Origin of the sequence: Flavobacterium sp. (assembly GCF_027484205.1) — a bacterium.
Taxonomy (GTDB): domain Bacteria; phylum Bacteroidota; class Bacteroidia; order Flavobacteriales; family Flavobacteriaceae; genus Flavobacterium.
Map to the genome: position 1 here is coordinate 461,371 of NZ_JAIXUB010000015.1, position 113,538 is coordinate 574,908.

The following is a 113,538-nucleotide window of genomic DNA, read 5'->3' on the forward strand; positions in this document are numbered from 1 at the left end:
TTGCGTTTGTATGAAATGTTTTTAGGACCATTGGAACAAGCAAAACCTTGGAATACTGCTGGAATTACAGGAGTTTCTGGTTTCTTGAAAAAATTATGGCGTTTGTATTTTGATGATAATGGTTTGATTGTAACTAACGACGAACCAACTCCAGAAATGTACAAATCGTTACACAAAACCATCAAAAAAGTTACTGAAGATATCGAGAATTTCTCATTCAATACTTCGGTTTCACAGTTTATGATTTGTGTAAATGAATTGGCTCAATTAAAATGTCATCATAGAGCGATTTTAGAACCATTAGCAATTTTGGTTTCGCCTTATGCGCCACATATTGCAGAAGAATTATGGTCGCAATTAGGTCATGAGGGTTCGATTTCAACTGTAGATTTTCCAATATTTGAAGCTAAATATTTAGTAGAATCTGAAAAAGAATATCCAGTTTCGTTTAACGGTAAAATGCGTTTTACGATTAAATTACCTTTAGATTTGACCGCAGCGCAAATAGAGGAAATTGTAATGGCTGACGAAAGAACGCAAGCACAATTGCAAGGAAGAACACCTAACAAAGTGATTATCGTTCCAGGAAAAATCATCAATTTAGTAGGATAATTTTAAAGTATAAGTTTAGCCACAAATTCAAAGATTAATTTTAAATCATTGAATTTGTGGCTTTTTTATTAAATTCTTGTATAAAACAAACGTTAGATGATTTATAATTTAAAGTTAAAAATGAACTAGACAAAAATTCGATTTGTAGCTTTGAATAAAATAACATTAATCTAAGTAAACATGAGAAATTTAAACGTTTTAATCGCATTATTTTTTGTCAGTTGGTCTTTTGCGCAAGAGACAGAAACAAGTTCAACTAAAGAAAAACCAAAATTTTACTTTACTTATGGTATCAATGCACAAGTTCAAGATGAGCTTAATATTGATAAAAAACTCCAAAATGCAGGTTTGCCAACAGTTAAAAGTTTTACACCGGAATTGTTTGTTGGGATGACTTTTTTTGATAAAAAGTTTTCAGGAGATTTAGATTTTGGATTTTTGAATTCTAAAAATGATCGTGGAAGTAATGAAAACAGGTACATTGGTTTTACAACAAGATTGCGCGTGCATTATAACGTAATTAATAAAACAAAAGTTGCTTTGACAACTGGATTAAATTTGTCAAATACCATAGGAGAACTTATACTTTTTACAAAAAATAATTCGATTGATCTTAATGATTTAACTCCTATAAATAACGTTGGCAATCTTTCTATTAAAAATAATATGTTTTATGCTGGTCCATCGGCATCGTTATATTTATTTAATGATAAATCAACAAAATTACGTCTGAATGTTGGTTATGAGTTTGCCTTCACAAACGGTAAATGGAAATCTGATTATGCTGATGTAGATAATACAGTAAAGGAACAAGGTAATAATCGATTTGTTTTTGGATTTACAATATTGTAGTTTTTTGTAACATTTTTCATTTTTTACGTATAAGTAAGAAACAAATACAATGAAAAAACACGAAGTACATATTCTAAAGAAATCAGCTGGTTTTGGTGGAATGAAAGAAGAATTAGCTAAAGAAGTAGAACATTTTCTTGATGAAAAAGTGAATCAAGGATATGAAATTGTCAATATTTCTTTCACTTATTATGAAGCAAGTGAGTTAATCGCTTTTATAACTATTTGCAGATAGAAATTGACAATCTGTCATTATAAATATTTGGCGTACAATTTGATATTCATTTTATAACTTTAATTTTAAAAATATAATTATGGGATTTTCATATATGATAATTATTGGTGTAATCGCACTATTTAGTTGGATGGTAAGTTCTAAACTTAAAAGCAAATTCGAACAATACTCAAAAATCAGTTTACGAAACGGAATGTCAGGTGCAGAAATTGCTGAAAAAATGCTTGCTGATAATGGGATTAGAGATGTAAAAGTGATTTCAACTCCAGGACAATTAACAGATCATTACAATCCAGTTAATAAAACAGTTAATTTAAGTGAAGCAGTTTACAATCAAAGAAATGCTGCTGCGGCTGCGGTTGCTGCTCACGAATGTGGTCATGCGGTGCAACATGCTCAAGCGTATTCTTGGTTGACTATGCGTTCGCAAATGGTTCCTGTTGTAAACATTTCATCAAGTTTATCGCAATGGTTAATTATGGGTGGATTGATTCTTGGAATTGCTTCAAAAGGAACTTCTATCGGACTTTATGTTGCAGTAGCAGGTTTGATTTTAATGGCAATTGCAACAGCATTTAGTTTTATAACTTTACCTGTAGAATATGACGCGAGTAATAGAGCTTTAGCTTGGTTGAAAAATAAAAACATGCTTGGTCAAGAAGAATACGCTGGCGCAGAAGATGCTTTAAAATGGGCAGCAAGAACTTATGTAGTTGCGGCACTTGGAGCTTTAGCATCACTATTGTATTGGGCTTTTCAAGTTTTAGGTAGAAGAGAATAAGCTTAGATTAAATAAAATATAAAGGATTTTAAGACAACTGTTTTAAAGTCCTTTTTTTTATTTTTGTCACACAGAGCGCAGTCGAAGTGGCATCTTCCATCTTCACACTATTGCTTCAAATTTGTTAAAAAAGTAACTATTGAAAACCAAGCAACGGTATGAATTAGCAAACATTTGAAGTAGCTTTTATCGGAATTAAAATGTTTATAAATTTGAACGCAAGCATAAGCGAAAGCAATTGGTACAAGCAAAAACATCATCAATTTTCCAAAGTTTGGTGTTTTAGCATCACCAGGAAAAAGTAAGTAAAACAGATAACTTATTGCAATATAAACAACATAAAAAACTATAGTCAGGGTTTCTTTTGAAAATTTGTTGAGGTTCATATTTTTGTTTTTTTGTCACACTGAGCTTGTCGAAGTGCTATAATTGTATTTGTCTTTCTATTTGTTGTTCTAATGAAATAAAAGTTTCTGTTCGAGAAACACCATCAATGGGTTGGATTTTTTTATTCAAAAGTTGCATTAAATGTTCGTTATCTCTACAGATAATTTTGATTAAAATACTCCAATTTCCTGTGGTATAATGACATTCTAAAACTTCAGGAATTTTTTTTAATTCTTTTACAGCTTCAGCATTGGAAGCCGCTTTTTCTAGGTAAACACCAATAAAAGCCATGGTTTTATAACCCAATACTTTGTTGTTTACAATAAATTTAGAACCCGAAATCACACCAGCATCTTCTAATTTTTTCAATCGTTGGTGAATTGCTGCTCCTGAAATTCCAATTTTATTTGCGATTTGCAGTATAGGTTTTCGAGCATCTTCCATTAAGAAACGAAGAATTTCTTTATCGATTCCGTCAATTTCAATTTGAAGCTGATTGATTTTCATTAGTTATAATTTTAAAGCAAAAATAGAGATTTTGTTTTAAAACTAAATATAATTTAAACAGAAACGACTAATTTATCAGGATTATATCCAATGTAAGGCATAACCGTTTCTTTGAAAATCACTCCAAATTCTTCTAATTCTTTCAAAATAGGTTCGTAAACTTCTTTTCTAATTGGTAATTGAACTCCAGGTGTTTTTATGTTTCCGTTTAAGATTTGTAATGTCGCCATTGCTACAGGTAAACCAACAGTTTTAGCCATGGCAGTGTAGGTTTGATCGTCTCCAATGCAAACCATTTTAGAGTCAATTTGTTGTTGTTTTCCATCCAATTCGTAACCAAATTTATGGTACATTACAATCATGTCTTTATCATTAGGTTGTAAAGTCCAACTGTCATTTAAAATGCGTTCAAGAATTTGTGCAGGAGAAGCATTTTTTAGACCTACAATTTTATTTGGGTTGAATAAATCCAATTCTAATAATTTATCCCACATGATGTCATCTTGCTCAATATTTAAAGCCAAACGCATTTTAATTTCAACAGAATCCGTTGGATGATAAGGTAAAAATGAATTGGTAAACTCACGGAAACTCATCGTTTCAGAATTTTCCATTACGTAAGTATCATCGGTCATTCCTAGTTGGACAAACATATTCCAAGCTTTAGAAAAACCAACTCTTCTAATGGTTCCACGATATAAAGTTAACACATCGTCTAATCCATAAACGCTTCTGTATTTTAGAGAATCTCTGTTGGCATAACCTTCAAATTTTCCGTAACCTTCAACTAATAAAAACTCAGTTCTACGAAACAATTTATTATACGGAATGTATTTGTATTTTCCTTCTTGAATGAATTTTGCAGCGCCACCTTGACCTGCTAAAACTACGTTTCTTGGTGCCCAAGTGAATTTGTAATTCCAAAGATTATTGTCGCTTTCTGGAGCAACTAATCCGCCACAGAACGATTCGAACAAAATCATTTTTCCACCTTTTTCACGAATTTCATCAATAACTTTCATAGCACTCATGTGATCAATTCCTGGGTCAAGCCCAATTTCATTCATGAAAATTAATCCGTTTTCTTTTGCAGCAGCATCTAAACCTTGCATAGCATCAGAAACATAAGAAGCGGTAACCATGTGTTTTTTGAAAGTAATACAATCTTTAGCAACTTCAATATGCATGTGAGCTGGCAACATCGAAATTACAATATCCGCTTTTTGAATTTCTGCATGACGTTGAGTTTCATTGTTGATGTCAAGCTGAATTGCTGTTGCATTAGGATGGTTGTTAGTTTTTCTTTGAGCCAATTCTAAAGATAAATCACCAATAGTAATATGAAGATTTTGTTCAACAGATTTGTTTAAAAGGTATTGAATTAAAGAAGAAGCCGAACGACCTGCGCCAATGATTAGTATGTTTCTCATGGTTTGTTTGTAATTGGATGCAAAGCTAAACAAATTCCAAATAGCAAAAAACAAATAGCAAAAATCAAATAGCAAAAAACAAATCCCAAATAAATTCCAAAAATCAAATTTGAAAATTTCAAATGCTCAGGTTTTGAAAATTGAATTTTTGAAAATTGAATTTTATTTGGGATTTGTTATTTTGTTCCGAAGCATCGGAATTGAAATTTCTCCTTTTATTCCAAACCTTCAAGATCTTTTATTGCTTCTTTATTCTCATTTATTTTTTTCTGTTCAAATTGTTGATCTTTTTCAACTTCGTCTTTTATTAAATATGTTTTTCCCAAAACAAAAATGGCACATATATATGCGATGGCAAATAACCATTTGGTAAGCTTTCTTTGATTTGTATCTGACTTTTTAAAAGTAAGAAATATTAAAACTAATGCAATTCCAATAGGTAAAAGAGCTAAAGTATCTAAAGGTAATATTGAGAAAATTACACTCAATACAACAAATATAAATGATAAAATTAATAATGTCTTCCTCATGTTTATGATGAATTTGTTTCAGTAATTATATACCAGTTGCTGATGCTAAAACTAATTGACCAGTTCCAACAGGAATGCTAAATTTCATCAGCGCAGGAACTTTTTTAGAATCGGCTGTGAGCCAAATTAAGTTTTTGTCTGTTCCTTTTAAAACATTTGTTTTTGCTCCAATGGAAAGTTTGTAACATACTTTTTCACCAAGATTTCCTGCATTTACTTTTTCATTTCCCATATATTTCAAGGTTACAGGAATTTGTTTTTCATCAAAAACTATAGTAAATGATTTTGTGTCACCTGATTTCATTTTAGAAAAATCTAAAGTTCTAACTTTATATAAAAGAGAAACTACATCTTGAGTTGATCCACCAATTGTAAATGTTTTTGAGGTTTCTGCTTGATTTCTTTTTTTTACAACACTTGTAACTTGTGTTCCTTTAAAAGTATATTTTTCTTTTTTGGTATAACCACCTTCATCAATACTTCGTTTGTACAAACTTGGTTTTAAAGTAGATGGATTTACATAGGATTCATAAATATCACGAATTTTGAAAAACTTGTCCCACTTACTAAATGTAGCTAACTCACAATTCAAATGTAAATACGTGTTTTTTGCGGTGCTAACAGTTTCTGTTGACATAGTTACTTGAGCTAATTGTGTCATTAATCCACTCATGTTATAAGAACCAGAATAAACTAATTTTTCCCCAGATGGAACAACAACTACCTTGGTTTCTGTTGTAAAAGAGCAGAAAATTAAAAGAGTCGCAATGATAAATGTTATTTTTTTCATGTCTTAAGTTTATGATGCAAATATAAAATTTTAAAATTGTTAAAATCTAAAGGAAAACATAAAAATCCTTTACGGTTCAATATATAACTGATATTTTTGTTTAAAATTATATACAATCATAATTATGGATAAAAAAATATTTGGAGCAGCAAGTTTTTTTGGAATGACAGCTATAATTCTTGGAGCTTTTGGAGCACATGCTTTGAAAAAAGTTTTAACGGTTGATCAATTAGTAACATTTGAAACAGGAGTAAAGTATCAAATGTATCATGCTTTATTTTTACTCTTTTTAGGATTGAATAATCATTTGAATTATAAAATCAAAAAAACCATTTTAATATTGACTATTTTAGGAATAATTTTCTTTTCAGGTTCTATTTATTTATTGGCTACAGATAGTTTGAATGACTTTAATTTTAAGATAATTGGTTTTATTACACCTATAGGAGGATTACTGTTAATAGTATCATGGGCTATTTTAATGATACATTTTTTAAAGAAAAAATCATAAATTTTTAATAAACTACAACGTTGTAATAATTAATTTTTACCTTTGCAGTCAATTTAATAATTGCAACACAATACAATTTTATGGAGAATACTGCCCAATCTACGAAATCGATTTCGCTAGAACAATATGGAATCAAAAATGTCCAAGAAATTATATACAATCCATCTTTTGAATTTTTATATAATGAAGAATTAAGTCCAAGTTTACAAGGTTTTGAAAAAGGCCAACTTACAGAACTTGGTGCTGTGAATGTAATGACTGGAGAGTTTACTGGTCGTTCACCTAAAGATAAATACATAGTTAAAGACGCTATAACTGAAAATACAATTTGGTGGAATTCTGAAAAAGCAGTAAATGATAACAAACCAATTTCTCAAACAACTTGGAATGCTTTAAAAGAAACAACGGTAAATCAGCTTTCTGGGAAAAGATTATTTGTGGTTGATGCTTTTTGTGGCGCTAATGAAAATACTCGTTTAAAAGTACGTTTCATAATGGAAGTTGCTTGGCAAGCACATTTTGTAAAAAATATGTTCATTCGTCCAACAGATGCTGAATTAGAAAATTTTGGCGAACCCGATTTTATTGTAATGAATGGTTCAAAAACTAGTTTCAAAGATTATGCTTCACATGGATTAAATTCTGAAGTTTATGTAGCTTTCAATCTAACGGAGAAAATTCAATTAATTGGCGGAACTTGGTATGGTGGTGAAATGAAAAAAGGGTTATTCTCTATGATGAACTACTATTTGCCGTTACAAGGAATTGCTTCAATGCACTGTTCTGCAAATAAAGGAAAAGATGGTGATGTAGCTGTTTTCTTTGGATTGTCTGGAACAGGAAAAACAACTTTATCTACAGATCCAAAACGTGAATTAATTGGTGATGACGAACACGGTTGGGATAACGATGGTGTATTTAATTTTGAAGGTGGATGTTATGCAAAAACCATTGATTTAAGTGCTGAAAACGAGCCAGATATTTTTGGAGCTATCAAAAAAGATGCTTTGTTAGAAAACGTAACTGTTGATGCAAACGGAAAAATTGATTTTAAAGATGGTTCTGTAACTCAAAACACACGTGTTTCTTATCCAATTAATCATATTCATAATATAGTAAAACCAGTGTCTAAAGCGGGTCATGCTACAAAGGTTATTTTCTTAACGGCAGATGCTTTTGGAGTAATGCCACCGGTTTCTAAACTAACACCAGAACAAACAAAATATTACTTTTTATCAGGTTTTACAGCTAAATTAGCAGGAACTGAAAGAGGAGTTACTGAACCACAACCAACTTTCTCAGCTTGTTTTGGAAAAGCATTTTTATCATTACATCCTACAAAATATGGCGAGGAATTAGTGAAAAAAATGGAGCAACATAACGCAACAGCTTATATGGTAAATACAGGTTGGAACGGAACAGGAAAACGTATTTCTATAAAAGATACACGAGCTATAATTGATGCTATTCTTGATGGTTCAATTGAAAAAGCGGATACAAAAACAATTCCAGTATTTAATTTTGTGGTTCCAACATCGTTACATGATGTGAATTCTTCAATTTTAGATCCAAGAGATACTTACGCTGATGTTTCTGAATGGGAAACTAAAGCAACCGATTTAGCGGAAAGATTTATTAAAAACTTCATCCAATATACGGATAACGCAGAAGGACAGAATCTAGTTAATGCTGGTCCACAATTATAAAACAACAAACAAACTATAACCTAAACAAACGAAAAAATCCAACAGCAATGTTGGATTTTTTATTTTTTAAAATTTTAAATTAATCTTCATCTAAAATTAATTCTTTGAAATCTATTTCATTAAATGTTTTTGGATCTTTAATGCTAATTCGAGCCATGTTAGTTGAGTCGCTTCTTGAGAAAAGAAAAGTTTTAACAAAATTATTTTTAACTCCTTCAGGGTATTTACTGTATTCTGTAAATAGAGAATCGATGTCATCAATTCTATTTTTTGTATCTTCACAATAAATCATCATGTTGTAAAGCTTATAATAATTTTCAAAAGACTTTTTCAATGTATCTTCAAACCATTTTTGATTTAATTTATTATCTTTGATAATACTTGCAACTTCAGTTTTATATTCTAAAAGATTTTTTTCTTTTTTAGATACTAATGATTCAAGGTCGAGAACAATAATTTTAATGTCGTTTTTTGAATATATGGTTTTATTAATTTTCTCTAAAACACGATCAACTTCTATTATTGTTTCTGCCTCTTTTGAAATAGTGAAAAAGCGTACTTTGCCATTTATTGAACTTAATTTTTTAGATTTTTTATTTTGTTCAAAAGTTATCCAAAACTCTCTGTTGGCTTGAGTTAAAAAATATTCAGGTGTAATTTTTTGATTGTTCACGTCAGTTGCAAAAGCATTAATGAGTTCGCATCTATTTTTATCACTTGGGAAATTTACAACTCTCAGCTTTACAGTTTGTTGGATAACATCACTTGTATCCATGTCAGTTCTATCGTATTCAATTTTTACTTCTTGACTTTGTGCAAGAAAAGCAGTTAGTATAAAAAGGATTATAAGCTTAATTGGAGTTTTTTTCATGGATTCAAATTAAAATGATATCATTTTAAACTATTTATTTCCCCATTTTTTGCCACATATTTTCATATCCTAAATTTATTTCTGGATACACTTTTTTTACAAACTCTAAAACCTTATTTCTATCAATTTCAGAAGCTTCAAATAAAGATGGGAAAGCATCTATCTCTTCTTTAAATAAGCTCGTTTTTGATCCTTTTTCTTCAAAAGCATAAGAGTAGTTGTTCATCATGTATTTAGTTCTCTCTCTTACAACGTAAAATTTCCCCATTTTACTTAAATCAATACTTTCGGATTTGTTGAATATCTTTCCTGATTCATTTTTATTGAAAAAAACTATTGTTTTTCCATCAGATTCAACTATAAGTTTTACTTGATTGCTTGTGAAATAAGTAAATAATTTTGAACCAATAAAGATGGCACCAAAAACAAAAATTGACCCTATTATACCTGTCCACCAAGAAAAACCGTCTCTTATTAAATTTGCACCAAAACTAATAACCCCAAAGGTGCAAAATAGACCTGCTAAGATGTATAAAATGAGTTTGTTATTTCTTTTTACTAATGTTATTTCTAAATTTTCCATAATTTTATTTTTAAGGATTGAGTTAACTTATTTTCCCTTTATTTAATTTTATACTTTTAAAAAATCCCAAACTCAAAAGTGGGTTTATAATTCTATTTTATATATTAAATATATTAATAGAAATAATAAATCCAATTACACCAGCGATTAGCCATGCTGCTTTGTGACTTTTCGGTGCCTCATTAATCCAAACTTTCGGATCTTTTGTTTTGTTTTTACTTTCTGTTGTTGTAATATCTCCTCCAGGGAAAAATAGCATGGCAAGTCCAATTAAAGTAAAAACTGGAGCAGCTAGAAAAAATTTCACAACAGATCCAGTTGTTTCCATCATTCCATATCCAATATATGTAAATATTCCTCCCGCAACTAAGGCAAGAAACCCGAATAATCTTCCTAATTTCATATTTATTTAGTTTTAATTATAATTATTTTATTGATTAATAAGTTTTTAAAAAATCCCAAACTCAAAAGCAGGTTTGGGATTTTAAAATTATTGTTTTATGCTTTTTATAAATGTTTGCATATTAGTATCAATAGCTTGTGCGGTTTCAGTACCTCTTCCAATTTCATTGCAAATCATTAATATTAAATCTGGGTTTGTAGGATGGTTAAGGATATAAATTCTGAATTGCCCAACATCTTTATGGATTTTTCCATCTTGTCTTCCTATGTTGTATAGACTAGATTGAAATGTGTATCCTTTCATATTTCCAAATTCTACTTTTTCATATAAACTCATCAAATCTTTAGATTTTACGTCTTTGGTTATAACATAATCTACATTTTGTATTTGTTCATCTCGAAAAAGTACACAGATATGATACCAAGGTAAATTATATTTTTTGAAATCATATTCATGGATTTTTTTTACTTTATCGTTATTTGAATGATAGGTAACTCTATGAATGAAATCTTTAGCTAATTCATCAACCGTCAAACCTGAGTGTGAAGATTTTTCGAAGGCATAAATTTTATAAGTTTCTTGATTTTTATTTATTTGATAGCCTACCTCTGTATCACTCTTGTCTGTGCTTCCTGTCTGGCTCGTATTAATATCTTCCTTTATATTAGTTTTATCAATACTTAAATCAAGATATGGTAAATATAGATTTTTTGATTCCCATATGGGTACATTAAAGTAGATAGGTTCTAATAATTGTACTTGCGGACCATATTCTCTATATCCTGTTTCTTGAACTACATAAAATCCTACTTTTAATTGTATTGTTTTTTGATCTTCACTACCATTAGCTCCATTTAAAATCCAATCTAAAGTGTTTCCTCTTTGTGGAAAATCTCCTTCTCCAAATACTTTAAACTTTTTTTGAGCGGAAGTTTTTAAGAAATCTTCAATTGCGATATAACCTTCTTTTTGCAAAAACCATTGTTGTATTGACTTCTTTTTAGCATCGAGAAGGTCAACATATAAAACACTTGCGCCCGAAATAATAGTAATTTTTTTAGGGTTTTTATAGCTTATCTGAAGTGATGCTAAATCTTTTTTTGAAATTGTAGCGCCAGACTTTACTTCCTTGCCATTAATAAAAGCAGATAATTGTGCTTGAGAAAAAGCAAAGGAAAGTAACGAAACTACTAATAGTAAACGATTAATTTTCATAGGTAAATATTGAATATTGAATTTTGATTCTTAAGATTAATTAAGATATTGCTTGCGATTTTTTCAAATATAATTTGTAACTCATAAAAGCGCAACCTGATGCTATAAGTAAACCAACTAATGCTATTGTTGCAATTGATTTAGGATTTGCACCAGAGAATGTTCCAGCTTCAATGTCTGGAGTAATAATCCAAAGAAGAATTGCTAAACCAGCAACTAATAGACTTAATTTTGTTACAAGCTCTTTTTTCATAAAAGCAAAAATTACCATAACAAATGCAAGTAATGATAAAACCATACCTACAATTCCAGCACTAGAAACTTTCCATTTTGCAGGAGCTTTTTCTAAAATCTCTAAATTTTCTTTAATTTGAGGATCTTCAATTTTAGTAATATCTACGCCTTCTTTCTTTAAATCGTCAATTTCTTTTTGTATCTTTTCTAAAAGACTGTAATCAAGACCTTCTGTGCGTGAATCGATGTTTACCTTAAGTAAACCTGCACAACCTCCGCCTACTAAAAAGGCTAATACCATAAAAATTAAAGCTACTACTCTCATAAATTTGTTTATTTAAATTAAAAAATTGGTTACTAAAAAAAGATTAAAATTAAGATTTGTGAAACGAAATTAAATTTTGTGAAACGTTTAATCTTTACTTTTAAATTTTAATCGATTTACAAACATACACTTTTTTATTTTGTATCAAAATAAAGAGTGAATTAATTAAAAATCAAAAATATATAAAATAGAAAAATGTATTTCAATCAATGAACATTCGTTAAGGATTAATGGAAATTCGATTGTTTTTTAATGAAATTCGTTCTTGGCAAGACATTTAGGCGCTTTAAACACAAATAAAAAATCCCAAGTTTTTTAAAACTTGGGATTTAATAATTTATTCCTTTTATAATTTTTGTAGCATTAGTATTCTACAACTTCGATAGAAGTTACTTTTCCATTTTCCCAATACGATGTTACTTTTGAAGTACCACCTAAAACATCAGTAATTTTAAAAACATATTTTTTTCCATCTTCGGTAAAGTAACTAACTTCTGCTTTATTACTCATAATATTACTTGCAATGATTTGTCCTTCTTGTTTAGCAATATCAAAAACATTTTTACCATCTTTAACAAAAGGAGCAAAACCTTGTAACAAACCAATTGCTTTTGTTGTAGTGTATGAATCAACCACTTTTTGTACTTCTTCCGTAACAGAAGATTTACTTTTTGTAGCAACAGGTTTTAAAACAGTATATTCTGTATCAGAAGGAGTTGAAATTATAATTTTATCAATAGTTGCATTTTCATCTACTAAATAGTAATTATCTTCAAATCCAGTGTCAACATCATGCGTGTAATCATAAAGGTTTTCTTCTGCTTTTAGTTCGTTTTCACCTATAAATGCTTTTAGGAAAATCATTTCTTTATTAGGGTTTTTAACTTCAAAGTAAACGTATTTTTTGCCTTTTGGAGCCATTTGTATCGCTTCATCTTTGTCAGCACGTAAGACTTTTGTCTCTTCTAATTTTAAAATGGTAATAGGATTTGCATCTATTTTAAATTCTTTTCCTATTTCTACAGTTACATTATCTTCTCCGCAAGAAGTAAAAATAAGCATTAAGGAAAAAAGTGAAATTAAAAAAACGGATTGTTTTTTCATAATTTAATGATTTTTAATTAATTAATTTTTTGTTTTTTTAAAAAAATTCTTTCTTTTAGAAAGATATATGATGCGAATGTATATAAAAAAAACATCAGTTTAGAATAAATGAACATTCGTATAGTAATGTCGGTTATTCGTTACGTTATGAAGGAAATTCGTTTTAGTATTTATAAATTATTGATTGTCTAACAAAGTTAAAAACTCTTCTTTTTTACGAACCGAAAGCGGAATTGTTGCTTTGTTTTTCATCACTATTGTATTTCCTCCATCAGTTTTGATAAAATGATCAAAATAAGCCATGTTGATTAGATGTGATTGATGGGTTCTAAAGAAATTAAATGGTGTCAGTAACGACTCATATTCTTTAAGATTTGTTGATACAACTAGCTTAGGAGCATTTATAAAATTAAAAGTAGTATAATTTTTTTCTGATTCGCAATTTACAATGTCTTGAATATTAACAGAATATATTTTTTCTGCTGTTTTTAAGATTAGTTTTTGAAGATTTTTTGGACGTTCAAGATTGGCAAATAAATTATTGAGCTTCATGTCAAATACTTCTTTACTCATCGAATCTTCAGCTTTTTTAACAGCTTCAATTAATTCATTTGAATCTAAAGGTTTAAGTAAATAATCAATCGCAGAAAAACGAAATGCTTTTATAGCAAAATCTTCAAAGCCTGTAATGAAAATAACTTTAAAATTAAACGGTTTAAGTTTTTGAAGCAAATCAAATCCTGTACCATCTGGCATCTCAACATCAAGAAACACAACGTCAGGTGATAGTTGTTTTATGATTTTAATTCCTGATTCAACAGAGTCAGCTTGACCAATAATATAAATATTTGGACAACTAGATTTAATTAAAGCACTATTTTTTTTTCTAATAGTTTCAATATCATCAATAACAATGGCTCTCAACATAAATATTTATTTTTCGTAAATGTAAGGTATTTCAAAAACAACTTGGGCGCCAACTACATTCATGTTTTTATCCATGATGTTATTGGTTTTCATTTCAAAATTCTGATTTTTTGTATAGTAAACTAATCGTTCTTTTGTAATTGTCATGGCTAACGATTTATGATTAGTTGTGTTTTTATTTTGGTCAAAACCTTTTCCGTTATCAGCAACTTCGAAAAATAATTTTGTGTCTTTTAAGTAAAAATTAATTGTAATAACGCCTTTATCCGATGTTGAACTTAAACCATGTTTAATTGCGTTTTCAATAAAAGGTTGAGTTAACATTGGCGGTAATAAAATAGATTCAGTTTCAATAGATTTTTCTACCGAAATGGTGTAATCAAATTTTCCATTATATAAAAGTTGTTGTAACGCTATATAATTTTCAATCATTTCAACTTCTTCTTCTAAAGTGATGTAGTTTTCGTTAGAGTTTTCAAGTATTTGACGGGTTAACTTTGAAAATTTTGTCAAATAACTAATGGCGTCTTTATCTTGGTTATTGTAAATTAAACCTTGGATATTATCGATAGAATTAAATATAAAATGCGGATTCATTTGGGTTACAAGCAATTTTTGCTCTAATAATAATTGTTGGTTTTGCATTTTTACTTTACGTATTTTTAGTAAAGCAATTACAAAACCTAAAAGAACAAATAAACCTAAAAGAACAACAATTAACCATTTTGTTCTTTGTTGCGATGCTTCTAATTTTGTATCGATTGTTTTTACCGCTTTTTTCAAGGTATTTACACTTTTATTAGCAGAGTTTAGCGTGTCTTTATAAGCGTACTTGTATTTTATTTGAGAAATACTATCAAAATTTTCTATATTGAAAATACTATCATTTAATTTTTTGTGAATTAATCGATTCTCATAGGCTAATTTATAATTCTTGTTTTCATAGTTTAATTCAGAAATTAATAGCGATAAATCTCTTTGGAATTCAATATGGTTTAATTCTTTCGCAATTTCCATAGCTTGATTTGCATAATTTAATGCTTTATCATATTCTTTTTTTGCTTGATAGACTTTTCCTATTTTTAAATAACAATAAGTTAAGTCTCTTTTAAGATTAAGTTGCTTATTAATATTTATTGCTCTTTCAAAACAATCAAGGGCTACGTCATATTTTTTGTTTAATAATTCAACGGTTCCAATATTCGCTAAACAATTTGAAATGCTATTTTTGTCTTTTATTTCTGTACTGATTACCAATGCTTTTTTAAATAGTTCCATCGCTTTAGCTTCGCCATTGTGATTCATATAAACCGTTCCAATGTTAATCAAACTCGCCAAAATTGATTTTGGGTTTTTCAATTTTTCATTAATGGCTAATGATCTTTTGTAATATTCTAAAGCCTCTTTGTCTTTGTCTAATGAAACATATAAATTCCCAATATTCTCAAGATTTGTTGCAATTCCTACTTGATCGCCTAATTTTTCTTTAATTTCTAAAGATTTGTTATAATTTTCTAATGCTAGAGTAAATTTTCCTTGATGTTTAAGCAAATTACCTATAGCTAATAAGTCACTTGCGACACCATTTTTATTATTTAATTTTTCATTGATTTGTAAAGCTTTTTTATGACATTTCAAACTTTCGTCATAGTTACCTTGTTTTGAGTAAATAACTCCCATTGCGGCAAGAGTTTTTGTAGTTCTGTTTAAATCGCCAGTTTCTTCACAAATTGATATCGTTTCTTTAAAGTATTTTAACGCTTTGTCATATTCTCCCAAAAAAAAGTTTGACCGACCAAAATTGAATGATGAGTTTGCTATTCCTTTTTTATCTTTTAGCTCTTTGTAAAGGTCTAATGATTTTTGAAAATAATGTAGTGCGTTTGTATATTCCGCTTTATTTAATAGAGTATTTCCTGAAAAGAGAAGGCTGTAGGCTTTGCCTTTTTTATAATTTAATTCACTTGATAAAGTTTCGGAATCTTTAAGAATTGTTAATGCTTTTTCAGTATCAGTAATATAAATTTTAGTAGCTAAAGAATTCAGAAGATTGACTCTAACAGTGTCTCTTTTAGTATAATTATTTAAAACATTTTGTAAACTATCTATTGTTTTTTCTTGGGCAAATGAACTTGATATTATAATAAAAAATAATAGAGAATATAATAATTTTGACATGTGAAATGTTTTATTGTTGCAAAATTTAAAAAGCAAAAATAGGTAAATAAAAAATGATTTTTTTGCAAACAAAAATCCCAAACTCTTTTGGAATTTGGGATTTTGAATATTTTAAAATCTGAATTTTATTTTCCTTTATTAGCTTCGGCTACATATTTTTCTAATGCCATAGTCATGGAAGGAGTTTCAGGTGTTGGAGCAAGAATATCAATTCTTAAACCATGTTCTAAAGCTTCTTTTTGAGTAGTACTTCCAAAAACAGCAATTCTAGTATTATTTTGTTTGAAATCAGGGAAATTTTTAAATAATGATTTAATTCCAGTTGGACTGAAAAACGCTAAAACATCATAGTAAACATCAGCTAAATCAGACAAATCACTCATTACAGTTTTGTAGAAAACAGCTTGAGTCCAATTGATTTTTAAATTATTTAAAGTTATTGGAGCATCAGCATTCAACTGATCTGAAGCTGGAAGTAAAAACTTCTCTTCTTTATATTTTTTAAACAAAGATGTCATGTCAGCAAAGTCTTTTTGACCAACATAAATTTTACGTTTTCTGTAAACAACATACTTCTGCAAATAGAAAGCAATGGCTTCCGATTGACAAAAATATCGTAAATCTTCAGGAACTTTATAACGCATTTCTTCAGCAACTCTAAAAAAATGATCCACAGCATTTCTGCTGGTTAGAATGATTGCTGTAAAATTATTTAAGTCAATTTTTTGTGCTCTAATGTCTTTTGCACTAACGCCTTCTACATGAATAAAAGAACGAAAATCAATTTTTACCTTGTGCTTTTGTTGTAAATCAAAATAAGGCGAATTCTCCACTTTTGGCTCTGGCTGTGACACCAAAATCGTTCTCACTTTCAAATTTGACATATGTAAACTCTAATTTTTTGTAATCAAATAATATATGAAATAATAGGGCGCTATTTCAAGTGCGCAAAGATACAAAATAAAATAAAACAACTTACCAAATATTAAATTTTGATAATTCTTCAAAGAAATAAGATAAGTCAATATATTTATTATTAATAATATTCCAATAATTGTAAAAATTAGAGAATTTGATGAATAATTGCTATAAAATAGAAATACAGACACAGGCAATAATAGTAATCCTATGTAAGTTCTGAAGGTAACTTTCTGTAAATTAAATTGCTCAATGATTTCTTCAATACCAAAAGTAGTTGCAATTATCTTTTCGATTAAAAATTTTGATAAAATAAAAACGGTCAATAAAGTAAAAATTCTAACAAATAATATCCAATCTAATTTTTCTCCATACCCAAAATGAGACAATGTTAATTGTATGAAAAAAGAAAAAGAAATTAAGTTTACAACAAACAATAAAACATTAAATCCACTCATTAAATGAGAACTTTCTCTGTAAATTTTAGTATATTTATCAGAAACTAATAATCTTGCAAAATCATAAAATCGATTTTCAAACGCGGACTTTGCAATAACAATAAACACTAAGGATAAAACAAAAATTAGGGTTGCCCAATCTTTGTTTTCAATAATTCTAGGGTGTAATTCAAGTGCTATCATCGGGTGCAAAATTACTAAATTTTATTTGTTGATTAGTATTATAATATTATTAAGATTATAAACACTTAAAATGAGTATTTTTGCACAAACTTTTATTGATTGATATGAATTGCGGCATTGTAATTATTCCTACTTATAACGAAATTGAAAATATTGAAAGTATTGTGAGAGCAGTATTTTCATTACATAAACCGTTTCATATTCTTATTGTAGATGACAATTCGCCCGATAAAACGGCTGATAAAGTTAGAGAATTACAAGAGGAGTTTCAAAATCGTCTTTTTTTAGAAGTTAGAACTAAAAAAGCTGGATTAGGAACGGCTTACGTTCATGGATTCAAATGGGCATTAGCGCATGATTATGAGTTTATTTTTGAAATGGATGCCGATTTTTCACACAATCCTCATGATTTAGAGAAGTTGTATGATGCTTGTCATTTTGGTGGTGCCGATTTAGCTATTGGTTCACGATACGTTACTGGAGTTAATGTTGTAAATTGGCCTTTAAGTAGAGTTTTACTTTCCTATTTTGCATCGGTTTACGTAAGAATGATTACTGGAATGAAAATTATGGATGCAACAGCAGGATTTATTTGCTACAGCAGAAATGTTTTAGAAAGTATCAATCTTGATAAAATAAAATTTATTGGATATGCGTTTCAAATTGAAATGAAATACAGAGCATTTTCAAAAAAATTCAACATACAAGAAGTTCCTGTAATTTTTACAGATAGAACTAAAGGACAGTCAAAAATGAGTGGTTCTATTATTAAAGAAGCTATTTTTGGTGTTTTGTCACTTAGAATTAAAAAGTTTTTTAATCGATTATAATTATTATAAAATGAATACCGTTTTAATTAAAAATGCGAAGATTGTAAATGAAGGAAGAATTTTTGAAGGCGATGTTCTAATTGAAGGCGAAATCATTAAAGAAATTGCCGAGAGTATAAGCCACAAAAGTTCAAATTGTAAAATTATTGATGCCGAAGGTAATTATTTAATTCCAGGTGCAATCGATGATCAAGTACATTTTCGTGAGCCTGGTTTAACTCATAAAGGCGACATTGCTTCAGAAAGTCGTGCTGCTGTTGCTGGTGGAATTACTTCGTTTATTGAACAACCAAATACGGTTCCAAATGCAGTAACACAAGAATTATTAGAACAAAAATATCAAATAGCTTCTCAAAATTCGTATGCCAACTATTCTTTTATGATGGGTGGAACCAATGATAATTTAGAAGAAGTTTTGAAAACTAACCCAAAAAATGTTGCCGGAATTAAGTTGTTTCTTGGTTCGTCAACAGGAAATATGTTGGTTGATAATGAAGAATCGTTAGAAAAGATATTTTCTTCAACAAAAATGCTAATTGCCGTTCATTGTGAAGATGAAACTACCATCAAAACTAATTTAGAAAAATATAAAGCTGATTTTGGTGAAGATATTCCTGTTACAGCTCATCATTTGATTAGAAGTGAAGAAGCTTGTTATTTATCGTCTTCAAAAGCTATTGAGTTAGCAAAGAAAACAGGAGCAAGATTGCATGTTTTTCATCTTTCAACGGCTAAAGAAATGGAATTGTTTACAAATAAAATTCCATTAGAAAATAAAATGATCACGGCCGAAGTTTGTATTCATCACCTTTGGTTTACCAATGACGATTATGCTACAAAAGGTAATTTCATTAAATGGAATCCTGCTGTGAAAACGGCTGTTGATAGAGACGCTTTGTGGAAAGCGCTTTTAGACGATACAATTGATGTAATAGCGACCGATCATGCGCCGCACACTTTAGAAGAAAAATCACAAAAATATATGAGCGCACCTTCTGGTGGACCATTAGTTCAACACGCTGTTGTAGCAATGTTTGAAGCACATCATCAAGGAAAAATTTCGGTGGAGAAAATCGTAGAAAAAATGGCGCACAATCCGGCAAAGATTTTTAAAATTGAAAACCGTGGTTTTATTAAAGAAGGATATTATGCCGATTTAGTTATTGTAAATCCAGCAAAACCTTGGAATGTAAATAAAGATAATATTTTATATAAATGTGGTTGGTCACCATTAGAAGGAACTAATTTTAAATCCAGAATTTCTCATACTTTTGTAAATGGTCAATTGGTGTATGAAAATGCAAAAGTTAAAGAAATTAAAGCAGGAAAACGATTGCTGTTTGATAGATAATATAATGTTATGAAGAGATTACTTTTATTTTTTATTGGTTTAGTTTTTATAACTTCAAGTTGTAATAATGGCGCTGTTGAAAAACCTAACAACCTATTAGATGAAGATCAAATGGTTGATATGATTTATGATTTATCGCTTTTAGACGCAATGCGAAATCAAGGTTCGGATTCACAAAAAAAATATCCTACATCTACAGAATTTCTAAAACAAAAATATAAAATTGATAGTTTGACATTTGCTAAAAACACTTTGTATTATGCTTCTGATTTAAAAAAATACAAACGAATTTATGATAATGTTAAAAAGCGATTAGATAACGAAAGCAAAAAAGCTAATGGTGGTAAAAAGGAAGCTTTGCCAGATGTTGGTGTTGTAAAATGAAATTTAATTCTTCTTATTAATAGAGATAATTTTATCTAAGTAACTATCAATTGGTTCAAAATCATAATTCAAATAATTCTTTATTTTTTCATTGGAAATTAAATCATTATTCAAAAGTGATTGAGCGCTTTGTTTAGAGATTTTTCTTTTGGTTCTAAAAACAAATGAAAGTAACCAATCCAATCGCCATGCAATATTTAGCATCCATGATTTAGCTTCAATGTTTGGTTTTTTTACGTTTAATTTAGTTGCGATTTTAAATATAATATCTTTAAAATTTATATTTTCAGAAATTAATATAAAGCGTTCGCCATTGACTTCAGATTTCATCAATTGAAACATAATTTTCACAACATCAGTTACCGCAACATATCCTGTTGAACCATTACTATAAAAAGGAATTCCTTTTTTAACAGATGTAATAAATTTTCCACTTCCTTGATTCCAAAAACAAGGTCCAAAAATGACGCCAGGATTAACAATAACTACTTGTAAACCTTCTTGATGACCACGCCAAACTTCCATTTCTGCACCATATTTGGAAATTCCGTAGTCGCTGTGTAATACTTCAGGATTCCATTCGTTTTCTTCAGTGATAATTGTTTCGTGTTGCGCTAAATCGCCAAGTGCTGCAATGGAACTAACATGGCATAATTTGGTTACATTTTTATCAATACAAAAGTTAACGATATTAGCAGTTCCTTCAATGTTTACTTTTCTTAACTGGTTTTCATCATCTGGATTGAATGAAATTGAAGCGGCACAATGATAAACATAATCAATATTTTGAAAAGCAATCTCTAAAGAGGGAATATCAAGAATATCACCTTGAATCCATTCAATTTTTGAAAATAACTCACCTTTATTATAATGTTCGAATAGAGATTTAGTTTTGGAACAATTTTTAGAATTTCGATACAATGCACGAATTTTTTCTTCGCCATTTTCAAGTAAATGAAGAAGCAAATGTGCACCAACTAAACCTGTTCCGCCTGTTACTAAAATCATTTTGTAAAGATAAGGTATTGCCACGAAGTCTCAAAGCCACAAAGTTTTTTTAAATCAAAATGAGAAAATCTGAAATCTGAAATCTGAAATCTAAAATCTTAGAACTATATTTGCGCAAATTATAGAATAAAATGAAGAATTTAGTAGAAGAATTACAATGGCGAGGATTAGTGCATGATATTATGCCTGGAACGGAAGAGCAACTTACAAAAGAAATGACGACAACATATATTGGTTTTGATCCAACAAGTGATTCGTTACATATTGGTAGTTTGGTTCCGATTATTTTATTAGTTCATTTAGAAAAATTTGGTCATAAACCAATTGCTTTGGTTGGTGGAGCAACAGGAATGATAGGTGATCCGTCTGGAAAATCGGACGAGAGAAATCTGTTGGATGAAGCTACATTAGATAAAAATGTTGCTGGAATAAAAGCTGTTCTTTCTAGATTTTTAGATTTTAATTCTACTTCAGCTAATGCTCCAATTTTAGTAAACAACTACGACTGGATGAAAGATTTTTCGTTTATAAATTTTGCTCGTGACGTTGGTAAACGTATCACAGTGAACTATATGATGGCGAAAGATTCTGTAAAAAAGCGTTTAGCTGGCGAAGGTGAAGGAATGAGTTTTACAGAATTCACTTATCAGTTAATTCAAGGATATGATTTTCACCATTTATATAAATCGCACAATTGTTTGTTGCAAATGGGCGGAAGCGATCAATGGGGAAACATTACGACTGGAACTGAGTTAGTGCGACGAATGAATGGTGAAGGAGCAAAAGCATTTGCAATGACTTGTCCGTTAATTACAAAAGCTGATGGATCAAAATTTGGAAAATCAGAAGGAGGAAATGTATGGTTAACTGCCGATAAAACTTCGGTATATAAATTTTACCAGTTCTGGTTAAATACTACAGATGTTGATGCTGAAAAGTATATTAAAATATTCACGTTTTTAGATAAGAATACGATTGATGCATTGATTGCTGAACATAATGAAGCACCGCATTTAAGAGTGTTGCAAAGAAAATTAGCAGAAGAAGTTACAACTTTTGTGCATGGTGCTTCCGAATTAGAAAAAGCCATTCAAGCTTCGAATATTTTATTTGGAAATGCTACTGCAGATGATTTGAAAAATCTTGATGAAGCTACTTTTTTAGAAGTTTTTGATGGTGTTCCTCAAGCAGAAATTACTAAAAGTGGTGTGGAAGCAGGAATTGATATTGTTTCTGTTTTGAATGAAAAATCAGGTTTTTTTAAATCTAATGGTGAAGCAAGAAGAGCTTTGACTGCCAATTCAATTTCGGTGAATAAAGCTAAAGTTACAGAAGAATTTAAGTTGACTTCAAATGATTTAATTAATAATCAGTTCGTTTTATTACAAAGCGGAAAGAAGAATTATTTTGTATTGAGAGTTAAATAATATCTAAAATATATTATTAATAAGACGTGCTTAGGTGCGTCTTTTTTTATTCCCTAAAGTTCATTTCAACCTTATTCGAAATTATATGTCCTTCTAAAAAGTTAGGATTATTAATCATTTTTTTAAAATGTTCTTCTTCGAAAAAATATTGAAATTCCTTCTTGAAAAAAACCATTGATAATTCTAAATAATACGGTTCCTTTTCATCAATATAATATTCCAAATCATCTACTTTGTAGTACCTTTTTTTGTTCCAATATAAAGTTTCAGTAAAAGAACGAACTTCTTTAGGCTGGAATATTTGAATGGCACTTTTTACATACTCAAAATCGTTTATTTTTCTACGTTTTTCAACTTCGCTCTTCATTTTTGTTGTATCGCGCGATCTGTTTTTGATGTATGCTAAGATTATTTTTGCTTTTGCTTCCGCACTTTCTGCATTAGCAAGACTATCTAAATGTCTCAAATAACTAATGTCTTTATGCAAAATATTTAATCGGATGTATTTGTTATTTTCAACAATTACTGAAAATACATTCAACTTAGTTACATCGGGATAAAAATTGGTTAAAGGAAATGCACAATTTATAAACATCACTTCTTTATTGGTTGTATTTTGAATATGATAGTTTACGGTGAATTTTCTAACATCTGAAATTGAATCAGAGGTTTGTATGGAATCAATTATAATTTCAAGTGGTTTTTGTCCAAAAGAAAGTGATGAATAAATTAGAAAAAGAAAAATTCTTATTTTCATATAGCTATTCTTTAAAATCAAGTTTGAATTTATTAGAAACAAATTCGCCTTTAATAAAATTAGGATTTGATAGAATCGATTTTAAATCTTTTTCGTGCAATTCGTCTTTGAATAAATCTGTTTTCAAATCTAATATTAATTCTATTTCGAAGGTATCATTTTCATTTAAATAGTATTCTAATTCATCATTTTTAATGAATCTATTTTTGTTCCAAAGTGTTTTTATTGAGAAGTTTTTGGTTTCGCTAGGGTTGAGTTTCACTATGTTTTTCAATAATTTTGTTCTGTAATAAACCCATTTGAAATCTTCTGAAATTCCACCATCATCTTTATATTGTTTGTAATAATTCATAGCTACAATAGCTTGATTCGTTTGAATAGTTTTCAATAATTTCTTTGCCTCTTCCGATTCTTTATTTAATAATGTAGCGTATTCTAGTTCTTCATCAGTTTCATATTCAAAAAAAGGTCCGTCCATGTCTTCAAATTTACCATTTTGATAAATTTTATAAACCGTATAAAGCGTTGAGGAACTTGCTGTATTTGCAATTAAAGCATTTGGAAGTAAGAAAAAGGCAATAGTGTCTTTAGTTTTGTTTTCAATTTGATAATTTATATAATATAATCTATTTTCCTCATTTACATCTTTTGTTGTAATTGAGTTTATGGTTACTTCAAGTTTTTTATTTTGAGCAGAAATCGTAAAAGTAACGAATAAGAAAAAGTATAAAAATCGCATAGGATAGGGTTTGATACTCAATAACGAAGTAAATGAAAATTTATTATAAAACCATCAAATTACAACCTCGAATATCTGAATTATCAAAACGTCCCAAGACTTCAAACGAATTATTGGCGTATTTTTTTCCTAAATCTTGTGTTGCAATAAACGAACACGAATTAATGTTTGCCAAATCGATTACATTTATTCCTCCAGTTTTTCCCGTCTCAACGTAAGTCAAAGCATCTTCTGTATCGCGAATTAGTATGTTCATCCAATTTGGACATTCAAAAATTCCGTTTCCAAGAGAATAAGCTTGTGATAGTAATTCGGTCATTCCATACTCAGAATGGATGTTAGAAACTCCAAATCCATCACATAGTATTTCATGTAACTCTTCGCGAATGATTTCTTTTCGTTTGCCTTTCATTCCACCAGTTTCCATGATGATGGTGTTTTTTAATTGAAATTTTTGTTGTTCAATTAAATCTAGTAAAGCATAAGTTACACCAATTAAAAGAACGTTTTGTCCTAATTCATCAAGCTCAATCAATTTTGAAATTAATTCATCATAATTATTCAAATAAAAACCACTGTGGTCATTATTAGAAAGTTCGATTAAATCTTTAACCATGTAAATCAACGACGAACCAGAACGTTCTAAATAGGATGGAAGTAAAGCTAAAACTGCATAGTCTTCGATGTTTCCATAAAATTCTGAAAAAGCATTTCGATAGCTTTCTTCATATAATGTAATGTCAGTAATTTGATGTTTGCTTGTAATCATTCCGGTTGTTCCACTACTTGTAAAAGTTTCTTGAATAGCGTCAGTTGAAGAAAGAATAGCATGACTTTTAAAAAACTGAATGGGTAAAAACGGTATTTGTTGCAATGATTTCACACTACCTTTTTCTACTTTTAATAATTGGCAAAACTCACGATAAACGGAATTGTTATCATATTGAAAACGAAATACTTTCAAAGCTATTTTTTCAAATTGCTTTTGGTTAGAAATAGTAAATATATAGTGGTTTGAAATCATTTATATAAGTTTCTGATTCATCCCGAAGTTTCGGAACAGAAGCACTGCAAAAGTACTAAAAATAAAAAAGCTCCAACGTTAATTGGAGCTTTCAAATATAATTTTAAAGAAATATTATCTGATTACTAATTTTTTAGTAGCCGTTTTTCCTTCTTCAACAACTTGAACTAAATAAACACCAGCAGTTAAGTTAGAAACATTAATAGCTGAGTTTGAAGTTGTAACATTTAATACTTGTTTTCCTAAAACATCAAAAACAGTAACTGTTCTTTCAGCATTTGCATCAGTATTGATGTAGAAAACACCATTATTAACTGGGTTTGGAGTAATAGTTAAACCTGCAATTGAGAACGATTGATTAGCTAATGTAAAGTTAGGTGTAGTAGTAATTCTTAATTCATCAATTGTCATTGCTGGTGTAGCAGTAGCTGAATCTTGTCTTAAGATAAAATTAGCTAAACTTGTAAGAGCCGTTGTTGGTGTAACAGCAACTGATGGAGAAGCACTTCCGCCTATTGTAGGATTTTCGTATAAAGCTAAAACATTGTTAGCAAAATCATAAGCTAAAACTAAATATTGAGTTGTTCCTACATTGTATAAATTTGATGACCAAACGATGTCAGCAGTTGCAGTTGTTGGGCTGATTCCGTATTGAAATTGAGTCCCATTAGTTTTAAACCAAATTCTTGCAGTAGAAAATGCATTTGTAGAATTTGACAAAACAGCAAAATAAGTAGAACCTGTTGTACTTACACCTGTTAAATCAGTAACACTTATTAAAAATGAAGTAAATAAATTATCTGCAGTTGTGTTTGTAAAAGGTAATAAAGTATCACTTCCTGTTCCTACAAATGCTATAGAATTACCTGTTGACGTTATTCCTGTGTAATTTAAGTTACCAGCAACAGCAAGTATTTCATCAGAACCTACAGAAGTATTTTTCCACATTTGAGATGTATTTAATGCTGTTCCTGCTGTGTAATTGAAAGGTTCAGTTACAGGTAAAGTTAACGCTTCAATACAGCTATCAGGACTTGTGAATGTGAATGAAAAACTACACGTTGGACTAGAACTTACTGTAACAGTATTTGTCCCTAATGTACTCTCACTAACAGTGATGATAATATTTCCTGCTGCAGTCGTTGTTGGATTGTCTCCACTTACAGTTCCCACAGTAGTAATTGTATATGTTGCATTACCAGCTCCAGTATATGGAATTGTAACAGTAAAGTTGTCTATAGCAGAAGTAGAAGTAACACATGCTATAACAGGTGTACCTAAAGATAAAGTACAAGAAGAATCTACGTTTGCTATTTTAACATCATCAACTCTCATTCCACCACTAGTAACTGGAGCAGTAAATCTTAATTGTAAAGTAGCTGATGCCGGAATTTGACCTCCAGAAATAGTAACTAAATTCCAGTTTGCATTTGTGTTGTTAGTAAAAGTAAGTGGAGTCCAAACAGTACCATCAGTAGAAACTTCAACCACCATTTGTGCAGTAGTTGTGGTTGTTAAATATCCAAATGATAATTGTAAATTTGATGACGTATAAGCACTTGTGTTTAATCCTGCAATTTGAAAAAATTGAGATCCAGCAGCAGCAAAGAAAACATTTCCACTTCCAGAGACACCAGTATATCCAGTTGATGCAGCCGATGTTCTCATCATATTAGCGCCACTTGTTCCTGTGTAAACAATTGGCGAGCCATTTTGGAAAGTTGCAGGTGCTGTTCCTGTAGAATAAGTTGCTACAGCTGTGTTCCCTGAAGGTGTTCCCATGTTTTCAGAATAAATTGTTTGTCCAAAAGACAAAAAATTTACTGCTAAAAATAATAAAGAGTAAAGTTTTTTCATTTTTTTAAATTTAATTTTATGCCACAAAGGTAGGTACAAATTTTAAATTTAAAAATTAAAAAAAAAAAAAAAAAGTTAAATCTTTTGGATTTAACTATCTGACTATTAGTTTTCTGGTAGCACTTGCGTCACCTTCTTCTATTTTAATGATATAAACACCGGGAGAAAGAGAAGAAATATTTAATTCACGTGAAGTTAAAAGCGTTTGAAGCACTTTTTTACCTAACACGTCAAAAATAGTGATTTGCTTATCTTCGTTGTTTTTTGTAGTAATAAAAATTTTACCTGTACTCACAGGATTTGGATAAAAACTCAACCCTTCAATAGCATTTTCCTGTGCTCTTGAAGCAGATTTACCTTCTTGAGCCAACGCGCTTGTCGTTGAAAGGCAAATGAAAAATAAGATTATATAAAGGTAATTTTTTGTCATGAGTTCAATTTGGTTAAAGCAAATATATAAATAACTTTTCAAATACAATGCCAAAATTCAAAAATTTAACATCTAATATTATTTTTACATCTATTAGTTATTAGATAATGTTAAATTTTATAATTTTCCGTTTAATGTTACCAAATTGTTAAGAAAAAGTTTTTTTATTGTAAATTAATTTATACATTTGTTTCAACATTAAAGATATGAATTATGAAAAAGCTAATTTTAATTGCAGTATTAATGATTTTTGGATTGGGTTTTAGTCAAAGTAACAATCCTGTTTTAGAAGTTGAAGGTCAGTTAGTAAAAGCAACTTATTTTCATGAAAATGGAAAAGTTCAACAAGTTGGATATTTCAGAGATGGTAAATTGGATGGAAAATGGGTGTCTTATGATGTTGATGGTTCTGTGAAAACTATTGCTGAATATAAAGAAGGACAAAAAGCTGGGAAATGGTTGTATTTCTCTGATAGTGTTTGCACAAGTGAAGTTGATTTTTCTAACAATCAAATTTTGGCGGTTAGAACTATAAATGCTATTGCAGGTAAAAATTAATTCAAACTTTTATAAAACAAAAAAGCTCATCAGTTATGATGAGCTTTTTTTATGAAAATTGTTTTTATTATAAACCTGTTGTCCAACCTGTTGCCCAAGATGGTGTTGATGCACCATTTCCTGCTCCAGTTGCTGTTGTTGTTTCTGCTGCTATACTAGATACATCTGTTGTAGTTCCAGCTGTGTTTTTACCTTTAGTTTTTGAAGCAACATCACTGTAAGTTACATTTGAAGCTTTTAAAGTTAATGCTGTAACAGCAGCAATACACTCGTCATGTTCTACATTGAAACCAGCTTTCCAAGCACTTAAATGTAGGTTTGTGAAAATTGCTTTTGTTCCTCTTCTCAATTTTAATCCATCATTCTCAGCATAAACTACTGCGTCTGCTGTACTTCCTGGTCCAACTAAAGTTAGGTTAGAAATTGTTGGGTTAGAAATTGGTGTGTTAGTGAATCCAAATTCATAGTTGTCAGCTTCAACGCCTCTGTTACCTTTTCCGAAAGCTAATTTTCCATACCAGTTTGTGTTTGTACCGTTCCATCCTTCAGTCCAGTCAAATTGATCATCTTCATTTCCGTATGAAACTAAGTTAGAAGTATTCACTGTTCCTCCAAAAAATTCAAAACCATCATCAGAACCATGGAAACATTGAACATATTCGAAAATAGTTCCAGAACCTACACCAAATAACGAAGCACCATTAAATTCTTTAGTAGCACTAAAGTTAGCGCCTGTATACTCTAATCTTAAATATCTGATAGAACCAGAATTATCGTTCGAAATTGTTCCTCCGTATGTTAAATCTGCAACTTCAGACTGAGCTGTTGATGTTCCACCACTAACTGTATTTATTGGAGCTTTTCCACAAATTACTAATCCACCCCAATTTCCTGGAGTTGGAGTAGCAGCACCACTTGTCATAACAACTGGATTTGATGCTGTACCATTAACAAATATTTTACCACCTTGCGCTACAGCTATGTATGATGATGTTCCACCTGTTGCTTTTATTAAAGTTCCTGCAGGAATTGTTAGAGTAGCACCATCTCTGATTACTAAAGCTCCAGTTAAATTATAAACTGTACCTGCATTAAGAATTACTTCTCCGTCATTAATATTTCCTTGAAAGTTAGCTGGATCAACAACAAATGTTGAAGATGAACCACCATCGTCTTCAGTTGTTGAACAGCTGTAAAAAATAGCACTAGCTAAAGTTAATAATCCAAATAATTTTACAATTGAATTTTTCATTTTAATTGATTTTTTTAATAGTTATTTTGTTTTTACAAATGTCTACTTTGTATTTTCTAATTAGGTTATCTTAGTGTGAATGTTTGTTTAAGAAAACTCTAACTCTATATTAATTTAATGTTTGTAATTCGTTAAAATAAAAAGAGAGCTTTGTATTTAAGCTCTCTTTTTTTGTTTTAAAATTGATAGTTTATATTCAAACTCAAATTCATTCCTTTTTTATAGGCAAGAACGGTTACATCTCCATTATCATTTTCTTGAACTCTATTGATGGATGGATTTAGAAGATTTTTTGCAACAAAACCTAATCCTAAACTTTTGTTTAATTTAACTTTTGTAATAAAATCTAATGAACCAAATGCTTTGTCAACCTGGTTTCCTCTTCCGTTAGTTCCGATTGAGTAAACTCTATCTGAAAATTGTGTGTATGCAATTGTTGAAGTCAAATTACTTTCTTTATTGTTCCATTCTTTTAGGAAAGAAATATCTGCGTTTAACAATAAATCAGATGCTCCAGTTAGTTTACTTTCTTTATTTGTAAAGGAAACATTATAATCTGTTTCTCTAATAACTTTAGTTGAGTTAAGTTCTTGATTACTGTATAAATAAGATGCATTAATTCCTGCAGAAAGTTTTTTAGAATTTCCTTCTTTTACATTGAAAAGTAATTTTCTAAATTCAACTTCAGCTCCTGCAACATAACCAAAATCTCCTGTATTAATGTAAGACACATCATTTGTTGAAGATACAATGGTAACTTCATTGATTGGATTTTGAATGTATTTTCCGAATCCTGTAACCGAAATTACTTCTTCGCTTTTTGGAAACATTTCCCATTTTAAATCAAAATTATAATCATCTGACTCGTATAAATTTGGATTTCCAATTTTTGTTTCATTAACTTCTTCATAAATAAATAATGCTCTTTCTTTGAATTGTGGCAAAGTATAAGTTTTGCTAAAACCAAATCGCAAGTTTTGCTTTTTATTTAATTCATATTTCATTATTAAACTAGGTAAAAAAGCTAACTTGATTAATTCATCCTTATCACCAATTGGATCTAAAGAAGTATTCCAATTCACTTTTTGCAATAAATATTCTGCTCTTAATCCTAAAACAGTTGTTAGTTTTTTAAATTTATATTCTGTGTTCAAAAAACCTCCACTTACCAATAAATCACCTTTGTAAAATTGAGGTTTTAAAGCATTTGGCGCTGAAAAATCACCTCTAAAAGTTGAGATCTCAAAGAAATCGTTTGTGTAGTTTTGTTGATTAAAAAATAAATCTAAATTGTTAATGTCTACAACATCTGCTAAATGTGAATTATTAGATTTGAAGTTAAACTGGGTTGCTTCAAAGTCTCTCTTCTTTATTTTAGCTGAATAACCTGCAGTAAATTTCCCTTTAAAATCGCCTTCTTCATTCTTGTTAAATTTATAATCTACAGATAAATTTGTTGCGACTTCAGTTTCTTTTAATTCTTGAAAATATCTATGATTATTTGAAGCTGATTGCGATAGTAAAACATAATCTCCAGAATTATTATTTAATATATTTTGAGTTCTATCTGGTTGGCTACCAGTAATAGAATTTAGAGAAACTGCCCAATTAAATTTAGAACGTTCAGATAATTTATGATCACCTAATAATTGATTGATCCACAAAGTATTTTTATCATATTTATTTCTTCTAATAAAACCATTATTGTCCTCTGCACCATCAACAAAATATCCTGTGAATTCTTCTTTCGATTGAGTTGAGGTATTTATGAAAACGCTATTAAAATTAATCTTGTGATTAGAGTTCATTTTATAACCAATATTTGCCATTCCAGTTGTATTGGTTCCAAAGCTCATGTTAGTGAATTTTTCGAAATCTTTATTGATTACACCTGTACCGTTGATACTTTTTACACTTCCATCAGTGATTGAATTTACTTCATTTCCATAGCTTATTGTTCCAAAAACATTCAATTTTCCAGATGAACCAACGTTAAATGTTTCTCCACCAGAAATACCTATAGAACTTGCTACAGGACTTTTGCTTTCAAGTTGTAATGTATTGAAGTTATATTCTGTCAAGCCATTACTTGGAATCGAAGGATTGCTGAAACCAAAACTGTTATATCCTTTTTGTAAGTTAAAATCATTTTCATTAACCGCATTTGTATTGATTTTACTTCCAATTTCTAATTTTAAAAATCCTTTTCCTTTAAAATCTTTGGATACAATATCAACATTTCCTCCTGCGAAATCTCCAAATAATTTACTGCTATATACTTTGTCAATTGAAACATATTCAACAATATCCGTTGAAAAAATTTCAAGATTAAGATTTTTCTTTTCAGGATCATTTGAAGGAATTGGCAAACCGTTCATTGTTGTCGAATTATATCTATCACCTAAACCTCTTACAAATATATTTCCGCTGCCTTCTTGTTTAGTAATTCCTGTTGTTTTTGTTACAGCAGTTGCAACATCACTAACTCCTTTTCTTGATAATTCTTGTGCGCCAATACTTTGTTTGATATCAACTGCATTTTTCTGTTCAGTTAATAAGGCACTTTCTTTTTCCTTGCTTGAAGAAGCTTTTTGAATCACAACATCTTCAATTTTATATCCTGCTGCTCCTAACGCTCTGTTTACTTCAATAGTTTCATCAGCTTTTACAGTTACAGCAACTTCTACATTTTCATATCCAATAAAACTAAATTGAATAATATGATTTCCAGCTACAACACTTATCTTGTATTTTCCGTTTTCATCAGTTGTTACTCCTATATTAGTTCCTTTAATTTTTGCATTGGCAAATGGAAGTGGAGCATTATTCATATCTTTGTCTGTAAGTACTCCAGTTATGACACCTTTATTTTGAGCTAATCCAGATAAACTAAATAAAATTGATAAAATAAGTAATTTGAATTTCATTATTTCCTAATTGTTAAATTTTGATGCAAAGAACGATACACTTTGTAAAGTTGAAGTTACTTGCATTTTATCATTAGGTTTTGTAATTATTATCTAAATGTTAACAAATTAAATTACCGTTAACTCATTTTTAATAAGATTTTTTTGTGGATAAAATACTATATTTACAATCGCAAAACAACATAATTTTTTTGCATCATGAAGAAAAAAGACATAAAGATTTTATTGGTTGATGATGAACAAGATATCCTAGAAATTGTAGGTTATAACTTGTCACAAGAAGGATATAAAATTGTTACAGCTGCTAATGGTAAAGAGGCCATAGCTATGGCTAAAAAAGAGCGTCCACAGCTAATTATTATGGATGTAATGATGCCTGAAATGGATGGTATGGAAGCTTGTGAAAATATTCGTAAAATTCCTGAACTTAGTAATGTTATTATAACTTTTTTAACTGCAAGAAGTGAAGACTACTCTCAAGTTGCAGGGTTTGATGCTGGTGCGGATGATTATATTGCAAAACCCATCAAACCAAAACTACTAGTAAGTAAAGTCAAAGCTTTACTAAGACGATTGAAAGATGAAACTTCTTCTAGTGAAAATCTAAATGTAGGTGGAATTGAAATCAATAGAGAAGAGTATAAAATCATAATGGAAGGTAGAGAAGTTGTGCTTCCAAGAAAAGAATTTGAATTATTTTATTTACTAGCTTCAAAACCTGGAAAAGTTTTTAAACGTGAAGAAATACTTGACAAAGTTTGGGGTAATGAAGTAATTGTTGGAGGAAGAACTATTGATGTTCATATTAGAAAACTTCGTGAAAAAATAGGAGAAGACTTATTTAAAACCATTAAAGGTGTTGGATACAAGTTTGAAGTTTAAGTACTATATTTGTGTAATTGAACTTTCAAAATGGGATTAAACTTCAAAAAAACATACACTTTCGCCGTAATATCAACATTATATATTACACTTTTTTCAACTAGTTTGGTTGCCATATTATTGTTTTTATTTGCTACATTTTCTTGGCAGTTTTGCCTTTTTTTTGCAATTTCAGTAGGCTTTTTTTCTTTTTTTGTACTACAATATCGTGTGGAACATTTTATTTATCGTCGTGTAAAAAAGATTTACGATGATGTTTCTTTATTAGATTCGACAACACTGCGAAGTCAATCCATTACTACAGATATGGCAACGCTTACTAAAGAAGTTAAAAAGTTTGCCACTGATAAAAAATTAGAAATAGAAAACCTAAAAGTTAGGGAAGAATACAGAAGAGAATTTATGGGAAATGTTTCTCATGAATTAAAAACACCACTTTTTACCGTTCAAGGTTATATTTCTACATTAGTTGAAGGCGTAAGAGATAAAGACCAACGAAAAAAGTATCTTGAAAGAGCAGAAAAAGGAGTAGAAAGACTAATTTATATAGTTGAAGATTTAGACATGATTTCTAAATTAGAAATGGGTGATTTGAATTTAGAATTTTCAGAATTCAACATTATAGAGTTAATTCAAAATGTGTTTGATTTATTAGAAATGAGTGCTGATAAAAAGAACATTATTTTAATGTTTGATAGAAAATATAACAAACCAATAAATGTTTTCGCTGATCAAGAGAAAATCCAACAAGTGCTTACAAATCTAATTGTAAATTCCATTAAATATGGAAAAGAAAATGGTACAACAGAGGTTACTATTGAAGATTTAGTTAAAAATAAAATTATTGTTCGAATTAGAGACAATGGCGAAGGTATTGAACAACAACATATTTCTCGTCTATTTGAACGCTTTTATAGAGTTGACAAAAGTGGAGCACGAAGTGAAGGCGGTTCAGGATTAGGACTTTCAATTGTAAAACATATCATTGAAGGTCATGATGAAAAAATCTATATTGAAAGTGAATATGGAAAAGGATCGGAATTCTCATTCACACTCGAAAAGAAGCAATAATTGTTTCCAATTAATTTCTGTTTCCATAACGGGTAATCCTCTGTAAAGCGGAACTGAATTTAAATCTTCTAATGAAAATTTATCCTGCCTTGAGTAAGGAACCAAGCCTTCTCTTTTATATTTTTTTGCCAAATATTCTTGCTCAAATTGACCAGGAGTTGGAATAAAAAAAGCTTTCTTTTGTAACTTACACAAATCCATAACAGTAGTATAACCTGATCTACAAAGCACCATTTCACTTTCATTAAAAGTTTTTTCTAACTCTTCAGATTGCATAAAATTGTAAAAAGTTACATTTCCTTTTTGCTCTTTTATTTGTTCTTTTTCAACTTTACCTTTAATAAAGACGATGGTTTCTTCTGCGTTTTGAATTTCTTCAATTATTTTTTCTTCTAAAATTGTTCTTTGAGGTTCAGGTCCAGAAAGTAAAATCATTATATCATATTTGATTTCAAGAACTTTCTTCTCTAATCTACTTAAAACTCCAATGTATCTAATATTTAAATTCGAGTTTTTTAAATGTCCTAATTTACCCGTAAGATTTGGAATTTCATTGACATCTGGAACCCAACATTCATCAAATTTATTAATAAAAAATTGATGTAATTTACTGGAAATCCAGGTTGTTTTTCCTGATAAAACAGTTAGTTGATGTGTTATAAAAACGGAAGGAACTTTCTTAGAATGAACACCTAATCTATTGTCCGAAATAATACCTTTTAAATCATGTTCTTTAATCCATTTTTTAACTAATTGCTTTTCAGATAAAATGGCGTTAATCGTTTTTGGACTATTTTTTATCAATTTCCATTTAAAATTTTCCCCTTTTTTAGCATATTCAATGTTGTAAGAAGGCAATTCTAATGAGGTTAAATGCGGAAATTCTTTTTTTAATAAAGCTAAAGCAATACCATCTGAAGCAATGATTGGAGTAAAACCGTTTTTTTCTAATTCACGAATAATTGGTATGCATCGAGTAGCATGACCTAAACCCCAATTTAGTGGCGCAACGAGAATATTTTTGTTCATTTTTAGTTTTTTAATAAAGTGATAAATTGTTCTGCAAGTTGGTTTTCATATTCAAATTGTTCTTCTTCAGTTACAATTTCACTTGGAGCATGTTTGTATAATTTCCACTTTTTATTGTTGTATTCTAATGCTGTTAAATTTTCAATCCAATCACCTGAATTTAAATAGATTGTCTTGCCTTTTTCGGTTGTAATGTGTTCGATTTTTGGTTCGTGAATGTGTCCACAAATTACATAATCGTAGTTGTTTTCGATGGCTAAATCGGTGCAAACATTTTCAAAGTTAGTGATAAATTTCACAGCCGATTTCACATTATTTTTAATTTTTTTTGAAAGCGAATAAGGTTCTTTATTCATTTGTGCCAAAATCCAATTCAGAAAACGATTTATTAGAATTAAGATGTCATAACCCCAACCACCAAGTTTTGCAAGCCATTTAGCATGATTTATTGAAGCATCAAATACATCACCATGAAAAATCCATGCTTTTTTTCCATCTAAATTCAATACTAATTTATTGAGCAAACTTAAATTCCCTAAATGTAAATCGGTAAATTTTCTTAAAAATTCGTCATGATTTCCTGTCAAATAATATACTTTGGTACCTTTTGAACTTAACGAAATGATTTTCTTAATCACTTTCAAATGACTTGCCGGAAAGTATGACTTTCTAAATTGCCAAATGTCAATAATATCGCCATTGAGGATAAGTATTTTTGGCTTGATTTCAGATAAATACTGCAATAATTCTTTGGCATGGCAACCATAAGTTCCCAAATGAACATCAGAAATAACTACAACTTCAACTTTTCTTTTCTTCAAAATAAATAGTTTCTACAAAAATAGGCAAACAGCAGTATTGTTAAGGTTACATAAACATTATGAAAACTTTATTTGTGTTGGATATTATTTCCTTAATTTTGCCGAAATATTAAATTAAGTCGTGGGAAGTAAAAATAAGTTAAAAAGATTCAAGGAAAACGAAACATTCAACAACGTTTTTCAACCAACAAGAGAAGAAGTAGTAGGAAATGAATTTCCTTTAAGAGGAAAATGGAACGCAGATTTCTTCAAAAATGATAACCCAATAATTATTGAGTTAGGTTGCGGAAAAGGTGAATATTCTGTTGGTTTAGCCGAACGTTATCCTGAGAAAAACTTTGTTGGTATTGATATAAAAGGAGCACGTTTTTGGCGTGGTGCGAAAACAGCTGTTGAAGATGGAATGCATAATGTAGCTTTTGTTAGAACTCAAATTGAATTAATCAATCATATTTTTGCTGATGGTGAAGTTTCTGAAATTTGGATTACTTTTCCCGATCCACAAATAAAATATAAGCGTACCAAACACAGAATGACCAATTCTGAATTCTTGAAACTATACAAAAGAATTTTAAAATCGGATGGTGTTGTCAACCTTAAAACTGATTCTGAGTTTATGCACGGCTATACTTTAGGATTGCTTCATGGTGAAGGACACGAAGTTTTATATGCCAATCATAATGTTTATAAAAATGAGGGTGCACCAAGTGAAGTAACTGAAATTCAAACGTTTTACGAAAAACAATATTTGGAAATTAACAAAGCAATTACGTATATTCGTTTTAAAATTAAAAAGTAGTGTTGTCTGTTGTCAGTTATCTGTTTTGCAAACACTGAAAACTGAAAACTGAGAACTGAAAACTGATAACATGAACATCATCCTTCCACTTTTATCGGGATTTATCGCAGCAGTGATAGGAATTCTTCCACCAGGATTAATTAATATGACGGCAGCAAAAGTCGATTTTACCGACGGAAGAAAACGCGCCATGATTTTTGTTCTCGGTGCTTTAATTGTAATATTTTTTCAAACCTATATTTCTGTAATTTTTGCACAATATATTAACAGTCATCAAGAAGTTGTAGTTTTATTACGTGAAATTGGTTTGGTAATCTTTTCAATTTTGTCTGTTTACTTTTTGTTTTTCGCCAAGAAACCCAAACTAAAATCACAAGATTCATTACATTTAAAAAGTAAAAGAAGTCGTTTTTTTATGGGAATGTTGATTTCGGCAATAAATTTTTTCCCAATTCCTTATTATGTTTTTGTAAGTGTTACATTAGCTTCCTATAATATTTTTACCTTCAATCCGCTATCGATTTATAGTTTGGTTTTTGGTGTTGTATTGGGTTCGTTTTTAGTGTTTTATTTGTACGTTTTGTTTTTCAATAAAATGAAATCTAAAACCGATTATTTTATGCAAAATATGAACAAAATCATCGGAATTATAACAGGAATTGTAGCACTGTTTACCTTATACAATGTTGTAATGTATCATTTGTAATGGAAGAAAATTTCTTTGAACGCGTTTATGAAATTGTTAAACAAATTCCTGAAGGAAAAGTAACCTCTTATGGTGCTATTGCCAAAGCTTTAGGAACAGCACGTTCTGCACGAATGGTTGGTTGGGCAATGAATGCTAGTCATAACCGTGACGATGTTCCAGCACATCGTGTTGTGAATAGAAAAGGATTACTTTCGGGAAAACATCACTTCGAAGGAACCAATTTGATGCAACAACTTTTAGAAAATGAAGGTGTTGAAGTGGTTGATAATCAAATTGTAGATTTTGAGAAATATTTTTGGAATCCTGACGTTTCTAAAGAGTAATCTATCGATAGTGAAAAAACTACTTTCTATAATTCTAATTATTTTATTTTTCTCTTGTTCTAAAAAAAGCGAGAATGATTTGCCTCGAGTAATTATTCTGGAACACGAAAATGTTGTTGAGGTGAATAGTAAGGAGATGTTGCAAAATCGATCTCCATTAATAGCTTTAAACTTTCTAAACGATACAACTATTATTAAAAATATTGATGGTGTATTTGAATTTAATGATTATAAAACCTACAAAGGTTTACCTGAAAAAGCAATTAAAAATAAATACGATTTAAAAATTATAATTGACACTTCATATTCTTTTAAATCAAAAGGAATAGCATACAAAAACTTACTATATTCTGTGAATGACAGTATTTTAAGAGACAGTATCAATAAGCCATTTTACAAAAATAAACTTTCATTTAGTAGAATTAGAACTTTAGAAAGCAAATCAGTGGCTGCTTATCCAGTTTTATTTTACAATAATTCTAATAAAAATATCCCTTTAGGAAAAGGTGATTTACAGATAGAAATTATACAAGAAGCAAAAGATACAAATGGTAAATGGAAACCAATAGAGTTTTTTTATGGAGATGGTATTTGTTTGCCACAAATGAATCTTGTGCTTGAACCAAAACATTATTCAGCTGCAGCAATTATTAAATACAAAGGAGATTTTAAAACTAAGATTAGAGTAAAATATTTTGATGGTAAAAACGTTTTTTATTCTAATGAAATTTATGGTACAATAAATCGTTCTCAATTTAATCAAGAATATTTCTTAGAATTATATAAGGACAATCATAATGGTCGCTATCCTCGCTACTTTGAAGATTTTAAAAGAAGAATATTTTTAAATAATAGTAGTTCCTCATTTCCATAAACTACTCCATCAAACATATCACAAAGCTTGTTGTTTCATTTTCATTTTGAAATGCCAAATAACCGCCGTGCGCTTCAACAATGCTTTTAGATAATGTCAATCCAATGCCTGCACCTTCTTTTCGAGTGGTGAAAAACGGAAGAAAAATTTTGTCTTTAATTTCGGTATCAATCCCAATTCCAGTATCGGTGATGGTGATGAAAATTCGCTTTTCCTTTACTTCGGCAGCGATGGAAATCTGTTTTTCTTTTCTTTCAGAAAGTGCATAAATACTATTTGTTAGCAAATTTATAAGTACTTGCTCCATTTGATTTTTGTCAATTTCAAGCCATCTTTTAAAAGAAATTTCATTGCTAATTGATATTTTTTCTTGCTTAAAAAGTGGCGCCATTATCTGTAAACTTTCTTCAATAAGTTGCAATAATTCTACCTTTTCTTTTTTGGGTGAAGGTAGCATCGCCAGTTTTCTGTAGCTTTCTACAAATTGTTGCAAATGATTACTTCGATTGAGCATTGTAGAAACACTTTGTTTCATGTCTTCTAAATCTTCTTGCGATAGCGTTTCTTGTTGCACTAATTCATGTAAATTTTGCGACAGAGAACGAATTGGCGTAAGCGAATTTAACAACTCATGCGAAATGACTTTCATCAAATTAATCCAAGCTTCTTTTTCTTTCTTTTCGATTACTTTTTGAATAGAGTCTAACAAAACAATGTAGTAATCTTGATTGTAGGTTTTGCTTCTAGAAGATTGCATGACAAAGGTTTGTGTATCTTGATTGTTGACTCTAATTTGTAGTGACGTTTTAATTTCTTCAAAATTTTGCTCTTCAATAATACTACAAAGTGATGGCAATTGATTTTTCAAATAACTCCATTTAGACACTTTTGGAACTGTAAAATGTTTCGAGAAATAATCGTTCATCAAAAAAATTGCCCAATCGTTTTCTTCTTTTTTCAGAATCAATATTCCGGTTTCAATATTGTTTAAAATAGATTGGTAGATAATGTCTTTGGAAATTTGATCGTTTTGTTTTTGCTTCAGATTATTGAATAGCTTAAATAAACTTTCATAATTTTTGAATGATTTATGTTTTGAAAAATCGGCAGAAAAATCATTTTGCAGAATGGCTTCTATAGTTTTATCGTAAAGAAGAAAAGCATTTTTTATATATAAATACAACTCTATTAAAAGCAGTAAAACAATGAAAAAAGAAAATATTGAAGTATAAATCAGGTCTTTTTCTAGTAAATAAAAACTTATTGCAACACCAAAAACAATCACAAGTAATCGGATGAAAAGGTGGTTATAAATTTTAAATGATGAAAACATACGTCTAATTACTAATATTATATTTTTCCATTCTTCTATATAATGAAGCTCTTGATAAACCTAATTCCTCTGCCGATTTACTAATGTTTTGATTGTTTTTTGCCAATACTTTTTCGATAGTATTTTTCTCTATTTCCGAAAGCTGTAAATCATCTTGCGTATCATCATAAGAAGTTATTTCATCCAAATCTAAATCAGATGCTGAAATGGAATTGTTTTCACACAAAATAATGGCACGTTCAATTCTGTTTTCCATCTCACGAATGTTCCCATTCCAAGCGTGCTGCTCAATTTTAGTTAAAGCATCTTGTTCAAATGTAATTTCGGTTCTATCATATTTGTCAATCATTTTTTGCAATAGAAATTGCGCCAACGGAATTTTATCTTCTTTTCGATCTCGAAGCGGAGGCAAAATAATTTCCATGGTATTGATGCGATAATACAAATCTTCTCGGAATGTTTTTTGAGTAACTTCTTGCTTTAAATTTAAATTAGTCGCAGTAATAATTCTAACATTTAAAGATCTTGGTTTAGATTCGCCTAATCGAGTAACGGTTCTCGTTTGAATTACTTGCAACAATTTGGACTGTAAATGCAATGGAACATTACCTATTTCATCCAGAAAAATGGTTCCGTTTTGTGCCATTTCAAATCGTCCAGCGGTATCATTTTTGGCATCGGTGAACGCACCTTTTGCATAACCAAAAAGTTCGCTTTCAAAGATTGAATCGCTCAACGAACCTAAATCAACTGCCATAAAAGCGTTATTTTTACGTTCTGATTGTTGATGAATGTAATTGGCCAAAACATATTTTCCTGTTCCGTTTTCTCCTAATATTAAAACGTTTGCATCGGTTTTAGCCACTTTATCAGCAAGTGAATAGGCTTTTTTTATGGCTTCAGAATTTCCAATAAAAAAGGAATCAACAACATTTTTATCAATTTTTTTCTGTTCTTTTCGGGATTCATCAACAGCTTGTTTTACAACTGCAACTAATTTTTCGTTTTCCCAAGGTTTCAAAACATAATCAAATGCGCCACTTTTTAAACCTTCAACAGCAGTTTCCACTTTGCCAAAAGCGGTCATTAAAATCACAATGGTTTTTGGCGAAAGTGTTTTTATTTCTTTCAAAAGGTACAAACCTTCACGGCCGTCTTCAAACCCAATTCTGTAATTCATGTCTAACAAAACCACATCAATAGGGTTTTCTGCAAGCAATTTTACCACATTTCTTGGGTTATTTATGGTGTAAATAGTTTCAAAATGTTTCTTCAAAAGCATTTTTGCAGCAAAAAGAATGTCTTCTTGATCGTCAATTACTAATATGTTGGCTTGCGTTTTTTTCATTTGTTTTTTTTCACACGAATTACTCGAATTGTCACGAATTCTTTTCTTTAAATTTAATTACACAAATTTTACCAGAATCTATAATTGGTAAAAATTTGCGTAATTCGTGGTCAACTTTTTTAATTTGTGTCAACCTTGGTACTTTTCCCAGTGTTCGGTTTCGTACAAAAGGTGTTCGATTATGAACATTTTGTAAAATTGGTAAATTTATAAAAGCTTATAAATCAATTACTTATAAATTTTAAGTTTTTGGCATAAAATTGCTTATTACTTATTCAAAATAGTACCAATGGACACTGTCATCACTCGTAAAAATAACAAAAAAAAGTATCTAATTATTGCTTTGCCAATCTTTTTAATTTTGAGCTATTTTATAATTTCAACTCTAAATAAAAAGAGAAGTTTGAATGTAAAAAAAGCTGAGATTACGATAAAAACTGTTGAAGAAGGTTTTTTTGAAGATTTTTTAGTTTTTCAAGCACGAGTAGAGCCAATGAATTCAATGTTAGTCAATATTATTGAAGGTGGTGCAGTTCAGGAAATATATGTTGAAAACGGCGATATGGTTGTGAAAGGTCAGCCTTTGGCGCGATTGTACAATCCAAATTCGGAACTGAATTACATGCAACAAGAAACTTCAATTATTGAGCAAATTAATAATTTGAATAAAGCAAAACTCGATTTACGAAATCAAGAGCTTAATCTTGCAAAGGATTTAATTGCTATCGAACACGATTATTTGGATGCCAAAAATTTATTTGATTTGAATAAAAAACTATTTGAGCAAGAAATTTTAGCTAAAAACGAATGGCAAGTTACACAAGAGAATTTCAGGTTTCAAAAAGAGCGCATGAACATCATAAAACAAAGTGTAACCAAAGAAAAGCAAGCAAATCTAATCCAAATTGGTCAACTCAATCAATCGATAGCAATAATGGATAAAAGTTTGTCTATTTTGAGAAGCAATAAAAAGAATTTTCTAATCACAGCACCACAATCTGGAAGACTTTCTTCTTTTGAACCAATACTAGGAAAAACATACACACAAGGTTTGAGCATTGGAACTATCGATGTAATGAAAGGATATAAAATGGTTGCCGATGTTGATGAATTCTATTTAGATAAAATAAAGATGAATCAAAAAGGTACCGTTGAATTCAACGGAAAACCATTAGCTGTAGAGATTGTAAAAATTATTAAAGAGATAAAAAGTGGTCAGTTTCAAGTAGAATTGAGTTTTGCATCTACAGAAAATATCGATTTGCAACAAGGATTGAGTTTTAGTGTTCGATTAAATCTATCGGAAAAATCAAAAACGATATTGCTTTCTAAAGGAAGTTTTAATCAAGAAACCGCTGGAAAATGGATATTTGTTGTAAACGGAAATTCTGCTGAACGAAGAACAATAAAATTAGGAAGAGAAAATCCGTTGTATTATGAAGTTATAGACGGATTGAAAGTAGGTGATAAAGTAATCACATCATCGTATAAAGATTTTACTGATGTTGAAGTGTTGAATTTGGAATAATACAATTTCAAAAATCAATTTCAATTTCAAAAATCAATTTCAAAAAATAGTAATAAATCAAAAAACGAATAATCATGATAAAAATCAACAATCTTTCTAAAGTTTTTAGAACTGAAGAAGTAGAAACTAAAGCTCTTAACGAAGTTTCAATCACAATCAATCAAGGCGAATTTGTAACCATTATGGGCGCATCAGGTAGCGGAAAATCAACACTGTTAAATATTGTTGGTCTTTTAGATGGTGCGTCTAGCGGAACGTACCAACTTTTAAATCAGGAAATTATTGGTTTAAAGGAGCAAGAAAAATCGAAAGTTAGAAAACAAAATATTGGGTTCATCTTCCAAAATTTTAATCTAATTGACGAACTTTCGGTGTATGATAACATTGAATTGCCACTCATTTACAACAACATTCCATCATCTGAAAGAAAGAAAAAAGTAGAAGTTATTGCAGAACGATTAGGTATTTCGCATCGATTAAAGCATTATCCACAACAACTTTCTGGCGGACAGCAACAACGTGTAGCCGTGGCAAGAGCGTTAATTAACGATCCAAAAATCATTCTTGCCGATGAACCAACAGGAAATCTTGACAGTAAAAACGGAAATGAAGTAATGGAATTATTAACTGATTTGCACGCACAAGGCAGTACGATTTTAATGGTTACACATTCTGATTATGATGCATCATTTTCACAAAGAACCATTTTTATGAAAGACGGAATGATTCTTTCAGAAAAGACAAACAGCAAAAATGTAGACGTTTTTGTTTCTTAAAATCATCATCATCAAAAAACGAATAAAATCATGCTAAAAAATTGGATAAACATATTTTTATACCACATCAAAAACAACAAGCTTTTTACGGCTTTGAATGTTTTAGGATTGAGTATTGGAATTGCAGGATTAATTTTTGCCATTCTATATTGGAACGACGAACACAGTTATAACGATTGGAATCCTTATAAAGAAAGAGTTTTCCAGTCGATAAACAGAGTTAGTCCAACGGATTATTGGGCGAGTAATGTAGCACCATTGGAAGCACATTTGAAAACTGATTTCGACGAAATTGAGTCGTATTGTTACATGGACAATTGGTATTATGAAGAAATTGTTCAATACAAAAACAAAAAAGAAATTCTTAAAATCACCGATGCTCAAAAAACTTTTTTCGAAATGTTTCCTTTTGATTTTATTCAAGGAAATGCAAAAACGGCTTTGAAAGACAATACAAGTATTGCAATTTCAAAAGCAGCTGCTGAAAAATTGTTTGGTGCTGAAAATCCAATGGGTAAAATTGTAAAATACTCTGGTCGAAATTTAGTAGTTCGCGGCGTTTACAACATTCCAGGAAAATCGTCAATGCAACCTGATGCTGTGACCAATTTAATTGACAACAAACTTCTACCCGAAAAAGAAAATTGGGGAAACTTTAGTTTTGGATTGATGTTGAAATTTAAAAACCCAAACGATAAGGAAAAGGTAACTGCCAAGATTGAAAAATTAATGTTTGAAAATCGAATTGTAAGATGGGCAAAGTCTGAAGGAATAACAGTTGAAGAATGGCTTAAAAAAAATGGAGGCGATGATTTAAAAGCAATTCTTGAACCATTAAAAGATTCAAGATTACATTCCATCACTGAAGGATTTGCAGAAGGCAGAGGAAACTATCAGTTTTTACTAATTATGGTTGGTTTGTCTGTTTTAATTTTAATTTTATCTATTGTAAACTACATCAATCTTGCTACGGCAAATGCTATAAAACGCGCTAAAGAAGTTGGTGTTCGCAAGATTATTGGCGCTTCAAAATCTAATATTATCAAGCAATTTATTTTTGAAACTATTTTAATCACTACTTTTTCAATTTTGTTAGCTTTAGTAATTGTAGAATTATCGTTGCCTTATTACAATGAGTTTCTTGGAAAAGAATTAGTCATTTTTGGTAGCCAATTTTACTTACAATTGGCATTAATTTTCATCATTACAATTATTGTTGCTGGAATATTTCCTGCGGTTTATGTATCTAATTTTGAAACGTTAAAAGTACTAAAAGGTAATTTCGGAAGGAGCAAAAGTGGCGTTTGGTTGCGCAACGGAATGTTAATTCTTCAATTTGCTATAGCCACTTTTTTTATCATAGGTTCTTATATTGTTTATGAGCAAATAAAATTCATTTCGGCCAAAGATTTAGGATTTAAAGGCGATCAAGTACTTTCTATAACCTATCGAAATAAATATGATTGGAAGGAAGATGATTATAAGAAAAAAGTCTACAATCGTTACAATATGATCAAGACAGAAATTTCTAAAATTAATGGAGTTGAGAAAGTAGCGACAGGTGCTTTTAGTTTTGGTTCAGCAAATGGTTCAACTTCTGGTTTTACTTATAAAAACAGTCATAACATTCAAGGTAGAAATATGGGAGTCGATTTTGGAATGTTAGAATTGATGCAAATAAAAATCAAAGAAGGAAGAAGTTTGTCCGAAAAATTTGCTTCCGATACAATCAGTTCTATGTTAGTAAATGAAACTGCTTTAAAAGAAATGGGTGAAAAAAATCCGATAGGAAAACCGGTAGATTGGAATGGTCATAAGTTAAAAATTATTGGAGTAGTGAAAGATTTTAATTTATTTGGACCACAAGAAAAAGTTCCGCCAATGGTGTTTTTTCACTTCAAAACCGTGGATTGGATGTTACAAAATGCTAACAAAATTCACGTGAAAGTAAAAGCAGAAAATATGGAACAAACTATTGCCGATATTGAAAAGTTTTGGGTTAAAAATGTCGATACAGACTATCCTTTTCAATATGATTTTGTCGATAAAGAATATGCTCGAACTTATGAAACCTATGTAAAACAAAAGAATTTATTTTCATTGTTAAACGTAATTGTAATCTTAATTGCTCTTTTCGGATTGTTTTCTTTGGCATCATTTTCAATTCAAAGACGTATGAAAGAAATTGCTATCAGAAAGACACTTGGAGCAGAAACGAATGTTTTACTAAAAGAATTATCAAAACAATACATCGTTTTTTGTGTAATCGGGTTTTTAATTGCGCTATTTCCGGTGTATTATTTACTCAATTTATGGTTAGAGAATTTCGCTTTTAGAATTGATATTTCTATAATTCCTTTCATTATTGGGTTTGTTGTTTTATTGATTTTAACGCTGGTAGTCGTATTATCAAGAGCATATCAAGCAACAAGGGTTGAAGTATTAAAATATTTAAAATACGAGTAATTTCAAAATTCAACTTCAAAATTCAACTTCAAAATTCAATTTTGAAAAAGGTTTGTCAGTCTGAGCTTGTCGAAGACTTCTAAAAATATAAAAGATCAGAGAAAATTCCATCAATTTTTCTAATTTCTTAAATCTGTGTATCAAAATCAATCAATTTTAAAAATGAATTGTTTAGTAAAAATAATTTTGACTTTGTTTTTAATAATCTTAAGCAATTTTGCTAACGGTCAGGAAACAACTTGGCCGTTGCAAAAATGTATCGAAAAAGGATTAGAAAACAATATTGAAATAAAAATCCGTCAACTAGAAGTAAAGCGTATTGAAAAAAGCCGAAATTCGGTTTGGAATCAATTATTGCCAACTGTTAGTTTCAATGGAAGTCAATCGTATAATTTTGGTTCCACCATTGATCCAGCTACTAATAATAGAGTAAGTTCTAACATACAATATGATAATTTTTTTATCAATGCTAATATGAATTTAATCGATTTTAATGCGTTTGCCAATGCTCAAAAAAATAAAATAGATATCGAAAAAGCAAAAGCCGATAAAGAAGTTATAGAAAACGAATATAAACTTCAAATTTTAGATAGTTATTATCAAGCGCTTTTTACACAAGAATTACTAAAAATTCAACGCGAACAATTTAAAAATGCAGCTTTTAATTTGGATAGAATTTCAAAAGAAGTCAAAATTGGTAGCAAACCTAAAAGCGATTTATATGATGTGCAATTTAGTTTTGCTCAAGAAGAAAAGCGTATTTTAGAAACCGAACAATTGTACAATATCCAGAAGATGCAATTATTTCAATTGATGAATGTTGTTGACTTTTCAATTTCAGAAGTCGTTTTAGTTTCTAATTCTTCAGATGAAATGACTTCGGTTTCGACAGAAATTTCCAATCCAAAAATAAAATTTGCTGAACTATCTTATCAAAGTAGTTTGAAAGAATTAAGAAGTCAAAGAGCTTCTAATTTACCTGTTCTATCCTCATTTTATTCTATTTCAAGTTTTTATTATAAACCATTAAATCAATCGACCGCAGGATTATCAAGTTTTAGTAATCAAATAGGAGATAATAAAAACCAGCAAGTTGGAATTCAATTAAGTGTACCTATTTTTAGTGGTTTTAGAAATAATAAAAAAAATGTAGCTGCTAAAATCGAAACCGAAAAAAGCAAACTCACCATTACTCAAGAACAACAAAAAATTGAAAATCAAATTGCTCTAGAAAAACAAAATCAACGAAATTATTTGCAACTTCAAAGTAAATTTGAAGAAACACTTTCCTATGCAAAAGCATCTTTTACAACAACACAAGCCAAATTTTTATCAGGAAAAATAGAATCAATTTCATTATCATCAGTTAAAAATCAATTGCTTTCATCAGAATATGAATTTTTAAAAAATACGCTTCAAATTCAGTATACCAATTTCAAAATTAATTTGATTAAATACAATAAGTTATAACTATTTCATTATAACAAAACTTTAAACCTTGTTTCTATCATACTTTTAAACTTCTTATTATCTTTGCAATTCATATTCAGTTTAAATAAAAATGAAGTTAGATAGAAAAGAAATCCTCAAAGCTTTAGAAACCATTTCTATTGCAGGTGAAGGAAAAAATATGGTCGAAAGTGGTGCGGTTCAAAATGTAATCACTTTTGGCGATGAGGTTGTAGTTGATTTGTTGCTTTCAACTCCAGCAATGCACATCAAAAAAAGAGCTGAAGACGATATAAAAAAACTAATTCACGAGCAATTTTCTCCAGATGCTGTTGTGAAAGTAAATATCAAAGTGGAAGCTAAAGAAAATCCAAACGAAATTAAAGGAAAATCAATTCCGGGAATTAGTAATATTATTGCTGTAGCTTCCGGAAAAGGCGGTGTAGGAAAATCTACAACAACGGCTAATTTAGCGGTGACTCTTGCAAGAATGGGATTCAAAGTTGGTGTTCTTGATGCCGATATTTACGGTCCAAGTATGCCAATTATGTTCGATGTAGAAAACGAAAAACCAATTTCTATTGAAGTGGACGGAAAGTCTAAAATGAAACCTATCGAAAGTTATGAAATAAAATTACTTTCTATTGGATTTTTTACTTCACCAAGTCAAGCGGTTATTTGGCGTGGACCAATGGCTGCAAAAGCGTTAAACCAAATGATTTTTGATGCCGATTGGGGACAATTAGATTTTATGTTAATCGATTTACCACCAGGAACAGGAGACATTCACTTGTCAATTATGCAAGCCTTGCCAATTACTGGTGCGGTTGTAGTTAGTACGCCTCAAAATGTGGCTCTAGCCGATGCTCGAAAAGGAGTTTCAATGTTCCAAAGCGATGCGATAAATGTTCCGGTTTTAGGAATTATAGAAAACATGGCGTATTTCACACCAGAGGAATTGCCAAATAACAAATACTATATCTTCGGAAAAGAAGGTGCTAAAAACCTTGCAGAAGATTTGAATGTGCCATTTTTAGGAGAAGTTCCATTAGTGCAAAGCATTCGTGAAGCAGGCGATTATGGTCGTCCAGCAGCATTGCAAACAGCATCTCCTTTGGAAAAAATATACGAAGAAATCGCTAGAAATGTGGTTCAAGAAACGGTAAATAGAAACGAAAATCTTGCACCAACAGAAGCAATAAAAATAACAACAATGGCAGGATGTTCTGCTGTGAAGAAATAGTATTCAGTTAGCAGTGGCAGTTATCAGTTTTTTTACAGAACTGAAAACTGCGACTGAAAACTGTAACTGAAAAACCGAAAACTAAAAAAGATGACAAACGAAGAATTAACATTAAATATCGAAAAAGCATTAGAAGAAATTAGACCTTTTTTGAATTCTGATGGTGGTGATATAAAATTAGTTTCTATTGATGAAGAAAAGCATGTAAAAGTACGTTTTGAAGGTGCATGTATTGGTTGTAGTGTAAATCAAATGACTTTAAAAGCAGGAGTTGAAACTACCATTAAAAAGTACGCACCTCAAATAGAAACGGTAGAAAATATAGCATAATTTTATTCTGAGTTAGTCGAAGGATTTGGACTTTCCCACACAGGTCGGGCTTTCCGTTGCATTTTTTTATTTTATAAAAAAAATAAAAGGATTTCCACTGTAAACGAAGTTCTCTGAACACCAATAAAATAAATGTAATGTGAAAAAATCCCTAACGCAACATTAAACTGATAAATATCATAATAATAAAAAATTATGTTTTAGATTTTTGCATGTTTAAACTTCTAAAGTCATAACTCATAACCTTTCAAAATGATTGAAACAGACATACTTATTATAGGCGCTGGTCCAACGGGACTTTTTGCAGTTTTTGAAGCAGGACTTTTACAATTGAAATGCCATATAATTGATGCTCTTCCGCAACCTGGAGGACAATTGGCGGAGTTATATCCTAAAAAACCAATTTTTGATATTCCAGGTTATCCAGAAGTTTTAGCTGGTGATTTAGTGACTAATTTGATGGAACAAATCAAACAATTTCAACCCGGATTTACCTTAGCTGAAACAGCTGAAACTATTGATAAATTAGAAGACGGAACTTTTATTGTTACTACAAATAAAGGAACAAAACACCATGCAAAGGCAATAGCAATAGCTGGTGGATTAGGAACTTTCGAACCAAGAAAACCACAATTAGAAAATATTTCTTTTTACGAAGAAAAAGGAGTAGAATATTTTGTAAAAGATCCAGAATTGTTTCGTGATAAGCGAATTGTAATCGCTGGTGGCGGAGATTCTGCCTTAGATTGGAGTATATTCCTTTCAAATGTAGCTTCAGAAGTTACTTTGGTTCACAGGCGAAATGAATTCCGTGGTGCTTTAGATTCAGTTGAAAAAGTTCAGGAATTGAAAAAACTAGAAAAAATCAATTTGATTACGCCTGCCGAAGTGGTTGCTATTAACGGAAAAGACCATGTTGAAAGTATTGTTTTAGAAAACGAAGGCGTTCAGCAAGTTTTTGAAACCGACTATTTTATTCCGCTTTTTGGGTTGACACCAAAATTGGGAGCTATTGCCAATTGGGGATTAGAAATTGAGAAAAACGCCATCAAAGTAAATAACGCTTTAGATTATCAAACAAACATCGACGGAATATATGCCATTGGTGACGTAAATATTTATCCAGGAAAATTGAAATTGATTTTGTGTGGTTTTCATGAAGCTACATTAATGTGTCAAAGTGTTTATCAAAGAATTAATCCAGGAAAACGATATGTTTTAAAATACACAACAGTCTCTGGAGTTGACGGATTCGACGGAACCAGAAAAGAAGCTGAAAAAGCGGTTGTAAAATCGATTGATTAAATTTTTATATTTGTTCTTCAAAAATGATATATGAAAAATTTTAGAATGGACAGATCAGTCGTTACAAAATCTAGTTTTAAAGATGCAGACGATCATACTTCTTTTTATAATGATAAAACGCCTTTAGAACGTTTAGAAGCTGCGTGTTCCATTATAAATCAAATTTTTCAAGTTTCTGCTAATTCTAAAATTGATAAAACTATAATTCAGTCAAGGAAACATGCCAAATCTGTTTAATCCCGATTTTTTAGATTTTTTAGAACTTTTAGATAAAAATGAAGTTGAATATCTATTAGTTGGTGGTTATGCAGTGATTCTTCATGGATATATCAGAAGTACTGGTGATTTAGATTTGTGGTTAAATAAAACATCAGAAAATTATAAAAAATTAGAGCAAGTTTATTCAGATTTTGGAGCACCGATTTTTCCTTATGAAGAGTTTTTAAACGATAAGTTTGATGTTTGGAGTATCGGAGTTGAACCAACAAAAATCGAAATCTTAACACATGTTGATGGGTTAGAATTCAAAGAAAGTTTTATAAACTGCAATTGGTTTGATTTAGAAAAAATTAAAGTTCCTTATATTTATTTTGATGATTTAATAAAAAATAAATTAGCTTCAGGAAGATTCAAAGATTTAGCTGATATTGAACAATTAAAGAAGAAAAAAGAATAATAATGCCACAAGACGTAACAGTTTACATAACAGATAGAAACGGAGAACGACACGAAGTTCAAGCTCCAACGGACATGAACATGAACATCATGGAATTAATTCGTGCTTATGAACTAGCTGAAGAAGGAACCGTTGGTGTTTGTGGCGGAATGGCAATGTGCGCTTCTTGCCAGTGCTACGTTTTAAATGATGTAATTTCATTAGAGCGAAATCCCGATGAGGAAGCCATGCTTTGGGAAGCATACCATGTGAAAGATAACTCACGTTTAGGTTGTCAAATTCCAATAACAGAAGCCATCAACGGATTAGAAATCGAAATTGCACCAGAACAATAATATAAAGTGAGACGAAATTCTCACTTTTTTTGTAACAAAATTTTAACACTTACGTATAATCAAAATATCCCGCAAAACTAATTGGGGTTTTATTTTTTGATGGATCAAAATACGTATTCTCCGGGATTGCATAAACTAGTTACTCTTCAAGTTAAGGAGGTTACTTTACTAACTGATAGCGAAAGTTTTATCACATTTTCAGAAAAAATTATTCGAGACTTTGAACTTGAAAAAGTTGGAATTATAACTCATAATTTTGAGAATAATAGTTTTACCATTGCTATTTGTTTAAAAGAATCCCATATTTGTATTCACACTTGGCCAGAATTTAAACAATTAACACTTGATGTTTATTTGTGTAATTATTTACAAGATAACTCTCAAAAAGTAAAAAGTATTACGAATGCTTTCGTAAACTATTTTAAGGCAGTTGTTTTAAAAGATTTTGAAATTAATAGATAAAAAATGATATGGATTTCCCTTGTTTCCATTGTAATACTGAAACTAAATTAGATGTAAAAATAGACGTAAGTTTTTTTGCATGTCCTAGTTGTGGCACATTGTATTCTAAGAATAATAATAATGATTTTAAATTCAAGGAAAGATTTAAAAAAGAAATTTATAATAATGTTTTTTCAATTGGTCAAAAAGCTGACTTTAAAAATGAAATCTATACCATTATTGGAATTTTGATAAAAAGATTTGATTCATTTACAAGATGGGCAGAATATGTTTTGCAAAACGATAAAGGAGAATTTCTTTATTTATCAGAATCATCAGGAAATTTTATTCTATTGGAGCAAATTGAATTTGAAAAGAAAGTTGGTAACCATCCTTTAACAGTTGATTATCTTGACAAGACTTTTGATAGGTATGATTACACTTATCCTAAATTAGATTATGCATCAGGCTATTTTGATTATAATGTATTGAACAAAATTGAACTAATCGAATATATTAATCCGCCATATATTCTTTCTTTTGAAAAGTTTGGGCAAGAGCAAACAACTTTTTACGGAGAACACATTTCAAGAAATGATGTAAAAAGAGCTTTTAAAACATCCGCAATTCCTTCAAAGTCAGAAATTGGAATGGTGCAGCCTTTTTATATCAATGTTAAGAATTTAGCAATTATTTTTTGTTCGGTTGCTATCTTAATATTACTATCGCATTGGTTTTTAAACAAAGACAGATCTTCGCAAGAAGTATTAAATACATCAATTCCATTTGAAAATTTCACGGCTAAAGATTTTGTTAGCCCTTCTTTTGAATTAAAAGGAAGTTCGGCACCATTACAAATTTCGCTATATTCAAATGTAGATAATTCTTGGGCAAATGTACAGGTGGCTTTGATAAATGAAAAGACCAATGAAGAAGTTTATGCCTCAAAAGATATTGAATATTATCATGGATATACTGATGGCGAAAGCTGGAAAGAAGGAAGTACTTCAGAAGATTTTAACATTTGTGGTGTAGCTCCAGGTAAATATCACTTAACCATTACGCCATTAAAAGCTCAAGAAGATTTATCAAATAGTACTATAGATATTACTGCAACTTGGAACAAACCTTCTTTAAGAAATTTTTTCATGACGTTACTTTTCATGGCTGTTTTTCTTGCTATAGTATATTTTATGTCTAGGAATTTTGAAGAAAAAAGATGGAATCAATAAAATAAATTGAACATGGAAAAAGTATCCGATTTTATCAAAGAAAATTATCTTGCATTACTAATAGGTTTGTGTTTTTATGGATTATTTCTCTATTATACAACACAAGGAAATAGTTTGTGTGATTGTGAATCTACAGAAAATTACAAACCAACCAATTCAGGACATAGTTCTGTAAATCGTTTTTATCATAAATAACTAAAAAATAATATCATGAATATTGGACAACTTATTATCAACTCATTAGTATTTTCTGCTGTTGGCATTGCAGTACTTTTTGTAGCCTATTTTATTATTGAAAAAATTACACCCGAAAATACTTGGAAAAAAATTACTCAAGAAAATAACACTGCTGTAGCACTTGTTTTTGCAGCCTTAATTATTGGAATTTCAATGATTATTAGTGCAGCTATTCATGGGTAATAAGTTCCTAAAATTTGAATATTTACTACTTTTTGCAGTTTTTACCATTGCAACATGCGGACTAGTTTACGAATTAGTGGCTGGAACTTTGGCAAGTTATCTATTGGGTGATTCTGTAAAGCAATTCTCTTTCATCATTGGAGTTTATCTCTTTTCGATGGGAATTGGCTCGTATTTTTCAAAGTTTTTAACTAAAAACCTACTCAATACTTTTGTAGAAATAGAAATTCTAGTCGGATTAATTGGCGGATTGAGTTCAGTTGTTCTTTTTTTGTTGTTTGAAACTGATTTTGCTTTTCAATTTATTCTTTACTTACTTGTTTTTGTTACCGGATGTCTTGTTGGATTGGAAATTCCGTTACTAATGAATATTCTTAAAGATAAAGTAGAGTTCAAAGATTTAGTTTCAAATGTTTTTACTTTTGATTACATCGGTTCTTTATTAGCATCCATTCTTTTTCCGTTGATTTTAGTTCCAAAACTCGGAATTATTGGAACATCTCTATTCTTCGGAATGATTAATATTTCTATTGCAATTGTACTTTGTTTTTTGTTAAAATCAGAGCTAAAAAAAGTAAAATTACTTCGAGCAAAAGCTATTTTTTCATTTCTAGTTTTATTGATAACATTCTTTTTTTCCGAAAATATCCTTTCCTATTCTGAAGGTAAATTGTATGGCGAAAACATCATTTACACCAATTCAACACAATACCAGCGAATCGTTTTAACCCACAATAAAAGCGATTACCGATTGTACTTAAACAACAACTTACAATTTAGTTCAGCCGATGAGTATCGTTATCACGAGGCATTGGTTCATCCGGCAATGTCAATGGCTAAAAAAGTTGAGAATGTATTAGTTCTTGGTGGTGGCGATGGTCTAGCAGTTCGAGAAATTCTAAAATATAAAGATGTAAAAAAAGTTACTTTGGTCGATTTAGATGAAGGAATGACCAAGTTGTTTAAAACCAATCAAGTATTAGTCGATTTCAATAAAAATGCTTTGAATAATTCCAAAGTATCAGTGTTCAACAAAGACGCTTACATATGGGCAAAAGAAACCAGAGAAAAATTTGATGTAGTTGTAATCGATTTTCCCGATCCATCTAACTATAGTTTGGGTAAGTTGTATTCACTGAATTTTTACAGTACGATGCAAAAACTACTTTCAACTGATGCTGTTGTGGTAATTCAAACTACTTCGCCCTATTTTGCTCCAAAATCTTTTTGGTGTATCAACAAAACGGTCATGCAAGTTTTTCCTCAGGTTGATGCTTATCATGCTTATGTACCATCTTTTGGAGAATGGGGTTTTACCATTGCAATTAATGGTTTTGGAACCAATTTCAATAAAGTCAATAGAACCGTTGACGGATTAAGGTTTTATAATTATCAATTTGAAAAATTCAATTATTTTTCAAAAGATATGATTTTTAAAGACATTGAAATAAATCGATTAGATAACCAAGTTTTAGTACGCTATTTTGATGAAGAATGGGGAAAATTATAGTAGTTCTAGGAGAAATTTCTTCAAATTTTTAGGAGCAACTTTACTGATTGTCCCACTCATTAATGCTTGTAAAGAAAAAGTAATCACACTCTTAATTCGATTGTCGGGAACCAATCATATTTTAGGACATAAACTTCGAGTTAAAAATTTTCCAAAACCTTCTGAGCAAATTCATATTCCTTATTTAATTGTTGGTGGCGGAATTACTGGTTTGTCTGCTGCAAGACAACTTTCTAAAAAAGGAGTTTCTGATTTTTTGTTGGTCGAATTAGAAAATCATTTAGGCGGAAATTCTTCCAATGGTGAAAATCAATATTCTAAATTTCCTCTTGGCGCACATTATTTGCCTTTGCCAAACATTGAAGATGTAGAGTTATTACAATTTCTTGAAGAAGAAAAAATTATTTTGGGTTATGATTCGAAAGGTTTTCCAAAATTTGATGAAACACAATTAACGTTTTCGCCTGATGAACGATTGTTTTATAAAAACAATTGGCAAGAAGGAATAGTTCCTAGAGTTGGAAATTCAGTAGCTGATGAAGAAGAATTGATTCGATTTTTCTCAATGATGGATGAATTTAGAATCAAAAAAGATGACTCTGGTTTATATTGGTTCAATATTCCAATGAATTTATCTTCTCAAAATGATCAAGTAAAAAGTCTGGATAAACTAACAATGAAGGAATGGTTAGTGCAGCAAAATTTAAAATCGAAACCGCTTTTAGTTTATATAGATTATTGTTGTAGAGACGATTTTGGTTTAGGAATTGATTTCGTTTCAGCTTATGCAGGAATTCATTATTTCGCTGCTAGAAAACAAAATAGCACATCTGAAAAAAGTGATAATGTTTTAACTTGGCCCGAAGGAAACGCCAGATTAGCTAATCATTTGAATAAATATTCCAAAGGCAAAACATTACAAAATCATTTAGTTTATGAAGTGAAAATAAAAAGCGATAAAGCTGTAGCATTTGTTTTTGATGATAAAACTAAATCTTCTGTTGAGATTATTGCCGATAAAATTATAATGGCAACTCCGCAATTTGTAAATCAATATTTGTTTGAAGGCAGAAAAGAATACACCAAAGATTTTCATTATGCACCATGGCTTTTGGCAACATTAGTAGTTTCCGATTTAACCGATAATTTCAGTTTTCCATTGTGTTGGGATAATGTAACACATGGTTCAAAAGGATTGGGTTATATTTACGATCAACACCAGTCATTGCAACAAATTCAAGATAAAAAGGTGATTACTTATTACTACAGTTTTTCGTCATCAGATTGTGGAAAGAGTAGAAGAGAAATTTATAAAAAGTCAAAAGAATATTGGAAAAATTTAGTTTTTGAAGATTTAAAAATTGCGCATCCTAATATTGAAGAAGTAACAGAAAGTATCGATATTCATCTTTTAGGTCACGGAATGATTAGCCCAAAAAACGGATTTTTATTTGGCGAAAGTAAGCGAAAAGCTGCGCAATCCATTGATGATAAAATCTATTTTGCACATTCGGATTTATCGGGAATATCTATTTTTGAAGAAGCTTTTCATCAAGGAATCAATGTAGTAAATAAAATTGTGTAATGGTTCAACCTTGGATACATAAAGCTAAAACCGATAGTGTTTTTATACTTGCACCATCATTTATTGTTTTGGCTATTGTTTTGCTATTTCAAAATTGGTTGACAGAAATTGAAGAAAGTTATTCTTTTTATACGTGGCTATTTTTGATCGTTTTTATTGATGTAGCTCATGTGTATTCCACCTTGTTTAAAACTTATTTTGTCACTTCAGAATTTCAAAGAAGAAAGCAATTGTACATTGGATTGCCCATTTTTTGTTTTCTAATTGGTTTTATTTTATTTCTATTTGGAAGTCAGGTGTTTTGGTCTGTTTTAGCTTATGTAGCAGTTTTTCATTTCATTCGACAGCAATATGGCTTTATGCGATTGTATTCTAGAAATGAAGATAAAACCTATGCTTGGATAGATAATTTGATTATTTACACAGCTACAGTTTATCCAATGCTATATTGGTTTTTATCTCCAAAACGAAAGTTTAATTGGTTTGTAGAGAACGAATTTTTTAAGTATGAAAATCCAATTTTACTACAGATTCTATCTTGGATATACTTTTCAATTATACTTTTTTATTTTGTTCGAACAGTTTATGTTTCAATAAAAACGAACTATTTTAACATTCCTAAAAACGCTATAATTATTGGAACAATCTTGTCTTGGTATTTCGGAATTGTATATTTTAATAATGATTTAGTTTTTACATTATTAAATGTTGTCTCTCATGGAATTCCATATATGGCTTTAATTTATCTCAATGAAATAGAGAAAAAAACTATTGAAGATTTGGGATTTTTAGGTTTGTTGAAACAATTTAAAGGTGTTTTAATCTTTATTACAATTCTATTGATTACTGCTTTTTCAGAAGAATTTTTGTGGGAGATTTTAGTTTGGAACGAACAAATATCAATTACAAATTTTGACTTTTCAAATTGGCAATACATCTTGGTTCCTTTGCTAACAGTTCCGCAGTTTACCCATTATTTATTGGATGGATTTATTTGGAAATCAAAAAAGTAATGAAGTTACAACCCTAAAACTAATTTTGCTTTCGGTAAAATCCGCTCCACAAATTTACTATAAGCAATTTCTGATGGATGTAAACCATCACTAGCTACTAAATTAGGTTGCGCTATTCCTTGTCTTGTAATGTCAGTGATGTTCACAAAAGTGATATTATTTTCAATGCAATAATTTTCTGCAAAAGCATTATAATTATCAATTTGGGTTGAAATAGTTGCATTACCATTTCCAAAAGGTGTATAGGCATAATCAGGTATTGAAACCACAATTACATTTTCTTTAATTCCTTTTGCTTTTTCAATAGCAATGGTCACTAATTCAGGAAATTCTTGTTCATAGAGACTAAAAGGTTTGTTTTGATATTGATTGTTTACGCCTATCAATAAAGTTACCAAATCATAATCATTTGTTGGATTTTGAGTCGCAATTGCCGATTTTAAATTGGTTGTTGTCCAACCTGTTTGTGCAATGATATTGGTAATAAATATATCTTTCGTAGTTAGACTATTTTTAATTTGTGTTTGCAATTGAATTGGAAAACGACAAGTTTCGCATACACTTTGACCTATAGTATAGCTATCGCCAAGGGCTAAATATTTTATTGTTTTACTGCTCGTTACTGTTTGCGCAGTATCATTTACTGAACAACTAACTAGTAACGTAAATACAAGTAAAAAACTAATTTTTAGTAAGTGTTTCATAGTGATTTATACGAAATTAAATTCACAGGAGTTTCAATATATTCTTTTACGATTTGTAAAATTCCATCATCGTTAGTGTCAATTAGCCATTTTACCAAAGCTATTTTACCATTTTCAATTTCGATTCCAGTAATATTTCTTGGGTGAACACAACTTCCGTCATTGAAAAAATTTAATAAATTTTCATGAGGTTTTGGAAAATGTGGTCGATGGGTATGACCTACAATTGTAATTTTATTTCCGTTATCAGCAATCCATTTTTTTATTCTTCTTTCCACTTTTATGGATTCGATATAATTTTTTGCCGGACTTGTTGGGTCTTTTATTCCCCAAACTTGTAATGGCTTCCAAAGAATTCTAACAAAGAAACGATTGAATTTCCAGCCAACATAATTAAAAAAATCAGCTTGATGTCCGTGAGTTAAAAATAATTCCTGCCCAGTTTCAGAATTTTCTAAAACGATAGCTTCATGAAATTTTAAATCGGGCATCAATGGCATATTTTTTCCCTCTGTGGTATCAAAATATTCAGAGAAATTTCGTTTTACAATAGATGGATTTCTATAAACCATATCATGATTACCATAAATCATGTGTAGTTTATTTTGCAAATAGAATTTCTTTAGTAATAAAAAAACATTCTTATTAGCTTCCAAAATATCTTTGAAAAATAAATTTTCCCACAACTCATCACCATCACCTAGTTCAACATACTGAAAACCATTTTTATAATAATGATTCAAAGCATGCATATAAATATTGCGATTATTGGCAAAATCATCGGCAAAACTTCCATCTCCACGGTGACAATCACTAAACAATATGAACTTATCCGAATTAGTAAATTGAATTCGTTTGGCTTGATTGTAGGCGCGTGTTAATCTTGTTTGAGATGACATAATGAAAAATTTACTTGATAAAGATATAAATTTTATACCATTTCAAGTCTCATTTCCATTTGCTCTTCAATTGCATTCCAAAGTCCAATACGTTTTTCAAGTGCTTGAACAGAAACTTCTTCAACTTCTTTCCATTTTTGTTCAGAATCGTTGCAAAGTTCACTAACCATTTGCATTGCCATTGGTCCGTGTTCGTCAGCATCGAGTTCAATATGACGTTCGAAATAGTAAATTAGTTTTGATAAATCTGTTTCGGGGAAATTGTTTTGAAAGTTTTTTAATATTTCTGTAAACATATTAGGAATTAAATCTTCTCTACCAAAAGTGAATGCTGCTGCAATTTTATGTGGTTTTCCTTCTTCAATAACTCTGAAAGTAAAATCTAAAAAGGCTTTCACATTAGGATGTAAATCACTTTGTTTTATAGACACAAAAATATTTTGAGTAGCTTTTACGTTGATTAAAAATTCATGAATTTGAGAGGTATTTGCACCACATTGTTCCATTGCATCAATGTACATTTCAAAATGACTTTGACGTAATCCATCTAAAGTTAAATCGGTTTCTTCAGCTACTACAATTTCGTTGATTAAGTATCGTATTTCTGGATTTCCTACAGGTAACCAAGGAGTTGTGGTACAAGTTAATTTGTTTTGCAAAGCTTTTAACAAAGACATAAAATCCCAAACGGCATAAATATGGTTTTCTAAAAAACAGTGAAGATCTTCAATTGTTTTTACTTTTTCATATAATGAATGGGTAAGTAATTGATTTTTATACTCTTGAATATTGTTGTTGATTGTTTGAATAGTCATTGCAATTTTTATTAGAATTTACGTAAAATTAAATCATTTAGATTTCAAAATACTTTATCAAAAGTAAAAAAGCTCCTCGAAATAGAGAAGCTTTTTATATCAATTTTATTTTTTGTTTAATTTATTATTTGAAGGCAGGAATTCCAGTAATATCAGCACCAGTAATTAACAAGTGAATATCATGCGTTCCTTCATACGTAATTACAGATTCTAAATTCATACTGTGACGCATGATAGAATATTCTCCTGTAATTCCCATTCCACCAAGAATTTGACGCGCTTCACGAGCAATATTTATAGCCATATCAACATTATTTCTTTTTGCCATCGAAATTTGAGCAGTTGTAGCTTTACCTTCATTTCTTAAAACACCTAATCTCCAAGTAAGTAATTGTGCTTTAGTGATTTCGGTAATCATTTCGGCTAACTTCTTTTGTTGTAATTGTGTTCCAGCGATTGGCTTGTCAAACTGTATTCTTTCTTTTGCATAACGCAAAGCAGTGTCATAACAATCCATTGCAGCACCAATTGCACCCCAAGCAATTCCGTATCTCGCAGAATCTAAACACATCATTGGAGCACCAAGACCTGATTTTCCAGGTAATAAATTTTCTTTTGGAACTTTAACGTTATCAAAAATCAACTCGCCAGTTGCACTTGCTCGAAGTGACCATTTGTTGTGTGTTTCAGGAGTTGAAAAACCTTCCATGCCTCGTTCTACAATTAATCCGTGAATTCTTCCTTCTTCATTTTTTGCCCAAACTACTGCAACATCAGCAAAAGGAGCATTAGATATCCACATTTTAGCACCATTCAATAAATAATGGTCGCCCATATCTTTAAAGTTGGTAGTCATACCGCTTGGATTCGATCCATGATCTGGTTCAGTTAATCCAAAACAACCCATGAATTCTCCAGTTGCTAATTTTGGCAAATATTTCATTCTTTGTTCTTCTGTTCCGAATTTCCAAATTGGATACATCACTAATGAAGATTGAACCGATGATGTTGAACGAACACCAGAATCACCTCTTTCAATTTCCTGCATGATTAACCCATAAGAAATTTGGTCTAATCCAGCACCACCATATTCTTCTGGAATATAAGGTCCAAAACCACCAATTTCTCCCAAACCTTTAATGATTTGTTTAGGGAATTCAGCACGTTGTGCATAATCTTCAATTATTGGAGAGACTTCTCTTTTTACCCACGCACGAGCAGAATCTCTAACTAATTTATGTTCTTCTGTTAGCAAATCGTCTAACAAATAATAATCTGGAGCTTGAAATAAATCTGGTTTCATATTAATTGTATAATGTAAACGGAATAAATTTTACGAAAACGTTTGCAAAGGTAAGAAAACAAATTTGAGATTTACTTTAACGATTGTTATTTTTTAAGTAAAGTATAATGCTTTTAAATCTTTTTAAATTCATCGTTTTTAGAAATTAAAGCATTCATCATTTCAAATTTATTTTTTTTACTTATTGTTTCTAAAAACTTTTCGTCGGCCAAACAATATTCTAGAAATAATTGAACTTGGTCAGCTTTTAACTGTAATGTTTTAATAAAAAATTCTTCATTGAAAACTGTTTCAATAAATTCCTGATAATCAATTTCTTCCTGTTTTGTTGTGGGTGTTTTCTTTTTTCCTTTTATTAATTTCCAAATTGATTTTCCAATTTGAACAAAATCCATTCCATTAACAATTTCGCCAGTATAAACACCAACTACTTTTGGAGCAGTTGCATCCTTTTCAATTTTTGCCATTTTGATATCATTGTAACCAGCAATACCTTTAAAATTGGTTTTTTTCTCAATAGAAACCTCTTCAATTTCAATTGGTTTTTTGGTTAAACTGATAATAAGATTTTTATTGACGTTATCGTGGGTGATTTTTACTTTTAAATCGTGATAATCTTCTGATATAAAATAAAGAACTTCATTAACGGTTGCCTCAATTGTAAAATTTCCATTTTTGTCAGATGTAGTACTTTTTTTAGTGTTTAAATTAACAATATCAACAGCTTGTACAGCTAATTCATTTGATATAATTTTTCCGTAAACTTGCCTTCCTGTTTGAGAATAAGTTTCAAAAATCGATATAATAATAATTAGAAGAGATAGTTTTACTTTCAAAGCACTTGGTTTTAATTTGAAAATTTAAAAGTATCAGATTTTATTAATTGAGTATAATAAAGAATTGTTAATTGTGATTTTTATTTTACATTTTTAGGTAAAAATCTTTGGTAAGATTAATGTATTCGTCAGTATACTCATGACGACTGATTTCTATAACCAGTTCATCGGCTGTTAAAACAGATAATTCATAACGTTTAAATGCCAATAAACTCCTAACAATAGGTGTTGTGTGTGAGCCTTTTACACGAGTAACTTTCACTGGGAAAAGTTCAACTTCAGCACATAAATCAATAAACCGTTCTTCTTCTTTATAAGGAATAATTACAGCAAAAATTCCGTTCTCTGATAAGAGTAAATCGGCAGCTTCAATTAATTCTTCAAAAGGCAAGGCATCTTGAAAACGAGCTAAATCTCTTTGAGAATCACTTGTTTTATAGTCTTCTGAATAAAAAGGAGGATTCGAAATTATAATATCATACTCATCTTCGGGTTCATCTACAAATTCATCCAAACCAGCATGAAAACAAAATAATCTATCTGACCAAGGTGAATTTTCAAAGTTTTCTACACATTGTTCGTAAGCTTCTTCGTCAATTTCTATGGCATCAATTTGTTCTGCATTGCTACGTTGTGCCAACATTAAAGACAAAATTCCAGTTCCTGCTCCAATGTCCAAAACCGAAAATGGATTATTATCAACCGGACACCAAGCGCCAAGCAAAACAGCGTCTGTACCAATTTTCATGGCACATTTGTCCTGTTGAATTGTAAATTGCTTGAAACTGAATGTTGACATTTTTTGTAAAGGATAAAATCTAAGGAGTCTAAAAATCCAACAAGTCAAAAATCTAATTAAAGATACATTTCTACCAAACCTTCTGGCAAATCCATGATTACTTTCTTATTTTCTCTATCAATTTTCACAAGAAATTGGTCAATCATCGGAATAAGAATTTCAACATTGCCATTTATTACTTCAAAAAGTGGCTGTGCTGAAGTGTCGTTTATAGAAACAATTTTTCCAAAAACTCCTAAACGTTGATCTTCAATTTCAAAACCAATAACTTCATGAAAGTAGAATTTATTGCCTTCAAGTTTTGGCAACATATTTAAAGGTAGATAAACTTCACAATTGATGATTTCATCAGCTTGTTCCTCGTTGTCAACGTCTTCAAATTTAACTCTAAGAAAATCTCCTTTATGAAGATTAGAGTTTTCAATAAAAAATGGAATCAAATTTTTGTTGAATTCAACAAAAATCGATTCCATCTCTTGGTATAATTCTGGTTCATCAGTATCTAAATAGATAAGGACTTCACCCTTGAAACTAAATTTTTTAGCGATTTTGCCTAAGTAGAAACAATCTTCTTTACGCATTATCGCACAATATTAAGCTTCTGTTTCTTCGCTAGCTTCTTCAGCAGCTGGTGCTTCTTCAGTAGCAGGAGTTTCCTCTACAGCAACTTCAGCAACAACCTCTTCGGCAACTTCAGCAACTTCTTCTTCAACAACTTCTGGTGCTTCAGCAGCTTTCAAAGCTTCAGCAGCAGCGTTTGCACGTTTTTCGTTAGCAGCAACTTCAGCTTTTAATGCTTTAGCTTTAGCTTCAGCTTGTTTTTTAGACAATCCGTCTTTTTTAGCGTCAACTTTTCCAGCTTTTTCTTCAATCCAAGCAGTTAATTTTGCATCAGCTTGCTCTTGAGTTAAAGCACCTTTACGAACTCCTCCATCAAGGTGGTGTTTCAATAAAGCGCCTTTGTAAGAAAGAATTGCTCTAGCAGTATCTGTTGGTTGAGCACCATTGTGTAACCATTGAACAGCTTTGTCAAGGTTTAAATCAATAGTTGCAGGATTTGTGTTTGGATTGTAAGTTCCTAATTTTTCAAGGAATCTACCATCTCTTTTAGCGCGAGCATCAGCCGCTACGATCCAGTAAAATGGTTTTTGTTTTTTACCGTGTCTTTGTAATCTAATTTTTACTGACATAATCTTTTTGATTAAATTTTGAGGTACTCGACCTCGATTAATTAAGGGTGCAAAGATATAAAACTTTTTCATTCAAACTAATACATTGAAAAAAAATACTTTTTAATTGATTTTTAGTTAAAAAAAGTATGTCAATTCACTAAAAAAACTATTTTTGTGGTTGTAATTAATATTAAAATGAAAAAATTATTTTCTCTTATCGTAATTTTAGTGGCATTTAGTTCATGTCAAGAAGATGTAAAATTTAACAATCCAGGATTTCAAGCATTTAAAGATGATGTTTTGTTTAAAGGAATTGATGTAAAAGCCTATAAATCTACTAGTGGGGCATTAAGAATAGTTGCTTTAGCTCAAGAAGAAGAAATTGAGCTTAGAACAGTTAGTACTAATATAGGAACATATTATTTAGGTTCTGTTAATAATAACACAGCTGATTATAATAATAGTTTTGATAATTTGAATCTTTTTTATTCATCAAGCGATAGTTTTGGTCCAATTTTAAACATTGCTAATCTTGTTATTGCAGGAGGAACGGGTTATACAGCAGGAACATCTGTTGAAACCTCTTCTACAGGTGGAAATGGGATGAGAGTAAATACAACAGTTAATGAAGCAGGAGCTGTAAACTCAGTCGAAATTGCAGCATCAGGTTCAGGTTACGGAATAGGTGATATTATAACAATTTCTGGTGGTGATAATAAAGCAAAATTTAAAATTTTAAGTGAAATTGTAATCACTGATAATTCAAACAATACAGTTACAGGAACTTTTAAATTTAATGCAAGAAGATTAGGTACTGATGAGTTAGTGAATTTTCAATATGGAGCATTTTATAATATTCCAGTTATTCCTGAATTATAGTAATTTAATATAAAATTTATAATTAAAACCACTTGTTATTTAATGAGTGGTTTTTTTGTTTTAAATAATAAAAACCTATTTAATAGTAGATTACATTTTATTTAACTTACCTTTGACAGGAATTTTAAAATAAAATTATGAATATTTTTGTTGGAAGTCTTCCTTGGAGTATAGAGGAAGCAGATTTAAGAGAGTCTTTTGAAGTGTACGGATCAGTTAGTTCTGTTAAAATTATTACTGATAAATTTACTGGAAGAAGTAAAGGTTTCGGTTTTGTTGAAATGGAAAATGACGCAGAAGCTGAAAAAGCAATAACTGAATTGAATGGTGCTACTGTTGAAGGTCGTACTATTGTTGTAAACAAATCTGAACCAAAACCAGAAGGTGAAAGAAGAAGTTTTAGCAACAACCGTGGAGGTGACTCTAGAGGAGGAAACCGTAGCGGTGGTTATGGTGATAATCGTGGTGGTGGAAACAGAGGAGGTTACTAAACCTTTCTTTTTCACAATTTAAATAATAAACCATTCGAGAATTCGGATGGTTTTTTTGTTTTTGTTAATAACTAAAATTGACAATTTGTTAGTTAAAATGTACTTTTGATAAATACAAGTTCAGAAAATGCTATTGGAATTTGTTATTAATTTTTGCCATTGATTTTGATTTTTTTTAAAGTATGTATTTAATATTCGACACCGAAACCACAGGATTACCAAAAAGTTGGGCTGCACCAATTTCTGATACAGACAATTGGCCGAGATGTATTCAAATTGCATGGCAGTTACACGACGAAATGGGAAATCTTCTTGAACATCAAGATTATCTCATTAATCCTGAAGGTTTCAATATTCCTTACGATGCTGAAAGAATTCACGGAATTTCAACTGAATTAGCTCAACAACAAGGTATTCAGCTTAAAGAAATGTTGGAGAAATTCAACATAGCTTTATCTAAAGCCAAGTACATTGTTGGGCAAAATGTTGGGTTTGATATCAACATCATGGGTTGCGAATTCTACCGAATGGGAGTTAGTTCTACCATGTCGCAAATGCCTATTTTAGATACATGTACTGAAGTTACAGCATCACTTTTAAAACTTCCTGGTGGACGTGGCGGAAAATTCAAATTACCAACATTAACAGAATTACATCAATATCTTTTCAACGAACCATTTGCAGAAGCACATAATGCAACTGCCGACGTTGAAGCTACAACACGTTGTTTCTTAGAATTAATTCGTACCGAAGTTTTCACCAAAGAAGAACTTGATGTTGAACCCGAATATTTTGAAGATTTTCAATTAAAAAATCCAAGATCAATTCAGCTTATTGGATTAAAACACATCAATCTTAAAGAAGCTTCTGAGCAAATCAGAAAAAAACTTCAAAAAAGTGAAGAAGAAACGGTTCAAACTTCTATTTCTGATGCCGATAAAAAAGATTTTAAACAATCTCGATTTGCTCATTTACACAATCACACACAATTCTCAGTTTTACAATCTACCATCGGAATCCCATCACTAGTTGCAGCAGCTGCAAAAACAAAAATGCCTGCAGTTGCCATGACTGATACCGGAAATATGATGGGTGCCTTTCATTTTGTAAGTGCTGTAATGAATCATAATAAATCGGTTAAACCAAAAATTGAAGCCGCAATTGAAAACGGAGAAGAACCTTCAGATGCTGAAATAATTCCTATTGTAGGTTGTGAGTTCAATATTTGTGATAATCATAAAGACAGAACCAAAAAAGATAACGGCTATCAAGTTGTATTTTTAGCTAAGAATAAAAAAGGCTATCACAATTTAGCAAAAATGTCTTCTATTGCTTACATCGATGGATTTTATTATGTTCCTAGAATTGATAAATCTGTAGTTGAGCAATATAAGGAGGACATTATTGTTTTATCGGGAAATTTATATGGTGAAATTCCTAATAAAATTTTAAATGTTGGAGAAAATCAAGCTGAAGAAGCTCTAATTTGGTGGAAAGAACAATTTGGTGATGATTTTTATTTAGAAATCATGCGCCACAATCAAGAGGACGAAAATCGCGTCAACAAAACCTTAATTGAGTTTTCACAAAAGCATAAAGTAAAATTAGTTGCTACCAATAATACTTACTACGTAAACAAAGAGGATGCAAATGCCCACGATATTTTATTGTGTGTAAAAGATGGTGAAAAACAAGCCACACCAATAGGTAGAGGTAGAGGTTATCGTTATGGATTACCAAATCAGGAGTATTATTTCAAATCGGAAGAAGAGATGAAAAAATTGTTCACTGATTTACCAGAAGCGATTATCAACGTTCAAGAAATTATTGATAAAGTTGAAACCTATTCGTTGTATCGCGATGTATTACTTCCAAAATTTACTATTCCTGAAGAATTCGTGAATCCAGAAGATGAAGTTGATGGTGGCGTAAGAGGTGAAAACGCTTATTTACGTCATTTAACCATGCAAGGTGCGCAAAAACGTTATGGCGAAATTACTCCAGAAATTCAAGAGCGATTGGATTTTGAGTTACTAACGATTTCTAATTCGGGTTATCCTGGTTATTTCTTAATTGTACAAGATTTCATTGCTGAAGCCAGAAAAATGGATGTTTCCGTTGGTCCAGGTCGTGGTTCTGCTGCGGGTTCTGCGGTTGCTTATTGTTTAGGAATTACCAATATTGACCCAATTAAATATGATTTACTTTTTGAGAGATTCTTAAATCCAGACAGGGTTTCAATGCCCGATATTGATATTGATTTCGACGATGAAGGTCGAGGTCGCGTTATGGATTATGTAATTAATAAATATGGTTCGAATCAGGTTGCTCAGATTATTACTTATGGTAAAATGGCGACCAAATCAGCTATTCGTGATACAGCTCGTGTACTAGATTTGCCGCTTTTTGAAGCCGATAGAATTGCTAAATTAATTCCAGGAATGATGCCTTCTAAATGGAATTTAGCGCGTTTTATTTCAGAAAAAGAAGAAGACGTTAAAAAGGCATTACGTTCTGATGAATTTGATAGAGTAAAAGAATTAATTGCGATTGCTAACGATGGAGAATTATCAGGTGAAACCATTCAACAAGCAAAAGTTTTAGAAGGTTCGCTTCGAAATACTGGAATTCACGCTTGTGGTGTAATTATTACGCCAAGTGATATTACGAATTTCGTTCCGGTTACAACAGCCAAAGATTCTGAATTATATGTAACCCAATTTGACAACTCGGTTGCAGAAAGTGCCGGATTGCTAAAGATGGACTTCTTGGGTTTGAAAACCCTTACCTTAATAAAAGATACCGTTAAATTAGTAAAGTACAGAACTGGAATCCAATTAGATCCAGATACTTTTCCAATTGATGATGTTAAAACCTATGAGTTGTTCCAAAGAGGAGAAACGGTTGGGATTTTCCAATACGAATCACCAGGAATGCAAAAATACCTTCGCGATTTAAAACCCACTGTTTTTGGAGATTTAATTGCCATGAACGCACTTTATCGTCCTGGACCATTGGAATATATTCCTTCTTTCGTTCGTAGGAAAAATGGTGAAGAGGAAATAAAATACGATTTAGATGCTTGCGAAGAGTATTTAGGTGAAACCTACGGAATTACGGTTTATCAAGAGCAGGTAATGCTTTTGTCACAATCGTTAGCTAATTTCTCTAAAGGTGATGCCGACGTTTTGCGTAAAGCGATGGGAAAAAAAGATCGTCCAACGTTGGATAAAATGAAGCCAAAATTTGTGGAACAAGCATCTGCAAAAGGTCATGATGCTGCAGTTTTGGAAAAAATTTGGAAGGATTGGGAAGCCTTTGCAAGTTATGCTTTTAACAAATCACACTCTACTTGTTACGCTTGGATTGCTTATCAAACAGCTTATCTAAAAGCACATTATCCAGCAGAATATATGGCTGCGGTACTTTCCAATAATATGAACGACATCAAGCAAGTTTCCTTTTTCATGGAAGAATGTAAGCGTATGGGATTGCAAGTTCTTGGTCCAGATGTTAATGAGTCGTATTATAAATTTACAGTAAACGAAAATAATGCCGTACGTTTCGGAATGGGTGCTGTTAAAGGAGTTGGAGCCAATGCTGTGGATACAATTGTTCAAAACAGAAAAGATGCGCCTTATAAATCTATTTTCGATTTAGCTAAAAAAATTGATTTGCGTTCTGCCAATAAAAAAGCGTTTGAAAGTTTGGCATATGCTGGAGGATTTGATTGTTTTACCGATACACATCGAGCACAATATTTTCACATTGAAGGAGAAGGAATTACATTTTTAGAGAAAGCCATGCGTTTTGGGTCTAAATTTCAAGAAAATGAAAATTCTTCACAAGTGAGTTTGTTTGGTGAAGCTAGTGATGTTCAAATAGCCGAACCTGTTGTGCCGCCATGCGAAGAATGGAGTACGATGGAAAAACTAGCCAAAGAAAAAGACGTTGTCGGAATTTACATTTCGGGACATCCGCTTGACGATTATCGATTTGAGATGAATTATTTCTGCAATGTAAAATTGACGCATTTAAAGAGTTTAGGAAATTTAATTGGTAAAAATCTAACCTTTGGAGGAATTGTAACCAATGTACAATATCGAACAGGAAAAAACGGAAAAGATTGGGCAATGTTCACTCTAGAAGGATATGACGAAAGTTATGACTTTAGAATTTTTGACGAAGAGTATTTAAAATTCCGCCACTTCTTGGTTAATAATCAGTTTATTTATTTTAAGATTAATGTAAAAGATGGTTGGGTAAACCGTGAAACAGGCAAGAAATCTGATCCTAGGATTACTTTTCTTGATGCTAAATTATTAGCCGATGTATTACCCACTTTTGCCAAAAAATTAGCAGTTCAACTCAATATTAAAGACATAAGACAAGATTTAATTCAACAATTAAGTGCTGTTTTTCAACAAAATGAAGGCGATAAGCAAGTAGATTTTGAAGTGGTAGAAACCGAAATTGTTAAAAGAACGATAGAAACAGTTGCTGCTCCAATGCCAATTCCATCAGCTGAATTGTCGGATGATGAGTCAGAAGTTGAAGATGAAATGATTGAAGTTGAAGCCGATAATGAAGAAGAAATTCCAATGACAACTACGAAAACAGAAATTGAAGAAATACGCAAAATAACTTCATTAGAAATGAAAAGCAGAAAGCTAAAAGTGAAAATTTCAAAAGAATTATTGGAACAATTAGAGAAGTTGCAGGTGAATTTTAAATTAAATTAATCAATTCTTTCAATGAAAAAATAGTTAAAAGTAATGCAAGTTACATTTCAAAAGTAAAATCTTTCTATATCTTTGTACTTCAAAATTATTAAGAATTGTTTAAGAAAAATAACACTTAAATATTTAAACTTTTAAATAAAAAAAAATATGGCATTAGCAATAACAGATGCTACTTTTGATGAAGTAGTATTGAAATCAGACAAACCAGTAGTAGTAGATTTTTGGGCAGCTTGGTGTGGACCATGTAGAATGGTTGGACCGGTTATTGATGAGGTTTCTGCAGAATATGAAGGTAAAGCTGTAGTAGGAAAAGTAGATGTAGATGCAAACCAAGAATTTGCAGCAAAATACGGAGTTAGAAACATTCCAACGGTTTTAATTTTCCAAAACGGAGAAGTAGTTGGTCGTCAAGTAGGTGTTGCCCCAAAGAAAACGTACACTGATGCAATAGATGCATTACTATAATAAATTAATAATAATTGTATTAAAACCCTTTGAAAAGAAATTTTTTAAGGGTTTTTTTATGAGCGAATCATTCGGGCATTTTTTGTCATCCCTATTCCTGCTCTCGTCAGTCGTCTCGTTTGAAAAAAACGAGACTCCAACAATGACGATATCAGGGCTAGCTTGTAATTCATTTTTGTAAAATTCATTTTTCAAAACAATTTTGTGAAACTTTTACCACTAAATTTCGACACTAAACTTCTAAAATTTCTAAACTTTTAGTTACATTTGAACTATGAAGATAGAAGAACAAAAAGAAATAATATCAGGTTTCAAACATCTTGAGCTTTTAGCAAATCAAGTTGTAGAAGGTTTTATTTCAGGCATGCACAAGTCACCTTTTCATGGATTTTCTGCTGAGTTTGCAGAGCATAAAACGTATAATTCTGGTGAAAGTACCAAACATATCGATTGGAAACTTTTTGCCAAAACCGATAGGTTATATACCAAGCGATTTGAAGAAGAAACCAATCTTCGTTGTCATTTAATTATTGACAATTCTTCTTCCATGCATTTTCCTAAATTGAAAAGCGACCAACCTTTTTATGAAAGTAAAATTGGTTTTTCTGTCCTTGCTTCGGCAGTTTTGATGAATTTATTAAAAAAACAGAGAGATGCTGTTGGATTAAGTGTTTTTTCTGATTCCTATGAATATTATGCACCCGAAAAAGGAAGTGATAGACATCACAGAATGTTGCTGAATCAATTGGAAAATTTGCTTGAAAATTCCAAAACTCCTAAAAATACAGATACAATAACATATCTTCATTTAATTGCTGAAAAAATGCACCGTCGTTCTATGATTGTGCTTTTTACGGATATGTTTCAAGATGGAAATCAGGAACAGCTTTTTAATGCTTTACAACATTTAAAACACAACAAACATAAAGTTGTAGTTTTTCATGTAATTGATGAAAAAACAGAGTTAAATTTCAATTTTGATAACACTCCAAGAAAGTTTATCGATGTGGAATCGGGTGAAATTATCAATTTATATGCTGAAAATATCAAAGAAGAATATGAAAAAAACGTTTCAGAGTACTTCAAAAAGTTGTCTTTAACTTGTGCTCAGAACAAAATTAAGTATGTTCCGGTAAATGTAGGAGCAAATTTTGAAAAAATTCTTACTACATACTTGGTTGAAAAACAAAACTTTGGTTGATTTCATTGAAATTAATTGAAAAAAAATTAAAAAAATAGTTGCAGAAATAAAAAACGTGTGTATATTTGCAACCGCAATAAAGCGATGGTTTGGTAGTTCAGTTGGTTAGAATACATGCCTGTCACGCATGGGGTCGCGGGTTCGAGTCCCGTCCAGACCGCAAAATTGGGAAAAGCACTTCAGAAATGAAGTGCTTTTTTGCCCAAAAAAGCATATGAAATGAATTCAAGAACAATTGTTAAAGTTCAAATGAGTCATTCAAAATAGTTGTGTTGTTTTCGATACGAATTTGTAACTCGTATCACGGTTTAGTAGTTAGACCAATGAAAAGCTTTCTCGTTTATTCGAGATGGCTTTTTTGTTTTTAAATCAGTTCTATGTTTTACACTTATATTCTATATTCCGCATCTTTAGATATCTACTATAAAGGCTTTACAACTGATATTGATAAACGCACAGAGTATCATATTTCAGGGAAAAGCAAGTATACATCTAAATCTAAAGATTGGATAATTGTTTATTATCATTTATTTGTCTCTAAGACAGAAGCATTGATAGAAGAGAAACGATTAAAGAAATTAAATAGAGCTTCCATTGAAAAGATAATTTTAAATTTTAACTCTAATAAGTAAATGGTTTAGTAGTCTCGTCTTTTTGGACGAGACTCGTTTATTCGAGATGGCTTTTTTGTTTTTTGTGACTTTCCATATTTCTAACTTTCTTTTTTTAACATTAACTTTGTTATCATTCTAAAATTTGTATATTGCATTGTATTTGTGATTTTTAAGTTACTTTGCAAGATGATTAATCACTCAAAATAGAATCAAATTTAACATCAATCATATGAAAAAACTATTACTTTTATTTACTTTACTTTGCTCAACTACATTTGTTTTTTCGCAAGGTTTAAATCAACCATCACAGTTCAACAATATGTGTGATGACAATTCAGATGGTTTTGCACAATTTTATTTAGGTGAAATTTCTTATGAAATTTTATTGGGATTGAATTCTGCAGATTATACAGTGACACATCATGAAACACTTTCTGATGCAACCGTTGGAGTCAATTCTGTGTCTGATCCTTATTTCAATATTACTCCATTTCAACAGACTATGTTTGCTAGAGTCGTAAACAATATAACTAATGAGGTTCAAATTGTTACTTATCAATTAAATGCAATTCCAGCTCCATTTGCTCTAACTCAAACATTAACAGCCTGTATAGGAACTCCTGGAACAATTTCTTCATGTTGGGATTTGTCGAGTACCGTAACAATGATTACTAATGGTGATACTTCATTACAAGTTACTTTTTATCAAACTCAAATGGATGCTTACAATAACACTAATATGATTCTTAACACAACATGTTATGTTAGTTTAGTAGCAACACCTACAACATCTCCTGTTTTTTATCGTGTTCAAAATGCAAATGGTTGTTATTCTGTTGGTATTGTTGAGTTAATTCCTGTTAGTTGTAATCAAGCAGGTTATCCTCAAAATTTAACACAATGTGTAGATTCAGGTAATGCTTGCTTTAATTTAGCAGACAATGATGTAAATGTTATTGGTACATTAAATCCTACTCAATATACAATTTCATACCATTTATCTCAAACGGAAGCTATTTCTGATAGCAATCCTTTGAGTTCTCCTTATTGCATGATTGCTATTGGAACTCAAGAGCTTTTTGTAAGATTAGAAAATAACGCAACGTTAGAAAATACAGTTTATCCTTTTACAATTACATCGCAAATTGTTGCTCCAAATGTTGTTGTATTGCCAGATATGGATCAATGTGATGAAAATGGTGATGGTACTGTTACTTTCAATTTAACAACAGTACAAGCTCAAATTTCAACTACAAATCCATTGGAATATTATACAAGTTTAGCAAATGCTACAAATCAAGTTGTTCCTCTTACAAATCCTTCAGCAGTTAATGTTGCAGCTACAACTTTAAATACTCCAATTTTTGTTAGAGAAATAGTTTCAGGTTCATGCGATACTATTTATAGCTTTACTGCAAGAGCTCACGCGGTTTGTAATTTAGCTTATGTTTGTAATCAAGCCAATTCATTATGTAGTGCGCTTGGTGTACCTTTTAGTAACACTGTTGGAGCTCCATCAAGTGGAACTGCAGGTTGCTTAGGTACAACACCTAATCCAACATGGTTTTATTTACCTGTTAGCACAGCTGGAAATATCGGATTAATGATTCAACAAAGTACAGATATTAATTTCACAACAAATAATCTTGATGTTGATTATGCAGTTTATGGACCATTTACAGATCCAGTTACACCATGTGGAACAGGAATGCCATTGGTTAGTTCTATTGTAAGTTGTAGTTATTCAGCAGCGCCAGTTGAATATCCATTGATTCCAAATGCATTACCAGGTCAATATTATTTAATTATGGTGACTAATTTTAGTAATGGTTCAGGTTATATCAAAATTACGCAAACATCAGGTTCATCTGGTACTATCAATTGTTCAGGAATGGTATTAAATGCATTCTTGGATTTAAATAGTAATGGTACTCAAGAAACTGGAGAATCTAATTTCCCTTTAGGACAATTTCATTATGAAGTTAATGATACAGGTGTTGTTCATAATATAACTGCTCCAACTGGGGTTTATAATATTTATGAAATTAACCCTTTAAATTCATATGATTTTAGCTTTTCTATCGATACAGCTTATGCGTCATTATATAACGTAACAACTTCATCATATAACAATGTAAATATCATTCTTGGTGCAGGAATGACAACTTATAATTTTCCAGTTACAGTTACAACACCATACAATGATTTAGCTGTTGCAATAATTCCTGTCAATGCGCCACGACCAGGATTTCAATACATAAACAAAATAGTTTATACTAATCTTGGAAATCAAAACGTAGCTTCAGGAACTGTTGCATTTAATAATGATACTGATGTAACAATAACTTCGATATCTCAAGCTGGAACTACGCCAACTGCTACCGGATTTACGTATAATTTTACAAATCTTGTTCCATTTGAAATAAGAACTATTGATGTTGTAATGCAAGTTCCTACAATTCCAACAGTTGAAGCAGGACAATTGCTAACAAATACAGCTACAATTATTCCTTTAACCGGCGATGTTGTTCCTGAAAATAACGCCAATACATTAGCTCAAATTATTGTAAATGCATACGATCCAAATGACAAAATGGAAGCTCGTGGTGAAGAAATTTTACATTCATCATTCACTTCAAATGATTATTTATATTATACAATTCGTTTTGAAAATACCGGAACGGCAAGTGCAATTAATGTTCGTGTGAACGATATTTTAGATTCTAAATTAGACGAATCATCTGTAAGAATGGTAAGTGCAAGTCATGCTTATACAATGGATAGAGTTAATGAAAGCTTAACTTGGAATTTCAATAACATTCAACTTCCTGTTTCAATTGCAAATACAAACATTGGAAAAGGATACATCACATTTAAGGTTAAACCAATGCCAGGTTATTCAGTAGGAGATATTATTCCTAACACGGCATCAATCTATTTTGACTTTAATCCAGCAATTATTACAAATACTTTCAATACAGAATTTGTGGCTGCATTAGCTGTTAATCAATTCGAAAATAATGATTTTGTATTTTATCCAAATCCAACGACAGACTTTGTTACTGTAACGTTAAAAGATGGATCTGATTCTATTACATCAATTTCAGTTTATGATGTTTTAGGAAAACAAATTATGAATGTGAAAGCGAGTTCAATTTCTGAGACTATAGATTTGTCTTCAGTAAATTCTGGAATTTATTTTGTTGAAGTTGCAACAGAAAATAACTCTAAAGTAGTTAAAAAATTAATTGTGAAATAAAACGTACTAATCAAATACAACTGAAAGGCGTTCTATATTTTAGAACGCCTTTTTTATTTTAAAAGTAATTCTTAATTGCCACAAAAAGGAATAAAATCAAGAAAGACAAACAAATCATAAATTTCATAAAACTTGAAACTAGAAATCCAATAAATGCTCCAGTTGCAGCTTTTAAAGCACCTTTTTTATCTTCAAAATTATAAATTAATTCTCCCACAAAAGCTCCAACAAAAAGTCCAATGATAAATCCAATTGGCGGAAAAAACAAACCAATTAGTAACCCAATATTGGTTCCCCAAACGCCATATTTAGTTCCGCCAAAATGCTTTGCACCTTTTGCAGGAATTACATAATCAAGAATAGAAACCACAATAGTAAGCAATAATGTAAATCCTAAAACCCAATAATTATTTTCAACAAAATCGGTTAAATAAAGAAATAGTAAACCTAACCAACTAATTGGTGTTCCAGGTAAAGCAGGAAGAAAACTCCCAAAAAGCCCAACAATACAACAAATAAGTCCGAGAATAACCAATATAATATCCATTGAAATAAATTTTTAGTATTTTTGATGACGAATATGAGAAAAATAATTCAAATAGCCGTTTTTTACTTTCTTCTTTTTTGCACCAGTAGTATTTCTTTTGGTCAAGAAAAAGTTTCTAATGATGCTGATCTTGTTTTCAAAGAAACACTCTACGCTAAATTTAAAAAGGAAGTAAGAGCTTACGATAAAAATGATTTTGATAAATTATTCTTCGAGTTTTTTCAAAAGCAAAACGATAAATCATTAACATTATCAAAAGAAGAATTTTATACCTATACCATCAAAATTGCCTGTTATTCTGAAAAATTTGGGTTATTGTATAAAGACCAAAAAGAAGAAGCTCTAAAAGCAAAAGAAGATTGGTTCAGCCGAAGTTACAACGATTATTTGAATTCTAAAAAATAACATTTTGAAGAAAATTTCCCTTTTATTAGTAGTTGTTTTTTTTCAATCTTGTCAATATTTTGAGAAGCAAATTCCTAGCGAAAAAGAATTGTTAGAAAAGCAATTAAAAGAAATCAATTGGAAAGAAGTAGATGAATATCCTTCGGTTGGCGATTGCGATAGTCTAACTGATAAAGAAGCTCGAAAACAATGCTTTTTCGATTTTCTAAAAACTAAAATCCAAGAAAAAATTGGCGTTGATTCCTTATCTATTTTATATCCAGAGCTTGATACAATCGAGGTTCGAGTAACCGTAAATCCTGATAAAACAATGTCTTTCGAGCCACAATTTCCTCAAGATTCAGTGGTTTATGATAAAGTAAAAATTGATAGTATTTTAAAAGTTAAGCTAGTCGATTTGCCACAAGTAAATCCAGCCGTTAAACGCGGAATTCCGGTAAAAACACAATTCATTTTACCCGTTATAATTAAAGCTCAAAAGTAGTTTTATTTGGAGCTCGTTTCCAGCTATCCATTACAAGTTTTTATAAAAAAATAAGTTTTTCTAAAACAAAAAAAGAGCTTCCGTTGGTCGCTTTTTTTCGTCAAGAAAAATTATATTTTTTCAATAAAAAGCTTTCCATTGTTATCTGGGCTAGGGCAATCATTTTCAATAAAACTATTTCTTAAAACTTCTACCTTTCCATGTAAAACTCCCAAAAAGTGAGTAAATTCCAACCAAACTACAAAAGATAGGATAAACCAAACTACTTGCAATTGGCAAAATAAATTTACTTTTTCGCAAATATTGATTCGATTTCAACAACAATAAATAATCCACAAAATATTTAATTGAAAAAACAATTAGCAAAGTTTCCCACTTCAAAAAACCCGAAACTCGCAACGCGAAACTCGCAACTAACAAAGCATTCATTGCCAAAACCACAACAGCCAAACTTTTAGAATAATATCCAGAATATCCAGTTGTTTTACTTGCCCATCGAACCCGTTGCATAAATAATTTATACAAATCATTTTCAGGTTTAGTTTTTACAATCGTGTCAGTATTTTTTATGTAATGCACTTTATCTGAATGGTTTTTCAATGCTTTTTGTAATAAAAAAACATCGTCACCGCTAGCCATTTTGTTGTTTTCACTAAAACCTTTAATTTCATTAAAAAGTTTTTTGGTGTAAGCAAAATTGGCTCCGTTGCACATGAATGGTTTTCCAATGCCAAAACTTCCAATTGTAGTTCCTTGTAAACTCAATAAATCCAATTGCTGAAACTGATGGAACCAATTGTTTTTAGTTTTATAAACCACAGCACCAACAACCATTTCGGTATTATTTTTTTGAATATAATTATCTAAAGTCAGTAGCCAGTTTTTATTTACAATACAATCGGCATCAGTCGTAACAACCCATTCGTGTTTCAAAATAGGAATCGCTCTCGTAATGGCGTCTTTTTTTGGCGAATTCGATAGACGTAAGTTTTCTAAAAGTGTAGTTTGTATCAAACCATTTTGAAAACGCCATGTAGTAAAAACTTTTTCAGAGGCATCGGTAGAAAAATCATCCACGAGAATAATCTCGAACAAATCCTTCGGATAATTTAGTTTAGAAATTGATTTTAAAAGTTTAGGCAAATTCTTTTCTTCATTCCTAAACGGAACAATTATCGAGAATGTAGTTACAGGTTTTTCATCCGTTCTTACAAATGATTTTACTTTATCAAAACCAAAAATCAGTTGCAAAATAAACACAACATAAATTCCTAAAACAACAAATAATACAATTTCAATCATAAGTGACTATTTTACACGACCCGAGTATTAGCGAACTGGCGAAGCAATTTACACAAATTATAAGATTTCACGAATATAAATCTTAATGAATCTTAATTTCTTAATGGTTTAAAATCTTTGCGACTTGGCGTCTTCGCGAGAATACAATACAAAATTAATCAACTTTAACTTTTAAAATCTTTGTGACTTAGCGTCTTTGTGGCAAAACCCTAAAAATCATAACATAATAACTTCCAAAAACTACAGGTAAAACCACGTTTAAAAACCACATCAGCATGGTTACAAAAACCACAATCCATTCGTTAACACCAAGTAATCCAAAGAAATAAATCGCCAAACTTCCTTTTAATGCAAAGTCTAAAAACTGAAAACTCGGAACAATCGAAGCTAAAAAGTAAACCGTAGTAATCGTTGCCATTAAAATTGAATAAGGCAAATCGACATCAAATGCCAAAAACAAGAAATAGTATTGATGCGAAAAAACCAAGTAACGACAAAATCCTAAAATCAAGTTCTTACGATGAATTTTCTTCGGAATTTCATTGATTTTTTCAATCAAATCTTCCATAGAATAGCCTTTGATTTTTATCTTTTTTGTGAAATATGAAAACACAAAAAGTGTCATTGTAATCGCTAGTATTACTAAACTCCAAAAACCAATATTTTTGTCACATTGAGCGCAGTCGAAGTGCAAAATCATCATGCCCAGAATGCCAAAAATTCCTGTTGCAACAATTTGAACACCATTGCAAATTAAATTCAGAAAAATAATTTTTTTAGTGTCTTTTTTCTCAAAATACAATGCTTTTCCAGCATATTCACCAACGCCAACCGGAGTAAAAACACCCAAAGTTAAAGCAGCTAAAACTTGTTTCGTAGCTTCATTTACTGAAATAGTTTTTACAACTTGCGCCAAATTTTGCCATTTCAGAATTTCAAAAAATCGATTCAAAAAACTAAAAAGTAAAATAAATGATATTCCTGCAAACGATTGATTTTTATGAAATAAAACCAAAAATTTATCCCATTCCAATTTGTCATTTGTAGCCAATTGATTGTAAATAAAATAAAATGCACTAACAACAATCAAAAGTTTGACTGAAAAAACCAAGAATTGTTTAGCTTTGTGAGGAATTGTAATCATTGATGCAAAGAAACAAACTTTAAACTTTTAAACATTAAACTTTTAAACTAATTCATTGGCAAACGAAAGAATAATTTTAGGAATTGACCCAGGAACAACCATTATGGGTTTCGGATTGATAAAAGTAGTCAACAAGAAAATGCAGTTTCTTCAGTTGAACGAACTGATATTGAGTAAATACGACGATCATTATACGAAACTAAAAGTCATTTTCGAAAGAACTATTGAGTTGATTGAGACACATCATCCAGACGAAATTGCAATCGAAGCGCCATTTTTTGGTAAAAACGTGCAATCTATGTTGAAATTGGGTCGAGCACAAGGCGTTGCTATGGCTGCAGGATTATCGCGTCAAATACCAATTACAGAATACGAACCCAAGAAAATAAAAATGGCCATCACCGGAAACGGAAATGCCAGCAAAGAACAAGTTGCTAAAATGTTGCAACAACTCCTAGGGTTAAAAGAATTACCAAAAAACTTAGATTCCACCGATGGATTGGCAGCAGCTGTTTGTCATTTTTTCAACTCTGGAAAAGTGGTTGGCGAAAAAAGTTATACAGGTTGGGATGCTTTTGTGAAAAATAATGAATCTCGAATTAAAAAATAAATATATTTGTATTTATTAAAAATTAAAAACATAAAACAAACAAAATGAAGAAATTTAAATTTATTCTATTTATTGCAGTTACTACAATTTTTGGTTCTTGTTCTTCTGATAGTGATTCATCATCATCTACAGATGAATACTTTAATTATAAAATAGCGGGAGAAACAATCACTATTACCGATTGGATAGTAAATAGAAGTGAAGACTCTTTTGAAGTTGTAGGAACTAATTCAAATGAAGAAACTATATATTTTGAATTTAATGCACAAGGAAATATAGGTTCTGTTACAACTTATTCTCCAAATGATTTAATTGAACAAGATAGAAGTGCACAAAACTATTATACAAATCAATCATTTGATTTTAATTTGGTTTCTATAAATGAAAGCAGTAAAATGATTAAAGTTACTTATTCAGGAAAAGTATATGAAGATGAATATGATACATCATCAGATTTTGTTTTAGTACAAGGAGATTTTCAAGTGAAATATACTGATCTTGTTCCACAAGTTGCAGGATTAGGTGTTTTTGCAAAAATTGCAGGAACTGATTTTTATTCCTCAAGTGGAGATCAAACCGGTGGTTTCTTTCCAAGTTCTAATATTACATTAAATTCTTACGATGGTGGAATTTATAGTATTGGAGTTACCACAAATCATGATAATACAACAACTGGTTCATATAATTTTACACCAGCTTCATCAACAAATAAAGTTACTCTTTCAAAATATAATACTACTTTAAATTATTTTGAAAGTTTAGATTGTACAGGTAGTGTTAATATAACAAGTAAACAAGTTGGCTCTCAATTGACAGTGATTTCAGGAACGTATAGTTTTACAGCTATTAATCCAGATACAGGTGAAGAAACTCAAGTAACAAACGGAACATTTAAAGATGTTTATTCAAATTATTAATTAAAAAGTTAAAATAAACATGCCCCAAAAAAAGTCTAACTTTTTGGGGCATGTTTATTTATTTTAGGCTTTTTATAAATTATTAATTGTCATATTTATAATTGAATGTTCCGTTAGTAACGGTATAATTTACTGGAGCAGAAGAATCAAATGTGTCTGCAACAGTTGTGAATTGAAAAGTTCCAACCACTTTTTTAGTAGTAGTATTTACACTTTTTATTGTAATACAACCTTCTTTAGTTGATTCATAATCCATAGAAGTTAAATCAATTAAATCAATTTAATGAGATGGTGGAGTGTCAAATCTTTCTCAACCAAATGTGTAGGTTTCAAAAGCAATTTGTGATTTTTTTAACCAAATATTGATTTGAGGCGTTCCAAAAGCACCGCCTTGTCTTCCTTGTAACATTACAAAATCTTCAAGCGGATAATAATCCAAGCGATTAGTTTCAGAAAACATATTAGTTTCAAAAGGATTATTTGCGTTAAAATTTGTTCCATTAATTTTAGCTATCATTGCTTAAGTTGGAGTGGTTGAAGAACTGACACTATCTGAAGAATAAGAAAAAAAGAAAATCGGTAAAAGAAATAATAGTCTTTAAGGTTTTTCATGTTAAATAATTTTATTTTTAAAAACGTAAATAAAAAAATAACGGTTAACAATTAATATGTCCGGAATCTACATCCACATACCATTTTGCAAGCAAGCATGTCACTACTGCGATTTTCATTTTTCGACTTCATTGAAGAAAAAGGATGAGATGGTTTTGGCATTGGCTAAAGAAATCGAAATGCGTAAAACTTCTTCCAGCTTCCAGCTTCCAACTTTCAACCCTGAAATAATTGAAACCATTTATTTTGGTGGAGGAACGCCAAGCATTTTAGAAATATCTGATTTGAAATTATTGATTGATACTGTTTATTCTTATTATAAGGTTGTTGAAAATCCAGAAATTACGGTAGAAGCTAATCCTGATGATTTAATCGCAAACGTCTTGTCATCCCGAGCGCAGTCGAGGGACTTTTATGAAGAATATCGTTCTTTAGGAATCAATCGCCTTTCCATTGGAATTCAATCGTTTTTTGAAGATGATTTAAAAATGATGAATCGCGCGCATAATTCGGAAGAAGCTAAAAAATGTTTGGAGTTAGCAACACAATATTTTGACAATATTTCTATCGATTTAATTTACGGAATTCCAAATATGAGTAACGAAAAATGGCTTCAGAATATCGAAACCGCTTTGTCGTTCAAAATTCCACATATTTCAAGTTATGCCCTAACGGTTGAACCAAAAACGGCTTTGCATACCTTTATTCAAAAAGGAATTATTCCGCAACCTGATGATGAAGTGGCTCAAGAACATTTTCAGATTTTGGTCGATAAGCTAACCGAAAATGATTTTATTCATTACGAACTGTCTAATTTTGGAAAGGAGAATTACTTTTCTAAAAACAATTCAAGTTATTGGCTAGGGAAAAAATACATCGGAATTGGTCCTTCAGCGCACAGTTATGACGGAGAAAAACGTAGTTGGAATGTGTCAAACAATTCTTTGTATCTGAAATCAATTCAAGAAAACAAGTTGCCGTCAGAATTCGAAATTTTATCTAAAACGGATAGATATAACGAATATGTTATGACAGGTTTACGAACCATTTGGGGAATTTCTCTAGACAGGATTGAAAACGAATTTGGAACAACATATTTAGATTATCTCAACCAACAAGCAGCAAAATATATTGAAGATCATTTACTTTTTGTTGACGAAAATATTTTGCGAACAACTCAAAGAGGAAAATTTTTAAGCGACGGAATTGCAAGTGATTTGTTTTTATTAAATTTGGAGTAAAAGTAACGCAGAAGAATCCGTTAAATCCGCGTTTGAAAATCCGTTAAATCCGCGTTCCATTATGATTGCATTCATCGAGAATAAATATAAAATCGACCTATCAAAACCCATTGATATTTCCATTCCATTATCAAATACAGACCAAAATCCGATAGCATGGTATATTGAAAAACCAGAAATTGAACCAGTAGTTTTTGGTGATTGGATAGGAAAAGTTTCTGAAGGAAGTTCAACCAATTTTAATAATATTTTCTTCAATCCTCACGGACACGGAACACACACCGAATGTCTAGGACATATTACTCGAGAATTTTATTCGATAAATCAATCTTTAAAACAGTTTTTTTTCACAGCTGAATTGATTTCAATTACTCCAGAAAAGATAAATGGAGATTTAGTGATTACGTTAGAAAACATCTCGACTGCGCTCGATATAACAAACCGCAATAATCCGGAAGCTCTTGTTATCAGAACATTACCAAATTCAGAATCAAAAAAGCATAAAAATTATTCTAAAACCAATCCGCCTTATTTGTCTGAAGAAGCAGCAATTTTTATCCGAGAAATCGGAATTCAACATTTATTAATCGATTTGCCAAGTGTGGATAGAGAAGAAGATGAAGGAAAATTGTTAGCACATAAAGCTTTTTGGAATGTGAAAGATATCAATAATTTAAACGAGGATTCACGATTGAATTGTACCATAACCGAAATGATTTTTGTTGAAAATGAAATTCAAGATGGAAGTTATATACTTAATTTACAAATTGCTTCGTTTGAAAATGATGCAAGTCCGAGTAAACCAATATTATATTCTTTGATATGAAATATAGTAAAACTAAAATAGTGTTTTTCGCTTTTATTGGTGTATTCTTTTTATTGTTGGCATTTCTTTTCATGTTTTATCTTTCAGTAACAGATACTGAAAATGTAAAAATTGAAGGTTATGTTTATGATAAAATGACAAATAAACCAATAGAAAGTGCAAAAATATTAATTGAAAATTATAGATATGAAGATAATAATGGAAATTCTAATTATGATGAATATTTAGGATTAGATAAGATTTCGGTCTGTACCGATAAAAATGGTTTTTATGAAACTAAATTTGATAAAAGTGCTTATGTAGTAATTGAAATACATAAAAATGGATATAAAACAACTATGGAAAATGGAGAATATTCCTCTAAAAATATGGATTTTAAAACTGATTTAGAAAAAAATGATTACAGTATCAACAGATAAATCCAAACTCAATATTCCATTTATTCAAAACTTTTTGAAAGACGTTTATTGGGCTGCAGGTCGAACTATGGAAGAAGTTCAAACCACAATAGATACTTCTTTTTGCTTCGGAATTTATTTAAATAATCACCAAATTGGCTTTTGTAGAGTAATCACTGATTATGTAGTTTTTGCATATGTAATGGATGTTTTTATTGATGAAAAGCATCGTGGAAAAGGTTATTCGTCAATATTAATAAATGCGATGATGACTGAACCCAAATTACAACAAGTCAAAATTTGGCGATTAGCAACATCAGACGCACATTTTCTATACGAGAAATTCGGATTTGAAAATTTGGCGCATCCAGAAAAAATGATGGAGAAAATAGTGATTAGTGAAATAGTAACAAGTAAATAGTGAAAAGTAATTAGTAAATAGTCAAAAGCTAATCACTAATTACTCATCACTAAGCACTGAAAAAAAAAAAATGAATATTCAACAACTCTATGAATTTTGCCTTTCTAAAAAAGGAGTAACCGAACACTTTCCGTTTGATGAAGACACTTTGGTATTTAAAGTTGGCGGAAAAATGTTTTGTCTAACCTCTTTAAAAGAATGGGAAAACGGGACGCCATCCTTAAATTTAAAATGCGATCCAGAAAAAGCATTAGAACTTCGTGCCGAATATGAAGCCATCAATCCTGGTTATCACATGAGTAAAATTCATTGGAATACCATCGATTTTAATAGTGATGTTTCTAATAAAATGATGTGTGAACTAATAAATCATTCTTACGATTTGGTTTTCAAAAGTTTGACCAAAAAAATTCAAGCAGAAGTTCTTCAGGAATAAATTATTGTTGTTCTAATTTTTTGATAGCTGCACGCCATTGGTGTAAACTACTTATCATTAAAAGTAATTTTACGATTGTCCAAAACAAGGTCATAATTGCTAAAATTATTACTGTTGTTGAGAAATAAGAAATCAATCCAAATCCAATAAAAAACAATATCATACAAAAAATAACTACAAAAAGAGAGATTTTTTTATGTGTTAATCCTGCAGTTAAAAGCAAATGATGTAAATGTGATTTGTCTGCTTTGAACGGTGAATTTCCTTGTTTTATTCGCCCAAGATAAACTCTTATTGAATCTAAAACTGGAATTGAAAAGAAGGCAACTAGTATCAAAAAAATATAGGCATAGCCATAATTGTTTGTTGAATGTTGTTTTTCCATAAAATGGATACCAATTGTTACTAGAATAAATCCTAAAAATAAAGAACCTGCATCGCCCATAAAGATTTTCTTTTTAGACAAATTGAATTTTAAAAAGCCAAAAATTGCTCCAATAAAAATGACACAAACTTTTGCTAAAAAATAATCGTTATAAAAAACCGAAGAAACTAAAAACATTGTAAATCCTAAAAGCGACAATCCGCCAACTAAACCATCAACTCCATCCATTAAATTAAATGCGTTTACAACTCCGGTAATAACAATTATGGTTAGAAGATATTGTGCTAAAATTTCAATTTCGTAAACACCTAAAAAACCATAAAAAGTTGTAATTCTTGTGCCAGACAATGCTATTATAAATGCTAAAAGTAACTGGATAATTAGTTTGTATTTTGCACTTAAATCGGTCTTGTCGTCAATAATTCCAATGATAAGCAATACATATCCGGAACTTAAAATTGGCAAATATTCTTTTAAAAATGTTAATTGATTTCCTGAAATAATTAATACAATTAAGACTGATAATGCAATCGAAATTCCGCCAATTAATGGAACAGCGTTTGTGTGAATTTTTCTGTAATTAGGTTTATCAACTAGATTGACTTTTACCGCTATTTTTTTTATGAATGGAATAAAAATTAAAACCAATAATAAGGATAAAATTCCAAGAGTTGAAAATTGTAAAAGTGTTTTCATGACTATCTTTTTTCGTAAAATAAATGGTTGTTTTGTAAATGCGACAAATTATATTCTTTTAGAAATTCAGGATTTAGTTTTTTAATTTCTGGAAAAACACTGCTTTTTTTGTCAATGGCTATGGCTTCTTTTATTAATAAATCATATTGATTTGAAATTTTTTCCCAAGTATATCGTCGCATTGCAATAGATTTCATTTCCTTACGTACCATTTCCATTTCTGTTTTAGAAACATTTTCTAATTTGGCAACAAGTTCTTCGGAATTTGAAAAATAAATAGCCTTATTTTCGGTAGTAGTTTTATTGTAAGACACGTTAAATGCTATGATTGGAAGCTCAAGAAACATTGCCTCAACTAAGGATGGATTTGTTCCGCCAGCAGAGTGACCATGAACATATAAAGTTGCATTTCCTCTAATTAAATCAATTTCTCTTTGATTGTAAATCGGATCATAAATATGAATATTCGCTACTTTACTGTATTTTTCTTTCAGATTTTTACCGTATTCACTATTATTCCAGTTTCCAACTAACACTAAATTTGAATTTGGTAATTGTTCGAAAGCTTCTAAAACTATATGAACATTATTTTCGGGTTCGATACGGCAAACTTTTACAGCATAATCATTTTTCATAAAAGGATATTTTATAAAATCCTCTTGATTTGGAGTTACTTGCAATGTGTGATCTGCACCATATTCTATAACGCGACTCAATGTTTCGTAACGCAAAGCGGTATAATCTTGAATCGATTCGTTGTCTGAAATATCAATATGCGAATGGCGAACAGCAATTTTTTCTGCCCACCATAAATACAATTTTGCAAAAAGTGACCATTTATCTCTTTTCCATTCAATTCCGTCAATAGAAATAATGATTTTTTTATTGGTAAAAAGCTTAACGAAAGGTAAAATCCAAGCTCCAGCAACACCAAGAATTAATAAAACGTCATTTTTTCGTAATGCTTTTAAAATCGAAATGGTATCATAAGGAATGCTTTGAACGCCATTTGCCTCTAGGTTGATGTATTCAAGTTTCGCACCTTTATAAGTGTTGATTTGTTCTTGTTTTGAATATTTCTTTTTAGAACAATAAACCGTAAAATCGTATTTGCTTGAAAGATGTGTTACTAAGTGATCTGCAAGTGTTTCAAATCCGCCATATTTTGCAGGCAAACCAACTGTTCCTATAATTGCTATTCTTTGTTTTCTCATTTTGGTATTTTTATTAATTTGTGACATAAGCTACTATACTAAAATAGAGCCAAAAACATAATGTATTTAAAATCAATTATTTGTGTAGTATTCTGTTTCCAAAATATGGAATAATTATTTTAATTTGAAAGAATTCTTATCGATTCATTCTCGAAATAGTCTTCGCCAAAAAACTGACTTTTCTCGATTGCATTTTTGCTTATAGCATTATACAAAGAAGGATTAGATAATATAGTATTCAGTTTTTCTGAAATTAGGGTGTACTTTTTACTGTCAATTAAGAAACCATTTTTACCTTCGTCAACAAGTTCAACAACGCCACCAATTGGCGGAACAATTGCAGGTAAACCATAAGCCATTCCTTCTAAAACAGTTAATCCAAAGGTTTCAACCCAAAGATTTATATCGGATAAATTAACTAAAACAGAAGCTTCTTTATAAAAGAGATGTGTGTCTTTTTGAGTTGGATAAACCAATAAATTAGTTGGAATGATATCATTTTTGAAATAATTATCAATTTCAGTTTGGCTAGCGTTTACTACAAGTTTGAAAGTAAATTTCGAATTTAATAGTGCCAATTTAAGAAACTCATTTACACCTTTATACGCTTTTAAGGAGCAAATCATCAATACAATTTTTTCTGTTTTTTCTGTTGTAAAACTTAAATTTGCCTGTTCTACAAAACTTTTTTCAAGCACATTGTAAAGTACACTTTTTTTGTTTTTGGTTGGTTCTTTATTGGCTAAAAAATTTGAAACATAAACGACCTCAGTTGCCGACCAACTTACAATTCCAAATAGAAATTTCTTTAGAATTTTAGGTTTCATTGATGTTTCGTGAATGTGATAAATTACTTTACAACCTTTTATTTTTCCAATGATTCCTGCACCAAAAGGCAAAACTGTATTTACATACAAAACATCCGTTTTTTTGAGAAAGAAAAATAATTTGAAAGCCAAAATAATTTGACTGATACTTAAAAAACCCAAGCGAATAAAAGGATTTTTAGCAAATTGATACCAATAAAAATGGTTGCTAACTTTTGGAATATCAGATAAAAAACCGTCTCTTCCGCTACAAGTGAAAAGATGGGTTTCTATATTATTTTTTGTCCAACCTTTCAATAATTGCATCAAAACTTTTGGGCTTCCGCTGTAATCGTTTAATAAATGTACTGCTATAACTCTCATAATTACAATTTCTTATAAATATTTTTTAAATGTTCGCCACGACTATTCCAAGTGAAATTTTCTTCAAACTGTTTTCTCGCTTCAAGACTCATTTTGTATAATAATTCTCTATCAAAATAAAGTTTTTGTAACGCTTTATTCAATTCCGAAATAGTATTGTTATAATCTAATTGAGGAACAGCAAAACCACAATTTGTAGTTACAAATTCGCCCGGACCTTCATTGTTTAAACAAATTACTGGTAAGCCAAACGATAGTGCCTCGGCAACAACCATTCCGGCACCTTCATGCGATGGAAAAAGAAAAACAGCCGCATTTTTATATAATTTCATCAATTCATTTCGGTCAATCCATTCAATGATTTCTACATATTTTTCTGCTTTATTTTCGGCAATTATTTTTTTGTAAAACTCTTTTTCTGGACCAGTTCCAACCAATGTTAAGTGACAGTTTTCTCTTTCTGAAATTCTTATTGAATTGATGAATTTTATAAAAGAATTCAATGTTAAATCAAATCCTTTTAATGGTACAAATCGACCAACGCTTATAATTTTGAAACCGTCTTTTTTTGTTATTTCACCTTCAAAAAAATCTTCGGTTGCAACAGATGGTTGTATAGATAAAGATTTGTTTTTAAGATTTAATACCGATGAAACTCCAGTATTCATACATAAAATATGATTGGCATTTTTCACTGTTTTCTTTAATGAAAATGATAAATTCCAAAATATTTTTTTTACCAGCCAAGTAGCTCTGTCTTTGATTAAATAATTGATTGAGTAGGGTTTTAAATAGTGTTTTGGAATTATGGGATGATGTCCAATTGGTCCCCAAACCATTTGTTTTTCTAGCTTATAAAGAAAGCTCGGTGTCCAATCGTTATGAAAATTTACATTATGTGTGATATCAAAATGTAGATTTTGTTTTTTGATAAATGAAACAATTCCAAGTTGCCACATATAATAATATAGCATGGCACCACGACTTCCTTTTTTCCAAAAGCGCATCCAATAAGGCAAATCAAAATATAAAAAAGTGATGTTTTTATATTTCTCATTTGGATTTTCTGCCATGAATTTTTCAATTGCTTGCTGGTTATTTTCTCTTGTAATTGCAATGACTTTGTTGAATCGTGCAATTTGATTTATAAAATTCCAACCCATTCCATCTTCCGAACCTTTGTATGGATTTACTGCGTAGCAAGTTGCTAAAATAGTTTTGTTACTCATGAGTTCGTGTTTTTAATAATTTGGCTGGAACACTACCAATAATTGAATTTTCAGGAAAAGATTTTGTTACAATGCTACCAGCAGCAATAATACTTCCGTTGCCAATTTCTACTCCGTCAAGAATAGTTACTTTGCTTCCAATCCAACAGTTTTTACCAATTTTTATTCCTTTTCTAGTTACACCTTGATGACGAATTGCTGTTGTAATATCTTGAAAATTATGATTTTCTGGATGACAACTTAAATATTGACCCACGATGCAGTCATCGCCAATTTCTAAACTTCCTGCGCCACCTAAATAGGCAAATTCGCCAATTCCTACATTGTTTCCGATGCTAATTTTATCACCAATTTCGTTTAAAGATGTAGAAACAATAACGCGACTAAAAGCTCCAATAGAAACATTATCGCCAAATTGAATTCCGTTTTTGCTTAATGCTGAAATATAGACATGACTTCCTAGTCGAAGAAATTTTCCGTAGTGAATTTTTGAAATATTGAAAAAAGTAACACCTGTTCCAAGTAACATTCCTTTTGGGTTTTTTAGAAAAAAAAGCACTTTCAATCCACGTATTAGGCTGCCAATTTGTATCCATAAGAATTGAAATAAAGCTCTTGAATTTAATGCTTCATCAAACTTAAAATTTGGGTTGCGAAGTTGTATTATTTTTTGAATTATAGCTTTCATTTTAGGCTTGAATAATTGTTTTAACAATATGATTTAAAGTAACATCCAATTCTTCATTGTTGATGGATTCATAAATTGATACTTTGCTTTTCATTCGTAGGGAATTAAAAAGTGAACTGTAATTGTTAGTCAATTCCTCTATAGTTTCTTTGGTTAATTCTTTTTTTCTATTCAAAATGACATTGGCATCGGCAAAAAGAAAGAAATTGAATTTTGGTTTAAGTAAAAAAAGATAACCCAGCTTAGAGATGCTTTTTGGTAAAACGATGTTGCTTCGTTTGCTATCATTTATAAAATCAAAATAATAACGATCATAAATTACTACATAACCTCTTGAAATGTATTTGAAATAAATTACAAATTGTCCAAATAAATAATCGAAATAATAGTAGGAAAATCGTAACATTGACGAAATAAAACTCGCATTTTTTCCTTGTCTTGGAAGACTTGAAATAGTGTCTTGATGTGCTTTTTCCTTTCCTTTTGTCCAAACACTTAAAATTGGTAAAACCGATGGACGATGACGCAAAATGATTACTGGTTTGCGAAGTTGTTTTTCAATTTTATAAGCAATATTTTCTATAACTGTCGATTTTCCTGCACCATCTACACCGCTAAATGTTATTGTAAAACCATTGTTTTTTTTCAAATTTTTGACTGTATCAACCAAATAATTTATTGTGTTTTTTAAATAGTTTGTGCCTTTGTTTTGCTTGTTTTTTTCTATGAAATTCAATAAAACTTGTCTGTTTTTAGAAGAATCAACAAAATATTCTTTAATGATTAAATCAAATGGTTTTTTTGAGTTTTGTATTGCTTGTTCATATACTAAATATTTAGCTGGAATTTTTGAATTGTTCAAAATATAAAATAGTACTAAATATCGAGCAGTATCAATGTTTGAAGCATTTTTTACACCAAATGAAGAAATGATATTTCTTGAAATTAGCTTTTTTGCATCAAATAGTTCAAGATTTCTGCGTTTTAATTTCCAAATCAAGTCTAGCGATAGCATTTCGCCATCAATTGTAAATACTTGAATGGTATTCATAAATGATCTTTCAACAATAGTGATTTTAGAAACCAAAGTGTGATTTTTTAAATATTGGACTATAGAAAGATTATTTTTTTTATCAATAATTAAATCAATATCCGAATTCAAATCTAATTTTTCTGGAAAACCATTTTGAAATTTCAAAGCGGCATATTCCTGATTTTGAATAGAATCAAATAAATCCATGATGATTAATTGTCTTGGCGAATAACTATGGGTTAAAAAAGTATTTAAAGCTTCATTCCATGTTTTTAGTAACCAATCAATTTGTAAATGCCACTCTTTTTGTTCCGAATATACCTTTAAATAATGCATGCAATTGATAAGTAAATACCATTTTAGATACGAATAAGTAGTTGCCACATTGTCATTGAACAATTCACTTTTACCCAATTTAGTACTATCTTCAATTATTTTTTTCCATGATTTGTGATTTACCAAAACACTATTTTGTATCATAAAATGAAAGAAATCAAATCCTTTTGGTTTGTCACAACTTGCTAATTCAAAATCATAAATAGCTAGCTTATTGTTTTTTTCAAATAAATTCCATTGAGTAAAATCGCCATGCGAAAAGGTTAATTCAATAAATTTATTTTCTGAAATTTCATTTAGTAAACCATTGATTTTTCGTATCATATTTTTAGGAATACGTTGGTCATCAATTTTTATAAAATCATTTTTTAAGTTTTGAAACAGTTGCCAATTACTTATCTTCACAAAGTTTGTTTCAATGTTATTAAGTTCAGAGATTGTATTTATATGTTCATGAGAAAGATTTTTTATTCTTTTTCCATTTGTTGAAATATCAGAAAGCTGTAGTATGTTTTCGTTGTAATTTATAACTACTGGAACTTCAAAAGAAGATGAGACGTTGTTTAATTTCTGTAAAATTTCGAATTCTTTTTTAATCAAATTTCTAGCATTTGGGGTTGTTGCAATTTTGTAGAAACAATTGTTAGCATACAAAATACCTTTATTGTTTGGACCTACAGTTCCTGTAAATAGCGCCCAATTTTCGTTTAAGTCAATTATAGAATTTTCTAATTTTGAAAAAGAATAGCTTCTTTTCTTGAAAACCAATTTTTGTAGCTTAAAAATAAATACTATTTTGATTAGTAGTGAAAAAGCAAAAGCTCTGTTACTTCCTACATTGTAGAATTTTAGAAATAATGGTTTGGAGCATTTAGCATTCCAAATCCATCTTGGTGATCCATCAGGATTGTTTATAGAAAGTAAGTTGACAACATTACTTGCGTTTTTTGTTTCTGTTGAAATTGAATAACCAATTAAATTAAAAATAGTTTCCATTGTAAAATTTTTATTTACAATAGTATTATTATAATCGTGCCAAAAACATAACTAACTGAATAACAATATTTTATAAAAAATTTAATTTATTTTTTTTCCAAAATTTGGAATATTGTTATTTTTTGGAAAACAATTATGCAATTACCTCTGGTCTTCTTTTCTTTAAATGAAGTTTTTGAATAGGAGTAAGGTGAGTTCTGTTTTTAAATGCAATAGAAAAAATTATCAATTGATAGAATAGAATTCCGTAATTGCTTTCGCCAAAAATTCCGAATTCGGTAAACGAATTTATTAAAATTGGGATTAGAATTCCAATAAGCATTAGTCGGGTTTCTTTATCTTCTGTAAAAAATGCTTTGATGGTAAAGAATACTTGAAAAAGAGCAATAGTTAGTCCAATAAAGCCCAAATTCATAAGCACTTGCATAAAAGTATTGTGTGTCATTTTACCCGGATACGTATGTACACTTTGAAAGAATTCTTTGTAATCTATACGCATGTAGCCAAAGCCTAAAAGTGGTTCGCGTGGCAAACCTTCGGTTATTAATGCTTGCCAAAAAGGTAATCTTCCTGTAAGCGTTAGAATTTCTTCCATTCTTTTTTGATCGCCACCTTTTAGTATCATTTCGTTAATTGCAAATGGCATTACCATTAAAACACCACCAATAATAGCTAATTTTAAACCTTGCTTTTTGGTTTGATTGATATGAAAAAAAATAATCAGCAACGCACCAATTAATGAAGATCGTGATCCAGTCATAAACAAAGCATAAAAAATTACAAGGATTTTTATAATCGTCCAAGTTTTGTTTTTGAAACGATAAAGATCAAAGATTAAGCAAGCTACGCCAACGCCAGCTAACATTCCAAGTTCGTTCGGATTCATAATAGTGCCACCAAGTCGGGCTTCTTCTCCACCATTTGTAAGTCGGAAAAAAATATCAGGATTAATCCACATTCCAACTACAAAAACGAGTTGTAAAATGAAAACAGAATTTCCCAATAAATGATACAATCGTATGGAATGTCCTTTATAAAATGTATCTAAAACTTTTAAACTTTTGATAAAAAAATAAGCAAAAACAAAACTTTGAAAGGTCATGAACCATTGCAATGCACTAAATCCTGGATTGGTACTCCACATGAAGGACATGAAACCTAAAAATAAATATCCAATGTAAAACAAAGTTGCAAATGAGTTTTTATATCCCATTGTATTTACAGCTCCATGATTAATTATTTTTTTATAAATAAATATTGAAGAAATCATCACACCCATTCTGCCCACTATTTTGATGCCACGAGTGATGTTTACATTTTCGCTCCATGTAAAAAAACAAGCAATCATCAATAACAGAATGATAAACATATAATTGTTTATTTTCTTTAAAAAATCTTCATTGGTAGTTGTGGCTAAAAATTCCATTATGCTTTGTACAGTTTTGTATTAAAATCTTGAATAACTCTTCTCCAATTAAAATTTTCTTTAACCATTCTAATTGCGTTTCTACGAATTTTAATAAACTCGTTTTGGTTTTGCCAAATGATAGCTAGTTTATTCATCGATTTTTCTAAATGATTACTGTTATGTTCAAATATCATATCTCCAGCTTGAAATTGATAAATTAAATCGCCAATGTTCGTAGCATCAGTAACGATGCATGGTTTTCCATAACTGGCTGCTTCAATTACTGATGTTGGCAATCCTTCATTTCTTGATGGATGAACAAAAATGTCCATTTGTTGAAGCAAATCTTCCTTTTCTTTTCCAAATTTTTCACCAAAAAGGATGATGTTATTTTGTAAATTATTATCAACTATCATTGTGTTGAGCTTTTCTTTCTCTTTGCTATCACCAACAATCCATAGTTTAGAATTCGGATTTTTTAAAGTGTACTTTTTGAAAGCTTTAATAAGCGTATCCAATCCTTTGGTATAAATATCCAATCGTCCGATGAAACCAAAAACAATGTCTTTATTTTTTGAATCAGACATAGAAATTGTATTTTCATTTTCAAACCCATAAGGAACTAAAATTGTTTTTTTGTTTTTGTACAAGCATTTTAATCCTACAGTTTCACTTTTTCCAATGCAATGAATTTTAGTAGAATTTTTTAAAAGATGTAATTCAAATAAATTGAAATACATTCTTTTAATCCAAAAACTTCTGTCCATAGCGATGGAATTATAAGCGCCATGTGGAGTAAAAACAAAATCAATATTATTTTGTTTCATTACTTTTCCAATGCCAGAAAAAACAGGTATCCAACCACCATGAATATGGAAAACAGCTTTTCCCTTTTTTTCTAAAATTGCTTTTTTCATACCTGATGGAATGGCAAAAGGGTTCAATCCTCTTAGAAATAAACGTGTTTCAAAATTACGCTCGCCATAATTCTTTTTTAAATCTTTTGTGATTCCCCAAACAGCTACTTTTTTTCCAAATTCGGCTTGTTTTGTAGCCAAATTATAAACTACTTTGTTTACGCCATTCATCCTGTTTGGATTGGCTTTTCCTAAAACGATATGAATTATTTCCATAGGTAAAAATTGTTTTTAGTAAGACGATTTTGCCAATACAAAATCATTATAATTTGATTGCAAATTAATCCAGAAACTGCTCCATAAAGTCCAGAGTAGTTTAGTAAAAAATGAAAAGTTAAAATTGAAAACACAAATGATAGTAAGTAACCAACAAAGAAAATTTTGTTCAAAACCAATATTCTAACAGCAATTCTAATGGGATAACTCAAGAAAATAAAGAAATATAAAACGGCAACAATTTTTACAACATATCCATATTCTTGGTATTTTGTTCCACCAGTTAATACTATGATTTCTGTTGAAAAAAGAAATAATATTGAAAGCAAAACACCAAATAAAATAGCGCCATAAGTTGTAATTGTGAGCAAATATTTTTTGGCTTTGGCTATATTTTCATTGTACAAAAAGGCAACTTTTGGTAAGAAATAATTTTCTACTGATTGTAATATGATGTTTATAATTCCGAAGAATGATTGCACTAATCGTAATGCGCCTAATGCTTCAATTCCAAGATATATTCCTGAAATTAATACGAAGAAATTGCTCGAACTCCATTGTAAAACGGCTACGCTAAACAACCATTTTCCTTGAAAAATATGATCGTTTAAAAAAGTTTTCCAAGATATTGGATGTTCATAGTTTTTGAAAATAAATACTAACCCTGGAATGGCAGAAACAAAATTTGCCAAACCAATAATGTAAAGTGTGATTGTTAAATTAATATGGTTATTAAAAGAGTAAAACCCAATGATTATAAGTAGTAGGAAAAGAAAATCAATAACTAAAACCAAAAGAATCGAAGCTAATGATAAAAAGAATTTTCTGAAAAAATCTTGAAAAATATAGCCACTGATAAAGCAGATAATTGCATTGGAATGAGAACTAAAAATTGCTTCGATGGAAAAAGAAATGGCTAGCAGCTTTACTATGAACATGAAAAAAAGAAGTAAAGCCACTAGCCCAAGGAATAAAGACACATAATATTCCTTTTTCTTTGTAATTTTTGAAATAGAAACTTGAAAAGGTTGAATTAACAATGCATTTATAATGCTCATTATTAAATATGTAACAAGTAGTATTATTGAAAAAACGCCAAAGTTTTTCACATCTAGTTTTTGAGCTAAAAACAAGGTCAATATAAAGTTAGTTCCGCTAAAAATGGCTTGGTCAAATAAAACCAAAACTGATTGCGAGAAAACTATTTTTTTGATGCGATTCATTTTTTAGTAACTTGTTTTGTAAAGTATTTTTTCCAAAGTTTTTTTATTTCAACCAATACATTTGGATTGTAACCCGCTTTGTTTAGCACAAACCAAGTATTTGGCAATTGGTATTCATCTTTCAACAATTCAATTTTTATAATGTTTTTTTCAGCAGTTTTTCTACTATCAAGTACAATTAAATTTTGTGTTGCCAAATTCATAAAAAGTAATCCCAATTGATCTTCTTTAATGCTTTGATTGTGAATTAAACACAAATCATACGATTCGATTTTTGTTTGAATTTCGTTTAAGAAACTAGTTTTGGTATAACTTAAAAATTTGTTATCGGCATAACTTACATAATCATTTTTTGGAATTAAATTTTCCAATTCACCAGTTGCATCGATAGCTAAAACTTTTCTACCTTGCGTTATAAAAGCGTTAATTAAGTTTTTAGAATGAAAAAGATGATGGTTTGATTTATCGTATGAACTCACCACAATTATGCTTTGTTTTTGCAACAAGCCTTTAAGTTCCATTTGAATTGCTTCCTTCAGGAAATTGTTTTTTATATTTTCATTTTTCTTTATAAATGGTGTTGAAAAGGCTATTGGAATGGTACTGTTTTTTTCAATTGTAAAAGCGTCATTCACTTTTGCTTTAGCATAATGAACAATATAAATTAGTGTAATTGAACCCAATAATCCCAAGAAAGCTGCAACAACAATTATAATTCCTCTTATTGGAGAAACTGGCGATTTAGAAACTTCTGCTGGAGAAATGATTTTGTGAAAAGCAATTTTTGCCGATTTTGCTATTTCGGCTTCGATTCGTTTTTCATTCAGGAAATTATAATTTTTCTCGTATAAACTGAAATCTCTATTCAAAATATTCAATATTTTTTCTTTTTCAGGCAAACCAATAAATACTTTCTCCGATTCTTCAATATCGTTAGAAAGCTCGTTGTATTTAATTAGTAAATTTCTTTCGGTATTTTTTACACTTTCAATTTGATAATCGATTAAGTCTTTTAACTTGGCATCAATTATTTTAACTTTTTCGTTTTCTGGCGTATAGGTTAATAATAAATCTTTTTTGTCTGCTTGTAATTTCTTCATGTTTTTTACCATTTCTGTTGAAAGTAAATCGGTAAAAGCTTCAAAATTTGGTGCCAAACTCATATAATCGTCTTTGCCAGAAGCAATATATTTATTCAAATCTTTTATAGCATCAAGATTCATTTTGATGTTTGTTTGTTGAATTTTCAATTGGGATATCTTACGCAAGTCGATTTCTGTTTCTTGACGAACATTGATAATATTTCTTTTGTCTCGATAAGATTGAATATTTTCTTCTGATTCTGAAAGTTTTTTATTGGCACAATCAATTTCATTATTTAAAAAGGAAACCGTTGTGTTTGCTGCTCTATATTTATTTTCGATATAATCTTTGATGTACATTTCTGCCAATTTATTTACAAACAAAGCTGCTTTTTCCGGCACATTACTTTTCAGATTAATTCTTATAACAGGCACATCTTTATCAACAGGAACGATATCTAAATTTTTATTGATTTTAGTCAATAATTTTTGTTTGCTTAAAAATTCAAATTCATAATTGTCGATTATTTTTAGGTCTTTTTTAGAATTAATGAAATCTTCATTTAAGGAAATTAATAGTTTTCCGTTTTCAATTTTTAATGGTTTTCCAAATGTTCCTTTAATTTTAGTTTTAGAATCAGGATATGAAAAGTAATAATCATTTTTAGAACTAATTTGCAATGAATATCTTTTATCTAACGCTTTTTCAGAATCAAAAGTTCCTTCAATGTGAACAGGAGAATTATTGAATAATTCAACCGAAAGCATGTCGCCTTTTCTGAAAATTTCCAATTCAAACGGCAATTCTGAAATTGCTTTTTCAATAAGCATTGATGATTTTAAAACTTCAATTTCAGTTGATATTTTATTAGCCGAGGCAAAAACATCTAAATCCTTGAAAAGATTCGCTCCAGGAATACCTTCATGAACGTCAGCTAATTTTAGCATCGTTGTACTTTCATACATTGGTGTTACGTAATTTAGATATTTTTTTGCAGACAAAATCGAAAGCAATACCACAAGAATTATGATTGGAAATCCTCTGAAAAACGGTTTAAGTAATCTAATATTTTCGTTCATTTTTCTATTTGTTAGAATAATCCCATTATAATTGCTGCGGCACTTACCGTTGTTGTAAACGGAATAATTGTAGAGATACGCTTATCAAATTCTTTGTTCTTTTTAGATGGAACAATCACAATATCACCAGGATGGAGTTGGATATTTTGGTTTAGAATGTCTTTTGCGTTTGTTAAGTCAATATTGGTAACTTTTACATCGTTTCCTTCTTGACGAAGAATTTTTATTGATTTTAGATTGGCATAGAAATCGAAACCACCAGTTTTACTTATCATTTCAAGTAAATTGTTATGGTCTTTATCGACTTGAATGGTGCTGGGATTTCTAACTTCGCCAAGAATAGTTATTTCTTTGTTGAGTACTTTTACATCCACAACAGGATTAACCAAATATTGTTTTAATTCGTTTTTGATTTCTGCTTTTAATTCAGGAATGGTTTTGTTCAGCACATTTTTTGTTCCAATTTTTGGTACTTCAATGTTTCCGTTGGCATCAACTAAAAGCCATTTTCCATAAACTTCATTCGAATTATAAATTCCATATACCGAACCGACGCTTAGGTTATCTTCACCCCAAACGGAAATTGAAATTTTGTCGTCTTTTCTTATTTTGTATTGATAATTTTCATCATATACAAAATTGGTTTTATCGTTTGTTTCGTTTTTTGAAACTAATAAGTTTTGAGTTTTACATGATGTAAAAAGCAAAACAAATAATGATAGTTTTATAAGTGTTTTCATGTTCTTTATTAACTATTGGTATTTATTTTAATGTGTGTCTTGTGTCTTTTTTAAATTAAAGTGAGTAGCCTTTGAATTAAATTTGGATTTGCTTTTTTTAATTGTTCCCTTACTTTAATGATGTTATTAATAGTTTGTGTCAACTTATAGCAAGCATTAGAATCTTTAATTATGTAGTCAAAAGCTCCATATTTCAAAGCATCAACGGCAGTTTTAATGTTTTCTTGTCCAGAAATCATTACAACATAAATATTGGGATTGTAGCGTTTTATCTTTTTAAGAACTTCAAAACCTGATATGTCATCCATGTTATGGTCTAAAAAGATAATGTCTGGATTTAGATTTAAATTATTTATACAATCATTTCCATTACTAAAGTACGTAATGTCATTGTATTCGGCATTTTTTAGATGTTGATCGTATAGGTTTGCACAAAATACATCATCATCGACAATAAAAAATTTGAATTGATTTTGGTTTTTCATTTTATTTGAATTTTAATTTTCAAATAGTGTTTAGCCAAAGTCAAGCCAAAAATTTAAATAATTTAAAATGAGATAATTACATTTATTGCGTGGTTTGTATTTTTCCAAATTTTGGAAAAAAGTTCCATTTTAGTTAGTTATTTCGTAGTCTTTTAACTGATCGACAACTTGTTTTAGAACTTCTTTTATATATAAAAATATAGCTTCAATTTGAGTTTTATCATCAGATTCTTTAGCTATTTTTTCAAGAATTTTCACATCGTCAATTATTGATGTAACTCCAATTCCCTCAATGCTAGGTTTTATTTTATGAATTAATTGACTTACTTCAATAAAATTATTGTTCGCAATAGCAACTTCTATTTTATCAATTGTGATGTTGGTTTGGTCTATAAAAATGGTGACCATTTTATCAACAAACTCTTTGTTTCCTCTGCTTAAATTATTTAAAGAGTTGAGGTTATATAGTTTTTGAATTTTTTGATTTTTTTCAACTTTTGGAAGTACATTTCCTTTGCGAATGGTATGTTTTGCAATAGTTTCAATCAAATTTATTTCGTCAAATGGTTTAGTAATATAATCATTCATTCCTGCTTTTTTGCATTTTTCAATTTCTGATTTAAAGGCATTAGCAGTTAATGCAACAATAGGTGTTGCAAGTTTGAATTCGCTTCGGATGATTTTTGTGGCTTCAATTCCATCCATTTCTGGCATTTGAATATCCATAAGAATAATGTCGAAATTCTCTTTTTTTAATATTTCTAGAGCTTCCATTCCGTTTTCAGCCTCGGTTACTTTGCAATTATAATATTGTAATGAATTTTGTGCAACCATTCTGTTCATGTCATTATCTTCAACTAACAAAATTGAAATGTTTTCTAATGAAGTTGTGGTAGCTTCTTGATGAGAGTTTTTGAGGTTAGATATATCACCTTTTTTAAAATGAAGAAAAATATGAATTGTTGTGCCAACATTTTTCTCACTTTCTATTTCAATTTTTCCTTTCATTAGATGCACCAATTCATTTGTAATTGCCATGCCAAGACCAGTTCCACCATACTTTCTGGTTACTTCTATATCTTCTTGAGAGAATTTTCTAAAAATAGAATTTAGAAATTCTTTATCCATTCCTATTCCTGTATCTGAAATTGAGATAGAAATATCTTGTGAGTTGGGATAATCATTTATCAATTTACAGTTGATATTTATTTCGCCTTTTTGAGTGAATTTTATTGAATTACCAACAAGATTAAATAGAATTTGCTCAATTCTCAATGCATCACCTTTTAAGACTTTTGCAATTGAAGGACTATTTTTAGAATATAAGTTTATTTGTTTCTGCGTTGCTTTTGGGTGTAAGACAGTTATTACATTATTAATGCTGTTTTCTAAAATAAATTCTTCGCTTTCAAGTGACATTTCGCCAGCTTCTATTTTAGAAATATCTAAAATGTTGTTGATAATTGCCAATAAATGTTTCGAAGCAATGGAACTGTTTTCGATATATTTTTTTTGTAAATCGGTTAATTCTTGTTTACTCAATTCTCTTAAAAATCCGATTATTGCATTTAATGGTGTTCTTATTTCATGGCTCATATTAGCCAAGAAAGCTTCTTTTGCATTTGATGCTTCTAGTGCTTTTAATTTTTCGTTTTCTAATTCAATTTCAAGCTTTTTTTGTTCAGTAATATCGAGGTGAATCCCAATAGTACCTATTAAATTTCCTTTGTCATCATAATTTGGTGCACCACTAATTGCCCACCATCTTAGTTCTCCTCTTTTGTTTTTAATTGGAATCTGATAAATATCTGATTTTCCTTCTGCTCTTAATTGCTTTTTTTGTTCAATTTTTTCAACATTTTCACCAAAAACAAATAGTTTAGATGGGTTTTTTCCAATAAGTTCATCCAATTCATAGCCGGAAATTTTACAAAAACTTTGGTTTGCAAAAAGAATAGTTTCATCGTTATTCACTTCTATCATTCCAAGGTTCATATTTGCAATGATGTTTCTGTATTTTTCCTCTTGAAATTTAAGTTTGTTTTCTGATTTTTTTCGTTCAGATATATCCTGAATAAAAGAGCAAAAGAACAATTCATTATTTTGTTTAATAGGAATGATTGCAATTTCAACAGGAAATTCTGTTCCGTCTTTTTTTAATGCTGGTAATTCTAATTGTTTATTTAAAGCTGGACCTTCGCCAGTTTTCATGTAATGCGACATTCCGTTTACATGGGCTTTTTTGTGCTGATTTGGAATAATTGTTTCTTGAAGAGTTTTACCTAGAACTTCTTCTTTTGTCCATCCAAATATAGTTTCAGCTTGTTTATTCCAAAAAATTATTTTTCCATGTGTATCAATATTAATTATTGCATTAAGAGCAGAATTCATGATTAAGCGATTTCGCTCTTCACTTTGTTCTAATAATAATTTTGATTCAATTCTTGAAGTTATATCTGTATATTTCCACAAATGGCCTTTGTATTCGTTTTTAATATAGATAGGAATATAATCTCGTTCTAAGAATTTTCCATTTTTCATTTCAAGTAGTTCATCAACAACAACTTCTCGATTGTTAAGGATTTTAGTTATTCTTGGACTAAATTTATCTGAATCTACAAAGAGATGTTTAGATTGCTCTGCAGAATCTGTGCAATCCATTCCAATCATACTATCTGGAGCAGCAGGAATCGAAAATAAATCGCAAAAAAGTTGATTAGTAAATAAAATGTTTCTGTTTTCATCTTCCACTAAAATTCCAGATTGAAGATTAGCTAAAAGAGTTTTTAAAAGTTCAACCGTTGTAACAAGATTTTTTTCTGTTTCTCTTCTTTTTTCAATTTGTCGATTTAAATATTTTGAAATAAAAAGTAAATCATCGGCATTATCTTTATTTTGAATATCTTCAAAATCATCTTCCATCGCTTCTAGACCATCATATAAATTAGCGATTGACTGTTTTTTTAATTCATATTCTTCTTTTAAACTTTGATTGATGGAATGGTACTCTTTTTCACTTTCTTGAAAGGCATGATTGACAATTTCTTTATCACGTTCAAAAGAAATATATGAGTCATTTATTGCTTGAATAAAGTTACTAAAAACAGGATTTTCAAGATATTCAGGCGTTAAGTATTTTTTAATTTGTTTTTGTAATAATCGATGTTGTTCCATAAATTAGTTTAATTCATCAATACAGGTTATGGTCATGGTTTGATTATGCAATTCGCAATTTGTAAAAGGTTTTAATGGTGAAATTTCTCCATAAGAATAAAATCCTGTGAGCGCAGTGTCATTTCCAAAAATTTCAGAAATGGCTTCAACTTCTTCATCTATTCTATTGTTAAGTATTATTTTTCTACCCACACAACTAATTAAAAATGCTAATTTTGGATTTATTTCATTTATTTTCAAACAATTTGTAGCAGCTTCACTTGCAGCATCAATTAATCGGTCGAAATTAGCTTTCATAAATCGCACTTTGCTTCCAATAGGAATATCTCCAGCAAAAGTCATCGATTGATTTTTTTCATCAATAGACAAAATAGTTCTAACAATAGGCTCTTGTTCATCAGAAGGTATCAATGAAAGCGGAAATAACAATGCAGAACCAGGTAATTCATCTGCATATTTTCCAAGATATGTTTTGTATAAATCTAATGCATTTTTGTGATCAATTTCAAAGAGAATATTGCTGTTTACCTTAGTTACTTCTCTTTCTAGTCCAAAACTTTCCCAACCTCCAAGTGAACCATGCGATAGTTTTAATTTTTCTCCATAAAAGCCAATTGCAATAATATTTCCAGATTGAGGTATACTGTTTAAACCAACAAATGTTTGTTCAAATTTAGTGCCGTCTCCAGCTAAACCTCCAGAAATTAATACGCCTTCAGTATTATTTGCATTCAATCCTTTTACTAATTCACTTCCATTAACTTTTCCACCGTCAGATAAAACAAAAATTAGTTTTAAATCTTCTTTTGATAATTGTTCAACAAGTTTTTTTCCAGCTTCTAAACTAGAAGAAACATTATTAATATTTATGACAGAAGTTTTTATGTAAGATGAAGCAAAAGCTAAAGCTACGATTGAAATGGAATCTTCATATACTCCAACATCAAAAATTTCACCAGCTGTAGAACACAAACAAATAGTTGCATTAGGAAATTTAGATTGAATATTAGAGTATGAACTTTTTGAAGTTAAAATAGTTCCTGAACCAAATCCAATTATAAGTTGTACCTCTTCTTCTGAAAGATTTTCTTTATTGATTTCTTTCGTAAAAGAGCCATTTTGATAGAGCAGAGTAGCAACTTTCATAGTAGATTACTTATTTTGAGCATTCAACAAATTGTAAATAGTAGATTTTCCGATGTCTAATTTTTGAGCTGTTTTTATAACATCATTATTGTTTTTTTTGAGATAATGCAAAATAATATCTGACGTATATTCTTTTAATGTTTTTTCTTCCGAAAGGAAAAAGTTGGTGTCATTAATACTGCTAAAAGTTAAATCTTCAGTTTGAATTTCTTTTCCGTCGCTCATAACACAGGCTAAATCAACAACCGATTTCAATTCGCGAATGTTACCAGGAAATGGATATTTGGATAGTTTATCTTTAGCTTCTTTAGATAACGAAATGGATTTCATTTTGTTTTCTTTAGTGAACAAATCGATAAAGTACTTGGCTAATAAAAGTTTATCATTTCCTCTGTCTCTTAATGGTGGAAGTTCAATTGGTAAACCAATGATTCTATAGTATAAATCTTCCCTAAAATTACCTTTTTTTACTTCTTGCGCCAAGTCTTTGTGGGTGGCAATTATCAATCGTGCGTTGAATTTTATTTTTTCTTTTCCACCAAGTCTAATTACTTCTCTTTCTTGTAAAACACGCAACAATTTACTTTGTAAGTTCAAGTCTAGTTCTGCAATTTCATCAAGAAAAATTGTTCCGCCATCAGCTTGTTCAAATTTTCCAATAGCTCTATTTTCGGCACCAGTAAAAGCTCCTTTTTCGTGACCAAAAAACTCACTTTCTATTAATTCTTTTGGAATTGCAGCCATATTTACTGCAATAAATGGTTTATTTTTTTTATCAGAATTGTAATGAATAGCTTTAGCAACCACTTCTTTTCCTGTTCCGGTTTCGCCTGTAATGGAAACATTTATATTAGTGTTTAGAGCTTTGTTTATTTTATTGAAAACACTTTTTATAGCATCACTTTGTCCGATTATGCTTTTCTCGAAACTAAACTTTTGTTCAAGTTGTTCTTTGAGTTCTTCAACCTCATGAACTAGATTGATGTTTTCTCTAATTTTTATAATTGAGTTCCAAAGAATGTCTTTAGTGTGATTGTTTTTTACAATATAATCTTTGACTCCAGATTTTAAAAAATCTACGGCAATTTCAATGTTGTCTTGACCACTAATAATAATAATTGGTATGGAGTTGTTGATTTCTTGGATTTTTTTCAAGAGTTTGTCACCAGAAATATCAGGCAAGCCAAAGTCCAAGCAGATGATATCTGGTTTCTTATAAAGATTTTCAATGCATTCTTTTCCGGTTTGAAAAAGATGAATATCATAATCGGGATTTAATCGCAAATGATATCTTAGTGTTTCACCAAAAAAAGGATCATCTTCAATTAAAAAAATCTTTAATGAATTCATAAATTGAGATTTAGGGTGTACTAATATAGCACTTTTTTTTTACAAACACCTTTTTTTCCAAAAAATGGAAATAATATTTTTTTCCAACAGAAATTGTCTAAATACAAAATTAGGCATTACTTTTGATGCTTCTTTTAAACACTTAAACCGATAAACTTATAAACTTTTAATATGATTGATAATTTAAAGAAAATATTAAACGAAGACCAAGATCCAAAAGCGATTGAGAAAATTACGTCTAAATTGAGTAATTTATTAATGTCTAATGAAGAAGTGGGTTATATTGCTGTGCAAAAAAAACCTGCAGTTACCATTTTGCCCGATAGTATTGTCGTTACCAATAAAAGAATAATTCTTTGTAAGCCAAAAAACCTTGGTTTATCGATGGAATTTGTAGATTATGATTGGGATGATATTGCTGGAAGTTTTGTTAAAGAAGGAATTCTAGGTGCAGATTTTACTTTCAATACCAAATCTGATTTAACGCATACGGTTGATTATTTACCAAAAAATCAAGCTAGAAAATTATATACTTACGCCAAAGAGCAATTGGATTTATTGAAAAACCCAGTTTCAGCTCCAACTGCTAGTTCAGTAGTTGAAGAAATTGCTCCTGTTTATGATGAAGTGGTTGAAGAAGTAGAAGAAGTTGCAACAGAGGAAGTAACTAATTTTGCCGAAATTATTCCAGTAGAACAATCAGGTTATAGAGATGAAAAACAATTTCCTGATGAAAAATTAAATGCCGAAAGTGGTTTGGCAAGTTTAACGCAAGATCAATTATTTGAAAAACTTCAGAATTATAAAAAATTGTTAGACAATGGTTTAATTCTGCAAGGCGAATATGATAAATTGAAAACTGAAATTTTAAGTTATTTGTAGTTGCCACAAAGACACTAAGTCGCAAAGTTTTATAATAAATTAAAACCCGATAAAGTTAATTTATCGGGTTTTTTATTTGAAAAAGTAAAATACTTTATACTTCGTATATTGGCAGCAAATCTACATTGACTTCTTCTGCTTTTCAACAAAACCATCGGCTTGTAGCTTCAATAATTCTAAAGCACCTTTTTTCTTATAATTGTATAATTCTTTGTCGTCTTTGATGTCAGCATAGACTTTATCGTAAATTTCGGCATCGGTTTTTCGTTGCAAATCACTTTGATAACGATTTTGTGCTAGTACATTTTTAATTCCCATTTCGGCATCTTCTTGCTTAAAATCGTATTCGCCTCTTGGAGAAAGTAATTTGGCAATAATAGGCGAAGTTTCAATAGCTAAAAACAACAGCATTATAAAAAACGATGGCAACCAAGGCAATTTATTCAAAGCATTAATTCGAGCCATTAATCCATCAAAACCATCAATTATAGGTTGTGATTCGGTTACTTTTTTGTCTAAATCAGCTTGAAGCGTTTTGGCTTTAGCTTCTTTTTCTTTAATTTTTACAGCGTTTGCGGCTTTCATAGAATCCAATTGTTTTAACGCCATGTCGTGTTTTTGACGTTTTTCTTTGTAAACTGGACCTTTTCCTAATTTTTTTGTTCCCGCAGTTCCTTCAGCTTCTGAGATGAATACTGAGTATAAATCGTTTACTTCTTTTTCTTTTTTAGTAATATCACTTTTTAAGCTATCGATTTCGGCTTTGTTTTTATCGACATCACTTTGAAAATAATTAGTTACTTGTTTTTTGTTTGCCATTGCCATTTCGTTTTTCTCTTTTAACAAAACGGTTTCAATTTCTTTCTGAAAAATTTTGATTTCCAATGGTTTTGAAATTACTATTGCAATAATAATCGCCAAAGCAATTCGTGGTGTCGCCTGAATAAATTCGTCTAAAAAATTATCACGTTTTTTGATTGTAGAAACAATAAATCTATCGAGATTGAAGATTAAAAATCCCCACACTAATCCAAAGAAAACTGCCGTATAGACATTGTCGAAAACGGTAAAAAGTGCATAACTACTAGCTATAAAAGCCATAATTGCTGTGAAGAACACTGTCGCTCCAATTCCAGCATATTTGTTTTGTTCGCCGTTGGAACAACCGTTCACAATGTCAGTATCGACACCAGAACAAAGAATAAAAAAACGTTTTAACATGATTGATTGATTTTATGATGATTGATGTTATACAAATTTAACGCCAAAAATTTTATAATGTTGTAAAATGATGGAAATTAGTTTTGTTAGCCAATGTTTTATAAATCGTTTTTAAATAAAAAATCCGCTTGATTAGAGCGGATTAGTTCAGACTATTTTGTTGAATTAAATTACTTTACCTCCGAAATAAAATCTACAATGTATTTAGCAATTTCGGTTTGACCTTTTTCACTTGTAATAAATTTTCGGTCATTTTCATTTGAAATAAATCCAAGTTCAACAACCATTGAAGGACAAAGCGAATTTTTTAAAATCCAAAATGGAGCAAATTTTAATCCTCTATTTCTTAGTTGTGTTTTAGATAATTTTGTGGTGAGCTTTTCAGCAAAAACTTTAGATTCTTCTATTAGGTTATTTTGATCACTTATAAATACTTCAAATCCGTTTGCGTCTGTATTCTTATTTTGATTAACGTGAAGAGAAATCACTAAATCTGCTTTTAAGTTATTTATAAAGTCACTTCTTTTTTTCAAATCCATAAACTCATCATCAGTTCTAGTGAAATGAATTTCTACATCAGAATCAGAATGCATTTCTTTAATTTTTTTTGCAATCAGTGAAGTTAGGTTTTTTTCATTCCATTCCTCATTTGTAGCACCAAAATCTTGACCGCCATGACCAGCATCAATTACAATAATTTTCTTTTCTTTTTTCTCATTCATGTACAAATTGTATCCTTCTTTGCCTTCAGTATACCAAACAAGTGTATCAGCTTTTAAAGTTTTTGCTATTTTATTTTTCATCGCAGTTTGATAGCTTACGTTTCCAATTATTATGGTATCACCTTTAAAATGAACTTGACTGTTTTTCATGTTTTTATCAAAATATTCCTTTGTGTAAAGTGTATATTGATATCCTTGCGGAAACTCTTTTGTTCTCTCACTTTTATTAATCATATGACAGGAATAATAACTAAAATCAGTTCGTTGATACTTTTTTAATTCCTCTTTTTTAATCAACTTATTATTAATTCCAATTTTAAAGTTTTTGGATTTTAAATTTTCAAATAATAATGCAGGAATTTCTTTTTCAATTTGAATCTCAGGAATTAAATTTAAGTATTTTCTTTTATCTTCTAATGAAAGATTTTCATACAGAGTTACGTCTTTTCTATTAGTTCGTTCATCAATAATTTTTACATAAACACCACTGTAATAATTATCTCTAATTTTATCTTTATCGGTAGTTTTTAGGTTTTTATCATTTGAATTTGTATTGATTACCTTTTCTTGTGCTACAATTTTGAAGCAGAAAAGGTAAATTAATCCTGCAAGAATTGGAACAATTGCAATTTTTTTTAAAACTGCTATTTTTTGCGATGTTTTTTTTGTCATCATAATTAATCGTTTTTTGGTTACGGAATAATTTAGGTTACTAGCTAGGTAAATCGTTTGGTTGTTGCTTCCTTTTTGTAAAAGTAAATTTTGGTAAAACGGAACATTGTTATAAGTTTTCACAATTTCTTCATCGGCGAGAAATTCGTGGTTGAGTTGAATCGCTTTTTTATAGAAAAGGAAAAGTGGATTGAACCAGAAAATTGCTTTTAAGAATTCTATAAATAAAATATCTAAGGTATGTTTTTGCGTTACATGAACCAATTCGTGCGTGTACAATTCATCTTCAATATTTCTATTGTTATAATCGTCAAGATTTATAAATATCGAATTCAAAAAGGTGTGAGGAAGTGTTTTTTCTTCAACTAAAATCAAATTGGCATTTTTATATTTTACAATAGAATTGGATTTAGATTTTGCAATTAATTTCCAAATGTTTTTTCCGAATCTTGATAATAAAAAGAAGCTAATTAGTCCATACAAACTCCACAATACGATTGCGATGTAATTGATGTTTTCTTCATTTGGTAAAAGATTTCCTTGATTTTCATTTTCTGGAATTTCAGATGAAGTTATTACAGTATTTAAAGGTTCGATGTTTTGAATAACAGGAACAATTTTGATAATTTCAAAAGTCAAAAACGGAATTACAAACGAAATTATAATCGTAAACAAAAGATAAAATCGATTGAAATGGTGGATTTTTTCACGTTCTAAAACCAAATGGTAGAAGCCTAGAAAAACGGTTAAACTGATGGTTGATTTTAATAGAAAGTCGATCATTTTTTCTTTTTTTGAAGTTCAACATCGATGATTTTTTTTAGTTCTTCTAATTCTTTTTCGGTTAGATTAGTTTCTCTTGTAAAGAAGGAAGCAAATTGTGAAGCTGAATCGTTAAAGAAGTTTTTAATCAATCCGTTAACGTGTTTTGAGAAATAATCTTCTTTTTTAACTAATGGATAGTATTCTCTTGAATTTCCAAATTCGTTGTAAGCCACAAACTTTTTATCAATCATCCTTTTTAATAAAGTGGCAATAGTTGTTGTAGCTGGTTTTGGTTTAGGAAAAGCTTCTAGCAAATCTTTCATGAAAGCTTTTTCAAGTTTCCATAAATGTTCCATTAACTGTTCTTCTGAATTTGATAATTGCATTGCTCTACGTTTTTAGAATTAACTCTACAAATGTAGAATAAAATTTTACTTCTACAAGTGTAGAATGAAAATTTAACATTTTTCCAAAAAAAATCCGTTCACTCAATTAAGAATGAACGGATTAAAATTCTTTGTGTCTTAGTGTCTTTGTGGCAAGTTTACTTACTCATTTCCACAAAATACTTGTAAAACAAAGGAATAGTTTCAATACCTTTTAAGTAATTAAAAATTCCAAAATGCTCGTTTGGTGAGTGAATGGCATCAGAATCTAATCCGAATCCCATTAATATAGTTTTAGATTTTAATTCTTTTTCGAATAAAGCAACAATTGGAATACTTCCTCCAGAGCGTACAGGAATTGCAGGAACGCCAAAAGTTTCAGTATAAGCTTTATTGGCAGCTTGATAACCAATACTGTCAATTGGCGTTACATAACCTTGTCCACCATGATGCGGTGTAACTTTTACTTTTACAGATTTAGGAGCAATACTTGTAAAATGTTTCGAGAACAATTCTGTAATTTCTTCCCAATCTTGATTTGGAACCAAACGCATTGATATTTTTGCGTAAGCTTTGCTTGCAATTACTGTTTTTGCACCTTCGCCAGTATATCCACCCCAAATTCCGTTAACGTCTAATGTAGGACGAATTGAGTTTCTTTCATTGGTAACATAACCTGTTTCACCATAAACATCATCAATATCTAACGCTTTTTTGTAGTTATCTAAACTAAAAGGTGCTTTTGCCATTTCGGCTCTTTCGGCAGCAGAAAGTTCTTCTACTTTGTCATAAAATCCAGGAATTGTGATATGGTTGTTTTCGTCATGTAACGACGCAATCATTTTAGTTAATACGTTGATAGGATTAGCCACAGCGCCACCATAAAGTCCAGAATGCAAATCACGATTTGGTCCAGTAACTTCCACTTCAACATAACTTAAACCACGCAAGCCAGTTGTTATGGATGGTTGTTGGTTAGAAATCATACCAGTATCAGAAATTAAAATCACATCATTAGCTAGTTTTTCTTGATTTTGAGTAACAAACCATGATAAGCTTTTTGATCCAACTTCTTCTTCACCTTCAATCATAAATTTTACGTTGCAAGGCAAACAATTGTTTTGAATCATGTATTCAAATGCTTTTACGTGCATATACATTTGACCTTTATCGTCACATGCGCCACGAGCAAAAATTGCACCTTCTGGATGAATTTCTGTAGCTTTTATTATAGGTTCAAAAGGTGGAGAAGTCCATAATTCTAGTGGATCTGGCGGTTGTACATCATAATGTCCGTAAACCAGAACTGTTGGAAGATTTTTATCAATAATATGTTCTCCAAAGACGATTGGGTAACCTGGAGTTTCACAAATTTCAACATGATTACAACCTGCTTTTTCTAATGAAGCTTTCACGGCATTAGCAGTATCTATCACATCTTGCGAGTAAGCCGTATCAGCACTTACAGAAGGAATTTTTAATAATTCGATTAATTCGTTTAGAAAACGCTCTTTGTTTTCTTGAACGTATTGTTTTATATTATTCATTTTTAATGGTTTATTTTGAAATTCAAAAGTACGAAAAAGAGTTTTAAAAAAAATTCCTATTTCATAATTTGTAATTAAGAATTATTCTTATATTTGCACTCACAAATTTCGCGGATATGGTGAAATTGGTAGACATGCCAGACTTAGGATCTGGTGCCGCAAGGCGTGTAGGTTCGAGTCCTATTATCCGCACAAAAAGTCCAAACAAGAGTTTGGACTTTTTTTGTGGGCAAAAAGGACGAGAAGTTTATGCTGAGCGAAGTCGAAGTAATTCCTATTATCCGCACAAAAAGTCCAAACGAGAGTTTGGACTTTTTTTGTGGGCAAAAAGGACGAGAAGTTTATGCTGAGCGAAGTCGAAATAAGTCCTATTATCCGCACAAAAAGTCCAAACGAGAGTTTGGACTTTTTTTATTTCTACAAAATCGGTTAATTTCTATGTTAAGAACTTATTTTTTTATCTAAAATTGATTCCTTTTCAATGAGTATTTTTGTATAATCTCTAAGTCTGAATTGTAACCAATTTATTGGAATGAAAAGAAATCCTTCTATGACAGCACTTATTTTAGCTTTTATTGGTTTTGCATTGATAACCGGTGCATTGTTTTCGTTGTATCGTTCAAGTAATGAGGTGATTTCTATTGAAGAAAAAAGTGAAACTGGAATAGATATTGCCAATAAAAAAATTGATGTTTTAAGTGACGAAATTCAAGAAACAAAGGAGCAATTTGTTGATGCAGATTACAATCCAAAAGTTTCGGGAGAATCGAAACCAGAAGTAATGACTCAAGTATCAGGTCAGAACATTCCTATTATTGAAATTAAAGATATTGATTTAGGCGAAAGCTCTGATTTAGCTGATGATGAACCTCGAAAAAAAGGACAACGTATTACCTACATTCATCAATTGAAATTTTCTTTGGTAAACGTTGGAAAGTTTTCTTTGAAAGATGTAATATTTTCTGTGAAGGATATTTATAATGATCCGAAAGAAGGAAAGAGCAAGAAAAAAGCCAAGGAATATAGTTATATGGGAAGAACTTTCGATAACGAAGACGTAGGTGCATACAATAATATTGAGGTAAATACTTTAAATTTAAAATCTAAAAAATTGGTTTATGTAAGTAATTTGCCTACAAGCTTTGGAGTAGGTGATTACTATTTTGATATTATTGTAGAGTGGAATAATGGTTTTTATCAAATGCATGTTGATATAGAAGAAGTAAATGGAAAATTGAAATACCGTTATCAGTTTTATGATGTTGATGGAAAACCGATAAACTTAAAATCCTCGGAAGAAGTTACTGCTTAAAAAAAAAATGCCTTTCAGTTTGAACATGCCCCAAAAAGTTAGACACTATTTGGGGCATTTTTTATGGAAAGAAAAGTTAAGTATGATTACACATTTAAATTAGAATGTGTAGAACTAGTTTTAAAGAAGCATTATTCAA

General features: G+C 30.2%; 111 protein-coding genes and 2 tRNA genes (1 of these 113 only partly in view). 54 read left to right on the forward strand and 59 right to left on the reverse strand.

From position 1 onward, the window contains the following. From Q0049_RS08155 to Q0049_RS08170, 4 genes are all read left to right on the forward strand, one after another. Positions 1-612, forward strand: partial view of a leucine--tRNA ligase gene (locus Q0049_RS08155; RefSeq protein ID WP_298118495.1) — the 3' portion only. The gene continues 2,406 nt to the left of window position 1, outside the view; the window shows 612 of its 3,018 coding nt (coding positions 2,407-3,018); the start codon falls outside the window, past its left edge; it ends in the stop codon at positions 610-612. Positions 613-792: 180 nt separating this feature from the next. Beyond that, complete coding sequence (locus tag Q0049_RS08160) at positions 793-1,464, forward strand: hypothetical protein (RefSeq protein WP_298118498.1); 672 nt, start codon at positions 793-795, stop codon at positions 1,462-1,464. 49 nt (positions 1,465-1,513) lie between these two features. Continuing rightward, positions 1,514-1,699 (forward strand): hypothetical protein, encoded by a 186-nt coding sequence (locus tag Q0049_RS08165; RefSeq protein ID WP_298118502.1) that lies wholly within the window; start codon positions 1,514-1,516, stop codon positions 1,697-1,699. 79 nt (positions 1,700-1,778) lie between these two features. Next, complete coding sequence (locus Q0049_RS08170) at positions 1,779-2,480, forward strand: zinc metallopeptidase (RefSeq protein ID WP_298118505.1); 702 nt, start codon at positions 1,779-1,781, stop codon at positions 2,478-2,480. A 107-nt stretch (positions 2,481-2,587) separates the two neighbouring features. On the opposite strand, the gene Q0049_RS08175 is transcribed toward Q0049_RS08170, so the two are convergent. The 5 genes from Q0049_RS08175 to Q0049_RS08195 all read right to left on the reverse strand — a co-directional run bounded on the left by Q0049_RS08175 (position 2,588) and on the right by Q0049_RS08195 (position 6,124). Beyond that, on the reverse strand, positions 2,588-2,866 hold the full coding sequence (locus Q0049_RS08175) for a hypothetical protein (RefSeq protein ID WP_298118508.1): 279 nt from the start codon (positions 2,864-2,866) through the stop codon (positions 2,588-2,590). Positions 2,867-2,903: 37 nt separating this feature from the next. Then, positions 2,904-3,374, reverse strand: coding sequence for an Lrp/AsnC ligand binding domain-containing protein (locus tag Q0049_RS08180; protein ID WP_298118511.1), 471 nt, complete (start codon positions 3,372-3,374; stop codon positions 2,904-2,906). Between the two features lie 53 nt (positions 3,375-3,427). Then, a complete protein-coding gene (locus tag Q0049_RS08185; protein WP_298118514.1) occupies positions 3,428-4,804 on the reverse strand; it encodes a saccharopine dehydrogenase C-terminal domain-containing protein in 1,377 nt (458 codons plus the stop codon). A gap of 215 nt (positions 4,805-5,019) precedes the next feature. Beyond that, positions 5,020-5,334, reverse strand: coding sequence for a hypothetical protein (locus Q0049_RS08190; RefSeq protein ID WP_298118517.1), 315 nt, complete (start codon positions 5,332-5,334; stop codon positions 5,020-5,022). A 25-nt stretch (positions 5,335-5,359) separates the two neighbouring features. Then, a complete protein-coding gene (locus tag Q0049_RS08195) occupies positions 5,360-6,124 on the reverse strand; it encodes a DUF3108 domain-containing protein (RefSeq protein ID WP_298118519.1) in 765 nt (254 codons plus the stop codon). Positions 6,125-6,248: 124 nt separating this feature from the next. On the opposite strand from Q0049_RS08195, the gene Q0049_RS08200 reads away from it, so the two are divergent. Both Q0049_RS08200 and pckA read left to right on the forward strand, forming a co-directional pair. Continuing rightward, positions 6,249-6,635, forward strand: a complete 387-nt coding sequence (locus Q0049_RS08200; protein WP_298118521.1) for a DUF423 domain-containing protein — start codon at positions 6,249-6,251, stop codon at positions 6,633-6,635. 80 nt (positions 6,636-6,715) lie between these two features. Further along, on the forward strand, positions 6,716-8,341 hold the full coding sequence (gene pckA, locus Q0049_RS08205; RefSeq protein WP_298118523.1) for a phosphoenolpyruvate carboxykinase (ATP): 1,626 nt from the start codon (positions 6,716-6,718) through the stop codon (positions 8,339-8,341). Between the two features lie 79 nt (positions 8,342-8,420). On the opposite strand, the gene Q0049_RS08210 is transcribed toward pckA, so the two are convergent. From Q0049_RS08210 to Q0049_RS08255, 10 genes are all read right to left on the reverse strand, one after another. Continuing rightward, entirely contained in the window at positions 8,421-9,212 is a 792-nt protein-coding gene (locus Q0049_RS08210) for a hypothetical protein (RefSeq protein WP_298118526.1), read from the reverse strand. A 34-nt stretch (positions 9,213-9,246) separates the two neighbouring features. After that, complete coding sequence (locus Q0049_RS08215; RefSeq protein ID WP_298118528.1) at positions 9,247-9,795, reverse strand: hypothetical protein; 549 nt, start codon at positions 9,793-9,795, stop codon at positions 9,247-9,249. Positions 9,796-9,892: 97 nt separating this feature from the next. After that, positions 9,893-10,198, reverse strand: coding sequence for a hypothetical protein (locus Q0049_RS08220; protein ID WP_298118531.1), 306 nt, complete (start codon positions 10,196-10,198; stop codon positions 9,893-9,895). A gap of 87 nt (positions 10,199-10,285) precedes the next feature. Next, positions 10,286-11,413 carry a hypothetical protein gene (locus Q0049_RS08225; protein ID WP_298118533.1) on the reverse strand — a complete coding sequence of 376 codons (1,128 nt, stop codon included), beginning with the start codon at positions 11,411-11,413 and terminating at the stop codon, positions 10,286-10,288. Positions 11,414-11,453: 40 nt separating this feature from the next. Next, entirely contained in the window at positions 11,454-11,972 is a 519-nt protein-coding gene (locus Q0049_RS08230; RefSeq protein ID WP_298118539.1) for a hypothetical protein, read from the reverse strand. 363 nt (positions 11,973-12,335) lie between these two features. Next, positions 12,336-13,076 carry a hypothetical protein gene (locus tag Q0049_RS08235; protein ID WP_298118542.1) on the reverse strand — a complete coding sequence of 247 codons (741 nt, stop codon included), beginning with the start codon at positions 13,074-13,076 and terminating at the stop codon, positions 12,336-12,338. A gap of 177 nt (positions 13,077-13,253) precedes the next feature. Continuing rightward, positions 13,254-14,003 carry a LytTR family DNA-binding domain-containing protein gene (locus Q0049_RS08240; protein WP_298118544.1) on the reverse strand — a complete coding sequence of 250 codons (750 nt, stop codon included), beginning with the start codon at positions 14,001-14,003 and terminating at the stop codon, positions 13,254-13,256. A 6-nt stretch (positions 14,004-14,009) separates the two neighbouring features. Beyond that, positions 14,010-16,181 carry a tetratricopeptide repeat protein gene (locus Q0049_RS08245; RefSeq protein ID WP_298118547.1) on the reverse strand — a complete coding sequence of 724 codons (2,172 nt, stop codon included), beginning with the start codon at positions 16,179-16,181 and terminating at the stop codon, positions 14,010-14,012. A 125-nt stretch (positions 16,182-16,306) separates the two neighbouring features. Further along, on the reverse strand, positions 16,307-17,056 hold the full coding sequence (locus Q0049_RS08250; RefSeq protein WP_298118801.1) for a uroporphyrinogen-III synthase: 750 nt from the start codon (positions 17,054-17,056) through the stop codon (positions 16,307-16,309). A gap of 18 nt (positions 17,057-17,074) precedes the next feature. After that, complete coding sequence (locus tag Q0049_RS08255) at positions 17,075-17,740, reverse strand: DUF4271 domain-containing protein (RefSeq protein WP_298118549.1); 666 nt, start codon at positions 17,738-17,740, stop codon at positions 17,075-17,077. Positions 17,741-17,844: 104 nt separating this feature from the next. Here Q0049_RS08255 and Q0049_RS08260 point away from each other — a divergent pair, with 104 nt between their 5' ends. The 3 genes from Q0049_RS08260 to Q0049_RS08270 are packed head-to-tail and all read left to right on the forward strand — an operon-like array spanning position 17,845 to position 20,305. Next, positions 17,845-18,570 (forward strand): polyprenol monophosphomannose synthase, encoded by a 726-nt coding sequence (locus tag Q0049_RS08260; RefSeq protein WP_298118551.1) that lies wholly within the window; start codon positions 17,845-17,847, stop codon positions 18,568-18,570. A 10-nt stretch (positions 18,571-18,580) separates the two neighbouring features. Next, the gene (locus Q0049_RS08265; protein ID WP_298118554.1) at positions 18,581-19,921 is read left to right on the forward strand and encodes a dihydroorotase; all 1,341 of its coding nucleotides are present in this window, start codon (positions 18,581-18,583) and stop codon (positions 19,919-19,921) included. Positions 19,922-19,930: 9 nt separating this feature from the next. Then, positions 19,931-20,305 carry a DUF4296 domain-containing protein gene (locus Q0049_RS08270; protein ID WP_298118556.1) on the forward strand — a complete coding sequence of 125 codons (375 nt, stop codon included), beginning with the start codon at positions 19,931-19,933 and terminating at the stop codon, positions 20,303-20,305. A gap of 3 nt (positions 20,306-20,308) precedes the next feature. On the opposite strand, the gene Q0049_RS08275 is transcribed toward Q0049_RS08270, so the two are convergent. Then, a complete protein-coding gene (locus tag Q0049_RS08275) occupies positions 20,309-21,313 on the reverse strand; it encodes an NAD-dependent epimerase/dehydratase family protein (RefSeq protein WP_298118559.1) in 1,005 nt (334 codons plus the stop codon). Between the two features lie 131 nt (positions 21,314-21,444). Between Q0049_RS08275 and tyrS the strand changes: the two genes are divergently transcribed. Further along, a complete protein-coding gene (gene tyrS / locus Q0049_RS08280; protein WP_298118561.1) occupies positions 21,445-22,740 on the forward strand; it encodes a tyrosine--tRNA ligase in 1,296 nt (431 codons plus the stop codon). Positions 22,741-22,786: 46 nt separating this feature from the next. On the opposite strand, the gene Q0049_RS08285 is transcribed toward tyrS, so the two are convergent. From Q0049_RS08285 to Q0049_RS08305, 5 genes are all read right to left on the reverse strand, one after another. Then, on the reverse strand, positions 22,787-23,497 hold the full coding sequence (locus Q0049_RS08285; RefSeq protein WP_298118564.1) for a hypothetical protein: 711 nt from the start codon (positions 23,495-23,497) through the stop codon (positions 22,787-22,789). A gap of 4 nt (positions 23,498-23,501) precedes the next feature. After that, on the reverse strand, positions 23,502-24,236 hold the full coding sequence (locus Q0049_RS08290) for a hypothetical protein (protein ID WP_298118566.1): 735 nt from the start codon (positions 24,234-24,236) through the stop codon (positions 23,502-23,504). Between the two features lie 43 nt (positions 24,237-24,279). Continuing rightward, positions 24,280-25,260: an acyl transferase gene (locus Q0049_RS08295; protein WP_298118568.1), complete on the reverse strand. Its 981-nt coding sequence runs from the start codon at positions 25,258-25,260 to the stop codon at positions 24,280-24,282. Between the two features lie 114 nt (positions 25,261-25,374). Further along, complete coding sequence (locus tag Q0049_RS08300; RefSeq protein ID WP_298118571.1) at positions 25,375-27,117, reverse strand: T9SS type A sorting domain-containing protein; 1,743 nt, start codon at positions 27,115-27,117, stop codon at positions 25,375-25,377. 94 nt (positions 27,118-27,211) lie between these two features. Further along, positions 27,212-27,547 (reverse strand): T9SS type A sorting domain-containing protein, encoded by a 336-nt coding sequence (locus tag Q0049_RS08305; protein WP_298118573.1) that lies wholly within the window; start codon positions 27,545-27,547, stop codon positions 27,212-27,214. A gap of 213 nt (positions 27,548-27,760) precedes the next feature. Between Q0049_RS08305 and Q0049_RS08310 the strand changes: the two genes are divergently transcribed. Continuing rightward, entirely contained in the window at positions 27,761-28,105 is a 345-nt protein-coding gene (locus Q0049_RS08310) for a membrane-binding protein (protein WP_298118576.1), read from the forward strand. Between the two features lie 67 nt (positions 28,106-28,172). Here Q0049_RS08310 and Q0049_RS08315 read toward each other — a convergent pair whose 3' ends face one another. Together Q0049_RS08315 and Q0049_RS08320 are read right to left on the reverse strand one after the other, a co-directional pair. Next, complete coding sequence (locus Q0049_RS08315; protein ID WP_298118578.1) at positions 28,173-29,357, reverse strand: hypothetical protein; 1,185 nt, start codon at positions 29,355-29,357, stop codon at positions 28,173-28,175. A 176-nt stretch (positions 29,358-29,533) separates the two neighbouring features. Beyond that, positions 29,534-32,284, reverse strand: a complete 2,751-nt coding sequence (locus Q0049_RS08320; RefSeq protein ID WP_298118581.1) for a TonB-dependent receptor — start codon at positions 32,282-32,284, stop codon at positions 29,534-29,536. Positions 32,285-32,482: 198 nt separating this feature from the next. Here Q0049_RS08320 and Q0049_RS08325 point away from each other — a divergent pair, with 198 nt between their 5' ends. Together Q0049_RS08325 and Q0049_RS08330 are read left to right on the forward strand one after the other, a co-directional pair. Next, complete coding sequence (locus Q0049_RS08325) at positions 32,483-33,166, forward strand: response regulator transcription factor (RefSeq protein ID WP_298118585.1); 684 nt, start codon at positions 32,483-32,485, stop codon at positions 33,164-33,166. A 30-nt stretch (positions 33,167-33,196) separates the two neighbouring features. Continuing rightward, on the forward strand, positions 33,197-34,237 hold the full coding sequence (locus tag Q0049_RS08330) for an ATP-binding protein (RefSeq protein WP_298118587.1): 1,041 nt from the start codon (positions 33,197-33,199) through the stop codon (positions 34,235-34,237). Here the strand turns inward: Q0049_RS08330 and Q0049_RS08335 are convergent. Further along, a complete protein-coding gene (locus Q0049_RS08335; protein WP_298118590.1) occupies positions 34,211-35,266 on the reverse strand; it encodes a glycosyltransferase in 1,056 nt (351 codons plus the stop codon). The genes Q0049_RS08330 and Q0049_RS08335 overlap by 27 nt on opposite strands. A 2-nt stretch (positions 35,267-35,268) precedes the next feature. Continuing rightward, positions 35,269-36,087, reverse strand: coding sequence for a UDP-2,3-diacylglucosamine diphosphatase (locus Q0049_RS08340; protein WP_298118593.1), 819 nt, complete (start codon positions 36,085-36,087; stop codon positions 35,269-35,271). 121 nt (positions 36,088-36,208) lie between these two features. Here Q0049_RS08340 and trmB point away from each other — a divergent pair, with 121 nt between their 5' ends. The 4 genes from trmB (at position 36,209) to Q0049_RS08360 (ending at position 38,792) form a co-directional block, all read left to right on the forward strand. Continuing rightward, complete coding sequence (gene trmB, locus Q0049_RS08345; RefSeq protein WP_298118598.1) at positions 36,209-36,886, forward strand: tRNA (guanosine(46)-N7)-methyltransferase TrmB; 678 nt, start codon at positions 36,209-36,211, stop codon at positions 36,884-36,886. A gap of 70 nt (positions 36,887-36,956) precedes the next feature. Beyond that, positions 36,957-37,592, forward strand: coding sequence for a LysE family transporter (locus Q0049_RS08350; protein WP_298118601.1), 636 nt, complete (start codon positions 36,957-36,959; stop codon positions 37,590-37,592). Then, complete coding sequence (locus Q0049_RS08355) at positions 37,592-37,918, forward strand: MGMT family protein (RefSeq protein WP_298118604.1); 327 nt, start codon at positions 37,592-37,594, stop codon at positions 37,916-37,918. The genes Q0049_RS08350 and Q0049_RS08355 overlap by 1 nt, the downstream gene beginning before the upstream one ends. A 10-nt stretch (positions 37,919-37,928) precedes the next feature. Further along, positions 37,929-38,792 (forward strand): hypothetical protein, encoded by an 864-nt coding sequence (locus Q0049_RS08360; protein WP_298118607.1) that lies wholly within the window; start codon positions 37,929-37,931, stop codon positions 38,790-38,792. Between the two features lies 1 nt (position 38,793). Here the strand turns inward: Q0049_RS08360 and Q0049_RS08365 are convergent, their stop codons facing one another. Then, the gene (locus tag Q0049_RS08365; RefSeq protein ID WP_298118609.1) at positions 38,794-40,125 is read right to left on the reverse strand and encodes an ATP-binding protein; all 1,332 of its coding nucleotides are present in this window, start codon (positions 40,123-40,125) and stop codon (positions 38,794-38,796) included. A gap of 4 nt (positions 40,126-40,129) precedes the next feature. Continuing rightward, positions 40,130-41,473, reverse strand: a complete 1,344-nt coding sequence (locus tag Q0049_RS08370) for a sigma-54 dependent transcriptional regulator (protein WP_298118612.1) — start codon at positions 41,471-41,473, stop codon at positions 40,130-40,132. A gap of 289 nt (positions 41,474-41,762) precedes the next feature. On the opposite strand from Q0049_RS08370, the gene Q0049_RS08375 reads away from it, so the two are divergent. The 17 genes from Q0049_RS08375 to Q0049_RS08455 all read left to right on the forward strand — a co-directional run bounded on the left by Q0049_RS08375 (position 41,763) and on the right by Q0049_RS08455 (position 57,782). Continuing rightward, a complete protein-coding gene (locus Q0049_RS08375) occupies positions 41,763-43,001 on the forward strand; it encodes an HlyD family efflux transporter periplasmic adaptor subunit (RefSeq protein WP_298118615.1) in 1,239 nt (412 codons plus the stop codon). 74 nt (positions 43,002-43,075) lie between these two features. After that, positions 43,076-43,777, forward strand: coding sequence for an ABC transporter ATP-binding protein (locus tag Q0049_RS08380; RefSeq protein ID WP_298118618.1), 702 nt, complete (start codon positions 43,076-43,078; stop codon positions 43,775-43,777). A gap of 30 nt (positions 43,778-43,807) precedes the next feature. After that, positions 43,808-46,243, forward strand: coding sequence for an ABC transporter permease (locus tag Q0049_RS08385; RefSeq protein WP_298118621.1), 2,436 nt, complete (start codon positions 43,808-43,810; stop codon positions 46,241-46,243). A 162-nt stretch (positions 46,244-46,405) separates the two neighbouring features. Beyond that, on the forward strand, positions 46,406-47,713 hold the full coding sequence (locus tag Q0049_RS08390) for a TolC family protein (protein ID WP_298118624.1): 1,308 nt from the start codon (positions 46,406-46,408) through the stop codon (positions 47,711-47,713). Positions 47,714-47,804: 91 nt separating this feature from the next. Next, positions 47,805-48,935, forward strand: a complete 1,131-nt coding sequence (locus Q0049_RS08395; protein WP_298118627.1) for an Mrp/NBP35 family ATP-binding protein — start codon at positions 47,805-47,807, stop codon at positions 48,933-48,935. Between the two features lie 90 nt (positions 48,936-49,025). Further along, positions 49,026-49,265 (forward strand): NifU family protein, encoded by a 240-nt coding sequence (locus Q0049_RS08400; protein WP_298118629.1) that lies wholly within the window; start codon positions 49,026-49,028, stop codon positions 49,263-49,265. 252 nt (positions 49,266-49,517) lie between these two features. Then, complete coding sequence (locus Q0049_RS08405) at positions 49,518-50,570, forward strand: NAD(P)/FAD-dependent oxidoreductase (protein WP_298118632.1); 1,053 nt, start codon at positions 49,518-49,520, stop codon at positions 50,568-50,570. A gap of 45 nt (positions 50,571-50,615) precedes the next feature. Then, complete coding sequence (locus Q0049_RS08410) at positions 50,616-50,807, forward strand: hypothetical protein (RefSeq protein ID WP_298118635.1); 192 nt, start codon at positions 50,616-50,618, stop codon at positions 50,805-50,807. After that, entirely contained in the window at positions 50,791-51,246 is a 456-nt protein-coding gene (locus Q0049_RS08415) for a DUF6036 family nucleotidyltransferase (protein ID WP_298118637.1), read from the forward strand. Before Q0049_RS08410 ends, Q0049_RS08415 begins: the two co-directional genes overlap by 17 nt. 2 nt (positions 51,247-51,248) lie before the next feature. After that, positions 51,249-51,581 carry a 2Fe-2S iron-sulfur cluster-binding protein gene (locus tag Q0049_RS08420; RefSeq protein ID WP_298118639.1) on the forward strand — a complete coding sequence of 111 codons (333 nt, stop codon included), beginning with the start codon at positions 51,249-51,251 and terminating at the stop codon, positions 51,579-51,581. A gap of 99 nt (positions 51,582-51,680) precedes the next feature. Then, a complete protein-coding gene (locus Q0049_RS08425) occupies positions 51,681-52,043 on the forward strand; it encodes an S-adenosylmethionine decarboxylase family protein (protein WP_298118642.1) in 363 nt (120 codons plus the stop codon). Positions 52,044-52,051: 8 nt separating this feature from the next. Further along, positions 52,052-53,254: a DUF4178 domain-containing protein gene (locus tag Q0049_RS08430; RefSeq protein ID WP_298118645.1), complete on the forward strand. Its 1,203-nt coding sequence runs from the start codon at positions 52,052-52,054 to the stop codon at positions 53,252-53,254. Positions 53,255-53,266: 12 nt separating this feature from the next. Further along, a complete protein-coding gene (locus Q0049_RS08435) occupies positions 53,267-53,449 on the forward strand; it encodes a hypothetical protein (RefSeq protein ID WP_298118647.1) in 183 nt (60 codons plus the stop codon). Positions 53,450-53,464: 15 nt separating this feature from the next. Continuing rightward, on the forward strand, positions 53,465-53,674 hold the full coding sequence (locus tag Q0049_RS08440) for a DUF350 domain-containing protein (RefSeq protein WP_298118650.1): 210 nt from the start codon (positions 53,465-53,467) through the stop codon (positions 53,672-53,674). Further along, positions 53,667-55,184: a polyamine aminopropyltransferase gene (locus Q0049_RS08445; protein ID WP_298118653.1), complete on the forward strand. Its 1,518-nt coding sequence runs from the start codon at positions 53,667-53,669 to the stop codon at positions 55,182-55,184. Before Q0049_RS08440 ends, Q0049_RS08445 begins: the two co-directional genes overlap by 8 nt. After that, entirely contained in the window at positions 55,162-56,769 is a 1,608-nt protein-coding gene (locus Q0049_RS08450) for an NAD(P)/FAD-dependent oxidoreductase (RefSeq protein ID WP_298118655.1), read from the forward strand. Before Q0049_RS08445 ends, Q0049_RS08450 begins: the two co-directional genes overlap by 23 nt. Continuing rightward, the gene (locus Q0049_RS08455; RefSeq protein ID WP_298118658.1) at positions 56,769-57,782 is read left to right on the forward strand and encodes a hypothetical protein; all 1,014 of its coding nucleotides are present in this window, start codon (positions 56,769-56,771) and stop codon (positions 57,780-57,782) included. The genes Q0049_RS08450 and Q0049_RS08455 overlap by 1 nt, the downstream gene beginning before the upstream one ends. 5 nt (positions 57,783-57,787) lie before the next feature. On the opposite strand, the gene Q0049_RS08460 is transcribed toward Q0049_RS08455, so the two are convergent. From Q0049_RS08460 to Q0049_RS08495, 8 genes are all read right to left on the reverse strand, one after another. Beyond that, positions 57,788-58,486, reverse strand: a complete 699-nt coding sequence (locus tag Q0049_RS08460; RefSeq protein WP_298118660.1) for an SGNH/GDSL hydrolase family protein — start codon at positions 58,484-58,486, stop codon at positions 57,788-57,790. Then, positions 58,483-59,385: a metallophosphoesterase gene (locus Q0049_RS08465; protein WP_298118663.1), complete on the reverse strand. Its 903-nt coding sequence runs from the start codon at positions 59,383-59,385 to the stop codon at positions 58,483-58,485. The genes Q0049_RS08460 and Q0049_RS08465 overlap by 4 nt, the downstream gene beginning before the upstream one ends. Before the next feature lie 32 nt (positions 59,386-59,417). Continuing rightward, positions 59,418-60,200 carry a DUF3050 domain-containing protein gene (locus Q0049_RS08470; RefSeq protein WP_298118666.1) on the reverse strand — a complete coding sequence of 261 codons (783 nt, stop codon included), beginning with the start codon at positions 60,198-60,200 and terminating at the stop codon, positions 59,418-59,420. Between the two features lie 124 nt (positions 60,201-60,324). After that, complete coding sequence (locus tag Q0049_RS08475) at positions 60,325-61,503, reverse strand: acyl-CoA dehydrogenase family protein (RefSeq protein WP_298118669.1); 1,179 nt, start codon at positions 61,501-61,503, stop codon at positions 60,325-60,327. A gap of 113 nt (positions 61,504-61,616) precedes the next feature. After that, the gene (locus tag Q0049_RS08480; RefSeq protein ID WP_298118671.1) at positions 61,617-62,339 is read right to left on the reverse strand and encodes a hypothetical protein; all 723 of its coding nucleotides are present in this window, start codon (positions 62,337-62,339) and stop codon (positions 61,617-61,619) included. A gap of 85 nt (positions 62,340-62,424) precedes the next feature. Beyond that, positions 62,425-63,138, reverse strand: a complete 714-nt coding sequence (locus Q0049_RS08485) for a methyltransferase (RefSeq protein ID WP_298118673.1) — start codon at positions 63,136-63,138, stop codon at positions 62,425-62,427. A gap of 56 nt (positions 63,139-63,194) precedes the next feature. Next, complete coding sequence (gene rimM / locus Q0049_RS08490; RefSeq protein WP_298118676.1) at positions 63,195-63,719, reverse strand: ribosome maturation factor RimM; 525 nt, start codon at positions 63,717-63,719, stop codon at positions 63,195-63,197. Positions 63,720-63,731: 12 nt separating this feature from the next. Next, positions 63,732-64,328 carry a 30S ribosomal protein S16 gene (locus tag Q0049_RS08495; RefSeq protein WP_298118678.1) on the reverse strand — a complete coding sequence of 199 codons (597 nt, stop codon included), beginning with the start codon at positions 64,326-64,328 and terminating at the stop codon, positions 63,732-63,734. A gap of 177 nt (positions 64,329-64,505) precedes the next feature. Here Q0049_RS08495 and Q0049_RS08500 point away from each other — a divergent pair, with 177 nt between their 5' ends. The 8 genes from Q0049_RS08500 (at position 64,506) to Q0049_RS08530 (ending at position 75,961) form a co-directional block, all read left to right on the forward strand. Next, positions 64,506-65,189: a DUF6252 family protein gene (locus Q0049_RS08500; RefSeq protein ID WP_298118680.1), complete on the forward strand. Its 684-nt coding sequence runs from the start codon at positions 64,506-64,508 to the stop codon at positions 65,187-65,189. 137 nt (positions 65,190-65,326) lie between these two features. Continuing rightward, positions 65,327-65,680: an RNA-binding protein gene (locus tag Q0049_RS08505; protein ID WP_298118682.1), complete on the forward strand. Its 354-nt coding sequence runs from the start codon at positions 65,327-65,329 to the stop codon at positions 65,678-65,680. Positions 65,681-65,862: 182 nt separating this feature from the next. After that, complete coding sequence (dnaE, locus tag Q0049_RS08510) at positions 65,863-70,422, forward strand: DNA polymerase III subunit alpha (protein WP_298118684.1); 4,560 nt, start codon at positions 65,863-65,865, stop codon at positions 70,420-70,422. 147 nt (positions 70,423-70,569) lie between these two features. Beyond that, on the forward strand, positions 70,570-70,887 hold the full coding sequence (gene trxA / locus Q0049_RS08515; RefSeq protein ID WP_035128033.1) for a thioredoxin: 318 nt from the start codon (positions 70,570-70,572) through the stop codon (positions 70,885-70,887). 274 nt (positions 70,888-71,161) lie between these two features. Then, positions 71,162-72,088 (forward strand): DUF58 domain-containing protein, encoded by a 927-nt coding sequence (locus Q0049_RS08520; protein WP_298118686.1) that lies wholly within the window; start codon positions 71,162-71,164, stop codon positions 72,086-72,088. Positions 72,089-72,174: 86 nt separating this feature from the next. Continuing rightward, positions 72,175-72,248 (forward strand) — tRNA-Asp (locus Q0049_RS08525). 217 nt (positions 72,249-72,465) lie between these two features. After that, positions 72,466-72,720, forward strand: coding sequence for a GIY-YIG nuclease family protein (locus Q0049_RS16655; protein ID WP_366941683.1), 255 nt, complete (start codon positions 72,466-72,468; stop codon positions 72,718-72,720). 211 nt (positions 72,721-72,931) lie between these two features. Continuing rightward, complete coding sequence (locus Q0049_RS08530; protein ID WP_298118688.1) at positions 72,932-75,961, forward strand: T9SS type A sorting domain-containing protein; 3,030 nt, start codon at positions 72,932-72,934, stop codon at positions 75,959-75,961. Positions 75,962-76,019: 58 nt separating this feature from the next. On the opposite strand, the gene Q0049_RS08535 is transcribed toward Q0049_RS08530, so the two are convergent. Further along, positions 76,020-76,508, reverse strand: coding sequence for a DUF456 domain-containing protein (locus Q0049_RS08535; RefSeq protein WP_298118689.1), 489 nt, complete (start codon positions 76,506-76,508; stop codon positions 76,020-76,022). A gap of 33 nt (positions 76,509-76,541) precedes the next feature. Between Q0049_RS08535 and Q0049_RS08540 the strand changes: the two genes are divergently transcribed. Then, entirely contained in the window at positions 76,542-76,913 is a 372-nt protein-coding gene (locus Q0049_RS08540) for a hypothetical protein (protein ID WP_298118691.1), read from the forward strand. Between the two features lie 4 nt (positions 76,914-76,917). Then, positions 76,918-77,397 (forward strand): hypothetical protein, encoded by a 480-nt coding sequence (locus Q0049_RS08545; RefSeq protein ID WP_298118692.1) that lies wholly within the window; start codon positions 76,918-76,920, stop codon positions 77,395-77,397. A gap of 174 nt (positions 77,398-77,571) precedes the next feature. Here Q0049_RS08545 and Q0049_RS08550 read toward each other — a convergent pair whose 3' ends face one another. Then, positions 77,572-78,699, reverse strand: coding sequence for a glycosyltransferase (locus Q0049_RS08550; RefSeq protein ID WP_367178967.1), 1,128 nt, complete (start codon positions 78,697-78,699; stop codon positions 77,572-77,574). Positions 78,700-78,886: 187 nt separating this feature from the next. Continuing rightward, positions 78,887-79,843 carry a hypothetical protein gene (locus Q0049_RS08555; protein WP_298118694.1) on the reverse strand — a complete coding sequence of 319 codons (957 nt, stop codon included), beginning with the start codon at positions 79,841-79,843 and terminating at the stop codon, positions 78,887-78,889. A gap of 55 nt (positions 79,844-79,898) precedes the next feature. On the opposite strand from Q0049_RS08555, the gene ruvC reads away from it, so the two are divergent. After that, on the forward strand, positions 79,899-80,453 hold the full coding sequence (gene ruvC, locus Q0049_RS08560; protein ID WP_298118696.1) for a crossover junction endodeoxyribonuclease RuvC: 555 nt from the start codon (positions 79,899-79,901) through the stop codon (positions 80,451-80,453). Positions 80,454-80,497: 44 nt separating this feature from the next. Beyond that, on the forward strand, positions 80,498-81,370 hold the full coding sequence (locus Q0049_RS08565; RefSeq protein WP_298118697.1) for a DUF6252 family protein: 873 nt from the start codon (positions 80,498-80,500) through the stop codon (positions 81,368-81,370). An 82-nt stretch (positions 81,371-81,452) separates the two neighbouring features. On the opposite strand, the gene Q0049_RS08570 is transcribed toward Q0049_RS08565, so the two are convergent. Together Q0049_RS08570 and Q0049_RS08575 are read right to left on the reverse strand one after the other, a co-directional pair. Beyond that, positions 81,453-81,626, reverse strand: coding sequence for a hypothetical protein (locus Q0049_RS08570; protein ID WP_298118699.1), 174 nt, complete (start codon positions 81,624-81,626; stop codon positions 81,453-81,455). A gap of 54 nt (positions 81,627-81,680) precedes the next feature. Further along, positions 81,681-81,887, reverse strand: coding sequence for a hypothetical protein (locus Q0049_RS08575; protein WP_298118701.1), 207 nt, complete (start codon positions 81,885-81,887; stop codon positions 81,681-81,683). A 151-nt stretch (positions 81,888-82,038) separates the two neighbouring features. Here Q0049_RS08575 and hemW point away from each other — a divergent pair, with 151 nt between their 5' ends. From hemW to Q0049_RS08600, 5 genes are all read left to right on the forward strand, one after another. After that, complete coding sequence (gene hemW, locus Q0049_RS08580) at positions 82,039-83,223, forward strand: radical SAM family heme chaperone HemW (protein ID WP_298118703.1); 1,185 nt, start codon at positions 82,039-82,041, stop codon at positions 83,221-83,223. 61 nt (positions 83,224-83,284) lie between these two features. Next, entirely contained in the window at positions 83,285-84,049 is a 765-nt protein-coding gene (locus Q0049_RS08585) for a cyclase family protein (RefSeq protein ID WP_298118705.1), read from the forward strand. After that, positions 84,046-84,468 carry a hypothetical protein gene (locus Q0049_RS08590; RefSeq protein ID WP_298118707.1) on the forward strand — a complete coding sequence of 141 codons (423 nt, stop codon included), beginning with the start codon at positions 84,046-84,048 and terminating at the stop codon, positions 84,466-84,468. The genes Q0049_RS08585 and Q0049_RS08590 overlap by 4 nt, the downstream gene beginning before the upstream one ends. Continuing rightward, positions 84,446-84,868: a GNAT family N-acetyltransferase gene (locus tag Q0049_RS08595; RefSeq protein WP_298118709.1), complete on the forward strand. Its 423-nt coding sequence runs from the start codon at positions 84,446-84,448 to the stop codon at positions 84,866-84,868. The genes Q0049_RS08590 and Q0049_RS08595 overlap by 23 nt, the downstream gene beginning before the upstream one ends. 70 nt (positions 84,869-84,938) lie before the next feature. After that, entirely contained in the window at positions 84,939-85,304 is a 366-nt protein-coding gene (locus Q0049_RS08600) for an MmcQ/YjbR family DNA-binding protein (protein ID WP_298118712.1), read from the forward strand. 1 nt (position 85,305) lies between these two features. Here Q0049_RS08600 and Q0049_RS08605 read toward each other — a convergent pair whose 3' ends face one another. The 15 genes from Q0049_RS08605 to Q0049_RS08675 all read right to left on the reverse strand — a co-directional run bounded on the left by Q0049_RS08605 (position 85,306) and on the right by Q0049_RS08675 (position 105,892). Next, on the reverse strand, positions 85,306-86,385 hold the full coding sequence (locus Q0049_RS08605) for a glycosyltransferase family 4 protein (protein ID WP_298118715.1): 1,080 nt from the start codon (positions 86,383-86,385) through the stop codon (positions 85,306-85,308). Positions 86,386-86,387: 2 nt separating this feature from the next. After that, on the reverse strand, positions 86,388-87,599 hold the full coding sequence (locus Q0049_RS08610) for a DUF1972 domain-containing protein (RefSeq protein WP_298118719.1): 1,212 nt from the start codon (positions 87,597-87,599) through the stop codon (positions 86,388-86,390). Between the two features lie 119 nt (positions 87,600-87,718). Further along, the gene (locus tag Q0049_RS08615; protein ID WP_298118722.1) at positions 87,719-88,789 is read right to left on the reverse strand and encodes a glycosyltransferase family 4 protein; all 1,071 of its coding nucleotides are present in this window, start codon (positions 88,787-88,789) and stop codon (positions 87,719-87,721) included. Positions 88,790-88,791: 2 nt separating this feature from the next. Beyond that, positions 88,792-90,018: a glycosyltransferase family 4 protein gene (locus Q0049_RS08620; protein ID WP_298118725.1), complete on the reverse strand. Its 1,227-nt coding sequence runs from the start codon at positions 90,016-90,018 to the stop codon at positions 88,792-88,794. Next, complete coding sequence (locus Q0049_RS08625; protein ID WP_298118728.1) at positions 90,011-90,706, reverse strand: DapH/DapD/GlmU-related protein; 696 nt, start codon at positions 90,704-90,706, stop codon at positions 90,011-90,013. The genes Q0049_RS08620 and Q0049_RS08625 overlap by 8 nt, the downstream gene beginning before the upstream one ends. Position 90,707: 1 nt before the next feature. Beyond that, the gene (locus tag Q0049_RS08630; protein ID WP_298118731.1) at positions 90,708-93,071 is read right to left on the reverse strand and encodes a hypothetical protein; all 2,364 of its coding nucleotides are present in this window, start codon (positions 93,069-93,071) and stop codon (positions 90,708-90,710) included. 133 nt (positions 93,072-93,204) lie between these two features. After that, positions 93,205-94,497, reverse strand: a complete 1,293-nt coding sequence (locus Q0049_RS08635) for an O-antigen ligase (RefSeq protein WP_298118734.1) — start codon at positions 94,495-94,497, stop codon at positions 93,205-93,207. After that, entirely contained in the window at positions 94,497-95,612 is a 1,116-nt protein-coding gene (locus Q0049_RS08640; protein WP_298118738.1) for a glycosyltransferase, read from the reverse strand. The genes Q0049_RS08635 and Q0049_RS08640 overlap by 1 nt, the downstream gene beginning before the upstream one ends. Next, complete coding sequence (locus Q0049_RS08645; RefSeq protein WP_298118741.1) at positions 95,603-96,835, reverse strand: hypothetical protein; 1,233 nt, start codon at positions 96,833-96,835, stop codon at positions 95,603-95,605. Before Q0049_RS08645 ends, Q0049_RS08640 begins: the two co-directional genes overlap by 10 nt. Continuing rightward, positions 96,832-98,997: a Wzz/FepE/Etk N-terminal domain-containing protein gene (locus Q0049_RS08650; protein WP_298118743.1), complete on the reverse strand. Its 2,166-nt coding sequence runs from the start codon at positions 98,995-98,997 to the stop codon at positions 96,832-96,834. Before Q0049_RS08650 ends, Q0049_RS08645 begins: the two co-directional genes overlap by 4 nt. 11 nt (positions 98,998-99,008) lie before the next feature. Continuing rightward, entirely contained in the window at positions 99,009-99,737 is a 729-nt protein-coding gene (locus Q0049_RS08655) for a polysaccharide biosynthesis/export family protein (protein WP_298118746.1), read from the reverse strand. Between the two features lie 50 nt (positions 99,738-99,787). Continuing rightward, complete coding sequence (locus tag Q0049_RS08660) at positions 99,788-100,222, reverse strand: response regulator (protein WP_298118748.1); 435 nt, start codon at positions 100,220-100,222, stop codon at positions 99,788-99,790. 129 nt (positions 100,223-100,351) lie between these two features. Then, a complete protein-coding gene (locus tag Q0049_RS08665; protein WP_298118751.1) occupies positions 100,352-103,396 on the reverse strand; it encodes a PAS domain S-box protein in 3,045 nt (1,014 codons plus the stop codon). 3 nt (positions 103,397-103,399) lie between these two features. Continuing rightward, positions 103,400-104,542 (reverse strand): FIST N-terminal domain-containing protein, encoded by a 1,143-nt coding sequence (locus tag Q0049_RS08670; RefSeq protein ID WP_298118754.1) that lies wholly within the window; start codon positions 104,540-104,542, stop codon positions 103,400-103,402. A 6-nt stretch (positions 104,543-104,548) separates the two neighbouring features. Further along, positions 104,549-105,892, reverse strand: a complete 1,344-nt coding sequence (locus tag Q0049_RS08675) for a sigma-54 dependent transcriptional regulator (RefSeq protein ID WP_298118757.1) — start codon at positions 105,890-105,892, stop codon at positions 104,549-104,551. Positions 105,893-106,063: 171 nt separating this feature from the next. Here Q0049_RS08675 and Q0049_RS08680 point away from each other — a divergent pair, with 171 nt between their 5' ends. Beyond that, positions 106,064-106,774: a PH domain-containing protein gene (locus Q0049_RS08680; RefSeq protein WP_298118760.1), complete on the forward strand. Its 711-nt coding sequence runs from the start codon at positions 106,064-106,066 to the stop codon at positions 106,772-106,774. Positions 106,775-106,894: 120 nt separating this feature from the next. On the opposite strand, the gene Q0049_RS08685 is transcribed toward Q0049_RS08680, so the two are convergent. The 4 genes from Q0049_RS08685 to Q0049_RS08700 form a co-directional block, all read right to left on the reverse strand. Continuing rightward, entirely contained in the window at positions 106,895-107,995 is a 1,101-nt protein-coding gene (locus Q0049_RS08685; protein WP_298118763.1) for a DUF4407 domain-containing protein, read from the reverse strand. A gap of 170 nt (positions 107,996-108,165) precedes the next feature. Beyond that, positions 108,166-110,172: an N-acetylmuramoyl-L-alanine amidase gene (locus Q0049_RS08690; RefSeq protein WP_298118765.1), complete on the reverse strand. Its 2,007-nt coding sequence runs from the start codon at positions 110,170-110,172 to the stop codon at positions 108,166-108,168. Further along, positions 110,169-110,540 carry a BlaI/MecI/CopY family transcriptional regulator gene (locus tag Q0049_RS08695; RefSeq protein WP_298118768.1) on the reverse strand — a complete coding sequence of 124 codons (372 nt, stop codon included), beginning with the start codon at positions 110,538-110,540 and terminating at the stop codon, positions 110,169-110,171. Before Q0049_RS08695 ends, Q0049_RS08690 begins: the two co-directional genes overlap by 4 nt. A 158-nt stretch (positions 110,541-110,698) precedes the next feature. Continuing rightward, complete coding sequence (locus tag Q0049_RS08700) at positions 110,699-112,087, reverse strand: dipeptidase (protein WP_298118770.1); 1,389 nt, start codon at positions 112,085-112,087, stop codon at positions 110,699-110,701. Positions 112,088-112,197: 110 nt separating this feature from the next. Between Q0049_RS08700 and Q0049_RS08705 the strand changes: the two genes are divergently transcribed. Both Q0049_RS08705 and Q0049_RS08710 read left to right on the forward strand, forming a co-directional pair. After that, positions 112,198-112,279 (forward strand) — tRNA-Leu (locus tag Q0049_RS08705). Between the two features lie 340 nt (positions 112,280-112,619). Then, positions 112,620-113,399 (forward strand): hypothetical protein, encoded by a 780-nt coding sequence (locus Q0049_RS08710; RefSeq protein ID WP_298118772.1) that lies wholly within the window; start codon positions 112,620-112,622, stop codon positions 113,397-113,399. Positions 113,400-113,538: the final 139 nt, after the last annotated feature.

What these genes read in the sequence shown, in the direction of transcription:
- Q0049_RS08160 (WP_298118498.1), top strand. Translation starts at nt 793, where the DNA reads ATGAGAAATTTAAACGTTTTAATCGCATTATTTTTTGTCAGTTGGTCT.
- Q0049_RS08165 (WP_298118502.1), top strand. Translation starts at nt 1,514, where the DNA reads ATGAAAAAACACGAAGTACATATTCTAAAGAAATCAGCTGGTTTTGGT.
- Q0049_RS08170 (WP_298118505.1), top strand. Translation starts at nt 1,779, where the DNA reads ATGGGATTTTCATATATGATAATTATTGGTGTAATCGCACTATTTAGT.
- Q0049_RS08175 (WP_298118508.1), bottom strand. Translation starts at nt 2,866, where the DNA reads ATGAACCTCAACAAATTTTCAAAAGAAACCCTGACTATAGTTTTTTAT.
- Q0049_RS08180 (WP_298118511.1), bottom strand. Translation starts at nt 3,374, where the DNA reads ATGAAAATCAATCAGCTTCAAATTGAAATTGACGGAATCGATAAAGAA.
- Q0049_RS08185 (WP_298118514.1), bottom strand. Translation starts at nt 4,804, where the DNA reads ATGAGAAACATACTAATCATTGGCGCAGGTCGTTCGGCTTCTTCTTTA.
- Q0049_RS08190 (WP_298118517.1), bottom strand. Translation starts at nt 5,334, where the DNA reads ATGAGGAAGACATTATTAATTTTATCATTTATATTTGTTGTATTGAGT.
- Q0049_RS08195 (WP_298118519.1), bottom strand. Translation starts at nt 6,124, where the DNA reads ATGAAAAAAATAACATTTATCATTGCGACTCTTTTAATTTTCTGCTCT.
- Q0049_RS08200 (WP_298118521.1), top strand. Translation starts at nt 6,249, where the DNA reads ATGGATAAAAAAATATTTGGAGCAGCAAGTTTTTTTGGAATGACAGCT.
- pckA (WP_298118523.1), top strand. Translation starts at nt 6,716, where the DNA reads ATGGAGAATACTGCCCAATCTACGAAATCGATTTCGCTAGAACAATAT.
- Q0049_RS08210 (WP_298118526.1), bottom strand. Translation starts at nt 9,212, where the DNA reads ATGAAAAAAACTCCAATTAAGCTTATAATCCTTTTTATACTAACTGCT.
- Q0049_RS08215 (WP_298118528.1), bottom strand. Translation starts at nt 9,795, where the DNA reads ATGGAAAATTTAGAAATAACATTAGTAAAAAGAAATAACAAACTCATT.
- Q0049_RS08220 (WP_298118531.1), bottom strand. Translation starts at nt 10,198, where the DNA reads ATGAAATTAGGAAGATTATTCGGGTTTCTTGCCTTAGTTGCGGGAGGA.
- Q0049_RS08225 (WP_298118533.1), bottom strand. Translation starts at nt 11,413, where the DNA reads ATGAAAATTAATCGTTTACTATTAGTAGTTTCGTTACTTTCCTTTGCT.
- Q0049_RS08230 (WP_298118539.1), bottom strand. Translation starts at nt 11,972, where the DNA reads ATGAGAGTAGTAGCTTTAATTTTTATGGTATTAGCCTTTTTAGTAGGC.
- Q0049_RS08235 (WP_298118542.1), bottom strand. Translation starts at nt 13,076, where the DNA reads ATGAAAAAACAATCCGTTTTTTTAATTTCACTTTTTTCCTTAATGCTT.
- Q0049_RS08240 (WP_298118544.1), bottom strand. Translation starts at nt 14,003, where the DNA reads ATGTTGAGAGCCATTGTTATTGATGATATTGAAACTATTAGAAAAAAA.
- Q0049_RS08245 (WP_298118547.1), bottom strand. Translation starts at nt 16,181, where the DNA reads ATGTCAAAATTATTATATTCTCTATTATTTTTTATTATAATATCAAGT.
- Q0049_RS08255 (WP_298118549.1), bottom strand. Translation starts at nt 17,740, where the DNA reads ATGATAGCACTTGAATTACACCCTAGAATTATTGAAAACAAAGATTGG.
- Q0049_RS08260 (WP_298118551.1), top strand. Translation starts at nt 17,845, where the DNA reads ATGAATTGCGGCATTGTAATTATTCCTACTTATAACGAAATTGAAAAT.
- Q0049_RS08265 (WP_298118554.1), top strand. Translation starts at nt 18,581, where the DNA reads ATGAATACCGTTTTAATTAAAAATGCGAAGATTGTAAATGAAGGAAGA.
- Q0049_RS08270 (WP_298118556.1), top strand. Translation starts at nt 19,931, where the DNA reads ATGAAGAGATTACTTTTATTTTTTATTGGTTTAGTTTTTATAACTTCA.
- Q0049_RS08275 (WP_298118559.1), bottom strand. Translation starts at nt 21,313, where the DNA reads ATGATTTTAGTAACAGGCGGAACAGGTTTAGTTGGTGCACATTTGCTT.
- tyrS (WP_298118561.1), top strand. Translation starts at nt 21,445, where the DNA reads ATGAAGAATTTAGTAGAAGAATTACAATGGCGAGGATTAGTGCATGAT.
- Q0049_RS08285 (WP_298118564.1), bottom strand. Translation starts at nt 23,497, where the DNA reads ATGAAAATAAGAATTTTTCTTTTTCTAATTTATTCATCACTTTCTTTT.
- Q0049_RS08290 (WP_298118566.1), bottom strand. Translation starts at nt 24,236, where the DNA reads ATGCGATTTTTATACTTTTTCTTATTCGTTACTTTTACGATTTCTGCT.
- Q0049_RS08295 (WP_298118568.1), bottom strand. Translation starts at nt 25,260, where the DNA reads ATGATTTCAAACCACTATATATTTACTATTTCTAACCAAAAGCAATTT.
- Q0049_RS08300 (WP_298118571.1), bottom strand. Translation starts at nt 27,117, where the DNA reads ATGAAAAAACTTTACTCTTTATTATTTTTAGCAGTAAATTTTTTGTCT.
- Q0049_RS08305 (WP_298118573.1), bottom strand. Translation starts at nt 27,547, where the DNA reads ATGACAAAAAATTACCTTTATATAATCTTATTTTTCATTTGCCTTTCA.
- Q0049_RS08310 (WP_298118576.1), top strand. Translation starts at nt 27,761, where the DNA reads ATGAAAAAGCTAATTTTAATTGCAGTATTAATGATTTTTGGATTGGGT.
- Q0049_RS08315 (WP_298118578.1), bottom strand. Translation starts at nt 29,357, where the DNA reads ATGAAAAATTCAATTGTAAAATTATTTGGATTATTAACTTTAGCTAGT.
- Q0049_RS08320 (WP_298118581.1), bottom strand. Translation starts at nt 32,284, where the DNA reads ATGAAATTCAAATTACTTATTTTATCAATTTTATTTAGTTTATCTGGA.
- Q0049_RS08325 (WP_298118585.1), top strand. Translation starts at nt 32,483, where the DNA reads ATGAAGAAAAAAGACATAAAGATTTTATTGGTTGATGATGAACAAGAT.
- Q0049_RS08330 (WP_298118587.1), top strand. Translation starts at nt 33,197, where the DNA reads ATGGGATTAAACTTCAAAAAAACATACACTTTCGCCGTAATATCAACA.
- Q0049_RS08335 (WP_298118590.1), bottom strand. Translation starts at nt 35,266, where the DNA reads ATGAACAAAAATATTCTCGTTGCGCCACTAAATTGGGGTTTAGGTCAT.
- Q0049_RS08350 (WP_298118601.1), top strand. Translation starts at nt 36,957, where the DNA reads ATGAACATCATCCTTCCACTTTTATCGGGATTTATCGCAGCAGTGATA.
- Q0049_RS08355 (WP_298118604.1), top strand. Translation starts at nt 37,592, where the DNA reads ATGGAAGAAAATTTCTTTGAACGCGTTTATGAAATTGTTAAACAAATT.
- Q0049_RS08365 (WP_298118609.1), bottom strand. Translation starts at nt 40,125, where the DNA reads ATGTTTTCATCATTTAAAATTTATAACCACCTTTTCATCCGATTACTT.
- Q0049_RS08370 (WP_298118612.1), bottom strand. Translation starts at nt 41,473, where the DNA reads ATGAAAAAAACGCAAGCCAACATATTAGTAATTGACGATCAAGAAGAC.
- Q0049_RS08375 (WP_298118615.1), top strand. Translation starts at nt 41,763, where the DNA reads ATGGACACTGTCATCACTCGTAAAAATAACAAAAAAAAGTATCTAATT.
- Q0049_RS08380 (WP_298118618.1), top strand. Translation starts at nt 43,076, where the DNA reads ATGATAAAAATCAACAATCTTTCTAAAGTTTTTAGAACTGAAGAAGTA.
- Q0049_RS08385 (WP_298118621.1), top strand. Translation starts at nt 43,808, where the DNA reads ATGCTAAAAAATTGGATAAACATATTTTTATACCACATCAAAAACAAC.
- Q0049_RS08390 (WP_298118624.1), top strand. Translation starts at nt 46,406, where the DNA reads ATGAATTGTTTAGTAAAAATAATTTTGACTTTGTTTTTAATAATCTTA.
- Q0049_RS08395 (WP_298118627.1), top strand. Translation starts at nt 47,805, where the DNA reads ATGAAGTTAGATAGAAAAGAAATCCTCAAAGCTTTAGAAACCATTTCT.
- Q0049_RS08400 (WP_298118629.1), top strand. Translation starts at nt 49,026, where the DNA reads ATGACAAACGAAGAATTAACATTAAATATCGAAAAAGCATTAGAAGAA.
- Q0049_RS08405 (WP_298118632.1), top strand. Translation starts at nt 49,518, where the DNA reads ATGATTGAAACAGACATACTTATTATAGGCGCTGGTCCAACGGGACTT.
- Q0049_RS08410 (WP_298118635.1), top strand. Translation starts at nt 50,616, where the DNA reads ATGGACAGATCAGTCGTTACAAAATCTAGTTTTAAAGATGCAGACGAT.
- Q0049_RS08415 (WP_298118637.1), top strand. Translation starts at nt 50,791, where the DNA reads ATGCCAAATCTGTTTAATCCCGATTTTTTAGATTTTTTAGAACTTTTA.
- Q0049_RS08420 (WP_298118639.1), top strand. Translation starts at nt 51,249, where the DNA reads ATGCCACAAGACGTAACAGTTTACATAACAGATAGAAACGGAGAACGA.
- Q0049_RS08425 (WP_298118642.1), top strand. Translation starts at nt 51,681, where the DNA reads ATGGATCAAAATACGTATTCTCCGGGATTGCATAAACTAGTTACTCTT.
- Q0049_RS08430 (WP_298118645.1), top strand. Translation starts at nt 52,052, where the DNA reads ATGGATTTCCCTTGTTTCCATTGTAATACTGAAACTAAATTAGATGTA.
- Q0049_RS08435 (WP_298118647.1), top strand. Translation starts at nt 53,267, where the DNA reads ATGGAAAAAGTATCCGATTTTATCAAAGAAAATTATCTTGCATTACTA.
- Q0049_RS08440 (WP_298118650.1), top strand. Translation starts at nt 53,465, where the DNA reads ATGAATATTGGACAACTTATTATCAACTCATTAGTATTTTCTGCTGTT.
- Q0049_RS08445 (WP_298118653.1), top strand. Translation starts at nt 53,667, where the DNA reads ATGGGTAATAAGTTCCTAAAATTTGAATATTTACTACTTTTTGCAGTT.
- Q0049_RS08450 (WP_298118655.1), top strand. Translation starts at nt 55,162, where the DNA reads ATGAAGAATGGGGAAAATTATAGTAGTTCTAGGAGAAATTTCTTCAAA.
- Q0049_RS08455 (WP_298118658.1), top strand. Translation starts at nt 56,769, where the DNA reads ATGGTTCAACCTTGGATACATAAAGCTAAAACCGATAGTGTTTTTATA.
- Q0049_RS08460 (WP_298118660.1), bottom strand. Translation starts at nt 58,486, where the DNA reads ATGAAACACTTACTAAAAATTAGTTTTTTACTTGTATTTACGTTACTA.
- Q0049_RS08465 (WP_298118663.1), bottom strand. Translation starts at nt 59,385, where the DNA reads ATGTCATCTCAAACAAGATTAACACGCGCCTACAATCAAGCCAAACGA.
- Q0049_RS08470 (WP_298118666.1), bottom strand. Translation starts at nt 60,200, where the DNA reads ATGACTATTCAAACAATCAACAACAATATTCAAGAGTATAAAAATCAA.
- Q0049_RS08475 (WP_298118669.1), bottom strand. Translation starts at nt 61,503, where the DNA reads ATGAAACCAGATTTATTTCAAGCTCCAGATTATTATTTGTTAGACGAT.
- Q0049_RS08485 (WP_298118673.1), bottom strand. Translation starts at nt 63,138, where the DNA reads ATGTCAACATTCAGTTTCAAGCAATTTACAATTCAACAGGACAAATGT.
- rimM (WP_298118676.1), bottom strand. Translation starts at nt 63,719, where the DNA reads ATGCGTAAAGAAGATTGTTTCTACTTAGGCAAAATCGCTAAAAAATTT.
- Q0049_RS08495 (WP_298118678.1), bottom strand. Translation starts at nt 64,328, where the DNA reads ATGTCAGTAAAAATTAGATTACAAAGACACGGTAAAAAACAAAAACCA.
- Q0049_RS08500 (WP_298118680.1), top strand. Translation starts at nt 64,506, where the DNA reads ATGAAAAAATTATTTTCTCTTATCGTAATTTTAGTGGCATTTAGTTCA.
- Q0049_RS08505 (WP_298118682.1), top strand. Translation starts at nt 65,327, where the DNA reads ATGAATATTTTTGTTGGAAGTCTTCCTTGGAGTATAGAGGAAGCAGAT.
- dnaE (WP_298118684.1), top strand. Translation starts at nt 65,863, where the DNA reads ATGTATTTAATATTCGACACCGAAACCACAGGATTACCAAAAAGTTGG.
- trxA (WP_035128033.1), top strand. Translation starts at nt 70,570, where the DNA reads ATGGCATTAGCAATAACAGATGCTACTTTTGATGAAGTAGTATTGAAA.
- Q0049_RS08520 (WP_298118686.1), top strand. Translation starts at nt 71,162, where the DNA reads ATGAAGATAGAAGAACAAAAAGAAATAATATCAGGTTTCAAACATCTT.
- Q0049_RS16655 (WP_366941683.1), top strand. Translation starts at nt 72,466, where the DNA reads ATGTTTTACACTTATATTCTATATTCCGCATCTTTAGATATCTACTAT.
- Q0049_RS08530 (WP_298118688.1), top strand. Translation starts at nt 72,932, where the DNA reads ATGAAAAAACTATTACTTTTATTTACTTTACTTTGCTCAACTACATTT.
- Q0049_RS08535 (WP_298118689.1), bottom strand. Translation starts at nt 76,508, where the DNA reads ATGGATATTATATTGGTTATTCTCGGACTTATTTGTTGTATTGTTGGG.
- Q0049_RS08540 (WP_298118691.1), top strand. Translation starts at nt 76,542, where the DNA reads ATGAGAAAAATAATTCAAATAGCCGTTTTTTACTTTCTTCTTTTTTGC.
- Q0049_RS08550 (WP_367178967.1), bottom strand. Translation starts at nt 78,699, where the DNA reads ATGATTGAAATTGTATTATTTGTTGTTTTAGGAATTTATGTTGTGTTT.
- Q0049_RS08555 (WP_298118694.1), bottom strand. Translation starts at nt 79,843, where the DNA reads ATGATTACAATTCCTCACAAAGCTAAACAATTCTTGGTTTTTTCAGTC.
- Q0049_RS08565 (WP_298118697.1), top strand. Translation starts at nt 80,498, where the DNA reads ATGAAGAAATTTAAATTTATTCTATTTATTGCAGTTACTACAATTTTT.
- Q0049_RS08570 (WP_298118699.1), bottom strand. Translation starts at nt 81,626, where the DNA reads ATGGATTATGAATCAACTAAAGAAGGTTGTATTACAATAAAAAGTGTA.
- Q0049_RS08575 (WP_298118701.1), bottom strand. Translation starts at nt 81,887, where the DNA reads ATGATAGCTAAAATTAATGGAACAAATTTTAACGCAAATAATCCTTTT.
- hemW (WP_298118703.1), top strand. Translation starts at nt 82,039, where the DNA reads ATGTCCGGAATCTACATCCACATACCATTTTGCAAGCAAGCATGTCAC.
- Q0049_RS08585 (WP_298118705.1), top strand. Translation starts at nt 83,285, where the DNA reads ATGATTGCATTCATCGAGAATAAATATAAAATCGACCTATCAAAACCC.
- Q0049_RS08590 (WP_298118707.1), top strand. Translation starts at nt 84,046, where the DNA reads ATGAAATATAGTAAAACTAAAATAGTGTTTTTCGCTTTTATTGGTGTA.
- Q0049_RS08595 (WP_298118709.1), top strand. Translation starts at nt 84,446, where the DNA reads ATGATTACAGTATCAACAGATAAATCCAAACTCAATATTCCATTTATT.
- Q0049_RS08600 (WP_298118712.1), top strand. Translation starts at nt 84,939, where the DNA reads ATGAATATTCAACAACTCTATGAATTTTGCCTTTCTAAAAAAGGAGTA.
- Q0049_RS08605 (WP_298118715.1), bottom strand. Translation starts at nt 86,385, where the DNA reads ATGAAAACACTTTTACAATTTTCAACTCTTGGAATTTTATCCTTATTA.
- Q0049_RS08610 (WP_298118719.1), bottom strand. Translation starts at nt 87,599, where the DNA reads ATGAGAAAACAAAGAATAGCAATTATAGGAACAGTTGGTTTGCCTGCA.
- Q0049_RS08615 (WP_298118722.1), bottom strand. Translation starts at nt 88,789, where the DNA reads ATGAGAGTTATAGCAGTACATTTATTAAACGATTACAGCGGAAGCCCA.
- Q0049_RS08620 (WP_298118725.1), bottom strand. Translation starts at nt 90,018, where the DNA reads ATGAGTAACAAAACTATTTTAGCAACTTGCTACGCAGTAAATCCATAC.
- Q0049_RS08625 (WP_298118728.1), bottom strand. Translation starts at nt 90,706, where the DNA reads ATGAAAGCTATAATTCAAAAAATAATACAACTTCGCAACCCAAATTTT.
- Q0049_RS08630 (WP_298118731.1), bottom strand. Translation starts at nt 93,071, where the DNA reads ATGGAAACTATTTTTAATTTAATTGGTTATTCAATTTCAACAGAAACA.
- Q0049_RS08635 (WP_298118734.1), bottom strand. Translation starts at nt 94,497, where the DNA reads ATGGAATTTTTAGCCACAACTACCAATGAAGATTTTTTAAAGAAAATA.
- Q0049_RS08640 (WP_298118738.1), bottom strand. Translation starts at nt 95,612, where the DNA reads ATGGAAATAATTCATATCGTTTTAGGAAAAGCCAATCCAAACAGGATG.
- Q0049_RS08645 (WP_298118741.1), bottom strand. Translation starts at nt 96,835, where the DNA reads ATGAATCGCATCAAAAAAATAGTTTTCTCGCAATCAGTTTTGGTTTTA.
- Q0049_RS08650 (WP_298118743.1), bottom strand. Translation starts at nt 98,997, where the DNA reads ATGAACGAAAATATTAGATTACTTAAACCGTTTTTCAGAGGATTTCCA.
- Q0049_RS08655 (WP_298118746.1), bottom strand. Translation starts at nt 99,737, where the DNA reads ATGAAAACACTTATAAAACTATCATTATTTGTTTTGCTTTTTACATCA.
- Q0049_RS08660 (WP_298118748.1), bottom strand. Translation starts at nt 100,222, where the DNA reads ATGAAAAACCAAAATCAATTCAAATTTTTTATTGTCGATGATGATGTA.
- Q0049_RS08665 (WP_298118751.1), bottom strand. Translation starts at nt 103,396, where the DNA reads ATGGAACAACATCGATTATTACAAAAACAAATTAAAAAATACTTAACG.
- Q0049_RS08670 (WP_298118754.1), bottom strand. Translation starts at nt 104,542, where the DNA reads ATGAAAGTTGCTACTCTGCTCTATCAAAATGGCTCTTTTACGAAAGAA.
- Q0049_RS08675 (WP_298118757.1), bottom strand. Translation starts at nt 105,892, where the DNA reads ATGAATTCATTAAAGATTTTTTTAATTGAAGATGATCCTTTTTTTGGT.
- Q0049_RS08680 (WP_298118760.1), top strand. Translation starts at nt 106,064, where the DNA reads ATGATTGATAATTTAAAGAAAATATTAAACGAAGACCAAGATCCAAAA.
- Q0049_RS08685 (WP_298118763.1), bottom strand. Translation starts at nt 107,995, where the DNA reads ATGTTAAAACGTTTTTTTATTCTTTGTTCTGGTGTCGATACTGACATT.
- Q0049_RS08690 (WP_298118765.1), bottom strand. Translation starts at nt 110,172, where the DNA reads ATGATCGACTTTCTATTAAAATCAACCATCAGTTTAACCGTTTTTCTA.
- Q0049_RS08695 (WP_298118768.1), bottom strand. Translation starts at nt 110,540, where the DNA reads ATGCAATTATCAAATTCAGAAGAACAGTTAATGGAACATTTATGGAAA.
- Q0049_RS08700 (WP_298118770.1), bottom strand. Translation starts at nt 112,087, where the DNA reads ATGAATAATATAAAACAATACGTTCAAGAAAACAAAGAGCGTTTTCTA.
- Q0049_RS08710 (WP_298118772.1), top strand. Translation starts at nt 112,620, where the DNA reads ATGAAAAGAAATCCTTCTATGACAGCACTTATTTTAGCTTTTATTGGT.